This is a genomic window from Pectobacterium brasiliense, from assembly GCF_013449685.1.
Lineage (GTDB): Bacteria > Pseudomonadota > Gammaproteobacteria > Enterobacterales > Enterobacteriaceae > Pectobacterium > Pectobacterium brasiliense_A.
The window spans coordinates 115,735-220,737 of the sequence record NZ_JACDSF010000013.1; the positions used below are offsets into that span (position 1 = coordinate 115,735).

At 50.4% G+C, this 105,003-nt stretch carries 102 protein-coding genes, 1 tRNA gene and 7 pseudogenes (1 of these 110 only partly in view); 62 read left to right on the top strand and 48 right to left on the bottom strand.

Translation table 11 applies throughout. The features are described 5' to 3' along the window. On the bottom strand, positions 1-530 hold the start of the coding sequence (mgtE, locus tag H0248_RS05845; protein WP_180785116.1) for a magnesium transporter. Its footprint begins 949 nt before the window's first position; only the first 530 of its 1,479 coding nucleotides appear in the window; it begins with the start codon at positions 528-530; its stop codon lies off the left edge, out of view. Between the two features lie 207 nt (positions 531-737). On the opposite strand from mgtE, the gene H0248_RS05850 reads away from it, so the two are divergent. Both H0248_RS05850 and H0248_RS05855 read left to right on the top strand, forming a co-directional pair. Beyond that, positions 738-1,187, top strand: coding sequence for a MarR family winged helix-turn-helix transcriptional regulator (locus tag H0248_RS05850; protein WP_010285607.1), 450 nt, complete (start codon positions 738-740; stop codon positions 1,185-1,187). A gap of 187 nt (positions 1,188-1,374) precedes the next feature. Then, a complete protein-coding gene (locus H0248_RS05855) occupies positions 1,375-1,800 on the top strand; it encodes an organic hydroperoxide resistance protein (protein ID WP_180785117.1) in 426 nt (141 codons plus the stop codon). Positions 1,801-2,088: 288 nt separating this feature from the next. Here H0248_RS05855 and H0248_RS05860 read toward each other — a convergent pair whose 3' ends face one another. From H0248_RS05860 to ppk1, 4 genes are all read right to left on the bottom strand, one after another. Beyond that, complete coding sequence (locus H0248_RS05860; protein WP_010300967.1) at positions 2,089-2,304, bottom strand: YfgG family protein; 216 nt, start codon at positions 2,302-2,304, stop codon at positions 2,089-2,091. A gap of 248 nt (positions 2,305-2,552) precedes the next feature. Beyond that, on the bottom strand, positions 2,553-2,741 hold the full coding sequence (locus H0248_RS05865; RefSeq protein WP_180785118.1) for a YjfB family protein: 189 nt from the start codon (positions 2,739-2,741) through the stop codon (positions 2,553-2,555). 229 nt (positions 2,742-2,970) lie between these two features. Then, entirely contained in the window at positions 2,971-4,506 is a 1,536-nt protein-coding gene (gene ppx, locus H0248_RS05870; RefSeq protein ID WP_180785119.1) for an exopolyphosphatase, read from the bottom strand. After that, positions 4,506-6,578, bottom strand: a complete 2,073-nt coding sequence (ppk1, locus tag H0248_RS05875; protein WP_180785193.1) for a polyphosphate kinase 1 — start codon at positions 6,576-6,578, stop codon at positions 4,506-4,508. The genes ppx and ppk1 overlap by 1 nt, the downstream gene beginning before the upstream one ends. Before the next feature lie 217 nt (positions 6,579-6,795). On the opposite strand from ppk1, the gene H0248_RS05880 reads away from it, so the two are divergent. From H0248_RS05880 to H0248_RS05895, 4 genes are all read left to right on the top strand, one after another. Continuing rightward, a complete protein-coding gene (locus tag H0248_RS05880) occupies positions 6,796-8,964 on the top strand; it encodes an ABC transporter permease subunit (RefSeq protein ID WP_180785120.1) in 2,169 nt (722 codons plus the stop codon). After that, on the top strand, positions 8,961-10,607 hold the full coding sequence (gene pstA / locus H0248_RS05885) for a phosphate ABC transporter permease PstA (protein WP_180785121.1): 1,647 nt from the start codon (positions 8,961-8,963) through the stop codon (positions 10,605-10,607). The genes H0248_RS05880 and pstA overlap by 4 nt, the downstream gene beginning before the upstream one ends. A 15-nt stretch (positions 10,608-10,622) precedes the next feature. Next, the gene (pstB, locus tag H0248_RS05890) at positions 10,623-11,438 is read left to right on the top strand and encodes a phosphate ABC transporter ATP-binding protein PstB (RefSeq protein WP_180785122.1); all 816 of its coding nucleotides are present in this window, start codon (positions 10,623-10,625) and stop codon (positions 11,436-11,438) included. A 214-nt stretch (positions 11,439-11,652) separates the two neighbouring features. After that, positions 11,653-12,231 (top strand): YolA family protein, encoded by a 579-nt coding sequence (locus H0248_RS05895; RefSeq protein ID WP_240354367.1) that lies wholly within the window; start codon positions 11,653-11,655, stop codon positions 12,229-12,231. A 46-nt stretch (positions 12,232-12,277) separates the two neighbouring features. Here H0248_RS05895 and H0248_RS05900 read toward each other — a convergent pair whose 3' ends face one another. Continuing rightward, a complete protein-coding gene (locus tag H0248_RS05900; protein ID WP_180785124.1) occupies positions 12,278-12,742 on the bottom strand; it encodes a hypothetical protein in 465 nt (154 codons plus the stop codon). Between the two features lie 390 nt (positions 12,743-13,132). On the opposite strand from H0248_RS05900, the gene H0248_RS05905 reads away from it, so the two are divergent. Then, a complete protein-coding gene (locus H0248_RS05905; protein ID WP_010280336.1) occupies positions 13,133-13,570 on the top strand; it encodes a helix-turn-helix domain-containing protein in 438 nt (145 codons plus the stop codon). 255 nt (positions 13,571-13,825) lie between these two features. Here the strand turns inward: H0248_RS05905 and H0248_RS05910 are convergent, their stop codons facing one another. From H0248_RS05910 to ppiB, 6 genes are all read right to left on the bottom strand, one after another. After that, the gene (locus H0248_RS05910) at positions 13,826-15,193 is read right to left on the bottom strand and encodes an L-serine ammonia-lyase (protein ID WP_010280332.1); all 1,368 of its coding nucleotides are present in this window, start codon (positions 15,191-15,193) and stop codon (positions 13,826-13,828) included. Between the two features lie 67 nt (positions 15,194-15,260). Continuing rightward, positions 15,261-16,550: an HAAAP family serine/threonine permease gene (locus H0248_RS05915; protein ID WP_180785125.1), complete on the bottom strand. Its 1,290-nt coding sequence runs from the start codon at positions 16,548-16,550 to the stop codon at positions 15,261-15,263. Between the two features lie 517 nt (positions 16,551-17,067). After that, positions 17,068-18,138 (bottom strand): 5-(carboxyamino)imidazole ribonucleotide synthase, encoded by a 1,071-nt coding sequence (gene purK / locus H0248_RS05920; protein WP_180785126.1) that lies wholly within the window; start codon positions 18,136-18,138, stop codon positions 17,068-17,070. Next, positions 18,135-18,644, bottom strand: a complete 510-nt coding sequence (gene purE, locus H0248_RS05925) for a 5-(carboxyamino)imidazole ribonucleotide mutase (protein ID WP_014916138.1) — start codon at positions 18,642-18,644, stop codon at positions 18,135-18,137. The genes purK and purE overlap by 4 nt, the downstream gene beginning before the upstream one ends. Before the next feature lie 190 nt (positions 18,645-18,834). After that, complete coding sequence (gene lpxH, locus H0248_RS05930; protein ID WP_180785127.1) at positions 18,835-19,557, bottom strand: UDP-2,3-diacylglucosamine diphosphatase; 723 nt, start codon at positions 19,555-19,557, stop codon at positions 18,835-18,837. A 10-nt stretch (positions 19,558-19,567) separates the two neighbouring features. Beyond that, positions 19,568-20,062 (bottom strand): peptidylprolyl isomerase B, encoded by a 495-nt coding sequence (gene ppiB, locus H0248_RS05935; protein ID WP_180741836.1) that lies wholly within the window; start codon positions 20,060-20,062, stop codon positions 19,568-19,570. Positions 20,063-20,483: 421 nt separating this feature from the next. On the opposite strand from ppiB, the gene H0248_RS05940 reads away from it, so the two are divergent. Together H0248_RS05940 and cysS are read left to right on the top strand one after the other, a co-directional pair. Then, positions 20,484-20,915: a DoxX family protein gene (locus tag H0248_RS05940; RefSeq protein WP_180785128.1), complete on the top strand. Its 432-nt coding sequence runs from the start codon at positions 20,484-20,486 to the stop codon at positions 20,913-20,915. Between the two features lie 269 nt (positions 20,916-21,184). After that, positions 21,185-22,570, top strand: coding sequence for a cysteine--tRNA ligase (gene cysS / locus H0248_RS05945; protein ID WP_180785129.1), 1,386 nt, complete (start codon positions 21,185-21,187; stop codon positions 22,568-22,570). A gap of 91 nt (positions 22,571-22,661) precedes the next feature. Here the strand turns inward: cysS and ybcJ are convergent, their stop codons facing one another. From ybcJ to H0248_RS05960, 3 genes are all read right to left on the bottom strand, one after another. Then, a complete protein-coding gene (ybcJ, locus tag H0248_RS05950; protein WP_010280314.1) occupies positions 22,662-22,874 on the bottom strand; it encodes a ribosome-associated protein YbcJ in 213 nt (70 codons plus the stop codon). A 32-nt stretch (positions 22,875-22,906) separates the two neighbouring features. Next, positions 22,907-23,770, bottom strand: coding sequence for a bifunctional methylenetetrahydrofolate dehydrogenase/methenyltetrahydrofolate cyclohydrolase FolD (gene folD / locus H0248_RS05955; RefSeq protein WP_180785130.1), 864 nt, complete (start codon positions 23,768-23,770; stop codon positions 22,907-22,909). A 106-nt stretch (positions 23,771-23,876) separates the two neighbouring features. After that, on the bottom strand, positions 23,877-24,086 hold the full coding sequence (locus H0248_RS05960; protein WP_308415654.1) for a GGDEF domain-containing protein: 210 nt from the start codon (positions 24,084-24,086) through the stop codon (positions 23,877-23,879). A gap of 418 nt (positions 24,087-24,504) precedes the next feature. Here H0248_RS05960 and H0248_RS05965 point away from each other — a divergent pair, with 418 nt between their 5' ends. The 8 genes and pseudogenes from H0248_RS05965 to arnF all read left to right on the top strand — a co-directional run bounded on the left by H0248_RS05965 (position 24,505) and on the right by arnF (position 33,354). After that, positions 24,505-25,671 carry a nucleotide sugar dehydrogenase gene (locus H0248_RS05965; RefSeq protein ID WP_180785131.1) on the top strand — a complete coding sequence of 389 codons (1,167 nt, stop codon included), beginning with the start codon at positions 24,505-24,507 and terminating at the stop codon, positions 25,669-25,671. A gap of 220 nt (positions 25,672-25,891) precedes the next feature. Then, positions 25,892-27,040 (top strand): annotated as a pseudogene (gene arnB, locus H0248_RS05970) (UDP-4-amino-4-deoxy-L-arabinose aminotransferase). Beyond that, the gene (gene arnC, locus H0248_RS05975; protein ID WP_180785132.1) at positions 27,033-28,016 is read left to right on the top strand and encodes an undecaprenyl-phosphate 4-deoxy-4-formamido-L-arabinose transferase; all 984 of its coding nucleotides are present in this window, start codon (positions 27,033-27,035) and stop codon (positions 28,014-28,016) included. The pseudogene arnB and the gene arnC overlap by 8 nt, the downstream one beginning before the upstream one ends. Next, a complete protein-coding gene (gene arnA / locus H0248_RS05980) occupies positions 28,013-30,046 on the top strand; it encodes a bifunctional UDP-4-amino-4-deoxy-L-arabinose formyltransferase/UDP-glucuronic acid oxidase ArnA (RefSeq protein WP_180785133.1) in 2,034 nt (677 codons plus the stop codon). The genes arnC and arnA overlap by 4 nt, the downstream gene beginning before the upstream one ends. Beyond that, a complete protein-coding gene (gene arnD / locus H0248_RS05985; protein ID WP_180785134.1) occupies positions 30,043-30,936 on the top strand; it encodes a 4-deoxy-4-formamido-L-arabinose-phosphoundecaprenol deformylase in 894 nt (297 codons plus the stop codon). The genes arnA and arnD overlap by 4 nt, the downstream gene beginning before the upstream one ends. Before the next feature lie 17 nt (positions 30,937-30,953). Next, positions 30,954-32,624: a lipid IV(A) 4-amino-4-deoxy-L-arabinosyltransferase gene (arnT, locus tag H0248_RS05990; protein WP_180785135.1), complete on the top strand. Its 1,671-nt coding sequence runs from the start codon at positions 30,954-30,956 to the stop codon at positions 32,622-32,624. Continuing rightward, positions 32,621-32,962, top strand: a complete 342-nt coding sequence (gene arnE / locus H0248_RS05995; RefSeq protein ID WP_180785136.1) for a 4-amino-4-deoxy-L-arabinose-phosphoundecaprenol flippase subunit ArnE — start codon at positions 32,621-32,623, stop codon at positions 32,960-32,962. The genes arnT and arnE overlap by 4 nt, the downstream gene beginning before the upstream one ends. Then, positions 32,962-33,354: a 4-amino-4-deoxy-L-arabinose-phosphoundecaprenol flippase subunit ArnF gene (arnF, locus tag H0248_RS06000; RefSeq protein WP_110162136.1), complete on the top strand. Its 393-nt coding sequence runs from the start codon at positions 32,962-32,964 to the stop codon at positions 33,352-33,354. Before arnE ends, arnF begins: the two co-directional genes overlap by 1 nt. Before the next feature lie 31 nt (positions 33,355-33,385). Here arnF and H0248_RS06005 read toward each other — a convergent pair whose 3' ends face one another. From H0248_RS06005 to H0248_RS06015, 3 genes are all read right to left on the bottom strand, one after another. After that, positions 33,386-34,471 carry an ABC transporter ATP-binding protein gene (locus H0248_RS06005; protein ID WP_180785137.1) on the bottom strand — a complete coding sequence of 362 codons (1,086 nt, stop codon included), beginning with the start codon at positions 34,469-34,471 and terminating at the stop codon, positions 33,386-33,388. A 2-nt stretch (positions 34,472-34,473) separates the two neighbouring features. Further along, positions 34,474-36,051: an ABC transporter permease gene (locus tag H0248_RS06010; RefSeq protein ID WP_180785138.1), complete on the bottom strand. Its 1,578-nt coding sequence runs from the start codon at positions 36,049-36,051 to the stop codon at positions 34,474-34,476. Positions 36,052-36,203: 152 nt separating this feature from the next. After that, entirely contained in the window at positions 36,204-37,220 is a 1,017-nt protein-coding gene (locus tag H0248_RS06015) for an iron ABC transporter substrate-binding protein (RefSeq protein WP_180785139.1), read from the bottom strand. Positions 37,221-37,720: 500 nt separating this feature from the next. Here H0248_RS06015 and H0248_RS06020 point away from each other — a divergent pair, with 500 nt between their 5' ends. The 4 genes and pseudogenes from H0248_RS06020 (at position 37,721) to H0248_RS06035 (ending at position 38,980) form a co-directional block, all read left to right on the top strand. Then, positions 37,721-38,044, top strand: coding sequence for a PTS lactose/cellobiose transporter subunit IIA (locus H0248_RS06020; protein WP_180785140.1), 324 nt, complete (start codon positions 37,721-37,723; stop codon positions 38,042-38,044). A gap of 147 nt (positions 38,045-38,191) precedes the next feature. Then, a pseudogene (locus H0248_RS22440) lies at positions 38,192-38,314 on the top strand (LysR family transcriptional regulator); the annotation flags it as partial. Then, positions 38,310-38,503 (top strand): annotated as a pseudogene (locus tag H0248_RS06030) (LysR substrate-binding domain-containing protein); the annotation flags it as partial. The pseudogenes H0248_RS22440 and H0248_RS06030, both read left to right, overlap by 5 nt. Positions 38,504-38,593: 90 nt before the next feature. After that, positions 38,594-38,980: a hypothetical protein gene (locus tag H0248_RS06035; RefSeq protein WP_180785141.1), complete on the top strand. Its 387-nt coding sequence runs from the start codon at positions 38,594-38,596 to the stop codon at positions 38,978-38,980. 138 nt (positions 38,981-39,118) lie between these two features. Here the strand turns inward: H0248_RS06035 and H0248_RS06040 are convergent, their stop codons facing one another. After that, positions 39,119-39,319, bottom strand: coding sequence for a hypothetical protein (locus H0248_RS06040; RefSeq protein WP_180785142.1), 201 nt, complete (start codon positions 39,317-39,319; stop codon positions 39,119-39,121). A gap of 492 nt (positions 39,320-39,811) precedes the next feature. Here H0248_RS06040 and H0248_RS06045 point away from each other — a divergent pair, with 492 nt between their 5' ends. The 7 genes and pseudogenes from H0248_RS06045 to H0248_RS22065 form a co-directional block, all read left to right on the top strand. Beyond that, entirely contained in the window at positions 39,812-40,948 is a 1,137-nt protein-coding gene (locus H0248_RS06045) for a D-alanyl-lipoteichoic acid biosynthesis protein DltD (RefSeq protein WP_180785143.1), read from the top strand. Positions 40,949-41,077: 129 nt separating this feature from the next. Beyond that, positions 41,078-42,196, top strand: coding sequence for a membrane-bound O-acyltransferase (locus H0248_RS06050; protein WP_180785195.1), 1,119 nt, complete (start codon positions 41,078-41,080; stop codon positions 42,194-42,196). Next, positions 42,193-43,626: an AMP-binding protein gene (locus H0248_RS06055; protein WP_180785144.1), complete on the top strand. Its 1,434-nt coding sequence runs from the start codon at positions 42,193-42,195 to the stop codon at positions 43,624-43,626. The genes H0248_RS06050 and H0248_RS06055 overlap by 4 nt, the downstream gene beginning before the upstream one ends. Positions 43,627-43,643: 17 nt before the next feature. Continuing rightward, entirely contained in the window at positions 43,644-43,865 is a 222-nt protein-coding gene (locus H0248_RS06060) for an acyl carrier protein (protein WP_010300175.1), read from the top strand. Positions 43,866-44,107: 242 nt separating this feature from the next. Further along, the gene (locus tag H0248_RS06065; protein WP_180785145.1) at positions 44,108-44,986 is read left to right on the top strand and encodes a TauD/TfdA family dioxygenase; all 879 of its coding nucleotides are present in this window, start codon (positions 44,108-44,110) and stop codon (positions 44,984-44,986) included. Further along, complete coding sequence (locus H0248_RS06070) at positions 44,983-46,416, top strand: FAD-binding protein (protein ID WP_180785146.1); 1,434 nt, start codon at positions 44,983-44,985, stop codon at positions 46,414-46,416. Before H0248_RS06065 ends, H0248_RS06070 begins: the two co-directional genes overlap by 4 nt. 188 nt (positions 46,417-46,604) lie before the next feature. Then, a pseudogene (locus H0248_RS22065) lies at positions 46,605-46,736 on the top strand (nuclease); the annotation flags it as partial. A 90-nt stretch (positions 46,737-46,826) separates the two neighbouring features. On the opposite strand, the gene H0248_RS06075 reads toward H0248_RS22065, so the two are convergent. The 16 genes and pseudogenes from H0248_RS06075 to H0248_RS06150 all read right to left on the bottom strand — a co-directional run bounded on the left by H0248_RS06075 (position 46,827) and on the right by H0248_RS06150 (position 56,156). Beyond that, the gene (locus H0248_RS06075) at positions 46,827-47,132 is read right to left on the bottom strand and encodes a hypothetical protein (protein ID WP_039539209.1); all 306 of its coding nucleotides are present in this window, start codon (positions 47,130-47,132) and stop codon (positions 46,827-46,829) included. A 10-nt stretch (positions 47,133-47,142) separates the two neighbouring features. Then, positions 47,143-47,421: pseudogene (locus H0248_RS06080) on the bottom strand (DUF4942 domain-containing protein); the annotation flags it as partial. After that, positions 47,411-47,653: pseudogene (locus H0248_RS06085) on the bottom strand (Arm DNA-binding domain-containing protein); the annotation flags it as partial. The pseudogenes H0248_RS06080 and H0248_RS06085, both read right to left, overlap by 11 nt. 295 nt (positions 47,654-47,948) lie before the next feature. After that, a complete protein-coding gene (gene vapC, locus H0248_RS06090; RefSeq protein WP_180785147.1) occupies positions 47,949-48,353 on the bottom strand; it encodes a type II toxin-antitoxin system tRNA(fMet)-specific endonuclease VapC in 405 nt (134 codons plus the stop codon). Continuing rightward, positions 48,353-48,583, bottom strand: a complete 231-nt coding sequence (gene vapB, locus H0248_RS06095; protein WP_012765080.1) for a type II toxin-antitoxin system VapB family antitoxin — start codon at positions 48,581-48,583, stop codon at positions 48,353-48,355. Before vapB ends, vapC begins: the two co-directional genes overlap by 1 nt. A 94-nt stretch (positions 48,584-48,677) precedes the next feature. Further along, positions 48,678-49,511 carry a DUF4942 domain-containing protein gene (locus H0248_RS06100; RefSeq protein ID WP_180785148.1) on the bottom strand — a complete coding sequence of 278 codons (834 nt, stop codon included), beginning with the start codon at positions 49,509-49,511 and terminating at the stop codon, positions 48,678-48,680. Between the two features lie 117 nt (positions 49,512-49,628). Continuing rightward, positions 49,629-49,949: a TA system toxin CbtA family protein gene (locus tag H0248_RS06105; RefSeq protein ID WP_180785149.1), complete on the bottom strand. Its 321-nt coding sequence runs from the start codon at positions 49,947-49,949 to the stop codon at positions 49,629-49,631. 69 nt (positions 49,950-50,018) lie between these two features. Further along, entirely contained in the window at positions 50,019-50,354 is a 336-nt protein-coding gene (locus tag H0248_RS06110) for a type IV toxin-antitoxin system YeeU family antitoxin (protein ID WP_180785150.1), read from the bottom strand. A 39-nt stretch (positions 50,355-50,393) separates the two neighbouring features. Further along, positions 50,394-50,867, bottom strand: a complete 474-nt coding sequence (gene radC / locus H0248_RS06115; RefSeq protein WP_180785151.1) for a RadC family protein — start codon at positions 50,865-50,867, stop codon at positions 50,394-50,396. Positions 50,868-50,951: 84 nt separating this feature from the next. Then, positions 50,952-51,185 (bottom strand): hypothetical protein, encoded by a 234-nt coding sequence (locus H0248_RS06120; RefSeq protein ID WP_180785152.1) that lies wholly within the window; start codon positions 51,183-51,185, stop codon positions 50,952-50,954. Positions 51,186-51,202: 17 nt separating this feature from the next. Then, positions 51,203-51,676, bottom strand: a complete 474-nt coding sequence (locus H0248_RS06125; protein WP_180785153.1) for a hypothetical protein — start codon at positions 51,674-51,676, stop codon at positions 51,203-51,205. Positions 51,677-51,711: 35 nt separating this feature from the next. After that, positions 51,712-52,284, bottom strand: coding sequence for a hypothetical protein (locus H0248_RS06130; RefSeq protein ID WP_230458224.1), 573 nt, complete (start codon positions 52,282-52,284; stop codon positions 51,712-51,714). Positions 52,285-52,449: 165 nt separating this feature from the next. Next, positions 52,450-53,148 (bottom strand): DeoR family transcriptional regulator, encoded by a 699-nt coding sequence (locus H0248_RS06135; protein WP_180785154.1) that lies wholly within the window; start codon positions 53,146-53,148, stop codon positions 52,450-52,452. A 225-nt stretch (positions 53,149-53,373) separates the two neighbouring features. Further along, the gene (locus tag H0248_RS06140; protein WP_180785155.1) at positions 53,374-54,195 is read right to left on the bottom strand and encodes a DUF932 domain-containing protein; all 822 of its coding nucleotides are present in this window, start codon (positions 54,193-54,195) and stop codon (positions 53,374-53,376) included. Between the two features lie 84 nt (positions 54,196-54,279). Then, entirely contained in the window at positions 54,280-55,155 is an 876-nt protein-coding gene (locus H0248_RS06145; protein WP_180785156.1) for a GTPase family protein, read from the bottom strand. A gap of 83 nt (positions 55,156-55,238) precedes the next feature. Further along, entirely contained in the window at positions 55,239-56,156 is a 918-nt protein-coding gene (locus H0248_RS06150; RefSeq protein ID WP_180785157.1) for a hypothetical protein, read from the bottom strand. 500 nt (positions 56,157-56,656) lie between these two features. Between H0248_RS06150 and H0248_RS06155 the strand changes: the two genes are divergently transcribed. From H0248_RS06155 to H0248_RS22605, 8 genes and pseudogenes are all read left to right on the top strand, one after another. Beyond that, positions 56,657-56,869 (top strand): helix-turn-helix transcriptional regulator, encoded by a 213-nt coding sequence (locus H0248_RS06155; protein WP_039503053.1) that lies wholly within the window; start codon positions 56,657-56,659, stop codon positions 56,867-56,869. Positions 56,870-56,973: 104 nt separating this feature from the next. Continuing rightward, positions 56,974-57,507 carry a secretoglobin family protein gene (locus tag H0248_RS06160; RefSeq protein WP_180785158.1) on the top strand — a complete coding sequence of 178 codons (534 nt, stop codon included), beginning with the start codon at positions 56,974-56,976 and terminating at the stop codon, positions 57,505-57,507. Positions 57,508-57,537: 30 nt separating this feature from the next. Continuing rightward, complete coding sequence (locus tag H0248_RS06165) at positions 57,538-57,882, top strand: putative zinc ribbon protein (RefSeq protein ID WP_445482655.1); 345 nt, start codon at positions 57,538-57,540, stop codon at positions 57,880-57,882. Positions 57,883-58,263: 381 nt separating this feature from the next. Beyond that, entirely contained in the window at positions 58,264-58,875 is a 612-nt protein-coding gene (locus H0248_RS06170) for an inovirus Gp2 family protein (protein ID WP_180785159.1), read from the top strand. 177 nt (positions 58,876-59,052) lie between these two features. Then, entirely contained in the window at positions 59,053-61,104 is a 2,052-nt protein-coding gene (locus H0248_RS06175) for an ATP-binding protein (protein WP_180785160.1), read from the top strand. Between the two features lie 225 nt (positions 61,105-61,329). Continuing rightward, positions 61,330-61,755: a hypothetical protein gene (locus tag H0248_RS21890; RefSeq protein ID WP_219608968.1), complete on the top strand. Its 426-nt coding sequence runs from the start codon at positions 61,330-61,332 to the stop codon at positions 61,753-61,755. A 472-nt stretch (positions 61,756-62,227) separates the two neighbouring features. Beyond that, positions 62,228-62,452: a hypothetical protein gene (locus H0248_RS22445; RefSeq protein WP_180785161.1), complete on the top strand. Its 225-nt coding sequence runs from the start codon at positions 62,228-62,230 to the stop codon at positions 62,450-62,452. A gap of 265 nt (positions 62,453-62,717) precedes the next feature. Then, positions 62,718-63,178 (top strand): annotated as a pseudogene (locus H0248_RS22605) (IS5 family transposase); the annotation flags it as partial. A gap of 66 nt (positions 63,179-63,244) precedes the next feature. On the opposite strand, the gene H0248_RS06195 reads toward H0248_RS22605, so the two are convergent. The 6 genes from H0248_RS06195 to H0248_RS06220 all read right to left on the bottom strand — a co-directional run bounded on the left by H0248_RS06195 (position 63,245) and on the right by H0248_RS06220 (position 68,962). Then, positions 63,245-63,736 (bottom strand): Mov34/MPN/PAD-1 family protein, encoded by a 492-nt coding sequence (locus H0248_RS06195; protein WP_180785198.1) that lies wholly within the window; start codon positions 63,734-63,736, stop codon positions 63,245-63,247. Beyond that, positions 63,729-65,603, bottom strand: coding sequence for a ThiF family adenylyltransferase (locus H0248_RS06200; protein ID WP_180785162.1), 1,875 nt, complete (start codon positions 65,601-65,603; stop codon positions 63,729-63,731). The genes H0248_RS06195 and H0248_RS06200 overlap by 8 nt, the downstream gene beginning before the upstream one ends. Continuing rightward, positions 65,596-66,750, bottom strand: a complete 1,155-nt coding sequence (locus H0248_RS06205) for a hypothetical protein (RefSeq protein ID WP_180785163.1) — start codon at positions 66,748-66,750, stop codon at positions 65,596-65,598. Before H0248_RS06205 ends, H0248_RS06200 begins: the two co-directional genes overlap by 8 nt. A 16-nt stretch (positions 66,751-66,766) precedes the next feature. Continuing rightward, positions 66,767-67,237, bottom strand: coding sequence for a hypothetical protein (locus H0248_RS06210; protein WP_180785164.1), 471 nt, complete (start codon positions 67,235-67,237; stop codon positions 66,767-66,769). A 256-nt stretch (positions 67,238-67,493) separates the two neighbouring features. Beyond that, positions 67,494-68,708: a tyrosine-type recombinase/integrase gene (locus H0248_RS06215; protein WP_180785165.1), complete on the bottom strand. Its 1,215-nt coding sequence runs from the start codon at positions 68,706-68,708 to the stop codon at positions 67,494-67,496. Positions 68,709-68,885: 177 nt separating this feature from the next. After that, positions 68,886-68,962 (bottom strand) — tRNA-Arg (locus tag H0248_RS06220). 400 nt (positions 68,963-69,362) lie between these two features. Between H0248_RS06220 and H0248_RS06225 the strand changes: the two genes are divergently transcribed. Beyond that, on the top strand, positions 69,363-71,816 hold the full coding sequence (locus H0248_RS06225) for a DUF3772 domain-containing protein (protein WP_180785166.1): 2,454 nt from the start codon (positions 69,363-69,365) through the stop codon (positions 71,814-71,816). Between the two features lie 80 nt (positions 71,817-71,896). On the opposite strand, the gene H0248_RS06230 is transcribed toward H0248_RS06225, so the two are convergent. Next, positions 71,897-72,757 carry a D-amino-acid transaminase gene (locus H0248_RS06230; protein WP_180785167.1) on the bottom strand — a complete coding sequence of 287 codons (861 nt, stop codon included), beginning with the start codon at positions 72,755-72,757 and terminating at the stop codon, positions 71,897-71,899. A 42-nt stretch (positions 72,758-72,799) separates the two neighbouring features. Continuing rightward, positions 72,800-73,780 carry an N-acetyl-D-Glu racemase DgcA gene (gene dgcA, locus H0248_RS06235; RefSeq protein WP_180785168.1) on the bottom strand — a complete coding sequence of 327 codons (981 nt, stop codon included), beginning with the start codon at positions 73,778-73,780 and terminating at the stop codon, positions 72,800-72,802. 368 nt (positions 73,781-74,148) lie between these two features. Here dgcA and alaC point away from each other — a divergent pair, with 368 nt between their 5' ends. Both alaC and gspS read left to right on the top strand, forming a co-directional pair. After that, the gene (gene alaC / locus H0248_RS06240) at positions 74,149-75,390 is read left to right on the top strand and encodes an alanine transaminase (RefSeq protein WP_039497602.1); all 1,242 of its coding nucleotides are present in this window, start codon (positions 74,149-74,151) and stop codon (positions 75,388-75,390) included. Between the two features lie 107 nt (positions 75,391-75,497). Next, positions 75,498-75,911 carry a type II secretion system pilot lipoprotein GspS gene (gene gspS / locus H0248_RS06245; protein ID WP_103862244.1) on the top strand — a complete coding sequence of 138 codons (414 nt, stop codon included), beginning with the start codon at positions 75,498-75,500 and terminating at the stop codon, positions 75,909-75,911. On the opposite strand, the gene gspB is transcribed toward gspS, so the two are convergent. Beyond that, complete coding sequence (gene gspB / locus H0248_RS06250; protein WP_180785169.1) at positions 75,908-76,477, bottom strand: type II secretion system assembly factor GspB; 570 nt, start codon at positions 76,475-76,477, stop codon at positions 75,908-75,910. The genes gspS and gspB overlap by 4 nt on opposite strands. A gap of 528 nt (positions 76,478-77,005) precedes the next feature. On the opposite strand from gspB, the gene H0248_RS06255 reads away from it, so the two are divergent. The 15 genes from H0248_RS06255 (at position 77,006) to H0248_RS06325 (ending at position 92,976) form a co-directional block, all read left to right on the top strand. Next, positions 77,006-78,574, top strand: a complete 1,569-nt coding sequence (locus H0248_RS06255; RefSeq protein ID WP_103862242.1) for a pectate lyase family protein — start codon at positions 77,006-77,008, stop codon at positions 78,572-78,574. Between the two features lie 126 nt (positions 78,575-78,700). Continuing rightward, positions 78,701-80,680, top strand: coding sequence for a glycosyl hydrolase family 28 protein (locus H0248_RS06260; RefSeq protein ID WP_180785170.1), 1,980 nt, complete (start codon positions 78,701-78,703; stop codon positions 80,678-80,680). A gap of 50 nt (positions 80,681-80,730) precedes the next feature. Continuing rightward, entirely contained in the window at positions 80,731-81,594 is an 864-nt protein-coding gene (gene gspC, locus H0248_RS06265; protein ID WP_180785171.1) for a type II secretion system protein GspC, read from the top strand. Between the two features lie 88 nt (positions 81,595-81,682). After that, positions 81,683-83,635: a type II secretion system secretin GspD gene (gene gspD, locus H0248_RS06270; protein WP_161973596.1), complete on the top strand. Its 1,953-nt coding sequence runs from the start codon at positions 81,683-81,685 to the stop codon at positions 83,633-83,635. Continuing rightward, complete coding sequence (gspE, locus tag H0248_RS06275; protein ID WP_180785172.1) at positions 83,632-85,128, top strand: type II secretion system ATPase GspE; 1,497 nt, start codon at positions 83,632-83,634, stop codon at positions 85,126-85,128. The genes gspD and gspE overlap by 4 nt, the downstream gene beginning before the upstream one ends. A gap of 1 nt (position 85,129) precedes the next feature. Further along, complete coding sequence (gspF, locus tag H0248_RS06280) at positions 85,130-86,356, top strand: type II secretion system inner membrane protein GspF (RefSeq protein WP_039284723.1); 1,227 nt, start codon at positions 85,130-85,132, stop codon at positions 86,354-86,356. A gap of 32 nt (positions 86,357-86,388) precedes the next feature. Beyond that, positions 86,389-86,859 (top strand): type II secretion system major pseudopilin GspG, encoded by a 471-nt coding sequence (gspG, locus tag H0248_RS06285; RefSeq protein WP_051906083.1) that lies wholly within the window; start codon positions 86,389-86,391, stop codon positions 86,857-86,859. Between the two features lie 100 nt (positions 86,860-86,959). Further along, positions 86,960-87,526, top strand: a complete 567-nt coding sequence (gspH, locus tag H0248_RS06290; protein WP_014916098.1) for a type II secretion system minor pseudopilin GspH — start codon at positions 86,960-86,962, stop codon at positions 87,524-87,526. Then, positions 87,523-87,888: a type II secretion system minor pseudopilin GspI gene (gene gspI / locus H0248_RS06295; RefSeq protein WP_180785173.1), complete on the top strand. Its 366-nt coding sequence runs from the start codon at positions 87,523-87,525 to the stop codon at positions 87,886-87,888. Before gspH ends, gspI begins: the two co-directional genes overlap by 4 nt. Continuing rightward, positions 87,888-88,538: a type II secretion system minor pseudopilin GspJ gene (gene gspJ / locus H0248_RS06300; protein ID WP_071822600.1), complete on the top strand. Its 651-nt coding sequence runs from the start codon at positions 87,888-87,890 to the stop codon at positions 88,536-88,538. Before gspI ends, gspJ begins: the two co-directional genes overlap by 1 nt. After that, positions 88,535-89,521, top strand: coding sequence for a type II secretion system minor pseudopilin GspK (gene gspK, locus H0248_RS06305; protein ID WP_180785174.1), 987 nt, complete (start codon positions 88,535-88,537; stop codon positions 89,519-89,521). The genes gspJ and gspK overlap by 4 nt, the downstream gene beginning before the upstream one ends. Then, positions 89,518-90,795 (top strand): type II secretion system protein GspL, encoded by a 1,278-nt coding sequence (gene gspL, locus H0248_RS06310; RefSeq protein ID WP_180785175.1) that lies wholly within the window; start codon positions 89,518-89,520, stop codon positions 90,793-90,795. Before gspK ends, gspL begins: the two co-directional genes overlap by 4 nt. Next, positions 90,792-91,286 carry a type II secretion system protein GspM gene (gene gspM, locus H0248_RS06315; protein ID WP_180785176.1) on the top strand — a complete coding sequence of 165 codons (495 nt, stop codon included), beginning with the start codon at positions 90,792-90,794 and terminating at the stop codon, positions 91,284-91,286. Before gspL ends, gspM begins: the two co-directional genes overlap by 4 nt. Beyond that, positions 91,276-92,022 (top strand): type II secretion system protein N, encoded by a 747-nt coding sequence (locus tag H0248_RS06320; protein ID WP_180785177.1) that lies wholly within the window; start codon positions 91,276-91,278, stop codon positions 92,020-92,022. The genes gspM and H0248_RS06320 overlap by 11 nt, the downstream gene beginning before the upstream one ends. A 108-nt stretch (positions 92,023-92,130) precedes the next feature. Beyond that, positions 92,131-92,976: a prepilin peptidase gene (locus H0248_RS06325; RefSeq protein WP_180785178.1), complete on the top strand. Its 846-nt coding sequence runs from the start codon at positions 92,131-92,133 to the stop codon at positions 92,974-92,976. Between the two features lie 154 nt (positions 92,977-93,130). On the opposite strand, the gene ypdK is transcribed toward H0248_RS06325, so the two are convergent. Then, on the bottom strand, positions 93,131-93,205 hold the full coding sequence (gene ypdK / locus H0248_RS22355) for a membrane protein YpdK (RefSeq protein ID WP_099606229.1): 75 nt from the start codon (positions 93,203-93,205) through the stop codon (positions 93,131-93,133). A 357-nt stretch (positions 93,206-93,562) separates the two neighbouring features. Continuing rightward, positions 93,563-94,588 (bottom strand): LLM class flavin-dependent oxidoreductase, encoded by a 1,026-nt coding sequence (locus H0248_RS06335; RefSeq protein ID WP_180785179.1) that lies wholly within the window; start codon positions 94,586-94,588, stop codon positions 93,563-93,565. Between the two features lie 309 nt (positions 94,589-94,897). Here H0248_RS06335 and H0248_RS06340 point away from each other — a divergent pair, with 309 nt between their 5' ends. The 6 genes from H0248_RS06340 to H0248_RS06365 all read left to right on the top strand — a co-directional run bounded on the left by H0248_RS06340 (position 94,898) and on the right by H0248_RS06365 (position 100,635). Next, complete coding sequence (locus tag H0248_RS06340) at positions 94,898-95,962, top strand: ABC transporter substrate-binding protein (RefSeq protein ID WP_180785180.1); 1,065 nt, start codon at positions 94,898-94,900, stop codon at positions 95,960-95,962. Then, the gene (locus tag H0248_RS06345; RefSeq protein ID WP_180785181.1) at positions 95,959-96,996 is read left to right on the top strand and encodes a FecCD family ABC transporter permease; all 1,038 of its coding nucleotides are present in this window, start codon (positions 95,959-95,961) and stop codon (positions 96,994-96,996) included. Before H0248_RS06340 ends, H0248_RS06345 begins: the two co-directional genes overlap by 4 nt. Position 96,997: 1 nt before the next feature. Next, a complete protein-coding gene (locus H0248_RS06350) occupies positions 96,998-97,768 on the top strand; it encodes an ABC transporter ATP-binding protein (protein ID WP_180785182.1) in 771 nt (256 codons plus the stop codon). Further along, the gene (locus H0248_RS06355) at positions 97,765-98,517 is read left to right on the top strand and encodes a molybdate ABC transporter substrate-binding protein (protein WP_180785183.1); all 753 of its coding nucleotides are present in this window, start codon (positions 97,765-97,767) and stop codon (positions 98,515-98,517) included. The genes H0248_RS06350 and H0248_RS06355 overlap by 4 nt, the downstream gene beginning before the upstream one ends. A 102-nt stretch (positions 98,518-98,619) precedes the next feature. Beyond that, the gene (dbpA, locus tag H0248_RS06360) at positions 98,620-100,002 is read left to right on the top strand and encodes an ATP-dependent RNA helicase DbpA (RefSeq protein ID WP_180785184.1); all 1,383 of its coding nucleotides are present in this window, start codon (positions 98,620-98,622) and stop codon (positions 100,000-100,002) included. Between the two features lie 60 nt (positions 100,003-100,062). Continuing rightward, positions 100,063-100,635 carry an alpha/beta hydrolase gene (locus H0248_RS06365; RefSeq protein WP_180785185.1) on the top strand — a complete coding sequence of 191 codons (573 nt, stop codon included), beginning with the start codon at positions 100,063-100,065 and terminating at the stop codon, positions 100,633-100,635. 104 nt (positions 100,636-100,739) lie between these two features. Here the strand turns inward: H0248_RS06365 and H0248_RS06370 are convergent, their stop codons facing one another. Next, positions 100,740-101,279 carry a hypothetical protein gene (locus tag H0248_RS06370; protein WP_180785186.1) on the bottom strand — a complete coding sequence of 180 codons (540 nt, stop codon included), beginning with the start codon at positions 101,277-101,279 and terminating at the stop codon, positions 100,740-100,742. Positions 101,280-101,804: 525 nt separating this feature from the next. On the opposite strand from H0248_RS06370, the gene H0248_RS06375 reads away from it, so the two are divergent. Together H0248_RS06375 and H0248_RS06380 are read left to right on the top strand one after the other, a co-directional pair. After that, complete coding sequence (locus tag H0248_RS06375; RefSeq protein ID WP_180785187.1) at positions 101,805-102,071, top strand: hypothetical protein; 267 nt, start codon at positions 101,805-101,807, stop codon at positions 102,069-102,071. Positions 102,072-102,196: 125 nt separating this feature from the next. Beyond that, positions 102,197-102,958 carry a hypothetical protein gene (locus tag H0248_RS06380; protein ID WP_180785188.1) on the top strand — a complete coding sequence of 254 codons (762 nt, stop codon included), beginning with the start codon at positions 102,197-102,199 and terminating at the stop codon, positions 102,956-102,958. Between the two features lie 169 nt (positions 102,959-103,127). Here the strand turns inward: H0248_RS06380 and H0248_RS06385 are convergent. After that, positions 103,128-104,641 (bottom strand): IS3 family transposase gene (locus tag H0248_RS06385; RefSeq protein WP_374705259.1). Its coding sequence is split into 2 segments (ribosomal slippage): positions 103,128-104,191 and positions 104,191-104,641, totalling 1,515 coding nucleotides; the frame shifts between segments, so codons are not numbered across the junction. Positions 104,642-105,003: the final 362 nt, after the last annotated feature.

Below are 105,003 nucleotides of genomic sequence, written 5' to 3' on the forward strand. Positions count from 1 at the left end.
CAGTCTTCATCATAATTAATGGCGGCGCGTAGCTGCGCGCGCTGCTTCGGTTCAAGCGAGGTCAGTATTCTACCCAGCAGGTGGCGCGGAACGAGGCGAGACAGCTGAGCCTGTTCATCAACATCCAGTATCCTAACCGCTCTCAGGATTTCCTTGTCCTGCATGTCGCCGATCAGATCGTCAGAAATGCTGTCAGAGGCCTCAATCAACACGCGGCCGCGCTTCTCTACAGGAATAAGCCGCCAGAGCGCCAGCCGTTCATCCTGCGGTAAAGATTCCAGCATGTCGGCAAGGTCAGCGGCATGTAGCCCGATGATAAGTTCGCTGATTTCTGCGGTTTGATCGCGCAGAATGCTTTTTTCATGCAGTCTGATGTTGTTATTTAATGCAGTGCTGTCGCCCAACGTGGTGTCGTCGCGTTCCGTAACGCGCGGTTGCCGGTTGATAATGTCTTCAACCAGTTCTTTGTTTTCCAACAGTAGAAGGGAGATGCGGCGACGGAGGTCGGTAAGTTTTTTTACACTCGACATAATGTTTTATGCTCGATCTGTTTTTTATCCGTGTTTTATTAAACGTAGCGCAAAATCAGTAGATTAAGAATAGGATTACTGGCGAATCGCAGTGCGATAGTACCCAGATGTGTTTTTGATGCCCTTTTTTATCTAATGAATTATTAAATCGCTTGCTACTTAGTTTTTGGCGATATATAGTCAATACCAGAAACGTAACCGATACTGATGGCAGAGACGATGAACGACAACGCTTACAAACTGGATGGACAACTGTGCTTCGCACTGTATTCAGCCAATCTGGCGATGAATAAACTGTATCGTCGTTTGCTGTCTGAGCTGAATCTGACCTATCCTCAATATCTGGTCATGCTGGTGTTGTGGGAGCGTGAAGGTTTGACGGTGTCTGAACTGGGCGAGCGTCTGTATCTCGATTCCGCCACGCTAACGCCGTTGCTCAAGCGGTTACAAAGCGCAGGCTTAGTTGTGCGTAACCGGGGAACAGAAGATGAACGTCAGGTGCTGGTTGGTTTAACCGAAGCAGGGCGAGCACTTCAGCAACAGGCGAAAGCGATTCCTGAAAGCGTGTTTTGCGCGACGGAATGCCATCTTGACCAGCTACAGACGATCAAAAAAGATTTAGAGACGCTGCGTAAGAATCTGATTGGGCATCTTTGAAAATGCTGGCGGTTGCCTTGTGCATCCGCAGTCCGTCAGACAGCGTTATATTTGTTAAGTAGTCTGTTTTTATGTGGTTTTCTTTATGTAATTAAGTAGTTTGCGATTTAATTTTTCACTATGTAATTAAAGCCTGAGCAGCATCTATATTGCCTTAGGCCATTCCCTAACTATCTGGAGTCACATTATGTCTATTGAAAAAGTATTATACGTTGCCCATGCTCAAGCTACCGGTGGTCGTGATGGCCGTGCGGTGTCTTCCGATAAAGCGGTTGATATTAAATTGACGACCCCGCGTGAACTGGGTGGTGCAGGCGGTGAAGGGACGAACCCAGAGCAGCTGTTTGCTGCGGGCTATTCTGCCTGTTTTCTTGGCGCGATGAAGTTTGTCGGTGCGCGTGAGAAAATCGCTGTCCCTGCTGATACCACGGTAAACGGTAGCGTAGGCATCGGTGCTATCCCGACAGGATTTGGTATTGAAGTCGAACTGACGATTTCCCTGCCGGGTCTGGATCGCGCGGTGGCTGAAGATTTGGTGCAGAAAGCGCATATCGTTTGCCCATACTCCAATGCAACGCGTGGCAACATCGATGTGACCCTGACTATCGTCTAAGTCCGGCTTGAAGTCAGTACATGATTGATCGAGGAACTCGATTGATTGATAAAAACGGTGGCTGCGAAGATTCGCACTGCCGTTTTTTTATGACGGATATCCTCATCCGTCACCCTTCGGGCCGTTGCTACGCAACGTTGAAAAACGTTCCCGACGTTTTTTTATTGGTACGGCATCACCTAAATAGGTAGTGGGTGCGGGTGTAAATGACGGGCACGAGAAAACTAAGGCAGTAAGCCTGATGAAGAAAAATAGAATATAAGAAAAAATAGACGGGTTGGTTAAGCGCTACTCTTTCTGATTGACGAGTACGTTGGCAGGGAGCAGTAATTGTTCAGCACGCTGCTGCTGTTTGTCTTGGTGATGACCAAACGCGGTGATGGTGGAGTAAGCAAAGCGGCCTAAAAGAATAATAAAGCTGATGAGTAAAACGGCACGGGCGATCCGAGAGCCACTTCGTCGCGGGCGTATCGATAATCGTCGTTTATGGGTAAGCGTGGACATTACCGGTTAATCCTCTGTGAAAGCGAACATTCGCTGTTGTTTATTTAGGCACAAGCGGTAGGCGAGGTCAATCTGCCGATGTGAAAAATATGATGACCGATTTCGGTTTTCGCACGTTGGGTGCAAGGAGACAGGGAGGTATAAACCCGCGTGAAGAGAAAAGGGTATAAAAGGGATAAAGGGATAAAGGGAATCAGTAGAAACCCGCTCAAACAAAAACGAATAAGCGGGTTGTGTGGTGCAAGGGATTACGCCGTGGTATTGACGTTACGCCCAATCGCCGGATTTGCTGGCAGAGGTGGTAATGCCTGTAAAATGCCGGAGACGACAGCTTCTTGATTATCGATCGCTTTTTTCGCTATAAGCGCACTGGCCTCACTGCTGGTACGCATGTTGCTGAGGTCGGTCGCGAGTGATGCAATCTGCGATACATCCATTTCACTCTCCTTAATACTGAGTTGGATTGATGTCCGGTATGGAAAGGAAGCGCACCTTTCCGCCGAGGTTGCATGATGTTGGCGAAAATTCTCGCCAGCCATCATTTTGGTATCGGCCCCATCTCTGTAAACTTTACGTTAACCGGGCTTCACCGGCCAGTCTGGTTGCACAATTTTTCGTCACGATACTGTTCGGCGTACGCTCGGATTACAGACAAAATCCCAGCAATCAGGCTTTTTCTTCCTCAATCATCAGCTTCCAGCCGGTGACGTCCTGCCAGTATTCCTGTTCCCGTTCCAAATCCAGCTGTACCAGCGTGTTGTTGGTAAAGAAGTCACGTGGGAACGTCAGCGTCCAATAGTTGTCATCGGTATGCAGCCGTAGCGATTCCGGCGTTGTCGTTGCCTGACGCTGGTTATTCAACAGCGTGGCAAGACGCAAGAGCTGCACCATGGGCAAATACTGTTTCTTTTTGAACAGGTTCAACCGCGGCAATTCTTCCAGCTTGATCGCTTTACGGTGCAATCGCACGATCATGGACAGCACAAGCTGCTGTTCCTGATTGAAGCCGGGCAGGTTAGTGTTTTGCAGAATGTAGGCGGAATGACGGTGCATGCCGCTATGGTTAATGCCCAATCCAACCTCATGCAGCATAGAAGCCCAGTTTAAAATGGCTTCGAGCTGTGGATGCACCAAGTTAGGATTTTGTTCTGCCCATTGTGCATAAAGCTGCTGCGTAGTTTCCCGCACGCGTCGCGCCTGCTCACGATCGATATTGTAATGGGTCGCCAGACTCTGCGCGGTACGGATACGAATATCCTGATGGCGGAAACGCCCTTCCATTTCGTACAGCACGCCTTCACGCAGCGCGCCATCGGACAGGCGTAGTTCTTTGATCGCCAGCGCATCGAAAATACCGCATAGGATAGCCAGACCGGGCACGAGCACCGACTGACGGTCTTCGGACAGACCCGGCAGGCTCAGCGCTTTGAAGTGCTTAAACTGCAAGATCTGCGTGCGTAGCATTTCCAGCCGTTCGGGAGTAATCAGGCCGTCTTTCTCTCCCATTTCCACCAGAATTTCATGCGTAGCCTTGATCGTTCCAGACGCGCCTAGGGCGAATTTCCAGCCGTATATGCGGTATTCCCAGGACAGCGTCTCCAGCTTTTGTGCCGCGGCCAGCCGTGCGCGCTTGAAGTTGGCTTCGCTAATTTCACCATTCGGGAAAAACTGCTGTGCGAAGCTGACGCACCCCATGCGACGGCTTTCCACCAGCATCGGCTCGAAATCTTCACCGATGACCAACTCTGTAGAACCGCCACCGATATCGATGACCAGCTTGCGGCCTTTCTCCGGCTGCGTATGCTCCACGCCCATAAAAATCAGACGGGCTTCTTCATGGCCGGAAATGATCTCTATCGGATAGGGAATAATATCCGCCGCACGGCGCAGAAACTCCTGCGCGTTGGCCGCTTGACGCAGCGCGTGCGTACCGACGATGGACACGTTCATGGCTGGGAAGCCTTGCAGCCGTTCAGCAAACAGCGCCAGACAGCTCAGGCCGCGTTGAATGGCTTCTTCGCTGAGCACATTTTTGCTGTCCAGCCCATCGGCCAGATGTACCCGCTGTTTTAAACGCCCCAATACCTGAAGCGCACCGTTTACCACGCGTGCGATCACCATGTGAAAACTATTGGAGCCCAGGTCGATGGCGGCGAATTCTTGCGGCTTCATCTCGGTTTTTTCATTGTTCGTTAACGGCATTATTCAGGCTTATCTCCAGGTTGCTCCAACGCCTTGATGTAGTCGTAAATGGCATTTTGCGCGCGTACTTTACGCCGGTTGCCGCGTGAGACATAGCGATTGCTCGATTCTTTATCAATGACACGGGCTTTCACCGTATCACTGAACAGAATATCCAGCGTTTCCAGCACGCGGTTTTTCAAAATGGGATCCAGAATTTCCACTGCGACTTCAATGCGATAATCAATGTTGCGTGTCATCCAGTCTGCGGAAGAGAGGTAGACTTTCTTGTCCCCGCCGTTGTTGAAGACATACACCCGATCGTGTTCCAGATAGCGGTCAAGAATACTGATGACCTGAATATTTTCACTGATCCCCGGTAAATTAGGGATCAGCGAACACATGCCACGTACCAGTAGATTGATTTTTACGCCCGCAGAGGAAGCCTGATACAGCTTTTCTGCCAGCCCTTTATCCACCAGATTATTTACCTTAAGCGTAATGCCTGCATCACGATTCGCCAGCGCATTTTCGATCTCGGTATCGATCAATTGGTAAAGCTTGTCGCGGGAATTTTGCGGTGACACCAGCAGGTGCTCGAAGCTGACCGGGCGGTAGGGGTTTTCAATGAAATTGAAGACGCGACGGACTTCGTTGGTAATGCGTTCGTCGGCGGTCAGCAGCGAGTAATCCGTATACAGACGGGCAGTTTTCTCGTTGAAGTTACCGGTGCCGATATGCGCGTAACGCACGATGTTTTCCCCTTCGCGGCGGGAAATCAGGAATAGCTTGGCGTGAATTTTCAGCCCTGGCACCGAGAAAATGACGTGTACGCCCGCTTCTGTCAGGCGTTTGGCCCAGTGGATGTTCGCCTCTTCATCAAAGCGTGCCTGTAGCTCGACCACGACCGTCACTTTCTTGCCGTTGTGCGCCGCATGAATCATCGAGGTAATGATGCGCGAGTCTTTGGCAACGCGGTAAATATTGATTTTGATGGACAGCACGTTAGGGTCGAAAGAGGCTTGTCGCAGCAGCTCTAATACGTGCTCGAAGGTGTGGTACGGGTAATAGAGCAGCACATCGCGCTCACGGATCGCATCAAACCCATTGCGAAAATTGTTGAACCCAGTGTGCCGCAGGCGGGGCAAAGGTTTGTTGACCAGATTGGCGCGCCCGACGTTCGGGAAGGAAATAAAATCTTTGAAATTATGATAACGCCCGCCGGGGATAACGGAGTCAAAGGAGGAGATCCCCAGCTTCTCTTGTAGCATCGCGACCATGGCGTCTGGCATGTCGCGCTGATACACAAATCTCACCGGCTCGGCGGTTAAGCGCTGCTTCAGGCTGGAAGACATCAGCTCCAGCAGGCTGGATTCCATTTCCGTCACCAGATCGTATTCTGCATCGCGCGTCATTTTCATGGAGTACGCGTTCAGCGCATCATAATCGAAGAAACCCTTGAAGATATCATCCAGACAGTAACGCAGAATGTTATCGATGAGGATCATGGTCTTACGACGACGCGGCGCTTCCGCTGGCAGGTTGACGAAGCGCGGTATTTTATCCGAAGGAATTTCCAGCAGGGCGTAGCTGATCTCATCACCACGAATAATTTCGACGGCAAGATAGGTATAGTTATCCTTCAGAAACTCCACCAGATTGGTTTCGTCAAAGATCAGTATTGGCGTGATGTGTGGGCGCAGATATTGCCGGAAGTAATCTCTCAGCCACTCTTGCTGATTCGGGGAAACCTGACGTTCGTTGACCAGAAAAATCTGGTTACGCGCCATCTCCAGCAGCAGTTCGTTGTACAGGCTATCAAATATTTGATCGGTTTTGAGAACTCGCGCCTGAATTTTGCCTAAAAGATGTCGCAGATTGCCGTCCAGACCTTGTTCTTCATTAATCAGAATGCGTCTTTTCAAATCGGCAAAACGGACTTTATAAAATTCATCAAGGTTGCTGGAGTAAATGCCCAGAAAGCGCATACGTTCGATTAACGGATTGCTTTTATCTGCTGCTTCCTGAAGTACTCGTTCATTAAAGGATAACCAACTTAATTCTTTCTCTATATAGAGTTTGTCCTGACCCATTGTCACTCCGCTCAACGCATGTACTGAAGGTTCATCCAATATTCATACCCTTCCTTTGTGGAGATAGGGTACAACAACATTATGGCGTGTTGATGACGATAAAATCTAATTCATAGACAGACTTACCATTGTCATATTATGGGCGTAAAGGCAACATATGCTACCCGCAATACGTTAGCAACACGACTCTGGCGGCTTCACTCTGACGGCGAGAATAATGGTAAACACAGGTAACGCATCACAGTATCGGGATCGTCGGCGAGCGTGGATCGATCGCTTGGTTCACCGCATTGTTGCGAGCAGTGGGCTGCTTGTGCTGGCTATGCTGTTGTTAATCTTCTTCTATCTCCTGTATGTGGTGACACCACTGTTCCTTTCGCCCACCGTTAATGGCCAAAAAACGGTGCCACGCCATGGTGCGGAACCGTCGCTGGCGCTGGGGCTTAGCGACAACGGGCAGATCGGGTTTCGTATCGACAGTCAGGGCTATGGCGAGTTTATTCCGTTTGCGGAAAATCAGCCCATGTCGCGTATTCAACTGGTTCCCGCGCTGAGCTTACTGGCGCAAAATCGGGGTGAGCAGCAGATCTATGCTTTGAGCCAGCCCGACGGCCGTCTGCTTTTCGTTCAGCCTGTGCTGTCAGGTACGGAAAATCGTTCCCCTGTCTGGGATTATCCGCTGGGTGAGCAGGCCTATTCGCTGGGTTTACCTGCGCAGCCGCTGCGTCATCTGGCAGTGGCGGCGGTGGGGGAAAAGCATATTGTTGTGGCGGCGATCGGGCAGGAAAATGCCTTGAGCATCGCTGATATTGATGAAAGCGGCGTGCGGCAACGGGCACAGATTACGCTTCCGGCGGGGACGATTAACCAACTGCTGCTGACGCCAGACGGACAGCAGGTGTATTTGCTCAGCGGTAAGACATTAACGCTGTGGCAGGTGGGGGCGAACGCGCTGACGCTGCGGGAAGAACGACAGTTACAACTGGCGGAACCGCTGCATCTGGCGCTGTTGTCCGGTGGACGATCGCTGCTGGTGCAGGCTGCTGACGGGCGGATTAGCCAATGGTTTGACGTTCCGGGCGAAAAGGGCGCTACGCTGACAGAGACTCGTCAGTTTCCGCATGTGGTGGGCGAGTCGGTGTTGTTGGCAACGGAGATGCAGCGGCGCGTCTTTGCCACATTGAGCGCACAGGGTGAGCTGTCGCTGTTTGCGAGCAAGCAGTCGCATGCGCTGCTGACGCAGACGTTACCGGCTCATGCACAAAAGCTGGCGTTTTCGCCGCGCGGTTCAGCGTTGCTGGTTGAAACGGCACAGGGCTGGCATCGCTATCAGGTTGATAACCCGTATCCCGATATTGGCTGGCGTGGGCTGTGGCAAAAGCTGTGGTACGAGAACTATCCGGAGCCCGCCTATATCTGGCAATCCACGTCTGCGGACGACAGCTATCAGGCCAAATTCAGCATGATGCCGCTGATGCTGGGCACGATGAAGGCCGCGATTTACGCCATGCTGTTTGCCACGCCGCTGGCGCTGTCCGCTGCGATTTATACCGCCTGCTTTATGTCGCCGACGCTGCGACGCTGGATTAAACCCACGCTGGAAATCATGGGTGCGCTGCCGACGGTGGTCGTCGGTTTAATTGCGGCTATCTGGCTGGCCCCGCATTTTGCGACCTATCTGTCCGCGATTCTGGTCATGCCGATTTTATGGATGCTGGCCGTGCTCGGCTGCGGCTGGCTGATTGAATGCCTGCCGACGCGCTGGCGCGTCCGTTTCCCTGCTGGCTGGGACGTGCTATTCCTCATTCCCACGATCTTGCTGACATTTGTGGTCGGCTGTTGGCTTGCGCCGCGAATGGAGATCTGGGTGTTGGGGCAGCCGCTGTACCAGTGGCTGGGTGATGATTTTGTGCAACGCAATACGCTGGTGGCGGGCGTTGCTCTTGGCTTCGCGCTGATCCCGCTGATTTTTTCGCTGGCGGAGGATGCGTTGTTCAGCGTACCGGCTCGTTTAAGTCAGGGATCGCTGGCGCTGGGGGCGACAGCGTGGCAAACCCTGTGGCGCGTCGTACTGCCGTCCGCCAGTGCTGGGATTTTCGCGGCGCTGATGCTGAGTTTTGGTCGCGCCGTGGGGGAAACCATGATTGTGCTCATGGCGACGGGCAATACACCGATTATGGATGAAGGTCTGCTCCAGGGGCTGCGTTCGCTGGCGGCGAATATCGCTATTGAAATGCCGGAAGCGGTGACGAACAGCGGCCACTATCGGGTGCTGTTCTTAACGGCATTAACGCTGTTTGTTTTCACGTTCATCGTAAATACGCTGGCTGAAACTATCCGGCAGCGCTTACGCCAACGCTACCGTGATGAAGGAGAAAATGCGTGAAGCGCTGGTTCCGTTCGGGAAGGCCCTGGGTGTGGCTGACCGCATCGTCAATTTCCATTAGCCTGCTGGCGATGTTGGCAATCATTGTGTTGCTGGCCGGGCAGGGCATGCGTTATCTGTGGCCGCAGCCTGTCTGGCTGCTGACGTTACAGCCGGAACAGGGGGCGCAACGTGCGCTGATAGGGGAAATTTATGCCGAGCAGACGCTGTCGCGCCAACAACTGGAACAGGCTGGTTTGTCTTCTTTGTCTGAGGACGCTGAAACACGCTATTTGATTAAAATTGGCCAGCGCGAAATTCATGGGCAGAGCTTTCGCACGCTGCTGTCGCGCGACATTGTTCGCTTTGATAAACCCGCCGACATTCTGGTGTTGAAGCGGATGAACAATGGCACTGCCTATGGTTATCTGGCTGGCATGCTAGAGGGCGAGCAGCCGCTGGTGGCAATGGATCTCCCCGCCACCTTACAGCATCGCGTCGAGCAGGTGCAGGGATTGCTTGCGAAGACGCAGGCCATCCGTATGGGGGAGATGGCGAAGATCAACCAGCAGTTTGAGACGCTGCGGCTGGAAGAGAAAAAGCGGCAGCAGGCCAAGACGCTAGATAATCAGGCGTTAGCCCGCCTTCAGGCTGAGCGCATTGAACTGCAACGCCACTTTGATGAGCTGTCGCGCCAGCTAACCTCACTCAATCTGGACATTAATCGCGATACCGTGCAGTTGCGGGACGCGAACGGCAGCGTCCATCTTATTCCGCTCAGGGACATTGAACAGGCCTGGTACCCTAACGCGATGAGCCTGTGGGAAAAAGCCAGCCACTGGGGCGCTCAGGCGAAATACATGCTGGTGCACTACTCGCCGGACAGCAACAGCGCGGGCCATCTTTTCCCTGCCATTTTTGGCACCGTGCTAATGGTGGTGCTGATGTCCATCGTGGTGATGCCGTTGGGGGTAATCGCCGCAGTTTATCTGCATGAATACGCGGGGAAAAATAGTCTAACGCGCTGGGTGCGGATTGCCGTGGTCAATCTGGCTGGGGTGCCTTCCATTGTGTACGGCGTGTTCGGGTTAGGCTTTTTTGTTTATCTCATCGGTGGCACGTTGGATCAGCTGTTCTATTCCGAGGCGCTGCCAAATCCGACGTTTGGTACGCCGGGGCTGCTGTGGGCATCGCTGACGCTGGCTCTGCTGACGCTGCCGGTGGTGATTGTGGCGACGGAAGAAGGGCTATCACGTATCCCGATGTCGGTACGCCACGGCTCACTGGCGTTGGGCGCCACCAAGGCCGAAACGCTGTGGCACGTTGTGCTGCCGATGGCGGTTCCCGCGATGATGACCGGTTTAATCCTCGCGGTGGCGCGTGCCGCAGGGGAAACGGCGCCGCTGATGTTGGTCGGCGTGGTGAAGTCGGTGCCGGTTTTACCGGTTGATGACATTTTCCCTTATCTGCATCTTGAGCGAAAATTTATGCATCTGGGATTCCAGATTTACGATTTGGCGTTCCAAAGCCCGGACGTGGAAGCCGCCAGGCCGCTGGTGTACATCACCGCACTGCTGCTGGTGCTGATTGTCGTCGGGTTGAACCTTGCGGCGATTGGAATCCGCCATGTTCTGCGTGAGAAATATCGTTCGTTATCACTCTGAAAGTAGGATGAAGTTATGGGATTTATGACACAAAAGGAGATGGCACCGCTACCTGATGTTCATCAACTGAGTGATGAACAGACGATGTTAACCGTGGAACATCTGAATCTGTACTATGGCGACAAGCAGGCGCTGAACGATATTTCGATTCGTATTCCGAAGAAGCAGGTCACGGCGCTGATTGGGCCGTCGGGCTGTGGCAAATCCACGCTGTTACGCTGCTTTAATCGGATGAATGATCTGGTGGACAACTGCCGTACCGAAGGCGATATCTGGCTGAACGGCATGCCAATTAACGACCCGCAGTTAGATGTTGCTGTGTTACGCCGCCGGGTCGGTATGGTTTTCCAACGCCCGAATCCGTTTCCTAAATCGATCTATGAAAACGTCATTTATGGCCTTAGATTACAGGGACTACGCGATCGCCGCTTTTTGGATGATGCCGTTGAGCGTGCGCTGCGGGCGGCGGCGCTGTGGCATGAAGTAAAAGATCGGCTGAGTGACAACGCGCTGACGCTATCCAGCGGGCAGCAGCAGCGCTTGGTGATCGCCCGGGCGATCGCCATTGAGCCGGAAGTATTGTTGCTGGACGAACCAACCTCCGCGCTCGATCCCATTTCGACGCTGGTTGTCGAGGAACTGATGGGAACGCTAAAGCAGCATTTCACGCTGGTGCTGGTGACGCACAACATGCAGCAGGCCGCTCGCGTGTCGGATTACACCGCGTTTATCAATCAGGGCAAACTGATCGAATACAACCGTACTGACGATCTGTTTACCTCTCCGGCGCAGCGGCGCACGGAGGATTATATTACTGGGCGTTTTGGTTAGGTTTTTATTTAAATACTAAAATATAATATCATCGTATACATATTATTTATTATGAATTGTGATGATATTATGAATGTGTTTATTGTTACCATGACAATAAATAAATTGATAATTATTTGTTTTTAATGTGAATGTTTTATATTATTGTGATTTTCTTACTGGAAAAAATAACATTTTGATTCATAGTTTATCTGCAGCAATTGGCTGCATTTAAATGGAATTACTCAGGATGAGAAATAAAATATATATTGGTTTTGCATTCAGTATGTTGGTTAGTGCTGTATTTCCGGCGTATTCTCAGGGTATGGAAGAGCCGGTGGCGGAAACAATTACAGCATTTGATTCTCCCCTTCTGGAGCATCCAGTATCTGCAAATGAATCCTCTTCTCAGGACTATAAGCCTCTTCGTGCGCCAGCGCCGGCATTGAGTTCTGTCTATGTCTATGCAGTGGCATCAACACAGAATGGCGGAGCCTGGGAATATATTGGCCCGAATAAGCTTGCGACGACTCAGGATCACGGAGGAGCACAGTTACGCATTGCCGTGTTGGAAGTGGGTTATGGTAATAATCGCTTTGGCTGGATTGATGGCTTACAAAAGAGCCCCTATCAGGTTAACGGTGTCTGTGTCGTGAGTGGTTATTATTCCGAGTCGTGTCCCGCAGGTTCGACTTATGTAGGATGGATGGCCTATTTCAACGGCGATGGCATGCAGTCTGGGACATTCCGTTACCAATCCACCTCAATAAACGGGCCTTATCGGACGCTTAGCACGTCATTGAACATTCGATAACACTATATTCTCAGCAGGATCTCCCAAAAAGAGAGCCTGCTTTTCATTATGCTTTCACGCTAATCGGTGTGTAACTGAGTTGTACTAATTTGTCTAATACTGCCTTTTGCTGTTCTGCATGTAAGTGCTCGCCGCGTGACAGCGAACCACTTATCCCGTTTTTGAGCATTTGGATAAAATTGATTTTCTGGTTGGGATCGGCGGGGGCGACATCGTCAATTGGAGGATGCAAAATGAGCAACGCCGCCATACCGATTTCCAGACTTTCTTCAAATGACATATCGCCGGAGGCCGTAAATTCTTTTGCCGCGTCAATCGCTTCCTGTGGTGTCATATTGGAAAAATCATAACGTTTGCTTGACTGGATCGTTGAGGGGGTATTGGCAGCAACAGAATTTAGGCTTAATTTTGACGTGTTGCCAGCGAGTGAAAATACGTTTTCCGCAGGTTCTTTAGGGTTCACCGAGGGGGCTGAGTAGTTAGCGATACCATTAAGGCTTGTAATGCTCATTATGGAGGTTCCTTTCCTGTGAGAGTGAAATTCAATAGTAGAGCGTTGTTATGCAGTGCAATCGTGTGAATATAGAGGAAAGTTTACCTTAGTTAATGTATTTGTCTTCTTTTTATTCAGGAAACAATGAGTTGTTTTTTTAACTCATTGTTTTTATGTCATCATTTAAATGACATCTCTTTTTGATTTCTGATTAGTGGTTTTAATTATTATATTGTTTAATTGTTTCGATTAAATATAACCCGTATTTACGGCAATCTTGATAGGATGCCTAGGGTATCATCAAACCATAAAAAAATTATGGATACCGTTCATCAATTATCCGTGCCATTTGAAAAATTGATGATAAAATGTGCGCAAATTTTTTGACTCTGGCAAGTGGCGGGTAAGATGAAATTCAGTACCATGAACGAAGGCGAAATTATTACCGAGCTGTGCCGGAGAATAAAAGACTCCAGAATTCAGCAACGTTTATCGCAGGTCGATCTTGCTGAACGAGCAGGGCTGGGAATCGCAACGATCAAGCGTGCGGAAATGGGCGAATCCATTACGCTCAGCAGCCTGCTCTCCATTCTGCGCGGATTAAATCGTCTGCATCAGATTGAAGGCGTGCTCTTCGATGCAGAAGTGGAATCCTTCCATGCGCAGATCAGCGGCGAGAAAAAACAGACGCCACTGCGTATCAGAAAGAAAGCCGCGACCTTTCCTGCCAAAGCGCTCACCAAGCATGAAAATATTAAGAAACCCGCTAACAGCACGGTAGATTGGTATATCGCGGCGGCTGAAAACAACATTGTCTGGTCGCTGCCTGAAAGCGATAAAAAATAAAGGGCTAATGAGGTTGCTGACAAAGTCCGTATGGCGGTAGTAACGGATAGATCGTAAAGACGCTGTAAATACATCCCTGTACGCTCGGATTGCGCCATCCCTGGCGCAAACGCTTTACTCTTCTATTCCGTTACTCCCGTTCTCGTTCGATAAACAGGTTTGTCAACGGTCTGAAAGGTTATGTATGAACCCCTACACATAAACCCTGATTGTCGGGTTAATTTACCGAGCTTTAACGCGACAAGGCCAGTTTTATCATTCACATAGAACAACTTTAATCGCCAAACCGCCGCGAGACGTTTCACGGTACTTGGCGTTCATGTCTTTGCCTGTTTCATACATGGTTTCAATGACCTTATCCAACGATACGCGTGGTTCGCTGGTACGGCGCATTGCCATTCTGGCGGCGTTGATTGCCTTCACGGAGGCGATAGCGTTGCGTTCAATGCACGGCACCTGAACCTGACCCGCTACCGGATCGCACGTCAGCCCCAGATTATGCTCCATGCCGATTTCCGCGGCGATGCACACCTGTTCAGGGTTCGCACCGAGTAGCTCAGCCAGACCGGCTGCCGCCATCGAACAGGCCACGCCGACTTCTCCCTGACAGCCTACTTCCGCACCGGAAATAGAAGCGTTCATTTTGTAGAGCATGCCGATAGCGCCGGATGCCAGGAAGTAACGCAGGTAAGATTCCGGGGTGACCGGTTGAACGTAACGATCGTAATAAGCCAGCACAGCAGGAATAATGCCGCATGCGCCGTTAGTTGGGGCGGTGACGACGCGTCCGCCAGCCGCATTTTCTTCCGATACGGCCATCGCAAACATGTTCACCCAGTCCATCGCGTCCATCGGGTCGTTAGAAAAGCGATCGTTGATGAACAGCAGGCGATGCAGCGCTGATGCCCGACGGGGAACGCGTAATGGGCCGGGCAACACACCTTCCGTATTCATGCCGCGATGCATGCAGTCCTGCATGGTTTTCCATACGTCGGCAAAATAGTGCTCAAGCGCTTCCCGACCATGCATCGCAATCTCGTTTTTCAGGACGATGGCGGATAAAGACAGGCAGTGATCGTGGCAGTGTTGCAGCAGCTTCTGGGCAGAAAAGAACGGGTAGGGCGCGCTTTCCTCAGCCAGATTGGGTTTGCCGAAGTTTTCCTGATCGACGACGAATCCGCCCCCGATGGAGTAATACGTTTTGCTATAGACCAACTCTTGCTGGTTATAGGCGCGAATGGTCATGCCGTTTTCATGTAGCGGCAGGTTTTCCGGCTGGAAACGCAAGGAGGATTCCAGCGGGAAGCTGACCTCATACTGACCGTTGAGCATCGGCAGGCGTTGAGTGTCTTTCACCTGTTGAATAAACGCCGGAATACTATCGATATTTACGCTATCCGGCAGATTACCCGCGAGCCCCATAATGATAGCGATATCGGTATGGTGCCCTTTCCCCGTCAGGGAAAGCGAGCCGTAAATATCAACGACAATACGTGTCACCGATGAGATAAGCGCGCGGTTCACCAGATCGTCGGTGAACATTTTACCCGCTTTCATTGGGCCGACAGTATGAGAACTGGACGGGCCGATGCCGATTTTGAAGATATCAAATACGCTGACCATAGCGATTTCCTTGAAAAAAAACGCCGGTCGTTAAATAACGTGCCGGCGTTAAATTAGGGTGGGGGGCTTACAGCAGATCGCGCAGGCTGTAAACAATGGCGGAAATAGCGATCAGTCCCATCAGGGTGACAAAGACGTTGCTGATCTGGCCGCTGTATTTCTTCATTGCTGGGACTTTCTGGATAGCGTACATCGGCATCAGGAACAGCAGGCACGCGATAATCGGGCCGCCCAACGTTTCGATCATGCCCAGAATGCTTGGGTTCAGCGTCGCAACAATCCAGGTCGTGATCAGCATGAACAGCGCAGTGATGCGGTTCAATTTGGTGTTGGAAATGGTTTTTCCTCTGCTGCGCAGGGATTTCACGATCATGCCGTTAAAACCTTCGCCTGCACCCAGATAGTGACCCAGGAACGATTTAGAGATAGCGATAGTGGCAATAACCGGTGCCAGATAGCCGATTACCGGGTTTTTAAAGTGGTTCGCCAGATAGGACAGAATAGAAATGTTCTGTGTTTTCGCTTCCATCAGCTCAGTCGGAGACAGGCTCAGTACACAGCTGAAGACGAAGAACATCACGGTCAGCACCATCATGATGTGGCTGTAAGACAGAATGCGTGAGCATTTTTGCTCGGCGTCATCGCCATACTCTTTACGTTTGGCAACGGCGAAAGAGGAGATGATTGGCGAGTGGTTGAAGGAGAAAACCATCACCGGAATAGCCAACCATAATGTCGCCAACAGACCGTTGCCCGTGACGCTGGAACTCAAAGAAATGTTTTCAAAAACAGAGGTGTTCCAGTTTGGAATTAAATAAAGTGCCAGCAACATCAGCACGGCAACAAATGGGTAAACCAGAATACTCATTGCCTTAACGATCATCGCTTCACCAAAGCGGACAATAAACATTAATCCGAGGATCAATATTAATGACAGCAGCGCACGTGGCGGAGAAGGCAAATGCAATTGGTGAGTAATAAAACTATCTACCGTATTGGTGATGGCGACGCTATAAACTAATAGGATCGGATAAATAGCGAAAAAATAAAGCAAAGTGATTAATTTACCTGCACCAACGCCGAAATGTTCTTCAACGACTTCGGTAATATCTTCGCCACCTTTCTTGCCGGATAATACAAAGCGGCATAAGGCACGGTGAGAATAATATGTCATCGGGAAGGCAATCAGTGCCATGATAATTAACGGAATTAACCCACCAATACCGGCATTGATAGGTAAGAATAACACGCCAGCGCCGATGGCCGTGCCATAGAGGCCCAGCATCCAGACAGTGTCGCTTTTACGCCATCCTGAAGCCTGTTCTAACACCTGGCTGCTATCTTGAATGGTGCTCATATACTGATCTCTCCTCGGTGAACATATTAATACTCTGTTACAAGAGTATTGCCACATGATGTGGATTATAAAAATTACAGTATCGGCAAGTTGCCGTTACGGAGTTTAAAAAACGAACGAGACATGTTGATAATTATGTCAGTAGGTCAATACTGTTTTGTGGCGGCATTCTATATCGTGGTGGTCAGCGAATAATATTGAGGCGATCACAGAAATGAATTGACGGGAAATATTTTAATAAATTTCCGCGCAAATTAAAATATCAATATTGATACTTTATTTTAAATATTTTTAACGGCTCGTTATTGATACTTTATTTAATTACCGAGTGATGAAAAATGAACAATAAATAAAATAAAGAGCAGATGAAATAATAAACGCAATTTTGCTGATGTCACGCGTAATGATGTTTTTTCTCTTTTGAGAACGTCTTGATGGTGCGGTTCCTGCTGTTGCATCACATCAGATGAGAGCTACCCGGCAGATTGCAACCTGCCGGATAACGGTCACCGATCTGTCAGGCGGTGAGTTTTTCTTCTGCCCACGCCAGACCGCTGTGGTATTCCTCTGGTAATAGAGGTGCCAGCGATTGCAACGTGCGTTGTAACTGTGCAGTGTCCGACGACGGTAGATTGAGGTGCCCAACTTTGCGGCCAGGACGAACGTCTTTCTCATACCAGTGCAGATGTACCAGCGGTAGCGACAGCCAGTCGATATTCACATCAGTGCCGATCAGGTTGACCATCACCGACGGTGTTTCGACAACCGGTACCGGCAGCGGTAGATCCAGAATGGCGCGCAGATGCAGCTCAAACTGGCTGATGGACGCACCATTTTGCGTCCAATGTCCGCTATTGTGTACGCGTGGAGCCAGTTCGTTAATGAGCAGATGATCGCCGACGATAAAGCATTCCATCGCCATCACGCCCACATAACCCAGCGCATTCATGATTGCGGACAGCATCTGTTCAGCCTGCTGCTGCAACTGCGGATCGGGTTGAGGGAAAGCCACGCTGGTGCGCAGAATGCCATCCTGATGCAGGTTATGAGTGAGCGGGTAGAACACACATTTGCCGTGCGTATTGCGGGCACCCACCAGCGAGACTTCGCCAGAAAAGTTAATGCCTTGCTCAACGATGCATTCGCCGTAGCAGTCAGCGGGCAGTGTTTGCTGTTCGCCATCGCGCAAGCGCCACTGTCCACGACCGTCGTAACCGCCGACGCGACGTTTAACGATCGCTAATTCACCCAATGAGGTGAAGACGTGTGGCCATTCATCGGCGCTCGCCAGCAGTTGCCACGGGGCGGTTGCCAGATTCAACGAATCCAGCAGTTGCTTTTGCGTCAGGCGATCGGCCAGACGCGGGAAAATATCGCGGTTTGCAAACGCCGTGTGCTCGGCTAACTCGCGGGTGAGGGCGGTTTCCGGCCAGCGTTCGATCTCGGCGGTAATGACACTGTTATGAAATGGAACCGACTCCGGTTCTGCATCCAGACCCACTGGGTAAACCGCAATACCTAGCGGTTCACCAGCCTGACGCAGCATTCTGCCCAACTGACCATTACCTAATACGCAGACCGGTTTCATGCCTCCTCCCGCGGATCGGGATGAGAGAGCACATCATCGGTTTGCGCCTGACGCCAGTCTGCCAGCCGGGTGGCGATGCCATTGTCATGCAGGGCAAGAATTTGTGCGGCCAGCAGAGCCGCATTCGCTGCGCCCGCTTTGCCAATGGCCAACGTGCCGACCGGAATACCGCGAGGCATTTGGACGATGGAATACAGGCTGTCTACACCGCTCAGCGTTGAGCTTTGTACCGGCACGCCAAGCACGGGAACCAGCGTTTTCGCTGCCAGCATACCCGGCAGGTGTGCTGCGCCGCCTGCGCCCGCGATAATCACATCAAAACCGTTCTGTGCCGCTTGCTCAGCAAAGCTGAACAGCTTATCCGGCGTCCGGTGTGCGGAAACGACTTCGGTATGAAAAGGAATGTTCAGCGTGGTGAGGATTTCCGCAGCAAACTGCATGGTGGCCCAGTCACTCTTTGAACCCATGACGATGGCAATTTTAGCCGGGGCAACGTTGGATGACATGCCTGTAACGCTCCTGTAGTTGTACCTATAATTGTACGTGTTCGTGACGCGTTCGCGTCGGCCAGACAGGGAGGGTCTGGCGTTGAGGGCGTAGAGCATATCACGCCATTATGGCGAGGAAAACGGTTGCGTATGCGGAAATGCTGGGGGAATAAGGTGAGAGACCGTTAAGTCAATGTCAGGAAACGCATTAAAATGGGAAGGAAATCAGTTCGATATTTTGTGGTGTGACCTTAATCATCGACCCTTCTTCATGCCAGGCACCCAGAACGGCACGACGACCAGAAGATTCACCGAGATCGACCTGATGAATAGCCGGGCGGTGCGTGTGGCCGTGGATCATCGTCTTCACCTTATAATGCCGTAAGCGTTCAAGTACGGCGTCGTGATTGACATCCATAATCTGCTGCGACTTTTTCTGGTTTTCGTGCTGGCTGGCTGCCCGCATCTTCGCCGCGATGTTCATCCGTAATGACAGCGGTAATAGCAGGAAGAGTCGCTGAATGAACGGGTTGTGTACTCGGCGGCGGAATTGCTGGTAATGCTGATCGTCAGTACACAGCGTATCGCCATGCAGAACGAGGATCTTCTGGCCGTAGAGATCGAGCACCGTTTCCGTCGGCAGCAGTGTCATTCCGCTTTGTTTGGCGAAACGCTTACCGATCAGGAAATCACGGTTGCCGTGAACGAAATAGCAGGGAACGCCGCGCTGATGTAAGGCATGCAGTTCCTCGGCGACAGTCGCATGCAATGGCTGGGGATCGTCGTCACCAATCCAGGCATCGAACAGATCGCCAAGAATGTACAGCGCATCGGCATGAATCGCATCATGGCGTAAAAAACGCAGAAAACCGGCGGTAATCGCCGGTTCATGAACACTTAAATGCAGATCGGCAATGAACAGCGTTGCCATGCAGGTCGGATTATTCGCTGACCGTTACGTGGGTAATCACCACGTCTTCTTTCGGTACATCCTGATGCATGCCGCTGCGGCCGGTAGCCACGCCTTTGATTTTATCAACGACGTCCATGCCTTCGGTGACTTCAGCGAATACGCAGTAGCCCCAGCCATCGGCACGCTCTGAACGGAAGTTCAGGAAATCGTTATCAACAACGTTGATAAAGAACTGGGCAGTGGCAGAATGCGGATCGTTAGTACGAGCCATTGCCAGCGTGCCACGCGCGTTTTTCAGGCCGTTATTGGCTTCATTTTTGATTGTCGCATTGGTTTCTTTCTGATCCATGCCGGGAGCGAAGCCGCCGCCCTGAATCATAAAACCATTAATCACGCGGTGAAAAATCGTGTTGTCATAAAAACCGCTGCGACAGTAGTTCAGGAAGTTTTCTACGGTAACCGGCGCTTTGTCTGCAAACGTATTAATAACGATATCGCCGTGGTTGGTATGAAGCGTAATCATAATAATGAACCCTAGATAGCCTTAGTGATTAAGAGTGCTGTTCACAAAAGGCGGTGAACAACAAGAGCGCTGTTATAGCATAACTGGTCGATTGAGTCAGTACTTCGCGCTTACTGCACCGCTGTTGGTCGTTGGATGGATGAGAAAATCGTATCAAAAGGTTTACTACTCTGATTTTGGTAGACCTGAAATAATATGTGCGCTTAAGAATAGTGCGCAATAAGGTGTTAATCAGGCAATAGGGACTTTTAAAAACAAATAAATTGATCAAAAATTCAAATAATAGTTAATTAATTTGAATGAGATTTTTGTTGCCCCAGATCAATGTTTTGCGTAATCAACGTGTTCTTTTTTTATGGCTCAGATTAATCTGAGAGTAATTCTTATTCTTCATAAATAACTCTAAAGAGATAGGTGAACTATGCTGGGTATTCTGGATAGTGTTAATCGTTTATTAGACAAACCGGATTTTGGCAAACTGTTTTTGCGCGTATCTTTCAGCATTTTGATGCTGTTTCACGGCTGGCATAAGGTACACGGTGGAATCGGTGCCATTGAAGGCATGCTGACCTCGGCAGGACTCCCTGCTTTTGTGGGTTACGGTGTCTATGTCGGAGAAGTCATCACCCCGATTCTGATGATTCTCGGGATTCTTACACGTCCTTCTGCACTGGTCTTCTCCTTTACCATGGTCGTCGCAACCTTACTGGTCAACTCTGGTGGTTTCGCTACGTTGGCCAAAACCGGTGCCTGGGGTGTTGAAGGCACGGCGGTGTTCTTCTTTGCGGGTATCGCGATTGCCCTGCTCGGTAGCGGGAAATACTCCGTGATGTCCAATCCGCGCTGGCGTTAATGGTTTTTTGTCGGCGGATTGCTTTTGTCAGTCACCACTAATGATGTGAAATGGCTCGGATTTTCCGGGCCATTTCATTTTTATCCTTTCTCGCTGATTCCCTCTTCTTATTAACCTTGCAATACAGTAGGGTTCAGGTTTCAATACGCCGTTGGGTATCAACCCTGAATACATTGATGTTACTGACGCTAACTGCGGCTGTGAAAACCATTTCTTTGAAACCATTTTTTTGTGAAAACCATTTTTTATAAAAACACTGGAACGCCCTGATGCTAAAGATTTTTAATACGCTGAGTCGCCAAAAAGAGGAATTTAAACCTATCCACGCCGGTCAGGTGGGAATGTATGTGTGTGGCATCACCGTTTATGACCTGTGTCATATCGGTCACGGGCGTACTTTCGTGGCGTTTGATGTGGTGGCGCGGTATTTGCGGTATCTGGGATATTCACTGAAATATGTGCGTAATGTCACCGATATTGACGACAAAATTATTAAACGTGCGATCGAGAATGGAGAAACCAGTGACCAACTGACGACCCGCATGATCGCAGAGATGCACGCCGATTTTGATGCATTGAATATTCTGCGTCCGGATGCCGAGCCGCGTGCGACGCACCATATTGCCGACATCATCGAAATGGTGGAAACGCTGATTGCCCGTCGCCACGCCTATATTGCGAGTAATGGCGATGTGATGTTCTCCGTTGATACCGCGCCAGGCTACGGTGTGCTGTCTCGTCAGGATCTGGATCAGTTGCAGGCTGGCGCGCGCGTTGAAATTACCGAAGTGAAGCGTAACCCGATGGACTTCGTGCTGTGGAAAATGTCCAAGCCAGGTGAACCGCACTGGTCCTCCCCGTGGGGAGAAGGGCGTCCTGGCTGGCACATCGAGTGTTCTGCCATGAACTGCAAACAACTGGGCACGCATTTTGATATTCACGGCGGCGGTTCCGATTTGATGTTCCCGCACCACGAAAACGAGATCGCGCAGTCCAGCTGTGCACATGACGGCTCGTATGTGAATTACTGGATGCATTCCGGCATGGTGATGGTTGACCGCGAGAAAATGTCAAAGTCGCTCAACAATTTCTTCACCGTACGCGATGTGCTGGCGTATTACGATCCGGAAACCGTGCGTTACTTCTTGATGTCAGGCCACTACCGCAGCCAGCTGAACTACAGCGAAGACAACCTGAAACAGGCGCGTGCGGCGCTGGATCGTCTGTATACGGCGCTGCGTGGAACGGATGCCGGCGCTGCGGCGCACGGCGGTGACGAGTTTGAAGCCCGTTTCCGCGAAGCGATGGACGACGATTTCAACACGCCGGAAGCCTATTCGGTATTGTTTGATATGGCGCGTGAAGTTAACCGCCTGAAAACGGAAGATGTACAAGCGGCGAACCAACTGGCATCGGCACTGCGCAAACTGTCCGGCGTGCTTGGCCTGCTGGAGCAGGATCCTGAGCAGTTCCTGCAAAATGGCGCGCAGGTGGATGACGAGGAAGTGAAGGAAATCGAAGCGTTAATCCAACAGCGTAAAGATGCGCGTGCGGCGAAAGACTGGGCGCTAGCCGATCAGGCTCGCGATCGCTTGAATGAAATGGGGATCGTGCTGGAAGATGGCCCGCAGGGGACGATCTGGCGCCGTAAGTAACACTTTCTTTCTGTAATACACTTTCCGTAAATAAAAAGCCCGCAAAAATGAAATTGCGGGCTTTTTTTCGCCATCATCGACACTGCGAGGGTTACTCGGTAACGTTTACCGTCTCGCCGTTGAACTGAACGGTTTGCCCGGCGACGATTTTGCAGCGCTTGCGCGTTTCCGTCTGGCCATCAACGGTCACGTCGCCTGCGGCGATAGACAGTTTGGCTGCTGCGCCACTTTCACTCCAGCCCAGCAGTTTCAAGAGATCGCACAGTTCAACGTGCGGATGCTTTTCAAGATTAAAGGTTGCCATAAATTCCTGCTTATCCGTGTTTGACTCGCCAATTATTCGGCGTGGTCATGATACTCTTCGCACGCCTGTAGCGTGTTTTGAATCAGTGTGGCAACGGTCATTGGGCCGACGCCGCCTGGTACAGGGCTGATGTAAGACGCTCTTTCCTGCGCCGTTTCAAATTCCACATCGCCGACCACTTTACCGCTTTCCAGACGGTTGATACCCACATCCAGCACAATCGCGCCCGGTTTAATCCATTCGCCGGGAATGAAACCCGGTTTACCCACTGCGACAACCAGCAGATCGGCGTTTTCAATATGGTGGCGTAGATTTTTGGTGAAACGGTGCGTGACGGTAGTCGTACAGCCAGCCAGCAGCAGTTCCAGACTCATCGGGCGACCAACGATATTAGACGCGCCGACCACAACGGCATTCAGCCCGAAGGTGTCGATATTATAGCGCTCCAGCAGCGTAATGATGCCGCGTGGCGTACAGGCGCGCAGCATTGGCGCGCGCTGGCACAAACGACCCACGTTGTAAGGATGGAAGCCATCCACATCTTTACTGGGTGCGATGCGTTCAATCACCTTGGTGTTATCGATGCCTTCCGGTAGCGGAAGCTGAACCAGAATACCGTCAATTGTCTGGTCGGCGTTGAGCTGGTCGATAAGTGCTAACAGTTCTGATTCTGTTGCGGTGGCGGGCAAATCATAAGAACGGGAAATAAAACCGACTTCTTCACACACCTTGCGTTTGCTGGCGACATAAATCTGTGACGCTGGATTCTCGCCGACCAGCACAACGGCCAGACCCGGTACGCGTTTTCCTTCTGCTAAACGCTGTGTGACTCGTGCGGCAACTTCGTCTTTGACCTGCTGCGCAATCGTTTTACCATCAATAATCTTTGCTGCCATCTGAGAAGAGACCCATCAATTTGAAATAGGGGGAGATGGCCGCTATTTTGTCAGAAGCTGCGCGTGCTGTCAGGCATTGCATCAACATTAATTCCAATTGATCTCGTTATTCGCTGACCTCGAACCGGTTTTTACCGCCATTTTTGGCGCGATACAGCGCGGCATCGGCAATCTCGATAACGGACACAGCCGTTTGCGGTGGGTTATCCGCGTAGAACACGTAGACACCTGCACTAATGGTGACGATTTTTTCTGGGAACAGTGTCGTTGCATGGGGGATTTTTGCTTCACTGTAACAAGATGTTGACTTGATAATAAAGTAACACGTCTACATACCGCCTCCATATACCGTGGATAAAGACGCTAAAATAAATCGGTATTATCGCGTTTATTCGCCAATATCATCTACGATAAATGATGTTATGTGACATCACGTCATGAACATTTGTTTTCACGCTAATGATTTAAAAAGGTGACAAGGTGTAAGAAGATCTTTATTTATCATTAAATACGCTATGTTTAATTGGCGTTTAACTGGAGTTGCTAATGATAAGGGCAGTGTGCTTCTGACGTTATCGACGGATAAGGGAAAGGTGTATTTGGAATGATAGTGACGCATGGCAGGAGAGAAACACGAAATAAATTGACATGTTACACCGCTATTCAGATTAAAACAGAAGAAAGATAATTCGGCTAAATAGGTTTTTAGTCAGTAATGAAATAAAGAGCCCTTCATGAAAATAGCGATTAGTGGAACGGGATATGTCGGTTTATCGAATGGATTATTATTAGCGCAACAGCATCAGGTTGTGGCGCTGGATATTGTGGCTGAAAAAGTGGCGCTGTTGAATCAACGAAAATCGCCGATTAATGACGCCGAAATTGAGCGTTTTTTACAACATGAAACGCTGAGTTTTTCCGCGACGCTGGATAAGCAGGAGGCGTATAACGATGCGCAGTTCGTGATCATCGCTACGCCGACAGATTACGATCCGCAAACCAACTATTTCAACACGTCGTCGGTAGAGGCCGTCATTCGCGACGTGCTGGCGATTAATCCGCAGGCCATTATGGTGATTAAATCGACGGTGCCCGTTGGCTTCACCGAGAAAATCAGCCAGCAGTTGGATACGGATAACGTCATTTTTTCGCCCGAGTTTTTGCGTGAAGGTAAGGCACTATATGACAATCTTTACCCGTCGCGGATTGTGGTGGGTGAACGATCAGAAAGGGCAAGATTTTTCGCTAACTTATTGATAGATTGCGCATTAAAAAAATATATTCGCGTGCTATTTACCGACCCAACCGAAGCTGAAGCGATAAAATTATTTGCAAATACTTTTCTAGCGATGCGCGTGGCCTACTTTAACGAGTTGGACAGCTATGCCGAATCGCTGGGGCTGAATACCCGGCAGATTATTGAAGGGGTATGCCTCGATCCGCGTATTGGCGATTACTACAATAATCCGTCGTTCGGCTATGGCGGCTACTGTTTACCGAAGGACACCCGGCAGCTTTTGGCGAATTATCGTACCGTGCCGAATAACCTGATCAAGGCTATCGTGGATGCTAACCATACACGAAAAGATTTCATTGCCGACACGATTATCCGCCGCCATCCGAAAACCGTCGGTGTTCATCGCCTGATCATGAAAGCGGGGTCGGATAATTTTCGCTTCTCTTCCATTCAGGGCATTATGAAAAGGATAAAAGCGAAAGGAATCAAGGTGGTAATTTATGAACCTGGGATTGATGATGATAATTTTTTAGATTTCCCTGTCATTCATCAACTCGACAGTTTCAAACAACAGTGTGACATTATTATTACCAATCGTTATGCCGATGAACTAAACGATGTGAGGGGGAAAGTCTATACGCGAGACTTATTTGGCGAAGATTGATTTCTTGCTGTAAATCAATAAAACGACATTTTGTTATTCGGCTATTCGTGAAAAGTTCATTTTTGCATTGTAATTAATTATGTCTTTTAGCCGTTTTATCATGTCGCACCGTTTATCTATGGTTTTATGATTGTCGTAATAAATTAAGGTTGGCTTAAGGCTTCGTTATTTAGACTGCGGAATGATGATTTCTCGCCATTATTTATTTTGGGAATATGTTATGACGGATTTTTTGCCTTTTTCCCGCCCGAACATGGGCGAAGAGGAAATTGCTGCCGTGGCGGAAGTATTACGATCCGGCTGGATAACCACGGGGCCGAAATGTCAGCAATTAGAGCAGGCGTTTTGCCAGCGAATCGGATGCCGACAGGCGATTGCGGTCAGTTCGGCGACGGGCGGCATGCACGTCACGCTGATGGCGCTCGGTATTGGCCCCGGCGACGAGGTGATTACGCCGTCTCAGACCTGGGTTTCAACCATCAATATCATCACGCTATTGGGCGCGGAACCGGTGATGGTTGACGTGGATCGGCATACGTTGATGGTGCGACCGCATGATATTGAGGCGGCAATCACACCGAAGACCAAAGCGATTATTCCCGTGCACTATGCTGGCGCTCCGGCCGATCTGGCGGCGCTGCGTGCGCTCAGCGAGCGCTATGGCATCCCGCTGATTGAGGATGCGGCGCACGCCGTCGGTACACAATATCGCGATGAATGGATCGGCGCGCGCGGAACGGCCATTTTCTCGTTTCACGCGATTAAGAACATCACCTGTGCGGAAGGCGGCATGGTGGTGACGGACGACGAAGCGCTCGCCGAGCGCATACGCAGCCTGAAGTTTCACGGACTGGGTGTGGATGCGTTCGACAGGCAGTTGCAGGGGTGAAAGCCACAGGCCGAAGTGGTGACGCCGGGGTTTAAATACAATCTGGCAGACATCAATGCGGCGATTGCGCTGGTGCAACTGGATAAACTCCCGGCGATCAACGCCCGTCGTCAGCAGCTTGCGGCGCGTTATCTCACCCAACAGCGTTCGCTGCCGCTCCAGCCGCTGGCTGTTCCTGACTACCCCCATTTGCACGCCTGGCATCTGTTTATGGTGCGCGTGGATGAAACGCAGTGCGGCATATCACGCGATGATTTGATGGCGGCGTTGCAGGCACGCGGCATTGGCACCGGGCTGCATTTCAGAGCGGTGCATACACAGAAATATTACCGTGAGCGCTATCCCCACTTGCACCTGCCGGCAACGGAGTGGAATTCGGCGTCGCTGATCACACTGCCGCTGTTCCCCGATATGCAGGACAGCGATGTCGATCGCGTCGTCGCGGCGCTAACCTCGATTCTGGAGTCTGTTCGTGATTGATGACATCAAAAATGTGTCTGTTGTGATTCCCGTTTATAACGAAGAAGAGAGTTTGCCGGTGCTGATTGAACGCACGTTGGCGGCCTGTCAGAAGATCGGTAAACCCTGGGAAATTATTCTGGTCGATGACGGCAGCAGCGATCGTTCGGCGGATCTGCTGACCGAAGCAGCGAGCGATCCAGAAAAGCACATTATCGCCGTGCTGCTGAACCGTAACTATGGTCAGCACTCGGCCATTATGGCTGGGTTTCAGCAGGCGGTGGGCGATGTGGTCATCACGCTGGATGCCGATTTGCAGAACCCGCCGGAAGAAATCCCACAGCTGGTGGAGTATGCCGCGCAAGGATATGACGTGGTCGGCACCGTGCGGGCAAACCGGAAGGATTCGCTGTTTCGCAAACTGGCCTCAAAAACCATCAACATGATGATTCGGCGTTCGACCGGGAAATCCATGGCGGATTACGGCTGTATGCTGCGTGCGTATCGTCGCCACATTGTCAGCGCGATGCTGCGCTGTCATGAACGCAGCACTTTTATTCCTATTCTGGCTAACACGTTCGCTCGGAAGACCATCGAGATCGATGTGCTGCACGCTGAGCGTGAATTCGGCACGTCTAAATACAGCTTTCTGAAGCTGATTAACCTGATGTACGACCTGCTGACCTGCCTGACGACGACGCCGCTGCGCATACTCAGCTTGATTGGCAGCGTCGTTGCGCTGTCGGGCTTCTTGCTGGCGCTGCTGTTGATCGGTCTGCGTCTGTTTCTCGGTGCGGAATGGGCGGCAGAGGGCGTGTTCACGCTGTTTGCCGTGCTGTTTATGTTTATCGGCGCGCAGTTCGTCGGGATGGGGCTCTTAGGGGAATACATTGGCCGTATCTATACCGATGTCCGTGCCCGGCCACGCTATTTTGTGCAAAAAACAGTGAGTGCGGCAACGCCACTGGCTACCACTTTACGGGATGAAGAAGAATGAAAGCGATCGTATTTGCCTACCATGATATCGGCTGTGTCGGCCTTGAGGCGTTAACGCTCGCGGGCTATGAGATTCAGGCGGTGTTCACGCACAGCGATGCGCCGGGCGAGAACCACTTCTACGCCTCAGTGGCGAAAGCAGCTGCCGAGATGGATGTGCCAGTGTTTGCGCCGGAAGACGTTAACCATCCGCTCTGGGTGAACCGCATTCGGGAACTGGCGCCGGATGTTATTTTTTCCTTCTATTACCGTACGCTATTAAGCGATGACATTCTCCAGCTACCGTCGTTTGGCGCATTTAATCTGCACGGTTCACTGCTGCCGCGCTATCGCGGACGTGCGCCGGTGAACTGGGTGCTGGTGAACGGCGAAACGCAGACGGGCGTGACGCTGCACAAGATGGTATCTCGCGCCGATGCCGGCGATATCGTCGCCCAGTCCGTGGTGGCGATTGATGAGGAAGACACGGCGCTGACGCTTCATGGCAAATGTCGTACCGCTGCTGCCGCGCTGCTGGCGCAGCAACTGCCGCTGATTCGCTCACGTGAGATTACGCTGACGCCGCAGGATGAGAGCCGTGCCAGCTATTTCGGACGTCGCACGGCGGCAGACGGGCTGATCGACTGGCAAAAAAGCGCCTGTGAGATTAACAACCTGATCCGCGCGGTGACGGAACCGTATCCGGGCGCGTTTACGTTCCTCGGTGAGCGCAAAGTGATTATCTGGCGTGCTCGTGTAGTGAAGGTTAATCGCGTTAAAAGCAACGATGTGGGAGTCAATGGGGTGAAGCAGGAACCGGGCGCGATTCTCTCGACATCGCCGCTGGTGGTGTCCTGTGGTGAGGATGCGCTTGAGATCGTCAGCGGGCAGAGTGAAGCCGGACTGTATATGTCAGGCAGTCGGCTGGCGGCGGAAATGGGCATGGTGCCACAGGCGAAACTGGGTAACCTCGCCAGCCGTGTGCAGCGACGCCGCATGCGCGTGCTGATCCTCGGCGTGAATGGTTTTATTGGTAACCACCTGACCGAACGCCTGTTGCGTGACGATCGCTATGAGATTTACGGGCTGGATATCAGCTCGGATGCCATCGCCCGTTTTCTTGGTGATCCGCGTTTTCATTTTGTGGAAGGCGATATCAGCATTCATAACGAATGGATCGAATACCACATCAAGAAATGCGATGTCATTTTGCCGCTGGTGGCGATTGCCACGCCTATCGAATACACCCGTAACCCGCTGCGTGTGTTTGAACTGGATTTTGAAGAAAACCTGAAAATCGTGCGCGACTGCGTGCGCTACAACAAACGCATTGTCTTCCCGTCCACTTCAGAAGTGTACGGCATGTGTGATGACAAAGAGTTTGATGAAGATACGTCACGCCTGATTGTCGGGCCGATCAACAAGCAGCGCTGGATCTACTCCGTGTCCAAGCAACTGCTGGATCGGGTGATCTGGGCGTACGGTGCGAAAAACGGCCTGCGCTTTACGCTGTTCCGTCCGTTTAACTGGATGGGGCCGCGTCTGGATACGCTGGATGCGGCACGCATCGGCAGCTCCCGTGCGATTACCCAACTGATCCTCAATCTGGTGGAAGGATCGCCGATCAAGCTGGTGGACGGCGGGGCGCAGAAGCGCTGCTTTACCGACATTCACGACGGTATTGAAGCGCTGTTCCGCATTATTGAAAACCGCAACGGCCAGTGCGACGGGCAGATCATCAATATCGGTAATCCGCATAATGAAGCCAGTATCCGCGAGCTGGGTGAAATGTTGCTGACCAGCTTTAACGCGCATCCGCTGCGCGACCGCTTCCCGCCGTTCGCCGGGTTTATTGACGTGGAAAGCAGCAGCTATTACGGCAAAGGCTATCAGGATGTCGAGCACCGCACGCCGAGCATTCGCAACGCCAAACGCCTGCTGGCATGGGAGCCGACGGTGAAGATGGATCAAACCGTCGCGGAAACGCTGGACTATTTTCTGCGTACCGTTGCCCCCCAACACACTGTTGACGCCAAGGATGCGCAGGGATGACGCGTGTTGGCCTGCGGATAGATGTCGATACCTGGCGCGGTACACGGGAGGGCGTGCCCGCGCTGCTAAATGTACTGGCAGAGTTCGATATTCAGGCGAGCTTCTTTTTTAGCGTCGGGCCGGACAACATGGGGCGTCACCTGTGGCGTCTGTTGCGTCCACGCTTTTTATGGAAGATGCTGCGCTCCAACGCGGCTTCGCTCTACGGCTGGGATATCTTGCTGGCTGGCACGGTATGGCCGGGGCGTCGTATCGGCGAACGGTTTGGTTCGTTAATCCGCCAGACGCACGACGCTGGCCATGAAGTCGGGCTACATGCCTGGGATCATCATGGCTGGCAGGCGAATGTCGCCCGTTGGTCGGATGCTCAGTTGGCTGCGCAGTTCCGTGAAGGCATGGATGCGCTGACGTCGATGCTGCCAGCGCCAGTGCGCTGTTCCGCCGTGGCAGGCTGGCGAGCCGATTCGCGCGTTGTTGAGATGAAGCAGCGCTGGAATCTGGACTATAACAGCGACTGTCGCGGCACCCGACCTTTTCGACCGCGCCTGGAAAATGGTGAGTTGGGCACCGTGCAGATCCCGGTCACCTTGCCGACCTACGATGAAGTCATCGGCGAACGCGTGAGCGACGGAGAATTTAACGACTTTATTCTTGAGGCGATCCAGCAGGATCGCGGTGTGCCGGTCTACACCATCCATGCGGAGGTTGAAGGTGGCGCGAAGCTGGCGCAGTTCCGTCAGTTGCTGTTTCGCGCCCGCCAGCAGCACATCGAATTTTGTCCGCTTTCCGCCTTACTGCCTGATGACCTCGCCACGCTGCCCGTCGGGCGGATTGAACGTGCGCCGTTTCCCGGACGGGAAGGCTGGCTTGGTGTGCAAACGGAAGAATAAATAAAGCAGGAGATAGCATGGAAAAAGGCATGATAAAGCTGAAAAGCACCGTGATACTGGTGTTATTTGCTTTGCTCTACCTGTTACCGCTTAACGGCCGCTGGCTGTGGTCACCGGACGAAACGCGCTATGCGGAAATCAGCCGCGAGATGCTTCAGCGCGGCGATTGGATCGTGCCGCATTTGCTGGATATTCGCTATTTTGAGAAACCCGTCGCGGGCTATTGGCTGAATAACATCAGTCAGTGGCTATTAGGTCATACCAATTTTGCCGTGCGCTTTGCCGCGGTATTTTCTACCGGGTTGAGCGCGCTGCTGGTGTTTTGGCTGGCGCTGTTGCTGTGGAAAAACCAGCGTACCGCGCTGCTGGCGGCGACGATCTATCTGACCTCGCTGCTGGTGTATGGCATTGGCACCTACAGCGTGCTCGATCCGATGGTGACGCTCTGGATGACGGCGGCGCTGTTCAGCCACGTGCTGATTCAGCGCGCCACGCTGACGCGCGAACGGCTGATCGCCTGGGGGCTGATGGGGCTGGCCTGCGGCATGGGATTCATGACCAAAGGTTTTCTGGCGCTGGCCTTGCCGGTCATCAGCGTGCTGCCAGTAGCGCTGGCGCAAAAGCGCATTAAGGAATTGCTGCTGTTCGGGCCGCTGGCGATTATCGTCGCGGTATTGCTAAGTGCGCCGTGGGCGCTGGCGGTGCATGCGCGAGAAGCCGATTACTGGCACTACTTCTTTTGGATTGAGCATATCCAGCGTTTTGCAGAAGACGATGCGCAGCATAAAGCGCCGTTCTGGTATTACCTGCCGGTGCTGATGGTCGGCGCATTCCCCTGGCTGGCGCTGCTGCCGGGCGCGTTGCGCAGCGGCTGGAGCGAACGAAAGGCGAATCCGGAACGGTTCCTCCTGCTGTGCTGGATGGTGATGCCGCTGCTGTTTTTCAGCATCGCTAAAGGCAAGCTGCTGACTTACATTTTGCCGTGCTTTGCGCCGCTGGCGCTGCTGATGGCCGCGTGGATTTCCGGGCTGGCACCCGCAATACGTGAACGTGTATTGCGCATCAATAGCTGGCTCAACATAGCCTTCGGCAGCGTACTGGCGCTCGCCGTTGCCGCACTGGGTCTCGGCATCATCGTGCCGCATTTCTATCAACCGGGAGAAGGGCTGACCATCGTCTCGGGTGTCGTCTGCTTTATCGGCTGGATTGCCTTTGCGGCTATGAGCCTGAGAAAGCCGCGATCGTGGGGCTATCTGGTGGCGGGTTGTCCGCTATTTCTGGCACTGCTCGTTGGCGGGAGTATTCCGGCGAGCGTGGTCGATTCAAAGAACCCTCAAACCTTTATTCGTAGCCATCAGCCGTTGCTGGAGGAGAGCCGCTATGTGCTGAGCGATGAGGTTGGGTTGGCAGCCGGACTGGCGTGGGAGCTGAAACGCAGTGATATCACCTTATTCAAGGCGCGGGGCGAATTGAACTACGGGCTGGACTACGCCGATTCCACTGACCGCTTTGTGGATGAGGGCGCTTTTCCGGCCTGGCTTGCGGAGAAACGGCGTAGCGGAAATGTCGCGCTGGTGCTGAAGGTCGATAGGGATACCGATGAGGAATACCGCCGTCTGCCTGCCCCCGATCAGGTGAAAAAATCGCACCGCTACGTGCTGCTGTTTTATAAGCAGATAGCGCCATGAGTTATCTATTGGTGGCTATCGTCTGCCTGCTGACCAGCCTGGGACAGCTGTGCCAGAAACAGGCGGCGGAGTGCTGGCGGCGTTTACCGACAGATCGACGCCAACGTGTGACGCTGGGATGGCTGATGCTGGCGGCTTTGCTGCTCGGCATCGGGCTGCTGCTGTGGCTTGTGGTGTTGCAGCATATTCCGCTTGGCGTGGCGTATCCGCTGCTGAGCATCAATTTTGTTCTGGTCACGCTGCTGGCGCACTACGGATTTGGCGAACGTGTGGACAAACATCACTGGTGGGGCATTGCGCTGATTGTCATCGGTATCTATCTGATGCAGGGGGGATGATGGCGAAAATGGGCTATGTCTGGGCACTTGGCAGCATTGTGCTTGCCAGCACCGCGCAGGTGTTAATGAAAAGCGGGATGCTGGCGCTGCCGAGCATTTCCCTCGCGCACTGGCCGTCGCTCAGCACGTTGCTGGCCGGTTGGCCTGCGGTTGCGGTGCTAATCGGGATGCTCTGCTATGGGCTATCGATGGTGTGCTGGTTCATGGTGCTACGCTACCTGCCGCTAAGCCGCGCCTATCCGCTGATTAGCCTGAGCTACGCGGTGGTTTATCTGGCGGCGGTTTTCCTGCCGTGGCTGAACGAACCGATGAGCCTGCGGAAAAATCTCGGCGTCCTGATTATTCTGCTGGGCGTCTGGCTGGTGAGTCGTAACGCGCAGACGGCTCGATAAGCCGCCTGCGCATACTGCTAGCGATAGAGAATTATTGACTGAAAACGTGTGCCGCACCGTTCACGCTCAAGCTGACCTGCTGGCCGACGGCAAAAGCGGCGTGGCTGACGGTTTTCAGTTCAATGATGTCGGCTGTTGCGTGGTGGACGTGCAGTGTCAGCGTCGAGACGAAGCCGGAAAAATCAACTTTACGGATGGTTGCGCGAACGGTTGCTGTGCTATTTGCCTCATTACTATCAACCTTATCGTTATTAACCTTATCGTTATTACCCCCAGCATCCTGAATCGCGATCTGTTCTGGTCTGAGCATGATTCTTGCCTTCCCGATTGTGGTTGGGCGATCTACCGCGATGCGCCCAAGCAAACAGTCAGCCTGACCGCCGTCGATTTGTGTATCGAGAATTAGCGTTTCGCCGAGGAAAGTCGCGATGTCCTCATTGGCAGGTTGGTGGTAAAGCACCCACGGCGAGCCGGATTGCGACAGTTGGCCGTCGCGCATGACGACAACGTGGTCAGCAAAGGACAGTGCCTCTCCCTGATCGTGAGTCACCAGAATCGATGCCACATTAGCCCGCTGCAATACGTCCATCACCGCTTTACGGGTGGAGGCACGCAGGCCGGTATCCAGCGCGGAAAAAGGTTCATCCAGCAGCATTAATGCAGGGCGCTGCGCCAGCGCGCGAGCCAGTGCAACACGCTGCTGCTGACCGCCGGAAATCTCATGCGGCGAGTGCTTCTGCAAATGCGCCGGAAGGGACACCAGCGCCATCAACTCATCCACGCGCTTTTGCTTTTCTGCCTTCGACCCTTTGAGCCCAAATGCAATGTTGTCCGCGATGCAAAGATGCGGGAATAGTGCGCCGTCCTGCGGTACGTAGCCGATTCTGCGCTGATGGGCAGGAACGGAAAGCCCGTTACCGCAGAGCGTCTGCCCGTTCAGCGTGATGACACCACTATCTGGTTTTTCAAACCCGGCAATCAGGCGCAGTAGCGTGGTTTTCCCCGAACCAGACGGGCCGACAATCGCCGTGCGGCGGCTGTTTTCTAACGTCAGATGAATGTCAGACAGCACGGTGCGCCCGTTAAAGCCTTTACTGACGTGATGAAGTTCTAACATGATTACAGCCCCGCCATTTTTTGTGATTGCGTGTAGAGAAACCAGGTCCACGGCAGCGATAGTAGGACCAGAATCAGCGCGTAGGGCGCCGCCGCCGGATAATCGATCTCACTGGTAAGCGCCCAAAAACCAGTCGCCAGCGTGCGGGTGCCGTTGGGAGCCAGCAGCAGCGTGGCGGTCAGCTCGTTAACGATCGCCAGAAAGACGAGCGTTGCCCCGGTAGCAACGCCGGGTGCGGCCAACCGGACGGTCACGGTCATTAACGTCTGCAACGGCGAACGCCCCAGACTCGCGGCGACCTGCTCCAGCTCCACCGGAGCCTGTGCGATACCGGCGCGTAGATTAACCAGCGCCCGTGGCATAAACATCAACAGGTAAGCCAGTAGCACGGTAAATTCAGTCTGGTAGAGCGGCCTGATGAGGTGAATCGTGGTGGTCACCAGCGCCAGCGCGACGACGATACCCGGCAGAGAGCTGGTAATGTAATTGCACCCTTCCAGAAACCGATACAGGCGGCTGGGGTGGCGAATTGTCAGCCAGGCCATCGGGATCGCCGCCAGCGTTGTCAGTGCGGCACCGCTCAGCGCCAGCACCATGGTCTGGCGAAAGGCATCCAGCAGTTCGCGGCGCTGCCACACCTCCCAGCCGCCAAACCACAGCCAGCGAGACAGCGTAATAAAAGGCACGCCGAGCGTCAGCAGCACCAGCGTCGCCAGTAGCAGCAGAGCCAGCAACAGCGGAAGCCGCGACAGGCGTACCAGCGTGACAGCCTGCGGCGCGCCGGAACCGACATGGGCATAGCGCGTGACGCCGCGCACGCGGGCGTCCGCACACAGCAGAAACAGGCACAGCAGCGCCAGCACGCCAGCCAGCATGTTAGCCGCCGGACCATTAAACGTTGACTGAAACTGATCGAAAATCGCGGTGGTAAAGGTATCGAAGCGGATCATAGCGAACAGACCATATTCCGCCAGCAGATGCAGCGCAATCAGCAGCAGCCCGCCGCCGATAGCCAGCTTTAGCTGCGGCAGTACCACGCGGAAAAATACGGTCACGGGAGGCACGCCCAGCGTAGCCGCGACATCTTCCAGCGCAGGATTCAGCCGTCGCAGCGTCGCTGCACAGGGTAAATACACAAACGGCAAATAGGCGACGACGGATAAAAACACGCCAGCTGGCAGACCATGCAGGCCGGGCGCGGTCGTGATCCAGGCATAGCTTTGTACAAATGCGGGTATTGCCAGCGGCGCGGTGAGCAGCAGGGACCACAGGCGTCGGGCGGGCAGGGTAGTACGTTCCGTCAGCCAGGCCAACAGCACGCCGAGCACCGTGCAAATCGGCAGCGTCAGGATAACCAGCAGCACCGTGTTGGTAAGTAGTTCGCCGACGCGAGGGCGCAAGAGCAGCGCACGCGCCGTTTCCCAACCGGTATCAATACTCACGCCAATCACAAAGCCCAGCGGAATAAACCCCAGCAGGGATAGCGTTAGGGCGATGAGGGTCAGCAACGCGGCTGGCTTGCGTAATGGCGGAGAGGGGGCGATGAACGGGGTGGTTTCGCTGTAGCTAACGTTTGTCATACGGCCTGTAGCTGCCTCGTCAGGACGATATTTTAAGACGGTGAAGCCACGCTGAGCGGGCATTCGGGTAAGGATTCATCAGGGCGCGCACGCCCTGATGAAAGGGGGTTATGACATCAATATGCTATAACCCATGCGCAATAATCTGTGCGTTACAGCAAGCCAGCTTGCGTCATCAGATCCACGACTTTTTTGCTGTTGAGCTTGGCGGCATCGACTTTCGGCGCATCCAGATCTTTCAGCGGAACCAGTTTGTCATTTGAGGCCGCGTTGACGCCAACGGCGTACTCAAAGGCATCGTTGGTGCGCAAGATCTCCTGACCGGATTTGCCGGTAATCCATTTAATGAAGGCCTGTGCGTCTTTCGCATGTTTGCTGGATGCCAGCACGCCGCCGCCGGAAATGCTGACGAACGCACCCGGATCTTTATGCTTGAAGTAGTACAGCTTCGTGTTGTTACTGTTTTCGCCCGTTTTAGCCTGATCGACAAAACGGTAATAGTGATAGATCACACCGCTATCAATCTGGCCTGCGTTCACGGCTTTCATCACCGTGCTGTTACCTTTGTAGGCGGTGAAGTTCTCTTTCATGCCTTTCAGCCACGCCTGTGTGGCTTGCTCACCCTTCAGCTCCAGATAGGCGCTGACAATGGCCTGAAAATCTGCACCGGATGGAGACGCAGCCCAGCGGCCTTTCCATTCAGGCTTCGCCAGATCGGCTAAGGATTTCGGCAGTTGAGCGTCGGTAAATTTGGTCGGATTGTAAACAAAGACGGTGGAGCGTGCGGCAATCCCGATCCAGCGGCCGTGGGATGGACGATAGTCAGACGGCACCTGAGCAAGGGTAGCGTTATCCAACTGAGCAAAGAGATTGGCGTTATCGACCAGCACCATTGACGGTGAATTCTCAGTCAGGAACACATCGGCAGGGGAGGATTTCCCTTCCTGCACCAGTTGGTTGCCCAATTCGGTGTCGCTGCCATTGCGCAACGTCACCTTGATGCCAGTTTCTTTGGTAAAACCGTCAACCCAGGATTTCACGAGGTTTTCATGTTGGGCATTGTAAATCACAATCCCTTCATCGTTTTCTGCTGCGGTGGCCGATGCGCTGAGAGCCAAACCGGAAGCGAATAAAACGGCTGAACTCAGCAATCCAAAACGAAGCTTCATAGTATTTACCCTTATTAATACCTGTCGTGTTTGCGTATGGCTGGCTTACATGGGAAGCCCTGCGTCACTCACGATAGCTACGCGATTTTAGCGACACAGGCCGATAGGTAGCGGCAGTCGACGATGGATTTTACATATCGATAATAATAATGATAGTTATTATTATTTCGCATTCTTAAGGTTAAATTAAGGTTCTGGTGAGTGTGATCTTTCAGTCATCATTTTATTTCTAGGTGTGTCTAGGTATGAATTTGTATGCATCTATCGTCTAAAAAATAGGCTGATGTCTCTATGAAATTTATTTCATCGGAAATGAGACATAACGTCATGATTTACAGAAACAAATCCTGATTAATCATCTATATTTATTCTGCAGGCTGTGAGTAGCGATACAATAAATGCACCGTACTTGCTTCGGTGTCACGTGCGCTTGTCTGCAATTTGGGGTTAATTGACCGACAAAAAGGTGACACAGCAACTGATATTCGGGGGATGGAAAAATGGATGTAGAAACGCGGATGATTGAGCTTATCGTTAAATCTGGCGAAACACGTTCCTGCGCAATGGAAGCACTGAGATCCGCTCGTCGAGGGGAGTGGGATCACGTCGATGAATTATTAAAAATGGCGGCGGTGGCGCTGAACCGGGCGCAGTTGATCCAGACCGGATTTATTGGCAGCCAGAGTAAGGAAAAAGCCACTATTGAACTTATCGTGGTGCACGCGCAGGATCATCTGATGAATGCGATGCTGTGCCGTGAACTGGCTGAAGAGATTATTGAACTCAGAAAAGAAGTCTCTGGCGTCAATCTCCACATGCGCTAGCCGCATCGCGGATCAAAGGAAAAAGCCATTCAGTTTCACGCTGAGTGGCTTTGCTGTTTCTACCCATCGCTATTTTTAGCGTGGCTTAATGAGCGATTGACCGTTTCACATGGACATCATTCATGACACTACGCTTCGGACACTCTGATGTTACAAGAAAATGTTAATGACCTCATTTCGTTCCTTGTGATGGCAAGAGAACGCAGTTTTACTAAAGCGGCGGAGAAGCTCGGGCTTTCCCAGTCGGCACTAAGCCATTCGATTCGCGGCACTCATCGGGCTTGGTCTGGCCTATGTATCGGAAGATTCGGTGCGAGATGATATTGCCAGCGGGCGCCTGATGCGGGTGCTAACGGGATGGTGTCCGCCGTTCCCCGGTTACTACCTGTATTATCCCAGCCGCAAACAGCATATCACTGCCTTCTCACTGTTGTGGAAGCGCTGCGCTACCCGCGTTAGGATTGGGTTAGTGGGCTGTAAGTCAGGCGATTAAAAAGCGTTTGAGATAATCGGATCCACTGACAAATTTTGAATATTTAAGGAAATGAAATGTGTTCTGATAATCATGACGCGCTTTTAGCAATTTTTTCTGGCGAGTTTAGCGTGAGTGATGATGCCTGGTCGCTGGATGCTGTGCGGTGGACTTTTGTTGAGAAGAAAAAGATTATCGCCAGCCTGAAAGGAAAAATGGGGAGTGGCCCGTTTAATGCCGAAATAGTGCTATTATTTCGGGAAGATCTCGGAGACTATTTCGGCAGAGGTGAAATTACCTATGATAATTACCGTTCGGAATACAAAAATAATGGCTTCGCAATAAAAATCATGGCATCAGATATTTATGTAGAAGACGATGTTTGCGTTATTGACGATGCTGAATGGCTGGAAAATGGCTATCCCTATTCATTCTATGGCGATTTAGAACGGACAGCGAATTGAAATAAATAGCGGTTGTTTTCAATAATGACCGCTATTTGGCCAGCGTTACCTTGAGGAGCAATGGATTTATTCGAAGGCGTTCGTATGTTTTGTAAAATACATCGGATCGAGGCTGGTTCTGATGAACATACCACCGCATTAATGCCTTGATTGCTCGCACTGATTTTTTAGCCTCATCATTTCCGCTGGTGGCAAGGGTGCCGCCATCATAGAACGATATTTCATACACGTTGGCGTTTCATCAGTAGGGGATTTTTTCGTGCTGGATGAGCAGGCGATAACAAACAGGGTTATTGAGACGATTAATAACCGAGGGAGAGTGGCCTGATAATTTTTCATCGATTCTCCTTTTAGTTTTTGCAATTACGTATAGCCCTGTAAAACGTGAGGAGGAATACCGAGCGAATCCGTAATATTGCGAATACATTAAGTTAACATTAAGAAAACAGTTTGTCAGATGAAATAAAGAGGAAAGCGAGGGTTACGCGATAAGGTCCTTATTCATCGTACCAAAGATTCCTGAACCCCACCATCCCTACAATTGTTAGCAAACTGGGCTTTAATCGGCTCCTGCCACCGAGCTTTGACTACCGCATATTGAAACCACGTAAGTGATAATGGAGGCAGGAGACCCCTTCTCCTGCCTCGATCGCGCGGGGCTTATCAGCCTTATTCTGTGACGGACATAAACACTGTACATACCGTTACACAGCAACGCTCATCATCGGCGATAAGCCTGGTATATAATCCAAAAATACAGGGATGAATTGACTGTGAAGACAAAAAATCACAAATTTTAAACAAATTAACACTATGTCATTTTACTTTTAGATGAAAATTAAAAATACTCTCGGTCTACATATCCTGATGGCCACTCTTGCCATCTTGTTTCTTAGCGTTCCCCCGCTGGTGACGAGCATTGATCCTGCGCTAACGTTCCAGCCGCTGATTAAAACCATGGAAGGAACGGTAAAGGAACAAAAGGAAAAGATAGCCACTATTTCCCATGCTTTACAGGGAAATGCGATTTTCTTTCTTGGGGCTTCCGAGGTCTCTACATCTGAAGATGAACATTACGCAGTCTATAATTACTTTAATAACCAACTACACCGTCCGGTTGTGGCCTATGGCGATAGCTATGTCGATAACGTCACGCATTTTTTGCTGCTTTCGCGTTTTAAAAATGAGCTTAACGCAAACAGTAAAGTGGTTTTACTGCTGGCACCCGATAGCTTTTATTCAGACGGTATTCCGCCGGCCATTTTTGCCAACAATTTTCCCGCATCTATTTTTGATCCGCTGATGCAGGATGATCAGGTTCGTCCCTTTTTGGTCAATTACTTACAACATATCGATAAAGAAGAGATAAGCCATTTAACGTTCGGCCAAATGAAGGTCTATGGTTGGGATCCACAAATTGTCTGGCAGGAAGTGAGTTATCAATTTGCTAATTTTTGCGAGCTAATAAAAAACGACTGGTTGGCGATGCTGCGTATTACCCCTCAGTCGACACAACCGTGGCCGCATCAGCCAACCGCCAACATGACACCAGACTGGAGTCGTGAGTTAGATCAGGCTCGCGTGCTGAACCAGTCCCGTGAGCAAAGTGCAGACACACTGTGGATGGATAAATCTGTTTTTGCGGACGATAAAACGCCGGAAGAGTGGGATGACGCGCCGATTGTTCCGGCGCAGATGGAGGCATTACGGGCGACGATCAAACTGCTGAAAGCGAGTAACGCCCAGTTTGTGGTCATTGTCGATCCGATTAATCCGTGGGCGATTAATAATTCCGAGAAATTCCAACCAGTGGACAGCCAGATCAGATCGATGCTGGAAGAGAATCAGGTTCGCTATTTTGATATGTATGCGCAGCCTTATCAGAACGGTTGGAATTGGGATCGCCTGCACCCAACCGATCCGGCATGGGTCGCGATGGATCAATTTATTGCAGAGAGTTTTAAATGATGAAAACTGCCATTCGCCTTTTTTTCCTTTATCTCTTTCTGGCAGTCACCATCGTCGCGTGGACGTCTGTTGATGAAAGCATGAGTTTAAAAGTGCATTTCGAATATCAAAAATTCTGAAGGATGAATGATGTATAGTTCTGGGGCATTTTTTTTCTTTCTATTTTCATCCGCGTTACTGTTTGCGCTGGTTAATCGCGTATTCCGTTATCGGCTGACGTATTTATCTGCCTTCTCGGTATTGGCGGTATTTGGCTGGGGATATATTTTCCAGGGGGACTACGTTGTTCCCGTTGCAGTGTTCCTGAGCTTTTATCTTCTCGTCACCTTAAAAGAGAAAGGGTGGTTAAAAACTTGGCAGGCGGTCAGCCTGACGTTGCTCCCATTGTTTTTGGTGAAATTACACCTTAATAACCACTGGGGTATGATCGGTCTGTCCTTTATGACCTTCCGCGCCATTGATGTCCTGCTTTATCGCAGTAAAAAAGATGGCCAGAATTTCCTGCACTACTTCTGCTACCTCTTTATGCCTTTTATTATTCTGGCTGGTCCGATGTATCGCTGGCGGACATGGGTTAATGACATTAATAAACCGGTCTTCACGCTGACCCGTGAACAGTTTTTAGTGGCGATGGAGCAGATTTTTACCGGTATTATTCAGAAGTTCTTATTTGCCATGCTGATCAATAATCTGGTGATTGAGTCGTGGAGCCAGCGCCCGTTTACGTTAAGCGTGGGTGTCGTAATGTCGATTGCCTACAGCGCCTACCTTTATTTTGATTTTGCTGGCTACAGCAATATGGCTATCGGGGCGGGGCGCTTATTTGGCCTGAATATTCCGGCGAACTTCAATATGCCTATGCTGGCGAAAAACCCGCAGGACTTCTGGCGGCGCTTCCACATCAGCCTGTCTGAATGGCTGCGGGATGTGGTCTTTATGCCGATTTATATGAATCTGATGAAGCTCGATTTTTTCCGACAAAACAAAACGTTGGCACAGAATGTTGGCATCTTCTGCACCCTGTTTTGTATGGGGGCATGGAACGGGCTTGAACGACACTATGTTATCAGCGGCGCGCTGTTTGGCGCCATTTCGGTTGCTCACAACATGCTGCAGTGGTCAGCCAAACGCAGTCCGGCACTGAGCAATTGTCTACACCATCCGGTTATTGTGTTCATCGGTCGAATTCTGACGCTGGCAAGCGCCGCGGCCTCCCTCTACATCTTTAGCGGAATGTCCCCACTATGAACCTTCACTCAGAGCTTCAGGAACTACAAGATTTCCTCCGGGCGGCATTACTCGATCCCGCGAACCCACAGCAGTTGGCGATTAGTGGCAGCGATGACGTGATGACCTGGCAACAGCTCTCCGTCGCCGTGACAGACTGGTCGCATCGTTATCAGCACTACCAGCAGCCTGATGGCGCGCCGGTCGTGTTATATGGTCATCAGCAGGCCGAGTTTGCCGTGGCAATCTATAGCTGCCTGCTGCACAATATTCCGTATATCCCGGTGGATTGCATCTATCCACAGGAGCGGCTCAACGAGATTTGTCATCTGGCGAGCGCCCCTTATTATTACGATGTGGCGACCCGACAGTTCATTGCGACCGGTGAGGAAGGGCAGGCGCTGGTCGAGCAAGATCTTGCCTATATTATGTTTACCTCCGGCAGTACCGGAAAGCCGAAAGGGGTGCAGATCGGGCGTGAAAGCCTGTGGCACTTTATGAAGTGGGTGCGTCAGGACTTTTCGCTGCCAGACGTGCCGGTGCTGATGAACCATGCCGTGTTCAGCTTCGATCTCTCCTTGATTCCGCTGCTGGCGAATCTGGCAACGGGAGGGCATATCGTCCTGAATGCGAAAGAGGATATCGCGGCAGAAAACTGGCTCGATCGCCTGAAAGACAATGGCGTTTCCGTCTGGGTGTCAACGCCCTCTTTCGCCTACCAGAGGCTGCTTTCCCCTCAGTTCAACAGTGAATATTTACCTGAACTTAACGTCTTCGTGTTCATTGGCGAAGTGCTCAACAAAGCGCTGGTCAAACAGTTACGCCGTCGCTTCCCGCATGCCAAAATTCTCAACTCCTATGGCCCAACGGAAGCGACCATCGCGACCACCGTCATCGAAATTACCGATGAAATCCTGCACAGCGAAAATGATCTGCTGCCGGTGGGTACGATGATGCCGGACTCCAGAATGGAAATTACGTCTGAGGGCGAATTGATCATTTGGGGCAAAAATGTGATGCGCGGTTACCTTGGGCTGGCGAAAGAGAATGCGGAAAAATTGCTGCATCGGGAGAGCGAAGCATTCCGAGGCTACAGAACTGGCGATCTGGGATACGAGGACGGACTGCTATACTGTCAGGGTCGCAATGACAGCCAGATCAAACTGAATGGCTATCGTATTGAAATCAATGAGATTGAAAATCGTCTGCTGGCGATATCCGACATCAGCGAAGCGGTAGTTCTGCCGTTGATGAAATCGGGCGGTGGTGTTCTGCGCATCGCAGCGTTCTGTGTGACGAACTTAGCGCCAGAAGCGATTAAAACATCGCTCTCGAAGGTGATTCCGCCTTACATGGTGCCTTCCCAAATTATTATAAAAGATGCGTTGCCGCTTAACCCTAACGGCAAAATTGATCGTAAACTGCTGGACAGCCATGCCCGAACGATCTAATGACTCAGGAAAAAATGATGGAACAAGAAATACTCGCGCTGTTTGAAAAGATCTTATCCCGTAAAGTGGGCTTTAACGACGAGCTGATTGAGTCTGATATTCTCGACTCTATTCTGGCGGTCGACTTGGTGCTGGAAGTGCAGGACGTTTACGGCTGCGTGATCCCGCCAACCGAAGTCGCCACCGTTCTGAAAACCCCAGCAGATTTGGCTCGCTACATTGAAGAGAACCGCGGCTAAGCCTGAAACGGCGACGATTTTTTCTCGTTATTTAAAGACCCCAGATAGGTTTATCTGGGGTTTTTTAATTGGGGGGGAGTATCAAGGTCCATTACATCATTAGATAGTAGTGAAAAGAGGAGGGCAGTGATTCTTTATTCAAACCCTCCTAATTATTAAAATTGTATCCGTGGTGTTGAATATTTGTTGCCGATATTATCTGAAAAGATCTTTCAGCAATGGATAATACACGGAGAAGTAAAATGGACTCATTCACTTTAGAAGATCGCTTTGATTATCAGCCTTTAACCCATTCCCAAGGTGAAACCTGTCATTTTGGTGTGCGTATTGAGCCTAAACAGTCAGGCGTGCATATTGGTGAATTATCACCTACCTGGCTGCGTACATTAGTAGAGAATGAACAATTAGTGGTACTGAGAGGCTTTGATAGCTTTACGAGTGCAGAAAATTTAACAACATACTGCGCAGCCATTGGTGACATTATGCAATGGCCATTTGGTGCCGTGTTGGAGCTGGTTGAACAACCCGATGCCACCGACCATATCTTTGCTAATAACTATGTTCCCTTGCACTGGGACGGCATGTACCTTAAAACCGTGCCGGAACTACAAGTCTTTCAATGCGTCTCAGCCGTTGGCGAAGGGCAGGGTGGGCGAACCACGTTTTCGAGTACCACCACGGCGTTACGTCTGGCGTCACCCGAAACCAAAGCGCTGTGGCAGCGTGCCACAGGTCAGTATCAGCGCGCCGTCGAGCTATACAGCAGTACCGCGCAGGCTCCTATTATCGAGCAACACCCTTACCGCACTCATCCCGTCATTCGTTTTTGTGAGCCACCGATTGCTGGTGATAAAGAATTCTTGAACCCGTCCACTTATCACTTCTTCGGTATTGAACCTGAAGAGCAAGAGCAATTACTTAGCAGCTTGCAACATGCCTTATATGATCCACGGGTTCAGTATGCTCACCAATGGCAAAGCGGCGACATTGTGATTGCAGATAACTACTCGTTATTACATGGTCGTGAATCTTATGCCAGCCAGAGTGGCCGTCATCTGCGCCGAGTGCATATCCATGCTAAACAGCCGCTGACTAACCCACATTTGGTGCAGCCGTCATGAAACCACAGCATGTTGATCTCATGATTATCGGCGCTGGGCCTGTTGGCCTGGCCTGTGCCTATCTTGCTCAGCTGTCAGGTTTAAGTACCGTCATTATCGATAAATCATCAGGGCCACTAACGGTAGGCCGTGCTGATGCGCTAAACGCCCGCAGCTTACAGCTGTTTGAAATTATCGGTTTATTCGACGAGCTTTATCCCTTGGGCAAAACCTGCAATACCAGCTCAGTCTGGTCAAAAGGTAAATTTATTTCACGCCAATCTACTTGGTGGGATGCTTTAGAAGGCTGTTTTCACAAGCATTTTTTAATGATTGGTCAGGCTTATGTAGAACAAGCGCTCGATAATAAGCTCACCGAGCTAAGTAGTGCCGTGCGCCGTAATACTTCTGTGGAAGATATTGTGCTGGAGGACGACGGCTGTCTCACCACACTCACCAGCGGTGAGACCGTGCGTTCCCGGTATTTGATTGGTGCAGATGGTTCACGATCGTTTGTGCGCCAACACTTTGCTATCCCGTTTGAGATCACTCGACCACAAATTACCTGGGCAGTGATTGATGGCGAAATAGAAACTGATTTCCCAAAAGTACCGGAAATTATTGTTTTCCAGGCAGAAACCGCCGATGTCGCCTGGATACCACGTGAAGGTAAGATTGATCGTTTCTATATCCAGATGGAGAGTGAGGACTTCACGCAACAGCAGGCGATAGATAAAATTAACCATGCTCTGCAACCACACCGTCTGTGCTTCAAGTCTATTGAGTGGTATTCACAATTCTCGGTTAAAGAGTCTGTAGCAGAACACTACATCCTTGAAAATAAATTATTTATCGCTGGTGATGCGAGCCATATTCACTCGGTAAATGGTGGGCAAGGGTTAAATACGGGGTTGGCCGATGCATTTAACCTCATCTGGAAAATGGCGATGATTACTCATCATCATGCGCCCCAAACGCTATTACAGAGTTACGAAACGGAGCGAAAAGCGGTCGCGCTGGAAGTGGTAAAAACGTCAGCGGAGCTCGTGCGTTCAACCAAAACCTCAGAGACAGGCACCCATGCCGATGATTACGTCAAGATTGTCGAAAAACGTGCGGGTTACATCACGGGGATGGGTGTTCGCTATGGCGCCGACGGGCGTGTTGGCGAAAGGCTGCATGATTTTATGTGGCGTGATTCTCAATCTAGTCAGTCAGGCAGAATTTACTCACATTTAAATTATCGTCATTACAGTTTGCTCATCATCGGCGCGGCGACGGTACCGGCATCACTGCCTGATATCGTCAATGTCTTGCACGTTGAAACAGGCAGTAGCCCCTATTCCGATCAATACCTGTTAGTTCGGCCAGATGGCTATATCGCCGCCACCGCTCCTCTCGACCAACCTTCCGCGATCGGTCATTACTTTAGCGACTGGCGAGTTCAATAGCATAAATGTTGCCGGCTCAGTGAGATGGCACTGAGCTGGTTTCATTCTGTCGGGCAGGGTGAAAGTAGAATAGACCACGCTAGACGTTATTTTGCTTACAATCCAAACTTCAATGTTTATAGAGACGCTATCTCTTTTGATCGGTTGCTGAACTCTGCTAACGAACATAACCCTCTGCCGCTGACGTTGAGCAAGAAGTGGTTAACGAAGTGGGGTTCTTTGGCAACCAAAATACGGTCTGCAAGCCTACAGCTCAGAAATGGCGGCACACTGTCGAGAAATTAAAGCGCTATTTCGAAAATTGGAACGCGGAATTGTAATGTTCTGGTGATTATTTTTACTGACATAGAAGAAATGAGTATGTCAGAAGACGTCTAAAGTGAATGGTTAGGTTTATTGGGGGCTTACACTTACATTTCGAGGATCTCTTGAACCCAATCCCCCCAACATTCACAACCAAGTCGTGACTCAACTGTACCCGGATGAGATGCAAACCACCATTCCTTTACCACTTCATATTCCGAGAGTATAAGGGTGAATGGACGCCAACAACCCATTCTTCCATCTTGATCACATGGATCACTGCCAACCAGGAAGAATTCATTCAGAAAGGGCAAAGGTGGGAAATAGCCAGAAGAACTAATGACACCAAAGATGCCATAAAGCACTTTGGTGTTCTCATCTAAAATCCGTTTAGCATTATTAATATTATTCATAGAAATCCATTCATCTGATGTTTACGTTATTTGTCATGTTCTTACTAAGTGTACGTACCTTGGTTTTCTGACTCGATAGTATTTTTGGATAGTGTTTAGCTATGATGTCGTTCATACGCTCAACCAACTCCATGCGTTTGAAGGTCAAATGCGCGGTTCCCTTCTGAAAGTAACGAATACTGAAGCATTCATCTTCGTAAGTTTCCTTAGCCGGATTCTCCCGGATATGTTCCATCAATCGCGTAGAGATATTGCCACGGTTGTCAGAGGTGGGTTTACCGTTCACCAGGATCGCCACCAGAAGCGACAATTTTTCGAGCCTCTTCCCGTTTTAGTCTCGCCTCTGCCAACGAGATATCAGGATAAACGCCGATAGATAATTTCTTCTCTTTCCCTGCAACGCGGTACTTCAAACAAACGCCAATATTTGGCTCCATTCGGCTTTATCAGAAGATAAGGCCTGCACTCTCAGTGAGTTTGTATTCTTTATCTTGTGGCTTGGCGGGCTTCCCAACATCGATTTGATTTCCGGTATGCTGGGTTGACCTCGGTAGAGCTCAGCGACAGAAAATCCTAGTGGTATCAATGAATATAACGGGGTTTTGTTGAATTCGGTAGAGTCTGGGAGAACTTAAAATGGTACCCTACAGGATTCGAATTAGCCACGTATCTATATTGAAATAAAAGGATTTTCACCAGTTCGAAAAATGTAGTGGCCCCCAAATGGGCCCCCAAACCTTTCTGGCTGGATTTTTTGCGGGTTATCCGCAGTAGGTGGTGGATTATATCCTGTTTTGGGGTAGGGCAAAATACGGCTTATCGGTTGACCCAGTTTTCCACTCGTAGCCCAGGCACTCGCTCAAATTCACGCACATTGTTCGTTACCAGTATCAAGCCTGCTGACCGGGCATGACCCGCTAGCATGGCATCATACGGGCCGATGGGTGTTCCTTGTTTTGCCAGCTCGGCACGAATTTGCCCGGTATGTACGGCAGCGTCAAAGCCATAAGTTTGCACTTCCAGACGCGCAGAAAACCCTTCAATCACGGCGAGATTCTTTTCTGGATTTATCGATTTCTCCGCACCATAGATCAGCTCCATCAGCGTGATAGCACTGATAGCAAACTGCCCGTAGTGACGGTAGAAAGCGTCCCTGACTTCCTGCGGTTTGTTCTTGATAGTGTAAATACAGATATTGGTATCAAGCAGATATTTCAGCATCAGAAATCTTCCCTGATCTGATCATCGGGCTGCTCTCTGGTGATCATAAAGTCAGGCGTTACCCCATCCTCTTCGAACCAACTGTCCCAGCTTTCGCCTGCCGGAGTGATAATGCGTGTACGACCAATCGCGACGATATCAACCTGCTTCACATCATCGGGCAGTGCAACTGCTTTAGGGAGCCGTACCGCTTGGCTGCGATTGCTTTTAAATACTGTGGTTTTTTCCATAGCAATCTCCTTGGATAAATTTTGCTCTATTTCTAGCATAAAGTGTTATTGGGATATGTCAATGGGATATACCTGTGTGGCATCATTGGATCAATCACCTTGCCGCCAACATCCCCGGATAATGTTTGGCAATAATGTCGTTCATCTGCTCGATCAGGTCAGAACGTTTAAAGGTGAGATGCCCAGTACCTTTTTGAAAGTAACGCACACTAAAGAACTCATCCTCGTATTCCTGCTGATGCGGATTATCACGGATATGGTCCATCAGCCGGATGGTGACATCGCACCGATTATCAGGAATAGGTTTACCGTCCAACAAGTACAGCATACGCTCTAGATCGGCCAGTTGATCGCGTCGCCAGCCCCAGTTCAGACCAAAGCCCCAACGGTTGTAGGTCACCAGATTGCTGATGATGATTTTTTTGCCAAAGTAGCAAGGGTGATTGGTCTTGTAATCCCACGATAGCCCTTTGAATACGTTGATGACCCCACGCTCGAATACTTCCAGCTTGCTCTGGTGAAGTTGCTCAAAGGTGCTGAGGATATTGGCTTCGCTGATAGCCGGTAGCTCACCCTCATCCAGATTCTTGTGCCACTGACTACGCGCTTCGGCATCCATCAGCGACAACATGCCGGATTTCAACATCAGGTCGCGCCAGATATTGCGATCCAACGTGCGAGTGATGGCAGGCATCGCCTTGTCAGGAGTTTCTGTTAGCCAGCAATCGTAGCGATGCCCTTGCTTCAGTCCCCAGTCCTCAGCGGTGCCGCCGCCAATAGTTGCTGTGAGTGTTGAGAGCGCCCGTAGCTGGTTGAGGAGCTGTTCTATCTGTTGCAGCGCTGTATCACGTCCGGTAACGATACGTTCGATATTGGTCGAGCAGATCAGCTCGGTGTGTTCGGTCAAAACCTCGGGTTCAATTTGCATAGTTTGTGGTCCATACATAAAAGCAAATGCGCCAGCCCTTACCGGCTGGCGCATTATGCATCGGAGAGAGGAATAAATAGGTTTGGTGCGATGTGACTGGAAAGCCGCTCGCAATCTTTATGCTTTAAGCAAACAAGTAGCACGTCTGGCACGGAGTACATCAACGGCAGTGAGAAACGGTGATTGCTCCTGCCAGTTAAAACCGTTGCGATCGATACGCACCAGTTCGTATTTTTCCACCAGAAAATTGATGGCATTGACCAACGTGATGCCAGCATCGATATGCGCCTGAATCACGTTCTCCTCGCAGAACGGCGTGTCATTGAGCGTGAGACCGTAGTGCTTTTCCAACAGATAGGTCAGAAGTTGCTGCCAGACGGCTATAGGTGACGGACAGGGGTTATCCTCCCGTGGCGGGATTGCAGGTGATGTTTGCATGGGAATTGTCTCTTCAGGTTAAGTCGATAAAATCAGGGAAATATTCAGAATGGGGAGAGAAGCTGCGGGTTATTCTGCTGCCGCCGAAGAGGGATAGATAACAATATACACGTAGCCAACGCTGCCCAGCGTATCGGCTTCACAGGTCCATTCGTTGCAATGCAGCGTGACGCAGTTCTGCTGACGAGGATTCAGTTCACCCGTTTGTAGTTTGTTCTCCAACTGCTTAATCAGCTCAGGGAAGCGACGCTCCAGATTTTGGGCTTCTGTTTTGCTAAACGTACCGACAATGCTGGCCCGGTCTGCCAGATAGTGCAGACGGTTACCTTCCTGCACCAGTCTGGCTCCGAATCGCGGCGTGACAGCACACTTTAATCCCCATTCCGGGGCCTCTATTGATGACATGATGTTTTCCTTATAAAAGTGCGGTGGTAAGTGTGCTCATCACAGCCAGCCACGTTCAGAGAATGACACCACGTCAGCGCCGCCGACAACCAGATGATCGAGGACTCTGACGTCGAGTTGTGACAGTGAGTCCTTCAGCTTGTCGGTGATATGGCGGTCAGCCTGACTGGGCTCGGCACAGCCGGAAGGATGATTGTGTGCCAGTATCACGGCGGCAGCGTTATGGCGCAGTGAGGCTTTGAGGATTTCACGCGGATGCACTTCGGTACTGTTGATGCCGCCCAGCGCGATAACTTCCTTCTCTATCAGGCGGTGTTGGTTATCCAGATACAACACCATAAAGACCTCACGCTCCAGACTGCTGAGTTCCAGCATTAACCAGCTTTTGGTGTCTTCAGACGTTTTAAACTGCCGCGCATTTTTTCGTACCCGTTTTTCCAGCAGGCACAGCGCCATCTGGATGATGCGCTGCTCTCTGGACGCGATGCAGCCTGCCAATGAATTACATGACATGGTGATTCCTTAATAAATAAAATGCCCCCGCTGCATAAGCAACAGGGGCGGGGATGGGGTTACTTCGTGTGGTTAACGCTGTCACTAGCGTCGGGAAAACCAGCGCAGCACTTTGGCAAACACCGTTACGCCAATAAACAGTCCTATCGGGATACCCAGAAACGGTGTCAGTGCCACGCTGGCAACGCCTGCGGTTCCGCCGCCGGTTAGCAGCCCTGCTAAGGTGGCGATAACCAGACCAATAAGGCTGTCCGAGATACCAGTTTTACTTAAGATAATGACAACCAAGACAATAACGATGATGGCAATAATGGGCATGGCGTTATCTCTCCCGATTATTCCCGGTGTGTCGTGGCACACGACGAGATATCAGCCAGCACCTTCTGCACGTTCTTTTGCCTGGGCTCCCAGGCACCCACATGCCGGTCATTGAGATAAACGTCAAACTGCGTTGCGCTGCCAATTGCTTCAATAAACGCGAACCAGGCATTATCCGCATTGCGCCACCCCAGCGAGGACGGAATACCGTACTGCTGGTCATCGATAACGACGACGATATACACCTCAGTGGAAAAATGGGAATCGACACCCTGACCACCTACAGGCAACACCGCCACGCTGTGTTGTAGCGTGTTATCCTCGTCGGGGTTGCCGGTACAGTTAACGGTAAAGACACTGCCTGCGGTATTGGCTATCCGATATTCGGTGACCCCCTGACCAGAATCGGCACTCCACAGGTTCGGTACGGCCTGTGCGTATAGCGGCAACAGCAGTGCGCCTGCAAGCAGAAATGAAGGAATGTGTTTCATACGGGTTCCTTGGTGTGAATAAACACGTCTCAGGGTCAGTAGCCGTAACGGCGGTAGTGCTCTTTGTTCACGCCGTCGACCAGCCATTTACCCAGTTTCTGCTCCTGTTCGCGTTTCTGTGCCTGAATTTCTGCCATCTTTTTCTGGTCGATACACTTCTCTGGAATGCTCAGCAATAACGTCGGCTGCTCGGGCTTGTCGTTGGCAAAATTGGCATTGAAGTAGGTCTTTTTGTCGGTAATTTCATAGGTACAGTTGCTGGTTTTGTTACCACGATAGGTGACCTCCAGGTCACCGGGTGATTGTGACCGCGTATTTACTTTCACCAGGGAAAGGGTTTTGGCCTTTTTATTCGCCAGAAACAGTGGTCCGGAGCCATCTCTGACAAAAAACTGCTCAGTCCAGGGGTAGTTGAAAATCGCTCTCCCCTTGTATATTCGGCGGCCTAGCTCGTCGTCACTTATCCCATCAGTGTTGGTCCAGCCAAGCGCTTTTAAGGAGAACCAGTTAACCTGAGTGGGGAACTCGGTTGCTGAGTGCGCGGAGAAAGTGGTCAACAGCCCGATTATCAGCCATCCCCGTTTGCCCGGAAGGTATGTAAACATCATCGTATCCTTTATGTTGAAGTCATCATAAATATCGTCAAGACAGGACTGTGCCTGTCCGTGACGCTAGGAGTGGTCCTTCACTGAACTGTCCGTGTGCAACTACCGGTACTTTCCTTCTTTATCTCTCTTTCTGGTTTTCTCTGGTGTTGGCATCGCGTCCCTGACTTATGTGGTCGGAGACGTGCCGAAAGTGGTGAGTACGTCGTGAATAAAGCGAAAATGCGGCAATGCCGTGATGAAGCCGGATTGCGTGGTCAGGTGGCAGATATCATCGCGGCGCTGGAATGACTCAGTGGACACCGTCACACCGTGAATCTCATGCAGCGGCAGGACCAGAAGATGCCCCAGCGATTCGGCCACCAGATACCATTCGCCGTACAGGCAGATAAGCCGGTAAGGCGATAACCCGTCATAGCGCTGACAGTCAGCCAGAACTGTGACACGTAGCTGCTCACCAATTGCCCGGGTCAGACGGTAAAAATGCCCCGGCAGTGTCGGCGTACCACGCAAGGGTGGATGCCAGACCAGACAGGGGGCGTCCTCGCCGCTGCCCAGCAGGGTATTAACCAGTCGGTTATCCAGGCCGGGAAACACACTGCCCATCCCGGTTTGCCGGACGAACATCAGCACATCCTGCTCATGCCGTGCCGGGTTATGGTGCTCCGGCAAACGGCAAAGGCCGTTACGGTATTCCAGGTCGAGATACATCAGCCGTTCACGGAAGTCCCGTCGCAAGGTACGGGTCGAGACGCCGAACTCTGCCGCCAGTTTTCTGACGCTCAGCGTTTCTCCCGCCAGTAATCGGCTGATTATCAATGACAGCCTGACGGCCAGCCGGTCATATCGGCGGTCAGCCTGTGTCATGGTGCAGCCTCCTGAGGCAGTTAACGGAATGAAAATCCTGTGATTACTTTAAAGAGGGGCGTGGTCAGGGTATGGACACTGTGAAAAATATTTTTATTTTCAGTAAGAAAGCCGGTGGGATGCGGCCTGAGGGGCAATTGAGGTAAACAGGCTATGGGGGCAAACGCTAACGGTTGGACATACCCTGTCCAGGTGGTTACAGAGTGATAACACGTTGTCCATTACTCACTGGTATGTCGCCAGCATAGTTTCCGCCATCACCCACAGTGCTCGGTTGAGTTTGATATCGCCATCAATCCCCTTGACGGCCCGAGTGCGGGCCTGCTTTCCCTGCACGGAGCGACCGGTCAACCCGCCTTTTATCAGGTTCTCCTGTACCCGTTGATAGGTGGTCCACAGGTCGTTGGATTCATCCTGCCAGCGGCGTGGAGCCAGTATCTGCGCTGCTGTGACCGGCTGGTGGTCTTCGCCAAAGCGGTAGGTCAGCGCCGCCTTTGCCAGCGCTACCTGAGCCCGTGGCAGCAACAGCAGTGACTGCATGGCATCCCGCTTCTCATCAATACGCTCAAAGGTGTCCAGCACGTCATAAGCCCCTTCAATCACCCGCCCCACCACATCGCCTTTGTGTGGCACCCGAACCTCACCCAACGATTCACCACAAATCAGGCCGTTCTGACACACACTGCGAAACAGCCCCGGCAACATCTGGTAGGAGCTGGAGCCGTCATGACTGTTCAGCAGAATAATTTCCGGCACCTGTTGGCCGGTGATTTGTCCTTCCCGGCGCAGGCGTAACATATGCTTGGTGTGCTCGCGTTTGCCGATATCTCTGACGCGGGTCTGGCAGGCAAAGAAGGGCTGGAACCCTTCACGCTGGAGGCTATCCAGCAGGGTGATGGTCGGGATACAGATGTAACGTTCACTGCGCGACGCATGCTTGTCCTCGCTAAACACGCTGGGGACCACGCGGAACAATTCATCGTGTGTTAACGGTCGGTCGCGACGGATAACATTGGCGGCACCAAAGCGGGAAGCTAAACGAACCATAGGAATGTCCTCAGAAAAAGAATAAATAAAAGCCCTGTCACAAAAGCGACAGGGCCGGATGGGAATGAAAAGGTTAGGTGTTGCCTAGAATAGCAATGACCACAATGAACGGGCGAGTGACACCACGGTTTGTTTGAGGCCGCCGATAAGTGTTTTTAGTGGTGCGGGGACGACAGGCAGCGCAATCACGCTATCAAGTACGTCGCCAACCGACTGGGCAAAATCATCCTGAGCCCGGCTCTCAATAGCCACTGACCGCCAGTTGGGCTGTAGCCGGGCCGACAGCGGACTACTGGCCTTGGGCGGTAAACACTGAAACAGCGTCTCCACCATTGTTGCCATGCCCCAGCCGGTTTTTACCGATACAGCACAGACCGGATGGGTAGGAAAGAAGGTGGAACGCACTGTGACACGACGGGCATAAATATTGCCTGACTGGTTTAATGAGGGTTGCTGCGCATCCCAGTCCCATTCGTGACTGGGCTCCAGCTTATCCACCTGATTTAGGACAAACAGTATCTTGTCACGGTAGCGCTCACCGATAACGGTGCGATAGATATGCTGGTCAATGGCAAGTGCACGGTCATCGGCCTTGAGCAACCAGAGCACAATATCAACGCGCGGCAGCCAGTGCTGGTAGAGTGCAGCATAGTCACGATCCCTATCCTCACTCTCACCGACACCGGGTAAATCGACAAACAGGATGCTGCGTTGCCCTGATGACAGCCGGAACGTAAGAGCCTGCCGGGTGCAGGCACTGTTATCACTGACCGGGGATACTTCTCCCTGAAACAGTGCATTACACAGACTGGATTTGCCCGCACCGGTTTTCCCCATAATGCCGATGACGGGTTCGTATTGGATCAGTTGTTCAATGTGGTCAATGACGCGCTGGTGCAGGCTACCCGGCAATACTGATAGCGACGCCTGTATCTCTCGCAGGTTCTCGTAATTGGGCATAAGGATTTCTCAGACAGAACAGCGTGGCGGCTATTGAAACCGCCACAGATTGGGGTGTGCATGGGGATAATATCTATCTGAAATTATTTTAATTGCCGATTTTTCTTTTGCTGCCAAGCGATATGAATAGCATATTCAATGACTCTGGAGTTTGAAATCCCTTCTATTTTAGAAATTTCACGAATTTTATCATGTGTTTCTTGTGAAATAGTAACGTTCAAATCCTTATGTTTTTCAGTTCTCTTTTTGATTCTGGATTTTTGTGTACTCAATGCACTTTTAAATTTATTTATGAATAACTCTTTTCTTGCGCCATCGAAATCAAGATTAATTATTTCACACCAATTAAAATAAGCCGCATAACAGTATGCTATTTTTTCATCTATACTATCCCCACATCGATAACCTGAAGTTGTAATATTGCTATCTCTGAGGTATTTTAGTAACCAGTCAATTGTAATGCCTGTCTTTCCATTAATACCACTAAACAAATCATTATGGGAAATCAAATCAATCCATTCATTATGTGAGTTAAGAATGAACTTTTTAATTGAGTATCCTTTTACTGCTCTTGGTATATCCCCTCGGATTTTTTCTTTAATGAAATTTATTCTTGCTCCATGCTCTGGTGGGACTTTTTTACCTAAGGATGATTCAACAAAAACCAGTTCATCTTTTTCCCCAAGAAGAATGTCATCTTCACAGATATAACTAAGATTATCAATTTTAAGAAGAAACCAATAACTAGCCCGAGAGTCATTTTTTAGCCATGTCAATTCATTTTCATCAGGTAGTAATTTTTCCCTATCTTCTCGAACCTTGTTAAGAAAATAATCAACCTTAATTTCATCCCCTCCCTTATTTAGAAGATATCTTTTTACTCTTTTTTCATAACTACCTATATCACTCTCTCCAGCCTCTGGAGGAAATGTTGCCCCCTTCAACTTCAAAGCGGTGAACAAAAAAAGTACAGAATCTCTACCATCCAGGAAACTAGCCATACACACCACCTCATCACTACGTGATTTTATGTATAATTCTGACAATTTCATGCTGAAAACACAATGAATATCTGATGATTTCATGTAGATGATCATAGGCAGAGTACAGATAATTTCTCTACAAAATACCATTAGAGACAATTTATATAGACGCCTCCCCCCCATCATCAATACCTATTTCGTTAGCTATATATACCCCAAATCATTCGAGTCAAAGGGAAGTGGAAAGGGAAAAAACTCCGATGGGCTTATTTAAGAAAATGATTTTGGTGAAAAAGCACCCCCAACGAAAAAGCAACTTTAGGCATGACAGTATGACTTGTGGAAACTAGGTGAAAAAATAAATCACGAGTAGTTCTTTATATCTTGAAGGATGTAAAATTTACACATATTAGTTGGCTACTGAGTATTTTTACAGATGGGTCAGTTGGTATAGCGGAGTCGACTGGTAAGCAAAACCCCCGGCTCTGATATCTATTTACCAGCCGGAGAATACCAACATGGCAACGCAACCGACCTTACTGGAAGATCAGTTTATCGATATGAAATTTATCACCGCCCTCACTGAGATGACGGATAAGTGGTTTTATAAGTTGATTCAGGATGGCGATTTCCCTGCGCCCGTTAAATTTGGCCGGAGTTCCCGTTGGCTAAGGAGTGAGGTTGAGGCTTGGCTACAAGAGAGCATTGCCAAATCCCGAAAACAACGCTAACCCGCCTTTTATTCACTAATAACACTTTTTAGTCAGCTATCACCATTATCCGCATAAGCGGCGGTTTTCTGCTGCCTGAAATTCAGCATTGAAGGGAAATAACGATGAAAAAAACTCCATTACTTAACCATTATCAAACTTGGCTTGATGATTTTACCCGACTAAACCTGTGCCATGGATTATTTCAACAGTCGATAACACTGTGGCACAAGCTGACGATTGCATCATGCCAGCAAGAAGATGGCAGCATATCCGTTATTGTCATTCCACAATGTCTGCTCCAGATTATACGCACAGAGCAGGTAGTAGATTGCAATATTATTCCCCAACTGATTAAGCATATTGATTACCCCTTGCTTCCAGGCGTGCTATTCAGCGAATGTTGCCGGTTGGGAAAAAGAAAGCTGGCAGAACAATTAAAAATGCTATTCCGATTGCATACGCAACCGGAGATGCGTCATGCCCTAATACTGCTGTGCTGGTGTGATCTCATCACTGGTAGAGATTTGGATGAATGGTATTCACTACACTTGCCTGACGCTGATGAGTTAAAACAGTGGATATCAGCACAACAAGAAACTTACCGAGGACTGGCAACGCTGACGAAGGATTACATTGAAGCCACCCGGCCATTGTGACGGTGGGCTACGCGTATAGAAAAATGCCACATCGTACAGAGGAGTACCGGTGAAATCGCGGCAACCCGTCAGGTCAATTCTGCTGACGATGAGTGGCGCTGCCATCACTGCCAGTGTCCGCTGGTATTTCATCCTGCAACGATAACGACACCCGCATGGTTTGAGTATGTTATTACTGCTGGTGATCTCAACGCGCCATTACATTGCGCTTACCTTGTCTCAGAGGATCAAACATCCTCCAGTATGAAGATTATTGCACAGCTAGCACCCGTTCAGCGGGTTACACACTGGCGATGCACAATGTGTGGTAGCCACTACCGGGGGAAGAAACAGCGTTCACTGTGCAAGACAGGCATTTACAGCCGGGAAATATAATTGCCTGAAAGGTTGAAATACAGGCTCTACAGAGGTTCCTCAAACATAACACGTACCGAATCGTCTTCAGACGTTTTGGTACGTTAACAGGCCATAGTATGAGCAGGATAACTTCGGAGTAAAAATTAACCTGATTTTCTCAGGTAACACCATACGCCACAGGCATCTTTCGGGTGTGCTTGATGACGGATTGGTATTATTAACTGTATGATATAATTGAATTATATATCCACTTGGTTACAAGTCAGGTAGTCATTCACATATCACTGTGATTCCTCTTACTGCTGTTACAGCAGTATCCCCACACATTATTAACTCATTCATTAGCCCACTACGGGTAAGGCTATGTCCTGCCTGTAGCAATCTTATAAGTGAAAAACCATGATAGATAACATTCGTATTGATCAGAGCCAGGCTCCGTTCAATGAGGCTTATCTGCAACGCATGATTAGCGTGATAAATAACGCAGTAGCCGAGCATCCGCGCACCACGGCAATACGGGTAGATTTACGCTTGCCAGACGATGAATTCAATGCACGTCAGGGCTTGATGTCCCGTTTCGTTGAATCACTGGATGCAAAGATTGAAGCGCGATATCGGAGTAAGCAGAAGCAAGGGACACGAACATACCCCTGCCATTTGCGTCATCTCTGGGTACGCGAAGTTGGAGAGGAAAACCGAAAATCCCATTATCATGTTGTCTTATTCGTCAACAAAGACACCTTCAGCGGCCTGGGAAGGTATGACGAAAGCGGAACGGGGCTAGCATCGTTGATACAAGCAGCATGGCTGAGTGGGTTAGGCCTGAGTAACCAGTCCGATTACCGGACGCTGGTACACTTCCCTGAAAACCCTCTCTATTATCTGGATATAAACGCTGAAGATTATCGAACGATTTATGATCGATTGACATTCAGGGTTAGCTACTTCGCCAAAGAGCGAACCAAATCGTATTGCAGGGAAGAACGGTCGTTTGGGTGCAGTCAATATTAAAGAGGTTGTGGTATTGCTGAACCGGATACACATTGGGACAATTGGCGGCTAATATGACTGTAATCTCTAAATTACTTGGGAACACGGTCTACTATTGTGAACTTCGGTCAAATGATTGTCACATCCGCTGGCCCTGTGTTTTCTAGCAACAAATAGCTATCAGTTGGAGACTTAGCGATGAGCATGAATACGTCTTTACGTGGAAGATTACGCAATACGCCTCTTCCATTAAGTCACAGTCTGATGCCGCTGTTTGAGGCGGTTGTGAATTCTATTCATGCTATAGCAGAACAGACAGCATTGCCCGGCTCTGGAGAGATTACCATCGAGATAATCCGAATACCCCAAGGGACTCTTGGGTTTGACGATGCCAAATCTCGCCGTGGAATCACTCCCCAAGAGCCTATACTTGGTTTCAAAATTTACGACAATGGCACTGGTTTTCATGATCGTAATATGGATTCGTTCGAAACATTAGATAGCGAATACAAGGCAGGTCAGGGGTGCCGTGGAGTTGGCCGATTGCTTTGGCTTAAGGCCTTTGAGGCTGTTAATGTTTCCAGTCATTATCGAGATGCAACAGGCTCATTGAAGCACAGGACATTTTCGTTCACGGCATCTCAGGGCGTTTCAGGGATAACAGATACTGAGGCAAGCCCGAATACGAAGATTGGAACTTGTGTTCACCTTGCAGGGTTTGAAAAGAAGTATCGCGAAAAATCTGCCAAAAATGCACGAACGATTGCAAACAGCCTTTTTGAACATTGTTTATGGTATTTTGTTCGGGATGGTGGAGCACCCTCAATTTCAATTATTGATGACAATGAGCGCATTCATCTGGACGAAGTGTATAATGAATATATGTTCTCATCTTCATCAAAAGAAACGCTTACAATTAAAGGTCAGTCTTTTGATATCACCCACTTAAAACTAAAGTCTGGTCCAGTAAAACAACCCTTTATTGCTTGGTGTGCGGCCAGTCGGGTCGTCGAAGAGGAGAACATAGCCAACAAAATCCCTGGATTACATGGCCGTATAAAGGATGAAAACGGCGATTTTATTTATGCCTGTTACGTAACTTCTCCATTCCTCGATGAGCACGTGAGACCCGAACGTATAGGTTTCGACATACAGGAAATTAGCGATGATCTTTTCTCTGGATCAGAGGTTAACCTGTCTGATATACGAAAATCGATACTTGCATCTTCCTCGCACTATCTTGAACAATACTTGCAGGAAGCTAAAGCTGCAGGTCGGGCGAGGGTTGAGAGTTTCGTTTCTCAACGAGCTCCCCGTTATCGACCAATATTGAAGCGAATTGATGAAGATCGCTTGGTTGTTGATCCAGATATATCTGACAAAGAGTTAGATCTTCTTCTTCATAAGCAACTAGCCGAACTGGAAAGTACTTTACTTTCTGAAGGCCAAGAAATGATGAATTTTGGCATCAATGAAAACACGGAGCAGTATAGAACCCGTCTGACAAAATATCTTGAGAAGGTAGATGATCTAAAAAAGTCTGATCTTGCCGATTATGTTTTCCATCGTAAAGTGGTGTTGGATATTCTTGCAAAAGCAATTCAGCGAGGGCCGGACGGAAAATACGTAAAAGAGGAGGTTATTCATCAGTTAATTATGCCTCTGCGTAAAACATCAGATGAAATTCACCTTGATAGTTGTAATCTTTGGTTGATTGATGAACGTCTTGCTTTTCATGATTTCTTGGCCTCTGATAAAGCGCTTTCTTCTATGCCAATAACAGGTTGCAACGAGAATAAAGAGCCGGATATTTGTGCTCTCAATGTATACGACGAGCCAATTTTATTTTCAGAGGGCCAGCAGGTTCCCTTGGCATCAATCGTTATTGTGGAAATTAAGCGTCCTATGCGAAATGATGCTGGCCCTGGCGAGGATAAAGATCCAGTTGAGCAGGCGTTAGGTTATTTGGAGCGGATACGGGAAGGTGGCGTGAAAACGGCAAATGGACGACAAATTCCACGTTCTGAAGATATTCCTGGATTCTGTTATGCAGTTTGTGATCTTACACCCTCTGTAGTCAAAAGATGTAAAACGTTGGGGCTCACGGCAACAAGTGATCACCTCGGTTATTTTGGTTACAATCCAAACTTCAAGGCCTATATAGAAGTGATCTCTTTTGATCGACTGTTGAACTCTGCTAACGAGCGTAATCGTGCGTTTTTTGACCGACTCGGTCTGCCATCAATATAAATGTCTTTTGTGTTAGATGGAGGAGGAACACTGTGTCATCCCTAATAAATATTTTATTAGCCGTGGATAAGATAGCGATAGAGATTTATAGGTTATAAATATACGATTCTCGGACGAATCGCCTTTATGTAATATTTGATCATTACCTACCTCTGCCACTGCAATGTGTAGATCATCTCAAGCACACTCGAGTGTGGACGTAAGCTTTATCAGGTAAAGGCTCGCATGGCATTGCCGTTGCTTGTACGTCAATCGGAGGCATGCTCTCCGATTGTTTACTCAGACCTTGCAGAAGAGCTGGGGATGCCGAACCCGCGCAATTTAAATTACATCCTTGGAAGCATTGGGCGGTCTTTAGAACTTCTTTCGAAAGCTTGGAAAGTTAAAGTTCCGCCAATTCAATGCCTTGTGGTAAATAAAAATACCAGGCTTCCTGGAGAGAGTATTGGTTGGTTTCTTATTAAAAAAGAAGATTTTTCAAGGCTTCCAATTCGGAGAAAGCGAAAAATCGTTGAAACAGAACTTCAGCATATCTTCTCATATCCTCGTTGGCAGGAAGTTCTTAAGGTTCTTAAGCTTGACCCAGCCATCTCTGATTTCACACCGCTCGTGAAAAAAGCTAAAGCTGCTTTCAAGGGGGGGAGAGAGTGAAGCACATAAAGCTTTAAAAGAGTTTATCGCACAAAATCCTACCGCGATTGGACTTGATTATAGTACCCCAGTTGGTATTACTGAAGATCTATTGCCCTCTGGTGATTGATTGGATGTTTCATTCTGTAGTAAGAAGATTTGGGTGGCAGCAGAGGTCAAGTCCTACATATCAGCTGAGAGCGATATTGTCCGGGGGCTATTTCAATGTGTTAAGTACCGAGCAGTAATGGAGGCCGTATTGATGACAAAATCACGGACACAAAACGTACGAGCACTACTTGTATTAGAATCAAAACTACCCAAGTCACTGATCCCATTAAGAAACATACTTGGTGTTGCAGTGATTGATGGTATCTCGACTAAAATGGCTAGCAGACCTCTACAGCCGAAATATTGTGGGATATGAAGTGCATGAAACTGAAAGTGGTGAGCAGGCGGCAGCCCTGATACAACACACGGTCCTTCGGGAAGGATGCTGGCAATACAATACCCAGCGGCACTGCATGCGGGCAATGGTGCGGCGATGAAGTCACAGACGTTGCAAATGAAGCCACATGAGCTGGCAATAAGGCCATCTCACAGCCGCCCAAGAGTCAGTAACGACAACGCGTATGTGGAGTCGCTGTTCAGAACACTGGAATATGTGCCACAGTGGCCGTCATCGGGTTTCGGTACATTGGGTGAGGTGCGTGAATAGGTAGATGATTTTACGCAGTGGTATAACGAAACGCATAGACATAGCGGCATCAGGTATATGACGCCGGGCCAGCGACATCGGGAGAAGACGGCGTGCTGTTGAAAAAACGAGATGCGGTGTAACGGGTGGCAAAAGCGTAACGACCTGAACGTTGGTCTGGCAGAACACGAAACTGGCATCAGGTAGGCAAGGTAATGCTGAGCCCTGAGCGGGAAAAACAAGCAGCCTAAATCAACCGGGGGGCCAACTATCTTGATACTTACCAGGGCGCTCTCGCGGCGACTTTGGCACCAAAATCCATCTGGCGACAGATGGTACAGGATTGCCGTTGAGTTTTTGCATGAGCGGCGGACAAGCCCACGAAAGCCGGTATGCTGAAACGTTGCTTAACCGGGCCGGGATTATCCGAAAAATGGACATCTGAAATCGCGTCCGAAAGCGGTGTTGGAGGATAAGAATTACTCAAGCAGAAGCATTTGCATTCATTTGAAAATAAAAGGAATAAAAGCGGTTATTCCTTTTAAATTGGATGAGAAAGCCAGTCATGACAGACGCCAGCCGCTCAATACGAGTCTGTACAAAAAACGCAATGTAGTGGAGCGTTGCTTTGCGATACTCAAAAAAAATCGTCGTATCGCGACACGCTCAGAAAAAATAGCCAGAAACTGCCTTAGTATGCTAAAACTGGGGGCGAACAGGTTATTTTTGAAGCGGTTGTTAAGTTAAGGGACACGGCCTAGTATTGATATGATTAACCACCATGGATATGAGTCACTTGTGCTATTCATATAATTATAACCTTTTTATTTGGTTTTTTTGATATGTGAATTTATATAATATCTTCCCATCTGCTGCTGCTAAATAACAGTTGGAAATATTTTCTTTATTTGGGATTATTAGCATGAGAAAAAAAGGTCTTGTATGACCTGATTTGATAAATAAGTCTTGGATACTGCGGATGTCCGTTCCTGATGGTTTTGCCAATTCTTCGTTATGTGTATGCCAATCACCTAAGTAGTGAAAGCCTTCTTTGAATAACGAAATGATATCTTCTTTGGCTTTTTTCTCATCTAACTTGAAAAAATTTCTTTTCCTCAAATCAGTAAGGCCTGGTGTGGTTATTTTATTGATTTCAATCTCTGAGTCATTGAGATTATTGGAAAATAACATCCCTCCAGATTCTTTACTAAAACAGTGACTCTGACGGTGAGAGAATAATTCATCTACAATGCTTTGGCTGATGCATATTTTGAAATCTAATTCGATACAATGAAATTTATGCATCACGTTTTTTCCAATTAGAATTTTCAAAAATCAAAGGTATAATACAATCACCCTTTCCGGGGTTTCCAAATTCTGCTATCCATTTATCATTCCAGTTCCCACCAAGCTCTAAAAGTTCTTCTTCTCTTCCTATATAACTATAAGCAAAAGATATGTTTGAAAAACGATCCATAATAAGATCTATTATTGTTCTTGCAGTTAGAGCATGTATGTTAGTCAATGGGACAGCTCCGTATGGTTGGAATTCTCCTGCACATGCTGCTATTCTTTTGCGAGTGTTTTCTTTCCAGTAAGTAGTAGGATATTTTAATGCACCTACATGATTACCTTTTGTAATATGCCAGCTATTGAAAGCATTAGAATCTACTTGATTGACTATTACATGCCCAGCCATTGCATGAGCTTCTACAAATGCAAAGACAATAGCACCGAGAGTATCCTCAGACTGCCTTTTTAGTAACTGCTGTTCAGTATTCCAATGTGCCGTGCAGCTTACTATTATATCTGCCTCTGAAATTTTTTGGTTATTCTTGGAATTTTCTGTCCAATCTTCATTAAAAGCTTCTATATAGGCATTTGGAAATTCCACCCGTAGTTTTGAAGCAAGAGCTAATGCTTTATTTTTGTAAACTGAATCAAATCCTAATAGATGACGAGAAGAATTTTCACTCTTCATTACATCATCATCCCAAAGCATCATTTTTCTAATGCCTGATTGAAGTAATAGTCTTGATACCGAAGACCCTATAGAGCCACATCCGACTATAGCTACTTTATGCTCAGAAATTTTCTTGTAAGTTTTGTTATGCTCACGTCCCGTTAACCAAGAATCATCAGAACGATCAACTATGAAATTTTCTGTTTTAGTTTCGAATATTCTATATTTTAATATTTTTCCATCAATGTAATTCCTATAACCATCTAATAAAGCTGTTCTTCTGAATCGACCACGACTAATACCTTTGGCATCGTAGCGGTCTGCGGCAAGGTCACTAACTCCCTTGGATATTTGTATTCCTATAATATTCATTCCAGAAGGAGTTGGGAATGAAATTAAAATTATTGGTTTGACATTAAACATGTTAGCACATGATCTTAATATCAATTCAATAGTGGTTTCTGGATCTTCATGTTGTTTATTTATCAGTTCAAAAAAATCCCTTATAGTTTTGGGATACTGACTTGGATACCAAGCTTCATTGAAGAATACCAATGGAATAGAAACTATTTTAGCGAGTCGTTGCTGCCTTATTCGCTTATCTTTTGAATCGCTTCCATCCGATTCCAATGGTAATATTTTTTGGTTTTCTAACCAGTTAATCAATTCTTTTTGTGTGTCGGAGTATATTACTCCAAATTTTCTAACACTATAACCGAAAATAAATCTTGTATTTTTACTTGTTAAGTCACACAGACTTATGAGTCGATCTGTTTTATTACATTGATAAATCCAATAGTTCTGGAATTCATCAATGAAATCCTCACTCAAATCGCCATTTATACCTTTTCTTAGCATCAAAATAGCATCATTTAGCAAATCGATGGCATAGGTCATATCATCGTTATCGATGATATAGCTGTCAGGCCAAACACATAACTTGCCATTTTTTTCTAAGTGTGGAAGTTGGCAGACATCAATTTTAGGAGAAGAAATAAACACATCTGGTATGTCAAATTGACTAAGGCTTTTATATCTTAATTGCAATAAAATAGGTTCATTATTAAATTCTAAATCAGTTGATAACTCCCAAGAGCAAGCATATTTATCATTAAATTTTAATAATTCACTTGTAGAAAGCTTCCTTGCACCATAAGGTGCAAGGATTGTGCTCAACTGATCTATCTTTTTATTAAGACAATCAGGCATAACCACCACCACCTTGTCTATTTACAGCGGCACTTGATGATTCTGCCATGCCTAACGCAGATGCTGCAATTTTCTTAATGCCATTATCCGAAATCTCAATTTCTAACGGAATATTCTCTCCATTCTTTTTATGGTCCGACACACATAGAAATTGACCTTGTACTTTATCAACAATATCCTCGTATTCTTTTTTTGCTCGATAAGATGGAGGATCATTGGCATCATCTGCAATAGGGTTTGAACTTGCAATTATAAAAGCATTTTGTTTTGCTCGGCTGAATACTTCCATCGCCAGTTTGGATGTTTTTGCTTCATCTCCTTTACCGCTTGAACTATCATGCGATAAAGATCGCCAAGAGCAATGATGAGGGGTTTGTAGTATATCGTAATCAAGCCACGACATATTATAATTTTTAAACAGGCGGTTACGAACACCTTCCCAACAAACAACTTCCGCATCACCACCACTTAAAAAGAATGCTGTTTTATTATCACCTTTCAACGTAAAATTAATAATTACACTTGAATGATTCTTCCCTAATTTATCTTCATCCTCATCCAAATCTTTTTTTGGTGATGGTGCAAGTAAATGAGCTTCAAAATTGTATGAATATGTACCATTAATTCGCCGGGTTGTATTATCAAGTTGCAGTACAATATTAGGGATATCATCAGTTTTACCATTTTCATCTTTACCTAAGACTAAAACTTGATTACCGACACCATCTAAATATCGTTTTTCTTTGTAAAGATTAACCCTTCGTTTTACTTCCGAATTAAGATCTCTTGCATCTTGGACTAAATTATTATTTTGTGCATTATGTCGCCTAAATACTATCGGACTGGACCAGATTTCATTAATGAAGATTTTATCTGACCTTTCACTCCAATCTTCGGGTTTGCCTAAATGAAAGTACTCTGAAATTCCAGAACAATGATCTTTATCAGGATGAGACCAAATAAATAGGTGGATAAATAATCTACCTTTCTCGTCACGAGTCAGCTTTTCTCTTAACTGGGAAAGAACATCAGGATGTTCCTTCCCTTTTCTTATGTGGCAATCGATTAAAATATTTTGCCCATCTTCCGTTTGGATGAGTGACATATCCCCATTACCAACGGGAAAGAAAGATATCTTTGCAGACATATTATATCCTTTTTAATTATTTCTGATCGGAATTATCACCCGACCTTGCTGTGCGAGATTTTTCAATCCCAAAAATAGCCATACCTACATCTTCGATTTTGCCAATGAATTTATCTACATTCAACCCAGCAAAGAAGGCAAATGCCATATATCCATAGTCTCCACCACTACCGTTTTGTGATGCATCTAACACTATCAAACCTGCTTTTAGAAACAGGTAGGCCACAACACCACAGATACCACTGACAACAGGCCTCAACACATACCAAACATACCAACGGTCATCCCAGCAGTTCTTGACACATTTGTTTAGATACACTCCACGGAGACAATAAAGAGTTCCACCAAGAATACCGATCAATCCGCAACGAATCATGAGCTTCTTGCTCATGACCCATTCAGGGAATACATCACCCTTTACTAACCCGGCATACACAAGAGCAACAAGTAAAAGTAGAGTGAAGAGATAACCGATTATCCGTTTCATGTGTAGCCTATAGGTAACGTTTGAAGTTGGTTTTTATATTTACTCATTTTAGATCATATCCTTATATTATCTAAAAAAGTACTGCTGCATCATCTCTATTAAGACTATACGTGTCACGAATCGCACATGTGTAAGCTGTATTTTGAAGCACACTAAGTTACCCCCTGATCACCCGCATCATGCGATCACTATACTTATTCAACCATCGATCTCGTAACGCGAAAGCCGGAACAACTCCGGCTAATTATCTTCCTGCCTATTTTCGTTTCCCCATTACCACAACCTTCTTCACATCTTCATGTTCCAGCCCATCAATAAAATCCCCATACCACTGCAACATACCCCTTCGCTGCTCCAAATACTGCGCATGGTTATACGTTCCACGAATGGTGTTTTTGTCCACATGAGCAAGCTGCAATTCGATCCAGGCAGTGTTATAGCCTTGTTCATGTAGTATGGTGCTCATTGTGTGGCGAAAGCCGTGTCCTGTCGCTTTTCCATGATAACCAATCCGTTTCAGTACCTGATTAATACTGGCTTCACTCATCGGCTTGGTGATGTCGTTACGTCCAGGGAAAACCAGGTTGTAGCGTCCGGTAACGGTGTAAAGTTGTTGGAGTGCATTGATCACTTGATCGGAAAGGGGCACAAGGTGAGGGCGGCGCATTTTCATGCGTTCTTTTGGCACTTCCCAGAGCTGTTTTTCAAAATCAAACTCCTTCCATTCTGCTTGTCGTAATTCGATAGTGCGAACGCCGGTAAGCATCAGGATACGTGTAGCAAGTTGTGTGACCTTACTACCCGAGTAAGTTGATAATGCGCGTAGAAAATCCGGCAGTTCATCTGGCAGAAGGTGAGGGTAGTGCGTGGCCTTTGGTGGGGGAAGGGCGCTTGCCAGTTCTGATGCTGGGTTGTTTTCAGCTCGGCCAGTGACGATGGCGTAGCGGAACACCTGATTACAGGCTTGGCGAATTTTACGCAGTTTGTCGAGTACGCCTCGTTTTTCCAGTTTCCGCAGTGAGGTTAGCATTTCCAGAGGTTTGATCTCAGCAATAGGGCGTTTGCCGATATCAGGGAAGATATCGTTCTCAAAGGCTTCCATCAGATCTTCAGCGTAACCCTTCGACCAGTTAGGGCGTTTGTATTCATGCCATTCGAGAGCGATGGCCTTGAAGGTGTTATCGATATTGATTTTCTTTGCCTGTCTTTCGACCTGCTTTTGTTCACTAGGATCTCCACCAGAAGCGACGATTTTTCGAGCCTCTTCCCGTTTTAATCTCGCTTCTGCAAGCGAGATATCAGGATAAACGCCGATAGATAATTTTTTCTCTTTCCCTGCAACGCGGTATTTCAAACGCCAATATTTGGCTCCATTCGGCTTTATCAGAAGATAAAGGCCTGCGCCGTCAGTGAGTTTGTACTCTTTGTCTTGTGGCTTGGCGGTTTCTATCTGTCGAGCATTAAGTGGCATGGTGGGGGCCCCTAATAGTCATTGAACAAGAAGAGCCCCCATAGAGGCCCCCAACATCGACTTGATTTCCAGTATGCTGGGTTGACCTCGGTGGAGCTCAGCGACAGAAAATCCTAGTGGTATCAATGAATATAACGGGGTTTTGTTGAATTCGGTAGAGTTTGGGAGAACTTAAAATGGTACGCCCTACAGGGCTCGAACCTGTGACCTACGGCTTAGAAGGCCGTTGCTCTATCCAACTGAGCTAAGGGCGCATTTCAAAAAGAAATGGCTGTTGCGTGTTACAACAGTGGGCTGGATTATACCCACACGTCCCAGTGAGTCAACGGGTTGGCGCTGGATTTACGCTATACGGTGAATCCCTGTACAACTTTGGTGAATGTCGCTTTCTCAGGTGTGACTTTTTTGCACAATTGCGAGCCTCGTCCACATGCACTACACATAGCAATGAAAATTTCAGTTTTATCTGCCAGATGCGTTCAGTAATTCTTTTCAAGTTATGAACGGACGTATTCTGCGTTCTGCGCTGTTGGTACACTATGTCCGTCCGCATTCGTGGGTTTTTGATGAGTGTGGGCTGCTTTCACGTGCTGGGTTTGTCGCTCGGCTATTTGTGGATCCGCTATTTTGTCGAACTTTGGAACCTTTTGATTTATGAACATTCTTTCATCCGCATTCTTGCGCGTTTGTCTGCTGGCAATGTTGATGCTGCCTGTTGGATATGCATCGGCGGCGAGTGCGGACTCTGATCCTGACCCACAGCCTGCGCAGACCGATGCACCTGTAAAAATTAATGTTGATGCCGAGTTGGTCAAGCTGCAAAAACAGTTAGATAACATCAAGCAGCAGGTTTCAGGCACCAATAACGACAGCAAATTTGGCGCGTTGAATGACACAACGCAGGAACTGGTGAATAGCGCCAATGAGCTTGCTAATGCAGTCGCACCGCAGCGCGCTCAAATTCAGGCTCAGTTGGATGTCTTAGGACCCGCGCCAGAGCCCGGATCCAGCATTAGTGAAACCAGCGAAGTGACGCGTAAGCGAAACAGTCTGAATACGCAAAAAGCGAAAATGGATGCGCAGATCGAGCAGATTCAGGCTTTACGCACCGGAGCGACCAATCTGTCCGCGCAAATCGTGACTTTGCGCCGTAATGCGCTGAAAACGCAGTTGGCATTGAATTCCGGTAGCATTCTGGGCGGGCGTTTCTGGGCACCGATTGTGGCTCCGCAGGCTGAGGATGTACGTCGCCTGAGCACCTTTCAGGATCAATTAAGTGACGCCTTTATGGTGGCCTGGGAGCCAGACTGGCGTTACGGCTCCGCACTTCTGATTTTGATCGCCATGGCGATGAGTTCGGCGGGGCGTCGGTACATGGAGAAATGTCTGGCCTGGGCGGGAATTAACTGGCTGCCGGAAGGGCGTCTGCGGCGGAGCTTTTTAGCCACGGCGTCGGTTATTTCAACTGTGGTCACGATCGGTATTGCGGTAAATCTGATCGACTTTACGTTTACGCGCCACGGTGAAGCTTCAGAACGCATCGTGTCGTTCCTTGATGCGTTGGTGAGACAGGCAATTTTCTGTTCGATGATCGCTGGATTGGGGCGTGCGTTCCTTTCGAATCAGCGCCCTTCATGGCGTTTGCCTGCGATCGCTAACCCCGTCGCAAAAGCCATGAAGCCGTTTCCTGTGATTGCCGCGGGCATTATTCTGATCTTCGGTTTTATTGAACAAGTGACGGCGACGGTGGGAACATCGGTCGCGGCAACCATTATGGTGAACGGCTTATCTGCACTGTTCCTGGCCTTTACGGCGGGAACTATCACGCTAAAAAGCGATCAGATTCGTCGGCAGATGGTGCATTCAGGGGAACAACCGGAAGCGCGTTCGACATTATCCGGCATTATTCATCTTGCCGTATTGGCAACATCGTTCTCTATTCTGGTGTCGCTGGTCATCGGCTATATCTCACTGGCTCGTTTCCTGGCGTTCGAGCTGGTGTGGATTGGTATGGTGTTCTCCTGCCTGTATTTGTTCTCAACGTTTATTACCGATATCTGCGAAAGCCTCTTTTCTCCCAACAACGCCAGCGGCAAGCGAATGAAAAATTCGCTCAATCTGGACGATCGGCATCTGGCTCAGGCGACCTTGCTCCTGTCGGCTGCCGGTAAAGTATTTTTAATCTTGATGGCGGCCGTCGCTTTACTGAACGGGACGTTTGGCACCACTACGCCGCTGGAGCTGGTGCAAAAAGCCGTTGAAATCTGGGGCGGAAAAGGGCTGGAAACGCTGAGCATCGTGCCTGCTCATCTGGTCAATGCCGTGCTCTTTCTGGTGGTGGGGGTTTATGTTTTACGTTCCTCAAAACGCTGGCTGGAAGATGAATTCCTTCCTAAAACGACGTTAGAACGCGGTATCCGTGCGTCGCTGGTGACGCTGTTCAGCAACATCGGCTACATCCTGATTATCCTGCTGACGTTGGCGACATTGGGGATTGAATGGAACAAGCTGGCATGGATTGTCAGCGCGCTGTCGGTGGGTATCGGTTTTGGCTTACAGGAGATCGTGAAGAACTTTATCTCCGGCCTGATTTTGTTGACAGAGCGCCCGGTGAAAGTGGGCGACTCGGTCAGTATCAGCGGCGTTGAAGGGGATATCCGGCGGATTAACGTGCGTGCGACGGAAATTCAGCTTGGCGACCGTTCGACGGTGATCGTGCCGAACTCCCAATTTATTTCGCAGAATGTGCGCAATATTACGATGGGGAACCCGTTTGGGGTTGCCACGCTGGCGCTGACGTTCCCGCTGGATATCGATCCTGAAGAAGTCCGGACACTGTTATTGGATGCCTATATCAGCCATGAGGCGATTCTGGAAATCCCTGCACCGTCAGTGAAGTTCAGTCAGTTGAACCCAACGGGCATGGTGCTGAGTGTCACGGGCTATGTCAGCAGCCCGAGAATGGTATCGGAAGCGAAGAGCGATCTGTTGTTTGCGATTATCAAGCGACTGCGGGAATCTAATATTCCACTGGCCGTACCGCAGAAGATGGTGCTGGAAAACTCAGGGCTTGCGCTGACTGACGGCATGTCGGGTGAGGATAAATAATGTACTCAGCCATCCGTTATCCGGCAGTGAACGGGTAACGGATGAACATCGAAGCCGTGTTTATAGGATGTAAAGTACGGCTATTTTTCCTGCTGTTTAACCATATCGAGATAGATTTCACGCAACCGCTGAGTGATTTTTCCGGGCTTGCCGTCGCCGATCGTTTTTCCATCCAGCATTACGACGGGGAGAACGAGCATGGTGGCTGAACTGACAAAAATCTCTTTAGCGTGATACGCCTCTTCCGGCGTAAAAAAGCGTTCTTCCAGCGTAATGCCCTCCTTTTCTGCCAGCTTGAGCAGCGACTGACGCGTAATACCGTGCAGAATAGCGTTGCTGAGTGGGCGGGTCACAACCGTGTTGTCATGCAGGACGATGTAGCAATTGCAGGAACTGCCTTCGGTAATGAAACCGTCTTCAACAAAGAAAGCGTCGTCGGCCTGATTGGCATGGGCATACTCTTTTGCCAGGCTGGCGGCGAGCAGGCTGACGGTTTTGATGTCCCGACGGTGCCAGCGAATATCCTCGGTGGTGACAACGTGCAGGCCCGTTGTGGCTTTCGGGTTACCGACCAGCGAACGTGCCTGAGTGAATAACACCAGCGTGGATTTGACGTCAGCAGAAGGGAAATAGAAATCACGATCGCCAGCATTGCCACGACTAAGCTGTAAATAGATCGCACCTTCTTTCAGATCGTTTTTATTGATCAGCTCATCGTGAATCTTTTTGAGTGCCTCAGGAGTGACGGGCAACGTGAGCGACAGCTCGCGGCAGGAGCGTTGCAGGCGAGTGATATGATCGGCGAAATCAACCAGTTTGCCATCAATGACCGCCGTCACTTCATAGACGGCATCGGCAAACAGGAAACCACGGTCAAATACAGAAATTTTTGCTTCATTTTCTTCTACATACTGTCCATCAACATAAACAAGACGTTGCATCACAACACTCCTTAATAGTTGCTCAATGCAGGTTAACGCGCGTTATCCCCACAATAATGCGTCGGGCGGTAATATTTCGCTACCGTTATAGTGCAACCCGTTAGTACGATCGCGCTGCAAGAGCAGCGGGCCATCCAAATCGACCACGGCGGCACCTTGTGCCACGACAAATGCAGGTGCCATCGAGAGCGATGTACTCACCATGCAGCCGACCATAATTTTTAAACCTTGCTCCTGCGCATATTGTCGCAGACGCAGGGCTTCCGTTAGACCGCCGGTTTTATCCAGCTTGATGTTGATCATGTCATAGCGGCCGACCAGAGCGGACAGCGACTGGCTGTCATGACAGGATTCATCGGCGCAGACGGGAATCGGGCGGGGCAAGTCTGCTAGCACATCATCTTTGCCTGCTGGGAAAGGTTGTTCGATCATCGTTACGCCAAGTGCAGCGAGTTCAGGAACCAGCGTCAGATAACGTTCGGTATCCCATCCTTCATTCGCGTCCACAATCAGACGAGCCGATGGTGCGCCTTCGCGCACGGCAGCAACTCTGGCCAGATCGTCTGCATCGGCCAGCTTTAGTTTGAGAAGAGGGCGGTTAGCATGATGTATTGCGGCGTGGCGCATACGGTCTGGCGTATCCAGAGATAGCGTATAGGCCGTCTCCAACGCCGTGGGCGAAGGAAGTTCCAAACGCTGCCAAATGCGCTGTTGATGCTGTTTGCACTCCAGATCCCAGAATGCGCAATCGAGCGCATTGCGCGCCGCGCCTGCGGGCAGGATGGTTTGCAGCCTCTCCCGATCTAAACCGTTACGGACATCGCTGTGCAGTGAGGCAATCTGTGCCATGACGCTGTCGAGGGACTCGCCGTAGCGTGAATAAGGAACGCATTCGCCGTAGCCTGTCACGTTGCCGGACTGGATTGCCACCACAACGACATCCGCCTGACGCTTGCTGCCGCGTGAAATGGTAAATGCGCCTTCTATTGGCCAACTCTCGGTGAAATATCGCATCTCAGTCATAAGCTTACTCTCGGGTTAACCCTCCTGTGACTCAGGGGGATAAGCGCCTTATTTACAAGGCCTGAGCGGGTCATCAAGTGTAATGCTTCTTTTGGTGCGTATTCTCCATTTTTTGCGATCGTAGCCAGAAATTGATGAGGCTTAATTCCGGGCTGGAAAAATTTATGAGCATGGTATCGACAGGGCGAATTATCTGAGATAGCTTGAATAAGCTCATCACACTTCAGGTCGCCTGTACCCCTGTGGTTAACGAAAGTTGTAGTTAACGAAAAACGGGTTACAGCGATTTGAATGATGTTGAGTAGAGTGCCTTTACAGGCACTGCGTCGCTCGGACGGTCCGGGCGCTCACGTTAATCTGAGGATGTTATGGCTGATTCTACTTCTCCGCGCCGTTTTACGCGCATCGATCGTCTTCCCCCGTATGTATTTAATATTACTGCTGAATTAAAAATGGCTGCGCGTCGTCGCGGCGAAGATATTATTGATTTCAGCATGGGTAACCCTGACGGCCCGACCCCTCCTCATATCGTGGAAAAACTCTGTACGGTCGCACAACGCGAAGATACTCACGGATATTCGACCTCCCGAGGCATTCCGCGCTTACGCCGTGCGATCTCCCGCTGGTACGCCGATCGTTATGAGGTTGATATCGATCCTGAAAGCGAAGCTATCGTCACGATTGGCTCCAAAGAGGGGCTGGCGCACCTGATGCTGGCAACGTTGGATCATGGCGATACGGTGCTGGTGCCGAACCCCAGCTACCCGATTCACATTTATGGTGCGGTGATTGCCGGGGCGCAGGTGCGTTCTGTGCCGCTGGTGGACGGCGTCGATTTCTTCAACGAATTAGAACGCGCGATCCGCGAGAGTATTCCGAAGCCGAAAATGATGATTCTCGGTTTTCCGTCGAACCCGACAGCACAGTGTGTTGAGCTGGATTTCTTTGAACGCGTGGTGGCGTTGGCGAAACAGTATGGCGTGTTGGTGATCCACGATCTGGCCTATGCCGATATCGTGTACGACGGCTGGAAAGCGCCGTCGATCATGCAGGTTCCCGGCGCGAAGGACATTGCGGTAGAGTTCTTTACGCTGTCGAAAAGCTACAACATGGCGGGCTGGCGCATCGGCTTTATGGTCGGTAACCCAGAGTTGGTCAGCGCGCTGGCGCGAATTAAGAGCTACCACGATTACGGCACGTTTACGCCGTTGCAGGTGGCGGCGATTGCTGCATTGGAAGGCGATCAGCAATGTGTGCGGGACATCGCCGAGCAGTATCGCCAGCGCCGTAACGTTTTGGTGCGTGGTCTGCACGAGGCAGGCTGGATGGTTGATGAGCCAAAAGCGTCAATGTACGTCTGGGCGAAAATTCCTGAAGCCTATGCGCATCTGGGGTCGCTGGAGTTTGCCAAGCGACTGCTGTCGGAAGCGAAGGTTTGCGTCTCCCCCGGTATTGGCTTTGGCGATTATGGCGATACCCATGTGCGGTTCGCCTTAATTGAGAATCAGGATCGTATTCGGCAAGCGGTGCGCGGTATTAAGGCCATGTTCCGTGCTGACGGTCTCTTACCGACCACCAAATCCTTACCCGGCAAGGGCACGGCTGCCTGATGTCCACCGCTCCCGGTTGTCTGACCGGGAGCACATAAACATGCCGTGACAGCGGCTTATCATTTGCTAGAATGCCTACCGTTAATCTCAATCAGGATGAGTTTGTCATGTCATTATCACTGTCTAAAATTTCTGCGTTAACGCTGCTTTGCGTCACGCTGGCCGGGTGCCAACAAACAGGAACGTCTGCCCAAAAAGGAACGGTGGCAGGTCAGTCTTCTGCGGTAACGGTTTCTCCTAACGATCAAATGAATCAACTGGCGTCGCTGGTGGCGGCTACCCGCTATCTCAAATCGAAGTGTAACCGCAGCGATCTGCCCGATGATGCGACAGTTGCTAATGTCGCGTTGGCTGTAGCAAAACAGCGAGGCTGGAATGTCGCGAGCTATCAGGCTTTACCGCAGCGCAGTGAAAGCCTGTACCAAGGGTTATTGAAAGACAGTACGCCAAAAGAGGCGCAGTGTTCGGAATTTAACCGTACGCTGACGCCGTTTATTGATGCCATTCGCAGCCGAGGCTAAGGCATAGCGTTTCCACTTTCATCGTCGGCGGAACGTTCATTCTCGTTGAATTTTCCGCCCGGCCAATCTTCCAGCGCTTCGAGAATAAACACCTCGCCCTCTACGCTGAAAATGGTCATATCCTGCTGGATCTGCTCTATGGTCAGCCCTTCTATTGGTGAATCCCCTTCACGGAATTGCAGACCGTTGAGCGTGATGCTGCGCTTGGCTTCATCCGATGTATAAACGTGCGCGCTGTAGGCCAGCGGCGGAATCTCACCATTGCTGATGGCGGGTAGCGGCAGCGTGGTCCTCTTCTCTGAGGAGGCTGGCGTATGGGTATGGGGGGCTTCTTGATGAGGTGTCACCGCAGGAGTCGCTGGTGTTTGCTCCTCTGCCGCAGGCAAGGTGGCTGCTTGAGCCGCTAAAGTGGTTGTCGGAGAAGCGGGGCTCCCCCAGCGCTGATGGCTGAACCAGCCGAGTGCGATAAAAAGCAGAGCATAAATAATCATCAGATAACCGGGCATTGGGTATCTGGCAAGCAGCGCTGGCTGTGAGTGTGTCATTGCGTCCGGTGCGTTATCCACGCGCTCATCCTTTAGTGTTTAGGGGGTACTTAGGTCGTGTAGCATCACATCATAAACCAAAGTCGGGCGAGTAGGATGGTGCCGTCTGCCTTATTTTGCAAAAAATAGAAAGAGCCAGAAAACTGAATCTCTCGGTTATGTGACAGTTCCTCCAATTTGATTAAAAACTATTACAGTCATAATAATCACAGATGGAATCTTGATGCGGGTCGCAAAAAAAACGTGTGAATTTGCTTTAATGAAACCATGTTTTACCATTGTAGGTATGACGTTTCTTTTTGTGTTCGATAATCAATCAGCGTGGGGTGGTGCCATCATCATTTAATTAACAGTCCCGAGTGTTAAGTGGGCAATATTATCATGTGGTTTTTTACTACAGATAGTGTGCTGCTTTTTTATCAATAAGGGACGTGCCAATCTGCCACGACATTAAGAATAAAAGTACTTTTAAAGTATGCGATTAACATCGCAGGGTTTTGTGCGGATTTATTTTTCTATTTTAATAATTAAAAAATACTGAGGGATAAAATGTTTAGAACGGTTATTGGGACTGGTCGTTTACGCACCTGTGCGGTAGCTATTGCCCTTTCCGGGATCGTGCTTTCTGGGTGTGATAATAGTCAGAAACCCGTGGCAGAAGCGGCTCCGCCAGATTTGCAGGTGAAAACGGCACCGTTTGGTTGGGCTGCGCAATATCATAATACGGATGGTAAATTTTATGCGACGACGGGGGGCGAGGGTGCGCATGAAAATAGCATTTATGTCGTCACCAGCCGTCAGGAATTAAAAGACGCATTAAATAATATCCGCAGCCCCCGTTATATCGCCGGTGATGCCGATGCGGAATTGAAGGCAAAGTTAGAACCAAAAATTATCTACTGGCAAGGCACTATCCGTGGTGATGACTTAGGCAATGGACGCTATGCCAATGCTGAGGATTATAAAACCAAACCGAATAAAACAACGTTTGATTTTGATTTATACGTCAAAGCGTTCGATCAGAATTATATGGCGCAGTTGAAAGCGACGGCGGATGCCGGTGGAAGCGACGCAGCGGCAGCCAGCACACAGCTTAATCTGTTGAAAAAGCAGAATGGTCAACGTTCGCAGTATGCCAACAACCAGAAGGCGCAGATTCAATTTCAGGTACCGCCAAATACCACGATTTTAGGCGTGGGTAGTGAAGCAAAACTGGTGGAAGGCTATTTATCCCTCAATACCCTGAGCAATACGTTCGGTAAAACGGATAACAGCAACATCATTATCCGTAATATTACGTTTCAGGCACCGCGTGACTTTGCCCCAGCCTGGGATGCGGGCGATGGCGATAAAGGTAACTGGAATGCGCGTTATGATTCCGTATCGATTAATGCCAGTAAAAATGTCTGGATCGACCACTGCACGTTTACGGACGGTGACTATCCAGATCATTTAGAACCGGTGTTATTTGGCAAGCATATCCAACGCCACGACGGCTTGCTGGATATAGAAGATGGAGCCGACTACTTGACGATTTCCTACAACATCTTCGCCCAACATGACAAAACGGTATTAATTGGCTCCGGCGATGGTGATAAAGGGGAATACCGAATCACTTTTGAAGGCAATTTATGGGACAACAGCGTGCAGCGTTCACCGCGTGTGCGCTTTGGTCAGGTGCATTTGCTGAATAACTACCATCGCGGGGCAACGGATACGAATTACCCCATTCTGTATGCCATTGGGATGGGCTTCGATTCATCCATTCTTTCCGAAAGTAACGTGTTTAATTTCCAAGGCGGCGGGGCGGATGAAAAGCTGATTATCGGTGCCTACAAAGGAAGCAAATTTAAAGACAACGGCTCCTGGTTCAATGGCAATCCGGCAAGCAATTTGAATCAAATCGCAGTAGACAAATGCAGCACATTGCAAGAAGCCGAGAAGGCCGCCGCTACAAATTCTGGGAAAGCCGTACCAGCATGGGCGCTGGAAACCTGCACCAATGAACTGGAATGGAGTCCGCCTTATGTGTATAGCGCAGGGAAATCCATCGCCGCCGTTGAGAAATATGTTCTGGAAAATGCCGGCGCGGGGAAATTGGATATTTCTCTGCCGTAGAACGTCTGTTCCAACTCATTATTTTTATCTGTAAACCCTCTGCCGATAGGTTTCGCTCTGTGGCAACGATCCTGCCGCAGGGCGAAATACATCGGGAAAAATAATAGTAAAAATACAGGAAATGCTATGACTGACTTTTTACCTCGTACCCGTCTTACGCTCTGCGCGACATTAGTCCTGAGCGGCCTGATTGCCGGATGCAGCGATAGCGACTCAACGCCGGATGTCGGTGTTGATCGTTCCGCCGCGCCACAAAATCTTAAAGTGCCGACGTTGGCTTATGATGACAGCAGCGTGGTACTAGCCTGGGAAAAACCGACCAAACCTGCCGCTGGCATTAAGGATTACCGCGTCTACATGAATGGAACCTTACTGGGCGGAACCATTGATAACCAGAACACCCATTCGCCGGCCAAGCCATATATCGATAACTTCTACAATTCAATCGATACCGATAACTGGCATGTCCGCGTCAGCTTCCATAATTTCAAGGTGGCTAATCTGTCATCGGAAACGGAATACCGCTTCACGGTGCGTGCGCTTTATGACGACGGCAAAGAATCCGTTGATAGTGAAACCGTCGTGCAGAAAACGACGGCGACGCCAGCTTCACTGAATGTGACCAACTATGGTGCGAAAGGGGATGGCGTAACCAACGACACGGTGGCGATTCAGAAGGCGATTGATGACTGTACGCCAACTGCGTATCCGAAAGGGTGTAAAGTCGTGGTTGACGGTGGAACGTTTAAAACGGGGGCGCTGTTCCTGCATAGCGATATGACGTTTGAAGTCGCGAAAGGCGCTACGTTGCTCGGGTCAGCAAATGGCGACGATTACCCACTTGCCCATGGCTACTATCTCTACCCTTACAGTTCACCTAAGTTGCCGAAGCGCCCACCTTCGCTGATTAACGTACTGGAAGCGGACGATCAGGGCAGCAGCCATGCAGGCACCTTTAAAAATATTCGTATCGTCGGGCAGGGCACGATTGATGGCAACGGCTGGACGCGTGGCATTAAAGCCAGCGATACAAACATTACTGAAATTGATGAGTTAAAGAACGAGTTACCGCTCTATCGTGCAAGTAAAGCGGCCAATGTTGGCAGTGACGGTATTCTGGCAAAAGACCAAACGGCAAAAGCCGTTGCTGAAGGAATGCTACTGGATGAGGCGTACAAAAACCGACGCTCCAGCCTGATGACGTTGCGCGGCGTGAGCAACATGTACCTGGAAGGGTTGACGATTCTGAATCCGGCTTTCCACGGTGTGATGGTGCTTGAATCCGAAAATGTGGCAATGAATGCGCTGGTACACACGACGTATGATGCCAATAATGCGGATGGCATTGAATTCGGCAATAGCCAGAACGTCATGGTATTTAATAACTTTTTTGATACGGGTGATGACAGCGTAAACTTTGCTGCGGGATACGGTGCCGAAGTGGTGACACTGGGGCAAAAAGCGCAGAGCGGTGCCTGGATCTTCAATAACTACTTCCGCCGTGGGCATGGTGCGGTGGTCACGGGTAGCCATACTGGTGCCTGGATTGAAAAAATTGTTGCTGAAGACAACGTAATGAATAAGACGGATGTTGGCCTGCGCATGAAGAGTCGACCCTATTATGGTGGCGGCGCGCGTGACGTGGTATTCCGTAATAACGCGATGCGTGATATTGTCAACGAGCCGTTTGTGTTCACGATTAAATATAAAGCGGACGTGAACGATACCCAGCCTGCCGCTGAGCCTGCACAGTTCCGTGATGTGACCGTTTCCAACGTCACGGTTGATGGTACAGCGAAGAAAAACAGCATCATGGTCGATGGGATGACTGTGGCTGAAATGGCTGATGCGTATAAGTTCTCTTTTGGACGTGATGCCTATCACCAAGGCTTGCATTTTGAGAATGTAAAATTCAAAAATGTAAAAGCGACGGACATTACGTTCCTGAAGAACAGTGAATTTAAAAATGTCATTTTTGAGAATGTACCGGGAGCCTGGAATTTCGGACATATTGACAATATCAGGCTCGAAGACCGTGTAAATAATGATGCCGCGCTGACGACCAGCGGTGATGAAACCATCACCCGGGAAGCCGCAACGGAATAAGGCATTTTCCCCACGCCAATCGGCGTGGGGAGTATTATGGATGATTACCTATGGCACGATTGCAAGCTTTCAAAGATCCGTCTTTTCATTCGTTGGTTGCCACTTTTCGGTCACTGCCAGCTCCACTGATCCGACGTATCGCGTTGGGGCTGATTTTGCTGCTGATTTGTCAGCAGTTGGCCGTATTGACCTGGCGCTTTATCCTACCTGAAGACTCACGCATTGCTGGCGTGTCGGTCGCGCCTGCCCAGGCGAAAGAAAAACCCGCTACGCCGGGTGATTTTACCTTATTCGGCCATGCCCCCGATGCCGATGCGTCTGCGGTTAACAACGCCGCATTATCCGGCGATATTCCGCTAACCTCGTTAAATATCAGCCTGACTGGGGTGTTGGCGAGTGGAGACGCCAAGCGTTCGATTGCCATTATCGCTAAAGATAGTCAGCAATACAGTCGCAACGTCGGCGATGCCATTCCGGGCTATGAAGCCAAAATTGTGACTATCTCTGCCGATCGTGTCGTGCTCCAGTATCAGGGGCGTTACGAGGCGCTGCATTTGTATCAGGAAGAAGCAGCAACTGACGCACCGTCGTCGTCTGGCGCATTTAGTCAGGTGAAAGACGAGATACAAAAAGATCCCTTCTCGGCGCAGGACTACCTGACCATTTCTCCCGTCACGGAAGAAGAAGTACTGAAAGGATATCAGCTAAACCCCGGCAAAAATCCCGATCTTTTCTACCGAGCAGGCTTGCAGGATAACGATCTCGCCGTGTCATTAAACGGCATGGATTTACGCGATGCGGATCAGGCACAGCAGGCGATGGCGCAGCTAGCCGGGATGAGCAAATTTAATTTGACCGTCGAACGTGATGGTCAACAGCAGGATATATATCTGGCACTGGATGGAGACCACTAATTTGTTTAGCAAGGGACAGGGATTTTTTAAGCGTCAGGTTTTTTCGAAGAATAAAAACCAGTGGCTTGGTCATTTACGCCGCAAGGGCATGTTATTGCTCAGCGGGAGCGTTTTGCTGATGGCGTCATCATTGGCGTGGAGCGCCGAATTCTCCGCCAGTTTTAAAGGCACGGATATTCAGGAGTTTATTAATACCGTCAGTAAGAATCTGAATAAGACGGTCATTATCGATCCGTCGGTCAGTGGAACAATTACCGTACGCAGCTATGACATGATGAATGAAGAACAGTATTACCAGTTCTTCCTGAGCGTGCTGGATGTCTATGGATTCACCGTGATTCCGATGGATAACAACGTCCTGAAAATTATTCGCTCGAAGGATGCGAAATCGACGTCTATGCCGCTGGCCACTGATGAACGGCCGGGCATTGGCGATGAAGTGGTGACGCGCGTCGTGCCCGTCAGCAACGTTGCCGCCCGTGATTTGGCACCGCTGCTGCGCCAGTTGAATGACAACGCTGGTGCCGGGAGTGTGGTGCATTACGAACCGTCGAACGTGCTGCTGATGACCGGCCGCGCGGGGGTGATCCAACGGCTGATGACGATTGTCGAACGAGTTGATCAGACGGGCGATCGGAATGTGACCAGCATACCGCTGTCTTACGCTTCCTCAACGGAAGTGGTGAAGATGGTGAATGAGCTGAACAAGATGGATGAAAAATCCGCCTTGCCCGGCATGTTGACTGCCAACGTGGTGGCGGACGAGCGAACCAACTCGGTGCTGGTGCGCGGCGAGCCGAATTCACGCCAGCGCGTGATTGATATGGTCAAGCAGCTCGATCGCCAGCAGGCGGTACAGGGCAACACCAAAGTTATCTATCTCAAATACGCCAAGGCTGCCGATCTGGTCGAAGTGCTCACCGGTGTCGGCGACAGTATCCAAACCGATCAGCAAAATGCGTTGCCCGCGCTGCGTAAAGACATTTCGATTAAGGCACACGAGCAAACCAACTCCCTGATTGTGAATGCCGCACCGGATATCATGCGCGATCTGGAACAGGTGATTGCACAGTTGGATATCCGCCGTCCGCAGGTCTTGGTTGAAGCGATTATCGCGGAAATACAAGATGGTGATGGGATGAACCTGGGCGTGCAGTGGGCCAATAGAAATGCTGGCGTAACGCAATTCACGAATACGGGATTACCAATCACGACCATGGTGGCAGGGGCGGACCAGTTTCGACGTGATGGGACGGTTAGCGCAGCAGCGACAACAGCACTTGGCGGTTTCAACGGGATTGCTGCCGGTTTCTATCAGGGCAACTGGAGCATGCTGCTGACCGCGTTGTCCAGCAACAGCAAGAACGATATTCTGGCAACGCCCAGTATTGTGACGCTGGACAATATGGAAGCGACGTTTAACGTCGGTCAGGAAGTGCCCGTATTGGCGGGTTCGCAGACGACATCCGGCGACAACGTTTTCCAAACGGTGGAACGTAAAACGGTTGGTATCAAACTGAAAGTGAAGCCCCAAATTAACGAAGGTGACTCTGTTCTGCTGGAAATCGAACAGGAAGTCTCCAGCGTGGCAGATTCTGCCTCCAGCAGCAGCTCCAACCTAGGGGCAACATTCAATACGCGTACCGTTAATAACGCGGTGCTGGTCAGCAGCGGCGAAACCGTGGTGGTGGGTGGCTTGCTGGATAAAAGTACCAATGAGTCTGCAAGTAAAGTGCCCCTGTTGGGCGATATTCCCGTGCTGGGGTATTTGTTCCGTTCCAACAGCACAGAAACGAAAAAGCGTAACCTGATGCTGTTTATCCGTCCTTCCATTATTCGCGATCGCAGCCAATACCAGAGCGCCTCCGCCAGTAAGTATCACTCGTTCAGTGCTGAAGAAAATAAACAGCGAAACGTGACTAATGGTGAGGGAGGGCTTCTGGATAACGATTTGCTGCGTCTGCCGGAAGGTGGGAATGCTTATACGTTCCGTCAGGTTCAGTCCTCGATTGTGGCGTTCTATCCGGCGGGCGGGAAATGAGTGACGTTGCCTCCCAGATTATAGAATTACGCCCCATACTGCCTTTTGCCTATGCCCGATCGCAGCAAATTCTGCTGTTGCAGAGGGAAAATGACGCGAGCCTGCAGACGATTTGCGTCGCGCAAACGCCGCCAGCCGCTTTGCTGGAAGCGCGTCGGATTGCGGGCTGTTCGCTCAAGATTGAGCGCGTTACGGATGAAGAATTTGAGCGGCAATTAGTCATTAGCTATCAGCGCGACTCGGAAGAAGCGCGCCGTATGATGGAGGACATCGGTAATGAGATGGACTTCTATACGCTGGTGGAAGAACTGCCAGACAGCGACGATCTGCTTGATGCCGACGACGACGCGCCGATTATCCGCCTCATCAACGCCATGTTGACCGAAGCGATTAAGAATAAAGCGTCGGATATTCATATCGAAACGTATGAGCGCTATTTGCTGATCCGCTTCCGCGTTGACGGCGTACTGCGTGAGATTTTGCGTCCACAGCGTAAGCTGGCGTCGCTGCTGGTGTCGCGTATCAAGGTCATGGCAAAGCTGGATATTGCGGAAAAGCGTATTCCGCAGGATGGACGTATGGCGCTGCGAGTTGGGGGACGAGCGATTGACGTTCGTGTCTCCACGCTGCCGTCGAACTACGGTGAGCGCGTCGTGCTGCGCTTGCTGGATAAAAACAGCGTTAAGCTCGATCTTGAACTGTTGGGCATGTCGGAGCGTAATCGACAATTGCTGGACAGCCTGATCCACCGTCCCCATGGGATTATTCTGGTCACAGGCCCGACAGGATCGGGGAAAAGTACCACGCTTTACGCCGCACTCAGCCGCCTGAATGCGTCAGAACGTAACATCATGACGGTGGAAGATCCCATCGAGTATGAACTGGAAGGCATCGGGCAAACGCAGGTCAATACCAAGGTCGATATGACGTTTGCCCGCGGGCTGCGTGCCATTCTGCGTCAGGATCCGGACGTCGTGCTGGTGGGGGAAATTCGTGATGGTGAAACGGCGCAGATTGCCGTGCAGGCCTCGCTGACCGGCCACCTTGTGTTATCCACACTGCATACCAATAGTGCGCTGGGCGCGCTGTCTCGTTTGCAGGATATGGGCGTCGAACCATTCCTGCTGTCAACCTCTCTGCTGGGCGTACTCGCGCAGCGTCTGGTCAGGACGCTGTGTTCTGACTGTAGTCAACCGCAGCCGGTCGATCCGGTTCAGGCTGAACAGATGGGGATCGCGCCCGGTACGCTGCTGCATAATCCCGTTGGCTGTCCGCAGTGTAGCTTTACCGGTTACCGGGGACGTATCGGTATTCATGAACTGGTGCTGATTAATGACGACGTCCGTGCCGCGATCCACCGCAGTGACGGTGAAATGGCGATTGCGCAGATTCTGGGGGGGAGTCGCACCACTATCCGTCAGGACGGGTTGGATAAGGTATTGGCGGGGCTCACGACCTGGGAAGAAGTGATCCGCGTAACCAAAGAGGAATGATATGGCACAGTACCACTATCAGGCGCTGGATGCGCAGGGGAAAAAATGCCGTGGCGCTCAGGAGGCCGACTCTGCCAGACAGGCGCGCCAGCTATTGCGGGAGCGCGGGCTGGTGCCGCTGTCGGTTGATGAAAACCGAGGCGACCAGCAGAAATCCGGTTCTACAGGATTCTCCCTCCGTCGCAAAATTCGGATCAGCACTTCAGATTTGGCGCTGCTGACTCGTCAGTTGGCCACACTGGTGGCCGCGTCGTTGCCGCTGGAAGAAGCGCTGGATGCGGTGGCGAAACAGAGTGAAAAGCCACAGCTGAGCCAGTTGATGGCGGCGGTGCGTAGTAAGGTCATGGAGGGGCACTCGCTGGCCGATGCGATGAAATGCTTCCCCAGCAGCTTCGAACGGCTGTATTGCGCGATGGTCGCCGCAGGCGAGACGTCCGGTCACCTTGATGCTGTGTTGAACCGATTAGCGGACTACACCGAACAGCGCCAGCAGATGCGCAGCCGCATCCAGCAGGCAATGATTTATCCGTGTGTGTTAACCGTGGTCGCGATTGCCGTGGTCAGCATTTTGCTGTCCGTCGTGGTGCCGAAAGTCGTCGAGCAATTTATTCATATGAAGCAGGCGCTGCCGCTTTCAACCCGCGTATTGATGGGGATGAGCGATGCCGTGCGTACGTTTGGGCCGTGGATGTTGCTGGCATTGCTGGCTGGGTTTATGGCGTTCCGCGTGATGCTGCGGCAGGAAAAGCGGCGCATCAGTTTTCATCGCCGTCTGCTGCATTTACCGCTGATCGGCCGCATAGCGCGTGGCTTAAATACAGCACGCTACGCGCGGACGCTCAGTATTCTTAACGCCAGTGCGGTGCCGCTGTTACAGGCGATGCGCATTAGCGGCGATGTCATGAGTAATGACTATGCCCGCCATCGGCTCTCGCTGGCGACGGATGCGGTACGAGAGGGCGTCAGCCTGCACAAAGCGCTGGAACAGACGGCACTTTTCCCCCCAATGATGCGCCATATGATCGCCAGCGGTGAACGCAGCGGCGAGCTGGACAGCATGCTGGAGCGGGCGGCGGATAATCAGGATCGGGAATTCAGTTCGCAGATGACGCTGGCGCTGGGGCTATTTGAGCCTCTGCTGGTGGTCAGCATGGCGGCGGTGGTGTTGTTTATCGTACTCGCGATTTTACAACCGATTCTGCAACTGAATACGTTAATGAGTTCGTAAGAGAACCAACAATTGAACGAGGAAAAGTAAGGATGCAACAGTCTCAGCGTGGTTGTGGACAAAATAGTTATGGTCAGAGCGGTAATCGTCAGCGTGGTTTTACCCTGTTGGAAATTATGGTGGTCATCGTCATTCTCGGCGTACTGGCGAGTCTGGTGGTGCCCAATCTGATGGGGAATAAGGAAAAGGCGGATCGGCAAAAAGCCGTCAGCGATATTGTCTCTCTGGAAAGCGCACTCGACATGTACAAGCTGGATAACAACCGCTATCCGTCCACAGAGCAGGGGCTGAAGGCGCTGGTAACGAAGCCGACGGTACAGCCGGAACCGCGTAACTACCCAGCCGATGGCTATATTCGCCGCCTGCCACAGGATCCGTGGGGCACGGACTATCAACTGCTGAACCCTGGCCAGCACGGCAAGCTCGATATCTTCTCTCTGGGGCCAGACGGTATGCCGGGAACGGAAGATGACATCGGCAACTGGAATCTTGATAAGAAATAAAGGCATGCGGTGCTCTGCCTGTCTTTATTGATGACGGCTGTGGATGACTGTTGTGGGTAGTTGCTATCAATGGCAGCGGGAAAAGGACGGCAAAAGCGCAATGAAGCGGTCAACGAGGAAGCAGCAGGGGTTCACCCTGCTGGAAATGATGCTGGTCGTGTTACTGGCTGGCATCGCGGCTAGCATGGTGGTCATGGCGTTTCCTCCCGAGCGCAAGAATGACAGCGCCTGGCAGTTGGCTCGTTTTCAGGCGCAGTTAGAATTTGCCGCTGAAAGCAGTCAGGTTAATGAATACATGCTGGGTGTGCGTATCTATCCCGATCGCTGGCAGTTTTATCAACTCCAGCGACCCGCTGCCTCAGAAGGGATACCGATCCCGAGCGGCGATCGCTGGCAGGGCTACAAGTGGCAGCCGTGGCAACCGCATCGGGTGAGTGCATCGGCGACGCTGCCCGAGGCATTACGGCTTGAGCTACTGCAAGCCGACGGGAAAAAAGTGGATAAAACGCAGAGTGGTGACGACCCCGATATCCTGATTTTGCCCGGTGGCGAAATTACGCCTTTCCGTCTGCTCGTTAAATCTGAAAACAAAGCGCTCTCGAATTGGCTCCAGGTGGATAACACCGGACGATTTGTGACGTCGATGAGTCAGGGTAAGAAACGATGAGACGACAGAAAGGGATGACGCTGGTGGAGGTGCTGGTCGCGCTGAGTGTTTTTGCGCTGGCAGGCATTGCTGTTTTGCAAACGACAGCCAGACAGGCAAGCAGCCTGAGCCGGCTGGAAGAGAAGACGTTTGCAGGCTGGGTGGCGGAAAACCAGCAGGTTCAACTGCGACTGGAACAACGCTGGCCGGAAGCATCGTGGGTGAGAGGCGAAACGCAGTTTGCGGGCATGCGCTGGCATTGGCGCTGGCAGGGCGTAGAGACCGGTGATCCTCAGACCAAAGCGCTGGATGTGGAAGTGCGACGTAATAAAGACGCTTTTGCCGTCGATGCTTCCCTGCGCACTTATGTGGTGAAGCAATAATGTTTAGTAAAACAAGGATGTGCAGCCAAACAAGAAGGGTGCAAAGCCCCGCGCGACAGAAACGCCAGCAGGGGTTTACGCTGCTGGAGATGATTCTGGCGATCGCTATTTTTGCGGCGCTGAGCCTCAGCGCGTTTCAGGTGCTGAACGGCGTGATGCGTAATGATGAGATTTCGCAGCGTAAAGCCGAGCGTCTGGCCGAAATACAGCGCGCATTTTCACAAATGGACAACGATTTCTCCCAGATGATCGCACGCGGCAGCAGAGGAAGCACCTCGATGTTTTACGCCGGCCGCGATCAGTTAAAAAGTGATGACTGGGGCGTCAGCTTTATGCGCAATGGGTGGCAGAACCCGTTTGGCATTCTGCCGCGCTCTGAACTTCAGCCTGTGGCCTATCGGCTGCGGGAACACACGCTGGAACGGTTAACGCATGTGACTCCCGACCCGATTGAAGGGCTCGATCCCGGCGTAAAACCGCTTCTCACCGAGGTCGATGGCTTCCGCCTGCGCTTTTTCAGCAATAAAACCTGGCGCGATCGCTGGGACAACACTACACAATTGCCACAAGGGATTGAAGTGGTACTGACCTTAAGGGATTACGGAGAAATGTCGCGTATGTTCTTGATTACCACCGGGCCGGTTAAATGAGGTCGCGTCAGCGCGGCGCGGCACTGCTGGTAGTGCTCCTGATTCTGGCGTTAATGGTGACGATTGCCGCGGTGATTACGGAACGCACGGGTAAAGCGTTCTTGCGCACCGAAAGTCATTTGAGCCGTCAGCAGGCGAAATGGTATGCATTAGGGGCGGAAACGCTAAGCGGGCAGATATTACAGCGCGATGCGCGGAATATGTCGGGGCGCACGTTTGCCGGACAGAACTGGTCGCAGCCGGGGCTGCGTTTCCCCGTGGACGGTGGCGAAATCACTGGCCAGATTACTGATGCGCGTACCTGCTTTAATGTAAATGCGATCAATCAAGGCGTGGATAACGAAAGCACGCTGGTGAAGACGCCTTATCCGGCACAGGTTTTTCGTTTGCTGTTGAAAAATCTGGGTGAGGAAACGGATCGTGCAGAAAAAATTACCGCAGCGGTGCGTGATTGGATTGATGTGGATAACTATCCATCGGCGAACGGCGCAGAGGATGAAGTCTATGCTGCGTTGCCCGTGCCTTATCGTACCGCGAATCAGAGAATGAGTGAAATCAGTGAATTACGCTCAGTGTATGGCATTGATAGCGATCTCTATCGTCGGTTACTGCCCTATGTCTGTGCGCTGCCGGTGGATGCGATGTCCATTAATATCAACACGCTAACCGAATTTGATGCCCCGCTGTTATCTGCCGTGTTCCTGAACGAAATGACGATGTCGCAGGCAAAAGCGCTGGTGCAGCAGCGTCCACTTATGGGGTGGGCGAGTATTGAAGTTCTGCAACAAACTGGATTATTGCCCCCGAATAGTAAAAATACCGCGCAGCGCGTGCTGGCAGTAAAAAGTGAATGGTTCTTTGTAAAACTTCAGGTGCGTGTCGGCGACAGCGATTTTCATCAACGTAGCTTGCTTCATCTGAGTGGACAAAAGGTACAGGTCGTGCAGCGGCAGTATGGAGGATATAGGACGGTGAATCCATGAAAATAGCGGGAAAATGGAAGCGAAAAGCCGCAAAAGCCCCATTAAATCGAGGAACGGTCGTTCGACACCCGTGCCTCATTGTTCGTCTTCCGGTAGAAGAGTTGGGAGAGATCGAATGGCAGGTGCGTTCATCTAATGGGGAAAATTTACTGAGTCAGGGACGCGGCAGTGTCGAACAGGTTCGTCAGGCGCTAGCGGCCTATCCGTCCGTGGCATTTACCCGTGTTCTGGTTCCGGCCACTGACGTGACGTTTTATACCCTGACGCTGCCTCGACAGGCTCGGCGTCAGCTGACGCAGGTCGTGCCGTTTATGCTGGAAGACCAGCTAGCGACGGAAATTGAAAAGCTGCATTTTGCCGTGCTGGAAATTCATGGCGATGACGGCACGGTTGCCGTGGTGGAAAAAAACCGGATGCAGCGCTGGCTGGCACAGTGTGATGCGCTGGGACTCAGCGTCGATACGTTATTGCCTGACGCCCGCGTATTGCCGAAACATCAGGATGGCTGGAGCGCGTTGCAGCATGATGACATGTGGCTGTTTCGCCAGCCTACGGGCCATGCGATGGCGGCGGAGTCCTCCTGGTGCGGCGACCTGCTGAAAGCGTCTATGCCGCTGCCTGCGATATACAGCTACAGTGCCGCATCGGTCGGTGGTGAGCTGGCGCAGTATGAATGGCAGGAAGAGGGCGAATGGAAAGCGCAGCCGGAAACGGATCTCTTCACTCTGGCGGCAACGGCGCACTTACCTGCCTCGGTCGATCTGCGACAAGGCGACTATGCGCCGGAGAAAGCCTGGCAAAACACCCTGCTGCCGTGGCGCGGCGTTGGGATCGCGTTTGCCTGTTACCTTCTGTTGGTTATGGCGGATGCTGGCTGGGCGCATTACCAGCTTTATCAACAGTCTGAACATTGGCGACAGGAAAGCGTGCGCGTCTATCGGCAGATTTTCCCTTCCGAGACGAATGTCGTTAACCCGCGCGCGCAGATGCAGCAGCACCTGCAACGTACGGCAGCCGGAGGCACAGGGAAAGCGCTGCTGGATCAATTGAACCCCTTACAGCAACTCATAACACAGAATAGTGCGATCAAAATTCAGTCGCTGTCTTACGACGGCGCTGCGGGTGAATTCCGGCTGGCGTTGCAGGGCACGTCATATCAGGAACTCGAGCAATTTCAGCAGCAGGCTGCCGCTTATTATCAGGTACAGGCGGGAGAGATGCGGCAGGAAAACGATCGGGTTGAAGGCCGCTTAACGTTAAGGAGCCAGCAATGAATGAATTACGGCAACGCTGGCAGGCGATGAGCCCACGCGAGCGTCAGCTTATGGTCGTGTGCGCGGTGCTGCTTCTGCTCTGTCTGGTGTATTACGCTATTCTCCAGCCTTGGCAGGAGCGGGAAGATCTGTGGGAGCGTACGATTTCCCGCGAGCAGCAGACCGTTAACTGGATGCAGAAACAGGCCTCATCGATTCCGCAGGGCAATCAGGCGCAGGGGGACAATAGTCAGCGCGACGTCAGTCTGCCGATTTTGATTTCACAAAGCACCAAGCGTTACGGGCTCAGCGTTGTACGTTTGCAGCCGCAGGGCAGTCAGGCATCGGTGACGCTGGGGCAGAGTGATTTTAATAGTCTGCTGCGTTGGCTTGGCGAACTGGAACAGAAAAATGGCGTAAAAGTGATGTCGCTGGATGTGAATGCTGTCGAGCAAAGCCCCGGAATGGTGGATGTCACCAGACTGATGCTGGAACGGGCGGATGACGCTTAAATCCGGCATTGGCGCAGGTATCGCTATGGTTCTGGCCTATGGGCTGTTCCTGGCGAACTATGCGCCTGCCCGCTTGCTCACCGCTGTGCCGCTGCCGGCCGGAATGGTGATTGCAGAGGCCGCAGGAACGCTGTGGCAGGGGAACCTGCAACGGTTTAGCTGGCGCACGTTAACGCTGGACGATGTGCACTGGAACATCACCTTCTCGGATTTTATGCCCGCGCTAGAAATAGCGTTTAAAAATCCGGAAGGCATTGCAGGTCGCGGGATCATTCGCGGTTGGCAGCAGCCGCAGTTTTATCAATGGCAGCTTTCTGTGCCAGCGGGTTATTTATTCAGCCATCTGCGTTTTATCGTACCAATCGGCGCAGAAGGAAACGTGCAGCTCAATCTGCAAGAGGCGACGGTAGACCGTTCAGGCTGCCAGTCGCTGGATGCCAATATAACCTGGCCGGGCGCACGAGTGAAAACGCCGCTGGGCGGACTGGTGCTCGCTACGCCTCAGGCCACGTTACGCTGCCAGCAAGGCGCGCTAGAAGCGAACCTGCGGCAGACCTCCTCACATCTGCAATTGTCTGGCAAAGGCAGCGTCACCCCGAAAGGTGAATATCGTTTCACGGGGCGGTTGAGTAGCGGAAATGACTTACCCGCGACGATGAAAAAGCTGCTGGCAACCACCGGTAAAGCCGATGAACAGGGTGCCAGAACGCTGAATTTTCAAGGGCGCTTGCTGTAATAGACATGATCGTTGTAAGAAAAAACGTTCGTTGTCATTGCTGTGTCGTCAATCGCAAAAATAAATTGCTCATTCATACCGTTTCTTTATCAACAATCAGGGACTAACGTGGACGATTTAAGGGAATTTGCACAGCTGTTTCCGGCGTGGTGGTTTGGATCGCTGGGCGTGTTGGGATTGATTGTTGGCAGTTTTTTGAACGTGGTGATTTACCGCTTGCCGATTATGCTGGAGCGTCGCTGGCTGCAGGACATCGAGCTTGAAACGGGCATGGCCGATTCCGATCCTGATACGCGCTACAATCTGTGGTGGCCGCCTTCGTCGTGCCCGCACTGCCAGCAGGCTATTGCGGTGAAGGATAATATCCCGCTATTAAGTTGGTTATGGCTGCGTGGCCGCTCCCGCTGCTGTCATCAACCGGTGTCTGTGCAATATCCGCTGGTGGAAGTCATCACCATGCTGGCTTTTCTGACGGCAGGTTTACTCTGGTTGCCCGGTATGGCGCTGTGGGGGGCGTTGATTCTGCTGTCCTTCCTGTTGGTGCTGACCGTTATTGATATCAAAACGCTGCTGCTGCCGGATGTGCTGACGCTGTCGCTTCTGTGGATGGGGCTGCTGTTTAATCTGTCGGAGACATTTGTCCCATTGATTGATGCCGTAGTCGGCGCGATGGCCGGCTATTTATCTCTATGGCTACTTTATTGGGTATTCAAATACGCAACGGGCAAAGAGGCGCTGGGGTACGGTGATTTTAAGTTGCTGGCTGCTCTGGGTGCCTGGCTGGGCTGGCAGGCATTGCCGAATCTGGTTCTGGTGGCGGCGTTGAGCGGGTTGGTTGTTACTCTCGCCTGGCGTGGATTGCGTAAAGAGGATACAGCTAAACCACTGGCCTTTGGCCCCTGGCTGGCAATGGGCGGGGTGTTTGGCGTGATAATAAACGGATTCAATCTGTAGAGAATGGCAAAGGCAATATCAAATTACCGGCTGAACAATGGTCGGTTGCACATAGATCGGCAGGCATAAAAATAGGCTGAGGGTATAAATACCATCAGCCTTTTTTATCTCTCTGTGCCTTTCAGCGGATAAAGCTTTTCAGGCAAATGACCGGTTATTCTACCATCAGCATAAAGGTACTCACCCAAACGACTAAACAGAATGAGATACCCATAAAGAAATACTTCACCGATTTATTCTCCAGCAGAAACCACGCCAGCAACGATCCCGATTGTGCGTTTTATTATGGAAGGAAATAATTACGCTGCCGGTGATGTCACCGAAGGGTAATCTTTCCCGTTGTCATCACCAGAATCACACCAGTTATGACGGGATCGGCGCTAAATCTACGCCGAGTGAGGGGGGGAATTCAAGGGGTCCAGAAACTATATTTTTTAAATAGCATTAAAAAGCGTTGAACCGTTTTAGAGGCTGGGAAAACAGGGAGGATTTGAGTGAAAATAGCCCTTAAATCTTCCCGATTTTTGACGCTGTTATCGTTGGTTTTACACCTATTGGATGGGCTTGAATGCGTTAGGCTACAGGACTACGCTCGCCACCCCATCGCAGGGGCAACATATTTCAGGATTGATTCGATTACATGCGCATTGTAATCCACGCCCAGCTGATTCGGCACCGTGAGCAATAGCGTATCCGCTTCGGCAATCGCTTCATCCTGTTTTAACTGTTGGATGAGTATGTCCGGCTCGGCGGCATAGCTGCGGCCGAAAATCGCGCGTGTGTTTTCATCCAGAAAACCCACCTTGTCGCTATCGTTACTGCTTCCGCCGAAATAGGCGCGATCGCGGTGATCCATCAATGCAAAAATGCTCCGGCTGACGGAAACGCGTGGCGTGCGCGTGTGTCCAGCCTCAGCCCAAGCGGCTCGATAGGCACGAATTTGCTGTGCCTGCTGGATATGAAAAGGCTCGCCTGTTTCATCATCCTTCAGCGTAGAGCTTTGCAGGTTCATGCCTAGCTTCGCTGTCCAAGCTGCTGTGGCATTTGACCCAGCACCCCACCAGATGCGTTCACGTAACCCATCAGAATAAGGCTCCAGACGCAAAAGGCCGGGTGGATTCGGGAACATAGGCTGCGGATTCGGCTTCGCAAACCCCTCACCACGCAGCACATCCAACAGCACCTCGGTATGACGCCGTGCCATATCCGCTTCCGATTCTCCTTCTGTCGGCTGATAGCTAAAATAGCGCCAGCCATCGATCACCTGTTCTGGCGAGCCACGGCTGATGCCGAGCTGCAAGCGCCCGCCAGAGATCAGATCGGCGGCGCTGGCGTTTTCAGCCATGTAGAGCGGGTTTTCGTAGCGCATATCGATGACACCGGTGCCGATCTCAATGCTTTTGGTTTTTGCCCCAATCGCGGACAGCAGTGGGAAAGGAGAACCTAGCTGGCGGGCAAAATGGTGCACTCTGAAATAGGCACCGTCAGCTCCTAGCTCTTCAGCGGCAACGGCAAGGTCGATAGATTGCAGCAGTGCATCAGCCGCGGAACGTGTACCAGACTGCGGCGACGGGGCCCAGTGGCCGAATGATAAAAAGCCAATCTTCTTCATAGGGGACTTATCCTTATATTCAGACAAATATTTAGCCTATTTGTCCTGCACCGCAAGGGTATATAGATCAGTAATAGAAGCACTCTACGCGATTAATAGTGAGAATAAATATCATTTTTTTAACGTAATAATTCAGTTTATCTGACAAATATTTTGCAGAATAAATCGCCGCTGGTTATTTAGCAGAAAACCCAATCTGGGTTGATCTACCCCCAAATCGGTATCTAAATATTATTATGAGCGAGATCAGTATTTTCTTTGTCGTTATCGCTATATTATTTTATATATAGCGAAAATCAGGATACCAACATGATAAAGAAATGTGGCTACACGCTGTGGGTTGCTGGGCTGTTTTTGGTGTTTTCTAACGCTTGGGCGGCGCGTCAGTTGATCGACCAACTCGGGCGCAATGTCACGATTCCCGACCACGTTAATCGTGTGGTGGTGTTGCAGCATCAAACCTTAAATCTGCTGGTGCAGTTGGATGCACAAGAGAGCGTCGTGGGTGTACTTTCCAGTTGGAAGAAACAGCTGGGCGAGCATTATGTGCGGCTGGCCCCGCGTCTGGCGGATTTGCCAATGCCGGGCGATCTCACGCAGGTCAATATTGAAAGCCTGCTGAAGCTGTCGCCGCAGGTGGTTTTTGTCGCTAACTATGCGCCGCCGGAAATGATTGCGCAGATTGAGCGAACGGGTATTCCCGTTCTGGCGATCTCGCTGCGTCAGGATCAGCCGGGAGAAGCCGACAAAATCAATCCTACGATGGGTGATGAAAACGCGGCATATAACGAAGGGCTTAAGGCAGGGATTCGGCTGATTGGTGATGTGGTTGAGCGTCAGAAACAGGCGGAAGCGCTGATCGACTATACGTTTACGCAGCGGCAAAACGTGAGTGCGCGTCTGGCGTCTATTCCAGAAGAGAAACGAATCCGCGTGTATATGGCTAACCCTGATCTGACAACCTACGGTTCAGGAAAATATACCGGCCTGATGATGTCACACGCAGGGGCGCTGAATGTGGCGGCGGCATCGATAAAAGGCTTCAAACAGGTGTCGATTGAAAATGTGCTGGCCTGGAATCCAGAGGTAATTTTCGTGCAGGATCGCTATCCGGATGTCGTGAAGCAGATCGTTAACGATCCGGCCTGGCAGGCGATTGAGGCGGTGAAACAGCATCGCGTGTATCTGATGCCGGAATACGCCAAGGCCTGGGGTTACCCGATGCCGGAAGCATTAGCGATTGGTGAACTGTGGATGGCGAAAAAGCTGTACCCTGAGCATTTTGCCGATATCGATATGCAAAAAGCCGCCGATGCGTATTACCAACGCTTCTACCGCATGGACTACCGTGCGGACACCTCCGCGGCGCAATGAGTTATCGCACCTACCGGATCACGCTGCTCACGGTGGTGGTATCCACACTGTTGATTGCCGTGTTCTCACTGGGGATAGGGCGTTTTAGCTTATCCCCGTGGCGCATTGTCCAGATCCTTGTCGAGCCGCTGTCTGGCAACGATCTGCTGTTCGGAAAAAAACCGATGCTTGGCGATATCGAACGGCAAGTGGTGTGGAGCGTGCGCCTACCCCGCGTGTTATTAGCCTGGTGTGCGGGCGCGGCGCTGGCGCTGAGTGGGGCCACGCTGCAAGGCGTTTTCCGTAACCCACTGGTCGATCCGCATATCATCGGCGTGTCCGCTGGCGCGGCCTTCGGTGGCACGCTGGCGATTCTATTAAGCTGGACGCCGCTGCTTTTGCTGCTGTCTGCGTTTACGTTCGGCATGCTGGCGCTCTTGCTGATTTTCATGATGGCCGCCGCATTCGGCAAACAGAACGTGCTGATCCTGATTCTGGCAGGCGTCATCTTCAGCGGCTTCTTTGGCGCGCTGGTCAGCCTGATGCAATATCTGGCGGATACCGAAGAGAAATTGCCGAGCATCGTTTTCTGGCTGCTGGGCAGCTTTGCCACCGCACACTGGAACTCGCTGATGATCATGGCGGCGCCGTTAGCCCTTGCGGGCGGACTGCTGCTGCGGCTGCGTTGGCACATCAACGTGCTGTCGATGGGTGAGCAGGACGCGCGTGCGCTGGGTGTTGCCGTACAGCCCTTGCGTTGGCTGATTTTGAGCTTGTGTGCCGCGATAGTCGCCGCGCAGGTGGCGGTCAGCGGCAGTATTGGCTGGATTGGGCTGGTGATTCCCCATGTCGCACGTAGGCTGGTGGGAGCCGATCATCGTCGCCTGCTGCCGGTGTCGCTGTGGCTGGGAGGCGGATTTATGGTGCTGGTGGACGATCTGGCGCGCAATCTCAGTGAAGCGGAAATTCCGCTGGGTATTCTGACGGCGCTACTTGGTGCGCCACTTTTTGCCGTGCTGCTGTATAAAACACAGCGGCAGAGTAGAGGGCGCTAGTATGCCGACCATCAGGCTATCGACGGAAGAACTGGTATATGGCTACCAGCGGGGAAAGGGTTTTTTTTCACCGCTGAATTTGCGCTGTCAGGAAGGGGAAATTACGGCGATTCTGGGGGCGAATGGCAGAGGGAAAACGACGCTGCTGAATACGCTGATGGGGCATTTATCGCCGCTTTCCGGGACGATCCAGCGCGATGGACACATTGGTTTTGTGCCGCAGATATTCACACCGCCGTTTTCTTATAGCGTTCTGGATATGGTACTGATGGGGCGTGCGGCACGTGTTCGGCTGTTTGCCATGCCTTCTGCGCATGACATCACCGTAGCTCAGAATGTGCTGGGGATGCTGGGAATCGCATCCCTTGCCGAGTGTGAATTTAGCACGTTGTCCGGCGGGCAGCGGCAGCTCGTCTTAATCGCGCGTGCGTTAGCCTCGGAGTGTCAGACGCTGATTCTGGACGAGCCGACGGCGGCGCTTGATGTGCAAAATCAGGCGCAGGTGCTGCGGTTATTGACGCATCTGGCTAAAACGCAGCGCTTGAGCATCCTGCTCACTACGCACGATCCCTCGCATGCACTGGCCATTGCCGATCGGGCGCTGCTGCTGATGGATCATCAACACTCTCTTTATGGCCGCTGTAATGAGGTTTTGACGGAGGATAATCTGTCGCAGCTGTATGGTATTCCGATGCGGCAGGTGTGCGTGGAAACCGTGGCACAACCCTATTATGCGCTGATACCGATATTGACCATGACGGAGCCACTATGACCGATCCCCTTCGCCTGTATGCTGCGGGCAGCCTGCGCCTTGCATTTGCTCCGCTGTTGGCGACGTTCAGTGAACGTTATGCGGTGGACGTGATACCGACTTTTGGTCCGGCTGGGCTGCTGAGTGAAAAAATGATGCACGGTGACGCGGTGGATATTTTCGCCTCGGCAAACTGCGCGCACCCTTTACGCTTGAAAGCGCTGGGGCTGGCGGAAGAAACCACCGTATTTACGCGCAACCACCTTTGTATTGTGATGCGTAACGTGCCGGAACTCACCACGCAATCCTGGCTGATGGCGCTCCTTGACCCACGTTTTGTGCTGTCAACTTCGACGCCTGGTAGCGATCCTGGTGGGGATTATGCGTTTGAGCTCTTTGACCGCATCGAACGTCTGCATCGAGGCTGGGGAAATCAGTTGCGCGACAAAGCGAAACCGCTGGTGGGCGGAGCGCTTGATCATGCCATTCCGGCTGGCATGACGGCGGGAAGTTACCTGATTCGGACTGGGAAGAGCGATATGCACATTGGCTATGCGAGCTATCTGCCGTTATTGCTCAATCAACCGGATCTGCATGTAGTTCAGTTACCCGATCCCTATCGTATTGATGCCGAGTACATGCTGGCTGTCATGAAGCCTGCCCGACGTGAGGCGCGGCTGCTGGCGAACTATCTTTTATCACCGGAAGGACAAGGCTTCCTGGTGAATAAAGGATTTGCCTCGCGGTTTTCGTTGCAGAATGGGAGGTAAATCGGTCAACGATGGCGAACTCTGCTATGATTGCGGCATATCTGCGCCGCTTTTTAGCGCGGCGTCACCTTTCGTTATCTCGTCCTTGGTAGAGTAATCACTGTGAGTACAACCTCTTTTTCTTCCCTCGCGCTGCCCGCAGAGCAGTTATCCAATCTTAATGAACTGGGCTATACCGACATGACGCCCGTTCAGGCGGCGACGCTGCCAGCCGTTCTGAGCGGCGCAGACGTGCGGGCCAAGGCGAAAACCGGTAGCGGTAAAACGGCGGCATTCGGTATTGGGCTGCTGGATCGTATTGTCGTGAGCGATTTTACCACGCAGGCGCTGGTGCTGTGCCCGACGCGTGAGCTGGCCGATCAGGTCAGCAAAGAGCTGCGCCGTCTGGCTCGTTTTGCGCAAAATATTAAGATTCTGACACTGTGCGGGGGTCAGCCTATGGGGCAACAGCTCGATTCGCTGGTTCACGCTCCGCATATTGTTGTCGGAACGCCGGGACGTATTCAGGACCATTTGCGTAAGCAGTCGCTGTCTTTGGATAGCCTGAAAGTGCTGGTGCTGGATGAAGCGGATCGCATGCTGGATATGGGCTTCACTGACGCCATTGATGATGTGATTTCCTATACGCCGTCCGATCGCCAAACCCTGTTATTTTCCGCTACGTACCCAGAAGAGATCGAACAGATCAGTGCGCGCGTTCAGCGTCAGCCGCAACGTTTTGAGGTTGCAGATGGTGTTGAAGAGCCAGCTATTGAACAACGTTTCTATGAGACGACGAAAGATCAGCGCCTGCCGTTATTGATTGCCATTTTGGGCCATTATGAGCCTGCGTCCTGCGTGGTGTTCTGTAACACCAAGCGTGACTGCCAGAGCGTATTTGATGCGCTGGACATGCGCGGGATTAGCGTATCCGCGCTGCATGGCGATCTGGAACAGCGCGATCGCGATCAGGTTCTGGTGCGTTTTGCTAACCGCAGTTGCCGTGTGCTAGTGGCAACCGACGTTGCCGCTCGCGGCCTTGATATTAAAGAGCTGGAGCTGGTGGTGAATTTTGAGCTGGCTTTCGACCCTGAAGTCCACGTGCACCGCATTGGCAGAACGGGCCGCGCGGGTACGAAAGGTCTGGCTGTCAGCCTGTGTACACCACAGGAAATGAACCGCGCTAACCTGATTGAAGACTATCTCGGTATGCGCATTAAATGGACATCGGCGGATGAAATTAGTCGCAGTGGCGAAGTTGCGCTCGAACCAGAGATGATGACGCTGTGCATTGATGGTGGCAGAAAAGCCAAAATCCGTCCCGGCGATATCCTCGGGGCGTTAACCGGTGATGCAGGATTAACGGCAGCGGAAGTGGGGAAAATTGATATGTTTCCGATGCATGCTTATGTCGCTATCCGTAAAGCTAGCGCTAAGCGCGCGTTGCAGCAGCTCCAGAAAGGCAAAATCAAAGGAAAAAGCTGCAAGGCCAGGTTGTTAAAGTAATCGGTGGCTGATATACCAGACTGAAGGGGCATGGGTAGCTGACAGGAGTGTTAAGGGCGGATGCAGACAAGAGAAATCGAGCAGCGGCTAACGGAAGTGAGCCAGAAGCTAACGATGGTGCTGGTGCCGGGATTGCGGGACAGCGATGACGAACACTGGCAAAGCCATTGGGAAGGGCGTTTCCCTCATTGGCACCGTATACGCCAGCGGGAATGGTATCAGGCCAATCTGGATCGCTGGGTGTTGGCGATCCGCCGTGAGCTTAGCGTCTGTACTCAGCCCGTGATTCTAATCGGCCACAGCTTTGGCGCGCTGGCTTCCTGTCATGTGGTGCAGCAGGGTCAGGAAGGGATCGCTGGTGTGATGCTGGTGGCACCTGCTGAGCCGATGCGTTTTGAGATTGACGATCGCATTCAGGCTGCACCGCTGCCGGTTCCAACGCTGACATTTGCCAGTCATAACGATCCGCTGATGAGTTTCACTCGCGCCCAATACTGGGCGCATGCGTGGGACAGTGAACTGGTTGATGTCGGTGAGGCGGGGCATATTAATGCAGAAGCGGGGTTTGGTCCCTGGGAATATGGTCTGACAAGATTAGCTGAGTTTTCAGAGAAGCTCATTGATACTCGTTAATCGGCCCGTTTACATCAAGTCGTCATATTACATTATTAAGATAACGTTATATTTTTCTTTAATGCCAGGGCAATGAATAGTGTTGTCTTGGCATCTATTTTTTATTAAGCCAGCTCTTCCTGATCGCCTGAACCATGCAGCATTTCCTGAATCTGCTGATAAACCTCGGCGGCAGACAAATTGCTATATGACGTTTTGCTCTCAAAATGTAATACCTGTTCGCCACCGGAACTATGAAGTGCGCCCATGAGTGCTAGGTCTTCTTGTGTGATGCGCTGCCCAGTAAAGGCATCGAACATTTCAGAATTACCATCTGGGTACTTAACCACGGAAATGAGCTTGCCGTTGTACAAAGGAATACCCGTCATCGCCAGCGAGTATTCGGTAGTGGCTTTCTGTTGTGCCTTAATCTTTTCAGGCGGAGGTGCATCTTTCTCTTCAGCGGCGCGCTTCTTGTGAGAAGACAGCGTGACTTTGGTGCTCTCGTTCGAGCCCGGCATATTTTGAGAGTCGGAGTTTGTTGATGTGTCGGTTTTATTGCTTGGGCTGATAGCGGCAACGACAGTCGGGTTAGCCGCCGCGCCAATCAGAGGCATGGTTGCTGGGGTAGTTGCACTCACGAGTTGAATATCTGGAATCACCACAGTATAACTCCTTTTTATATCTATTTAATGCTGGTAATGGTTTTACCAGTGAGTTACTTCAGTGTGTTAAAACCACAGGCGTTAATACCGCAATCGTTGAAATTGAGGTCACCAACACAAGCAGAATAATTATCTTCCTGGGAAGACGGATCAACCTGCTGGGAATAACTTCCTACTATTCAACAATATGACGTTAACGAAATGGTTCAGTGAGAACACGGTTAATGTAAAACAGTATTTATGCCAAACACTCTTTATGCAAAATACAATTGCATTAAAAAACACTTTATCGTGAAAGGTATCGGCTATTTTTTTTGCTTCATTAATATCCAAAATGCATAAGACTTAATTTTTTGATTACCAATCGTGCGAATTTATGTGACCAAATCTCTCCGTTTTTTAAAAATATAAAACTATCATGGTATTAGCGTGAGTCAGTGATGTCCTTTGCACACGTATGTGCTTACAAGTACGGAGGAACGCGATACACTGTTTTCCCTGTTTTTTCCCCTATAAAGAAGTGCTATGCCCAGTATTAAACTGACGGTTAACTATTTGTATCGGCAATCCGGTGAAATGCGCGAAGCCTCACAGGCAACTGCCCGCGTTTTTGTTGGTGATGAACTCATCGCCACCGAGGTGATTACGGGGATGACGGAAAGCCCAGTCGAGAAGTATTTACACCACTCAGGGCGAGAAGCGCAGGCCGTACGTGTCGAATGGGATTGCGAAGGCACAACAGCCATGACGGTGTCAGAGGTGGAAATCTGTCCCTGCTGCCACCATGATTAGTCTGATACGCTAAGCCGTTTTTGAACGATTTGGCTTCATGATTGACACGCTAAAAACACAACGTGAGTTGCAGAAAAACTAACGCACATCTGGCTTGAAATATGACGGGTAGACAAGGTGAGTGTATGAGAGCAGCAGTATCAACCTTAATAGCCTGTGGACTATGGACGACAGCATGGGGAGTGCAAGCCGGCTGGTATGTCGTGAGTAATTACGAAGGCCACATTGGGCCTTATCCGGTGCATTTTTCATTGCAGAAATACAGTATTGACCAGGATAAGAATCTGCTTGGGAGCTACTTTTACGATAAATACAGAGCGCCGGTCCCTCTGTATGGAAGGTTCTCGGAAACGTCGCTTGAAATCTGCGAAATTCACACCCCGCAAGACTATGATAAATATATCGTTCAGGGCGTTAAGTCCGGCATCGATATGACGCACTGCCCGTTTAAATTGACTGCGGTGGGGGAAGATCTCCACGGTGAATGGTCAAATGGAAAGGCGCGTTATGATGTTAGCCTACGGCGCGTGGCATTCTTTGACGATAGCGAACAGCCTGCCAAAGTCGAAGGGCAGGTCGATATTCCCTTCTGGGGGCAAACGGCGACTCACAGTTTTGTCGGCGTGTATCAAAACAGTGATACCGGCATGGTTGTTGAGGGTATCAAGGCGATTAACAAGAAGAGCGGCAATGTCGATCAACTTCTCCAGCCTGATTTTCAACAATGTCAGTTTGGCTTTTTCATGACTCCGGTTTATATGAATATTGAAAATGGCGGAGATAATCGCAGCATCATGCTGAACTGCTATTCCCACGGAGGAGGCGATATTCTGCTGGAATACCGTTTTGATGCGGTAAGCCAGCGTTATGATGTGGTCGGTGAGTAAAAATTCTAACGAATTAGGATTGTTAGTAATTTTTAACATATAAATACCCTGCATTATTTTGCAGGCTAAATATATTGGTGTTCATTGTTGGAAATAAATGATTTTTATTTCCACTCCTTTCTTGTTAAAAATACGGTAAGTGTCAAGATAGTTGGCACCCCCGGTTAATTTAGGCTGCCTGTTTTTCCCGCTCTGGATTCAGCATTACCTTGCCTACCTGATGCCAGTTTCGTGTCCTTCCCGACCAGCGTTCTGGCCGTTGTGCTTTTGCATTTTGGTACACCTCATCCCGTTTTTTCAACAGCACACCGTCTTCTCCACGATGTCGCTGACCCGGCGTCACATACCTGATGCCGCTATGTCTATGCGTTTCGTTATACCACTGGGCAAAACCCTCTACCCATTCACGCACATCATCCAACTTGCCGAACCCCGATGATGGCCACGTCGGCACATATTTCAGCGTCCGGAACAGCGACTCCACATACGCATTATCGTTACTCACCCTCGGCCGGCTGTGATAGGGCGTTATTGCCAGCTCGTGTAGCTTCAGTTGCAACGTCTGTGATTTCATCGCCGCGCCGTTGTCCGCATGCAGTACCGGCGGGTTTTGCCAGCATCCTTCCCGAAGAACCGTGCGTTGTATCAGCGCTGCCGCCTGCTCACCACTTTCAGTTTCATACACTTCATATCCCACGATTTTTCGGCTGTAGAGGTCTTCCACCAGATACAGGTAAAACCAGCGTCCCTTTACGGTTGACGGAACCCAGGTAATGTCCCATGTCCACACCGCATTCGGCCCGCTGGCCTGCCAACTCGTTGCCGGGGTGACTTTCTGCGCTGTCCGTTGCCGTCCCCGGCGATGCGCCTCTCCATGACGACGCAGTACCCGGTAAAAGGTTGACTCGCTTGCCAGATAAATCCCCTTATCCGCCAACGCCGGTACGATTTGTGACGGAGGGAGACTGGCGTAGTCTGGCTGATGGCATACTGCCAATATCTGTTGCTCTTCTTGCTCACTTAACTGGTTCACCGGGGAGGGCCTGACCGCGCTGACACGCCTGTCCTCCCACGACGTTTGCCAGCGTCGCCACGTCCGTTCACTTAATCCGGCTTCCGTCAGCGCTATTGGCAGCCGGGCCCCTGACGCCATCGCGTCCCGCACGTAACCGATAAGTGCCCGCCGCGCTGTTCCGGGCGTCAGTCGTCCTCGTCGGTTTCCCCGTAAAAATCCCGCAACTGCTTTCGCAGCACCAGTATCGCTGCCGCCTCCGCCAGCGCCTTTTCCTTACGAACCCGTTCGCGTTTTAGTTGCTTAACTTCTTTCTGGCTCTGTTTGAGCGCCGCGTTGTCATTGGACGAAGACACCTGCAAAAAGCCTTGTTTCCACTGCCTAATCTGTTCCGGGTAAAGCCCTTTTTTACGGCAGTATTGCGCGAGTTCTGTTTCGCTGAGTGTGGCGGTTTCGATAATCACAGCCAGCCGGGCTTCGGCTGACCATGGGTCTGTAGTTTTGTCTGCACCCGGCATCGGTATTCCCTCTGCTTTCGCCTTGTTACGCCAGTAATAGAGAGTAGCTTCCGATATCCCTTCCCTCTGCGCAACTGCGGTGACGGCCATGTTGTAGGGTGGTAATAATTTGGCCAGTGCAGCCGATTTACGTTCTGGTGAAATTCGTTTCACGATTTGTTCCCATCTTGTCATTCGTATTTTCGATGGGGTGACAACTACCCTGACAGAGTGGGATCACATGCCTTCTACTGCTGCGGTAGAAATTTTCTTAAGAAGGAAATATCCTCACTTAAAAGAATCTCAGATAAAGACGTTAAGTAAAAATGTTGCGGTATTGATTTTTCCAAAATAAGTTCATCAAAAAATTAGCCAAACATATGGTTGGTGAAATCAACCGCATGTTATAGAAAAAGATTCACAGGATCTACGAGCAGCGCTTGATCGTAATATGGATGCTATTAAATCAGCGTTAAAGGAGGCTGGGGTTACAGATGATGAGATAGAAGCTGGGTAATGCCTCCAATTAGTAGAAC

What these genes read in the sequence shown, in the direction of transcription:
- H0248_RS05895 (WP_240354367.1), top strand. Translation starts at nt 11,653, where the DNA reads ATGGAATTACTCAGGATGAGAAATAAAATATATATTGGTTTTGCATTC.
- gspH (WP_014916098.1), top strand. Translation starts at nt 86,960, where the DNA reads ATGAAGCGGTCAACGAGGAAGCAGCAGGGGTTCACCCTGCTGGAAATG.
- lpxH (WP_180785127.1), bottom strand. Translation starts at nt 19,557, where the DNA reads ATGGCAACGCTGTTCATTGCCGATCTGCATTTAAGTGTTCATGAACCG.
- ppiB (WP_180741836.1), bottom strand. Translation starts at nt 20,062, where the DNA reads ATGATTACGCTTCATACCAACCACGGCGATATCGTTATTAATACGTTT.
- ybcJ (WP_010280314.1), bottom strand. Translation starts at nt 22,874, where the DNA reads ATGGCAACCTTTAATCTTGAAAAGCATCCGCACGTTGAACTGTGCGAT.
- H0248_RS06375 (WP_180785187.1), top strand. Translation starts at nt 101,805, where the DNA reads ATGCCCAGTATTAAACTGACGGTTAACTATTTGTATCGGCAATCCGGT.
- H0248_RS06055 (WP_180785144.1), top strand. Translation starts at nt 42,193, where the DNA reads ATGAACCTTCACTCAGAGCTTCAGGAACTACAAGATTTCCTCCGGGCG.
- H0248_RS05910 (WP_010280332.1), bottom strand. Translation starts at nt 15,193, where the DNA reads ATGGTCAGCGTATTTGATATCTTCAAAATCGGCATCGGCCCGTCCAGT.
- H0248_RS06125 (WP_180785153.1), bottom strand. Translation starts at nt 51,676, where the DNA reads ATGAAACACATTCCTTCATTTCTGCTTGCAGGCGCACTGCTGTTGCCG.
- H0248_RS06215 (WP_180785165.1), bottom strand. Translation starts at nt 68,708, where the DNA reads ATGCCACTTAATGCTCGACAGATAGAAACCGCCAAGCCACAAGACAAA.
- gspI (WP_180785173.1), top strand. Translation starts at nt 87,523, where the DNA reads ATGAGACGACAGAAAGGGATGACGCTGGTGGAGGTGCTGGTCGCGCTG.
- H0248_RS06105 (WP_180785149.1), bottom strand. Translation starts at nt 49,949, where the DNA reads ATGCAAACATCACCTGCAATCCCGCCACGGGAGGATAACCCCTGTCCG.
- H0248_RS05855 (WP_180785117.1), top strand. Translation starts at nt 1,375, where the DNA reads ATGTCTATTGAAAAAGTATTATACGTTGCCCATGCTCAAGCTACCGGT.
- H0248_RS06205 (WP_180785163.1), bottom strand. Translation starts at nt 66,750, where the DNA reads ATGTCTGCAAAGATATCTTTCTTTCCCGTTGGTAATGGGGATATGTCA.
- H0248_RS06110 (WP_180785150.1), bottom strand. Translation starts at nt 50,354, where the DNA reads ATGTCATCAATAGAGGCCCCGGAATGGGGATTAAAGTGTGCTGTCACG.
- gspL (WP_180785175.1), top strand. Translation starts at nt 89,518, where the DNA reads ATGAAAATAGCGGGAAAATGGAAGCGAAAAGCCGCAAAAGCCCCATTA.
- folD (WP_180785130.1), bottom strand. Translation starts at nt 23,770, where the DNA reads ATGGCAGCAAAGATTATTGATGGTAAAACGATTGCGCAGCAGGTCAAA.
- gspJ (WP_071822600.1), top strand. Translation starts at nt 87,888, where the DNA reads ATGTTTAGTAAAACAAGGATGTGCAGCCAAACAAGAAGGGTGCAAAGC.
- H0248_RS05865 (WP_180785118.1), bottom strand. Translation starts at nt 2,741, where the DNA reads ATGGATGTATCGCAGATTGCATCACTCGCGACCGACCTCAGCAACATG.
- H0248_RS06200 (WP_180785162.1), bottom strand. Translation starts at nt 65,603, where the DNA reads ATGCCTGATTGTCTTAATAAAAAGATAGATCAGTTGAGCACAATCCTT.
- H0248_RS06150 (WP_180785157.1), bottom strand. Translation starts at nt 56,156, where the DNA reads ATGGCTAGTTTCCTGGATGGTAGAGATTCTGTACTTTTTTTGTTCACC.
- gspS (WP_103862244.1), top strand. Translation starts at nt 75,498, where the DNA reads ATGTCATTATCACTGTCTAAAATTTCTGCGTTAACGCTGCTTTGCGTC.
- arnA (WP_180785133.1), top strand. Translation starts at nt 28,013, where the DNA reads ATGAAAGCGATCGTATTTGCCTACCATGATATCGGCTGTGTCGGCCTT.
- purK (WP_180785126.1), bottom strand. Translation starts at nt 18,138, where the DNA reads ATGAAACCGGTCTGCGTATTAGGTAATGGTCAGTTGGGCAGAATGCTG.
- H0248_RS06075 (WP_039539209.1), bottom strand. Translation starts at nt 47,132, where the DNA reads ATGAATAATATTAATAATGCTAAACGGATTTTAGATGAGAACACCAAA.
- H0248_RS05880 (WP_180785120.1), top strand. Translation starts at nt 6,796, where the DNA reads ATGGTAAACACAGGTAACGCATCACAGTATCGGGATCGTCGGCGAGCG.
- H0248_RS06140 (WP_180785155.1), bottom strand. Translation starts at nt 54,195, where the DNA reads ATGGTTCGTTTAGCTTCCCGCTTTGGTGCCGCCAATGTTATCCGTCGC.
- H0248_RS06005 (WP_180785137.1), bottom strand. Translation starts at nt 34,471, where the DNA reads ATGTTAGAACTTCATCACGTCAGTAAAGGCTTTAACGGGCGCACCGTG.
- H0248_RS06015 (WP_180785139.1), bottom strand. Translation starts at nt 37,220, where the DNA reads ATGAAGCTTCGTTTTGGATTGCTGAGTTCAGCCGTTTTATTCGCTTCC.
- dgcA (WP_180785168.1), bottom strand. Translation starts at nt 73,780, where the DNA reads ATGACTGAGATGCGATATTTCACCGAGAGTTGGCCAATAGAAGGCGCA.
- H0248_RS06010 (WP_180785138.1), bottom strand. Translation starts at nt 36,051, where the DNA reads ATGACAAACGTTAGCTACAGCGAAACCACCCCGTTCATCGCCCCCTCT.
- H0248_RS06260 (WP_180785170.1), top strand. Translation starts at nt 78,701, where the DNA reads ATGACTGACTTTTTACCTCGTACCCGTCTTACGCTCTGCGCGACATTA.
- H0248_RS06065 (WP_180785145.1), top strand. Translation starts at nt 44,108, where the DNA reads ATGGACTCATTCACTTTAGAAGATCGCTTTGATTATCAGCCTTTAACC.
- H0248_RS06060 (WP_010300175.1), top strand. Translation starts at nt 43,644, where the DNA reads ATGGAACAAGAAATACTCGCGCTGTTTGAAAAGATCTTATCCCGTAAA.
- H0248_RS06345 (WP_180785181.1), top strand. Translation starts at nt 95,959, where the DNA reads ATGAGTTATCGCACCTACCGGATCACGCTGCTCACGGTGGTGGTATCC.
- H0248_RS06255 (WP_103862242.1), top strand. Translation starts at nt 77,006, where the DNA reads ATGTTTAGAACGGTTATTGGGACTGGTCGTTTACGCACCTGTGCGGTA.
- H0248_RS05905 (WP_010280336.1), top strand. Translation starts at nt 13,133, where the DNA reads ATGAAATTCAGTACCATGAACGAAGGCGAAATTATTACCGAGCTGTGC.
- H0248_RS06100 (WP_180785148.1), bottom strand. Translation starts at nt 49,511, where the DNA reads ATGCAAATTGAACCCGAGGTTTTGACCGAACACACCGAGCTGATCTGC.
- vapB (WP_012765080.1), bottom strand. Translation starts at nt 48,583, where the DNA reads ATGGAAAAAACCACAGTATTTAAAAGCAATCGCAGCCAAGCGGTACGG.
- gspC (WP_180785171.1), top strand. Translation starts at nt 80,731, where the DNA reads ATGGCACGATTGCAAGCTTTCAAAGATCCGTCTTTTCATTCGTTGGTT.
- alaC (WP_039497602.1), top strand. Translation starts at nt 74,149, where the DNA reads ATGGCTGATTCTACTTCTCCGCGCCGTTTTACGCGCATCGATCGTCTT.
- H0248_RS06195 (WP_180785198.1), bottom strand. Translation starts at nt 63,736, where the DNA reads ATGCATAAATTTCATTGTATCGAATTAGATTTCAAAATATGCATCAGC.
- H0248_RS06320 (WP_180785177.1), top strand. Translation starts at nt 91,276, where the DNA reads ATGACGCTTAAATCCGGCATTGGCGCAGGTATCGCTATGGTTCTGGCC.
- H0248_RS06365 (WP_180785185.1), top strand. Translation starts at nt 100,063, where the DNA reads ATGCAGACAAGAGAAATCGAGCAGCGGCTAACGGAAGTGAGCCAGAAG.
- H0248_RS05965 (WP_180785131.1), top strand. Translation starts at nt 24,505, where the DNA reads ATGAAAATAGCGATTAGTGGAACGGGATATGTCGGTTTATCGAATGGA.
- pstB (WP_180785122.1), top strand. Translation starts at nt 10,623, where the DNA reads ATGGGATTTATGACACAAAAGGAGATGGCACCGCTACCTGATGTTCAT.
- H0248_RS06340 (WP_180785180.1), top strand. Translation starts at nt 94,898, where the DNA reads ATGATAAAGAAATGTGGCTACACGCTGTGGGTTGCTGGGCTGTTTTTG.
- H0248_RS06120 (WP_180785152.1), bottom strand. Translation starts at nt 51,185, where the DNA reads ATGCCCATTATTGCCATCATCGTTATTGTCTTGGTTGTCATTATCTTA.
- H0248_RS22445 (WP_180785161.1), top strand. Translation starts at nt 62,228, where the DNA reads ATGCTGGCAATACAATACCCAGCGGCACTGCATGCGGGCAATGGTGCG.
- arnE (WP_180785136.1), top strand. Translation starts at nt 32,621, where the DNA reads ATGAGTTATCTATTGGTGGCTATCGTCTGCCTGCTGACCAGCCTGGGA.
- gspG (WP_051906083.1), top strand. Translation starts at nt 86,389, where the DNA reads ATGCAACAGTCTCAGCGTGGTTGTGGACAAAATAGTTATGGTCAGAGC.
- H0248_RS05900 (WP_180785124.1), bottom strand. Translation starts at nt 12,742, where the DNA reads ATGAGCATTACAAGCCTTAATGGTATCGCTAACTACTCAGCCCCCTCG.
- H0248_RS06070 (WP_180785146.1), top strand. Translation starts at nt 44,983, where the DNA reads ATGAAACCACAGCATGTTGATCTCATGATTATCGGCGCTGGGCCTGTT.
- H0248_RS06130 (WP_230458224.1), bottom strand. Translation starts at nt 52,284, where the DNA reads ATGATGTTTACATACCTTCCGGGCAAACGGGGATGGCTGATAATCGGG.
- arnT (WP_180785135.1), top strand. Translation starts at nt 30,954, where the DNA reads ATGGAAAAAGGCATGATAAAGCTGAAAAGCACCGTGATACTGGTGTTA.
- H0248_RS06170 (WP_180785159.1), top strand. Translation starts at nt 58,264, where the DNA reads ATGATAGATAACATTCGTATTGATCAGAGCCAGGCTCCGTTCAATGAG.
- H0248_RS06225 (WP_180785166.1), top strand. Translation starts at nt 69,363, where the DNA reads ATGAACATTCTTTCATCCGCATTCTTGCGCGTTTGTCTGCTGGCAATG.
- H0248_RS21890 (WP_219608968.1), top strand. Translation starts at nt 61,330, where the DNA reads ATGGCATTGCCGTTGCTTGTACGTCAATCGGAGGCATGCTCTCCGATT.
- H0248_RS05860 (WP_010300967.1), bottom strand. Translation starts at nt 2,304, where the DNA reads ATGTCCACGCTTACCCATAAACGACGATTATCGATACGCCCGCGACGA.
- gspK (WP_180785174.1), top strand. Translation starts at nt 88,535, where the DNA reads ATGAGGTCGCGTCAGCGCGGCGCGGCACTGCTGGTAGTGCTCCTGATT.
- gspE (WP_180785172.1), top strand. Translation starts at nt 83,632, where the DNA reads ATGAGTGACGTTGCCTCCCAGATTATAGAATTACGCCCCATACTGCCT.
- radC (WP_180785151.1), bottom strand. Translation starts at nt 50,867, where the DNA reads ATGTCATGTAATTCATTGGCAGGCTGCATCGCGTCCAGAGAGCAGCGC.
- H0248_RS06335 (WP_180785179.1), bottom strand. Translation starts at nt 94,588, where the DNA reads ATGAAGAAGATTGGCTTTTTATCATTCGGCCACTGGGCCCCGTCGCCG.
- purE (WP_014916138.1), bottom strand. Translation starts at nt 18,644, where the DNA reads ATGTCATCCAACGTTGCCCCGGCTAAAATTGCCATCGTCATGGGTTCA.
- H0248_RS06230 (WP_180785167.1), bottom strand. Translation starts at nt 72,757, where the DNA reads ATGCAACGTCTTGTTTATGTTGATGGACAGTATGTAGAAGAAAATGAA.
- H0248_RS06155 (WP_039503053.1), top strand. Translation starts at nt 56,657, where the DNA reads ATGGCAACGCAACCGACCTTACTGGAAGATCAGTTTATCGATATGAAA.
- H0248_RS06045 (WP_180785143.1), top strand. Translation starts at nt 39,812, where the DNA reads ATGAAAATTAAAAATACTCTCGGTCTACATATCCTGATGGCCACTCTT.
- H0248_RS05940 (WP_180785128.1), top strand. Translation starts at nt 20,484, where the DNA reads ATGCTGGGTATTCTGGATAGTGTTAATCGTTTATTAGACAAACCGGAT.
- H0248_RS06020 (WP_180785140.1), top strand. Translation starts at nt 37,721, where the DNA reads ATGGATGTAGAAACGCGGATGATTGAGCTTATCGTTAAATCTGGCGAA.
- H0248_RS06035 (WP_180785141.1), top strand. Translation starts at nt 38,594, where the DNA reads ATGTGTTCTGATAATCATGACGCGCTTTTAGCAATTTTTTCTGGCGAG.
- cysS (WP_180785129.1), top strand. Translation starts at nt 21,185, where the DNA reads ATGCTAAAGATTTTTAATACGCTGAGTCGCCAAAAAGAGGAATTTAAA.
- H0248_RS06380 (WP_180785188.1), top strand. Translation starts at nt 102,197, where the DNA reads ATGAGAGCAGCAGTATCAACCTTAATAGCCTGTGGACTATGGACGACA.
- H0248_RS06210 (WP_180785164.1), bottom strand. Translation starts at nt 67,237, where the DNA reads ATGAAACGGATAATCGGTTATCTCTTCACTCTACTTTTACTTGTTGCT.
- H0248_RS06135 (WP_180785154.1), bottom strand. Translation starts at nt 53,148, where the DNA reads ATGACACAGGCTGACCGCCGATATGACCGGCTGGCCGTCAGGCTGTCA.
- gspF (WP_039284723.1), top strand. Translation starts at nt 85,130, where the DNA reads ATGGCACAGTACCACTATCAGGCGCTGGATGCGCAGGGGAAAAAATGC.
- H0248_RS06145 (WP_180785156.1), bottom strand. Translation starts at nt 55,155, where the DNA reads ATGCCCAATTACGAGAACCTGCGAGAGATACAGGCGTCGCTATCAGTA.
- ppk1 (WP_180785193.1), bottom strand. Translation starts at nt 6,578, where the DNA reads ATGGGTCAGGACAAACTCTATATAGAGAAAGAATTAAGTTGGTTATCC.
- gspD (WP_161973596.1), top strand. Translation starts at nt 81,683, where the DNA reads ATGTTATTGCTCAGCGGGAGCGTTTTGCTGATGGCGTCATCATTGGCG.
- H0248_RS06050 (WP_180785195.1), top strand. Translation starts at nt 41,078, where the DNA reads ATGTATAGTTCTGGGGCATTTTTTTTCTTTCTATTTTCATCCGCGTTA.
- H0248_RS05850 (WP_010285607.1), top strand. Translation starts at nt 738, where the DNA reads ATGGCAGAGACGATGAACGACAACGCTTACAAACTGGATGGACAACTG.
- arnF (WP_110162136.1), top strand. Translation starts at nt 32,962, where the DNA reads ATGGCGAAAATGGGCTATGTCTGGGCACTTGGCAGCATTGTGCTTGCC.
- H0248_RS06355 (WP_180785183.1), top strand. Translation starts at nt 97,765, where the DNA reads ATGACCGATCCCCTTCGCCTGTATGCTGCGGGCAGCCTGCGCCTTGCA.
- vapC (WP_180785147.1), bottom strand. Translation starts at nt 48,353, where the DNA reads ATGCTGAAATATCTGCTTGATACCAATATCTGTATTTACACTATCAAG.
- H0248_RS06160 (WP_180785158.1), top strand. Translation starts at nt 56,974, where the DNA reads ATGAAAAAAACTCCATTACTTAACCATTATCAAACTTGGCTTGATGAT.
- ppx (WP_180785119.1), bottom strand. Translation starts at nt 4,506, where the DNA reads ATGCCGTTAACGAACAATGAAAAAACCGAGATGAAGCCGCAAGAATTC.
- H0248_RS05915 (WP_180785125.1), bottom strand. Translation starts at nt 16,550, where the DNA reads ATGAGCACCATTCAAGATAGCAGCCAGGTGTTAGAACAGGCTTCAGGA.
- H0248_RS06175 (WP_180785160.1), top strand. Translation starts at nt 59,053, where the DNA reads ATGAGCATGAATACGTCTTTACGTGGAAGATTACGCAATACGCCTCTT.
- H0248_RS06040 (WP_180785142.1), bottom strand. Translation starts at nt 39,319, where the DNA reads ATGAAAAATTATCAGGCCACTCTCCCTCGGTTATTAATCGTCTCAATA.
- gspM (WP_180785176.1), top strand. Translation starts at nt 90,792, where the DNA reads ATGAATGAATTACGGCAACGCTGGCAGGCGATGAGCCCACGCGAGCGT.
- H0248_RS06350 (WP_180785182.1), top strand. Translation starts at nt 96,998, where the DNA reads ATGCCGACCATCAGGCTATCGACGGAAGAACTGGTATATGGCTACCAG.
- arnD (WP_180785134.1), top strand. Translation starts at nt 30,043, where the DNA reads ATGACGCGTGTTGGCCTGCGGATAGATGTCGATACCTGGCGCGGTACA.